This window comes from Nocardia sp. NPDC051981 (assembly GCF_040680715.1).
Lineage (GTDB): Bacteria > Actinomycetota > Actinomycetes > Mycobacteriales > Mycobacteriaceae > Nocardia.
On sequence record NZ_JBFAXK010000030.1, the window covers coordinates 1 to 107,114 of the forward strand.

84 protein-coding genes, 1 tRNA gene and 3 pseudogenes are annotated in these 107,114 nt (G+C 68.0%); 29 read left to right on the forward strand and 59 right to left on the reverse strand.

Annotated features, from left to right (window positions below):
• Nucleotides 1-78: 78 nt before the first annotated feature.
• The 3 genes and pseudogenes from AB0L60_RS35425 to AB0L60_RS35435 form a co-directional block, all read right to left on the reverse strand.
• Nucleotides 79-186: pseudogene (locus tag AB0L60_RS35425) on the reverse strand (AMP-binding protein); the annotation flags it as partial.
• Nucleotides 182-1,879: an aldehyde dehydrogenase family protein gene (locus tag AB0L60_RS35430; protein ID WP_364623464.1), complete on the reverse strand. Its 1,698-nt coding sequence runs from the start codon at nucleotides 1,877-1,879 to the stop codon at nucleotides 182-184. The gene AB0L60_RS35430 and the pseudogene AB0L60_RS35425, both read right to left, overlap by 5 nt.
• A complete protein-coding gene (locus tag AB0L60_RS35435) occupies nucleotides 1,876-3,453 on the reverse strand; it encodes a GMC family oxidoreductase N-terminal domain-containing protein (RefSeq protein ID WP_364623467.1) in 1,578 nt (525 codons plus the stop codon). Before AB0L60_RS35435 ends, AB0L60_RS35430 begins: the two co-directional genes overlap by 4 nt.
• Nucleotides 3,454-3,630: 177 nt before the next feature.
• On the opposite strand from AB0L60_RS35435, the gene AB0L60_RS35440 reads away from it, so the two are divergent.
• Nucleotides 3,631-4,845: a helix-turn-helix domain-containing protein gene (locus AB0L60_RS35440; RefSeq protein ID WP_364623470.1), complete on the forward strand. Its 1,215-nt coding sequence runs from the start codon at nucleotides 3,631-3,633 to the stop codon at nucleotides 4,843-4,845.
• A 38-nt stretch (nucleotides 4,846-4,883) separates the two neighbouring features.
• On the opposite strand, the gene AB0L60_RS35445 is transcribed toward AB0L60_RS35440, so the two are convergent.
• On the reverse strand, nucleotides 4,884-6,032 hold the full coding sequence (locus tag AB0L60_RS35445) for an AraC family transcriptional regulator ligand-binding domain-containing protein (protein WP_364623473.1): 1,149 nt from the start codon (nucleotides 6,030-6,032) through the stop codon (nucleotides 4,884-4,886).
• A gap of 988 nt (nucleotides 6,033-7,020) precedes the next feature.
• On the opposite strand from AB0L60_RS35445, the gene AB0L60_RS35450 reads away from it, so the two are divergent.
• Nucleotides 7,021-7,320, forward strand: a complete 300-nt coding sequence (locus tag AB0L60_RS35450) for a hypothetical protein (RefSeq protein WP_364623476.1) — start codon at nucleotides 7,021-7,023, stop codon at nucleotides 7,318-7,320.
• 663 nt (nucleotides 7,321-7,983) lie between these two features.
• Here AB0L60_RS35450 and fabG read toward each other — a convergent pair.
• Nucleotides 7,984-8,683: pseudogene (gene fabG / locus AB0L60_RS35455) on the reverse strand (3-oxoacyl-ACP reductase FabG).
• A gap of 204 nt (nucleotides 8,684-8,887) precedes the next feature.
• Complete coding sequence (locus AB0L60_RS35460) at nucleotides 8,888-9,661, reverse strand: DUF72 domain-containing protein (RefSeq protein ID WP_364623479.1); 774 nt, start codon at nucleotides 9,659-9,661, stop codon at nucleotides 8,888-8,890.
• A 234-nt stretch (nucleotides 9,662-9,895) separates the two neighbouring features.
• Here AB0L60_RS35460 and AB0L60_RS35465 point away from each other — a divergent pair, with 234 nt between their 5' ends.
• Entirely contained in the window at nucleotides 9,896-10,348 is a 453-nt protein-coding gene (locus AB0L60_RS35465; RefSeq protein ID WP_364623482.1) for a nuclear transport factor 2 family protein, read from the forward strand.
• Nucleotides 10,349-10,356: 8 nt separating this feature from the next.
• On the opposite strand, the gene AB0L60_RS35470 is transcribed toward AB0L60_RS35465, so the two are convergent.
• The 3 genes from AB0L60_RS35470 to AB0L60_RS35480 form a co-directional block, all read right to left on the reverse strand.
• Complete coding sequence (locus AB0L60_RS35470) at nucleotides 10,357-10,797, reverse strand: NUDIX domain-containing protein (protein ID WP_364623485.1); 441 nt, start codon at nucleotides 10,795-10,797, stop codon at nucleotides 10,357-10,359.
• Nucleotides 10,794-11,198: a DUF1707 domain-containing protein gene (locus AB0L60_RS35475; RefSeq protein ID WP_364623488.1), complete on the reverse strand. Its 405-nt coding sequence runs from the start codon at nucleotides 11,196-11,198 to the stop codon at nucleotides 10,794-10,796. Before AB0L60_RS35475 ends, AB0L60_RS35470 begins: the two co-directional genes overlap by 4 nt.
• 224 nt (nucleotides 11,199-11,422) lie before the next feature.
• A complete protein-coding gene (locus tag AB0L60_RS35480; RefSeq protein ID WP_364623492.1) occupies nucleotides 11,423-12,799 on the reverse strand; it encodes an MFS transporter in 1,377 nt (458 codons plus the stop codon).
• 207 nt (nucleotides 12,800-13,006) lie between these two features.
• On the opposite strand from AB0L60_RS35480, the gene AB0L60_RS35485 reads away from it, so the two are divergent.
• Nucleotides 13,007-13,594: a TetR/AcrR family transcriptional regulator gene (locus tag AB0L60_RS35485; protein ID WP_364623495.1), complete on the forward strand. Its 588-nt coding sequence runs from the start codon at nucleotides 13,007-13,009 to the stop codon at nucleotides 13,592-13,594.
• A gap of 118 nt (nucleotides 13,595-13,712) precedes the next feature.
• On the opposite strand, the gene AB0L60_RS35490 is transcribed toward AB0L60_RS35485, so the two are convergent.
• Nucleotides 13,713-14,336, reverse strand: a complete 624-nt coding sequence (locus AB0L60_RS35490; RefSeq protein WP_364623498.1) for a TetR family transcriptional regulator — start codon at nucleotides 14,334-14,336, stop codon at nucleotides 13,713-13,715.
• 97 nt (nucleotides 14,337-14,433) lie between these two features.
• On the opposite strand from AB0L60_RS35490, the gene AB0L60_RS35495 reads away from it, so the two are divergent.
• Complete coding sequence (locus tag AB0L60_RS35495; RefSeq protein WP_364623501.1) at nucleotides 14,434-15,216, forward strand: SDR family oxidoreductase; 783 nt, start codon at nucleotides 14,434-14,436, stop codon at nucleotides 15,214-15,216.
• A 70-nt stretch (nucleotides 15,217-15,286) separates the two neighbouring features.
• On the opposite strand, the gene AB0L60_RS35500 is transcribed toward AB0L60_RS35495, so the two are convergent.
• Both AB0L60_RS35500 and AB0L60_RS35505 read right to left on the reverse strand, forming a co-directional pair.
• Nucleotides 15,287-15,811 carry a helix-turn-helix domain-containing protein gene (locus AB0L60_RS35500; RefSeq protein WP_364623504.1) on the reverse strand — a complete coding sequence of 175 codons (525 nt, stop codon included), beginning with the start codon at nucleotides 15,809-15,811 and terminating at the stop codon, nucleotides 15,287-15,289.
• A 175-nt stretch (nucleotides 15,812-15,986) separates the two neighbouring features.
• Nucleotides 15,987-19,427 (reverse strand): protein kinase, encoded by a 3,441-nt coding sequence (locus AB0L60_RS35505; protein ID WP_364623507.1) that lies wholly within the window; start codon nucleotides 19,425-19,427, stop codon nucleotides 15,987-15,989.
• 301 nt (nucleotides 19,428-19,728) lie between these two features.
• On the opposite strand from AB0L60_RS35505, the gene AB0L60_RS35510 reads away from it, so the two are divergent.
• The 4 genes from AB0L60_RS35510 (at nucleotide 19,729) to AB0L60_RS35525 (ending at nucleotide 22,144) form a co-directional block, all read left to right on the forward strand.
• A complete protein-coding gene (locus AB0L60_RS35510; protein WP_364623510.1) occupies nucleotides 19,729-19,893 on the forward strand; it encodes a hypothetical protein in 165 nt (54 codons plus the stop codon).
• Nucleotides 19,894-20,121: 228 nt separating this feature from the next.
• Entirely contained in the window at nucleotides 20,122-20,568 is a 447-nt protein-coding gene (locus tag AB0L60_RS35515; protein WP_364623513.1) for a nuclear transport factor 2 family protein, read from the forward strand.
• Entirely contained in the window at nucleotides 20,565-21,545 is a 981-nt protein-coding gene (locus AB0L60_RS35520) for an NADP-dependent oxidoreductase (RefSeq protein ID WP_364623517.1), read from the forward strand. Before AB0L60_RS35515 ends, AB0L60_RS35520 begins: the two co-directional genes overlap by 4 nt.
• The gene (locus AB0L60_RS35525) at nucleotides 21,542-22,144 is read left to right on the forward strand and encodes a TetR/AcrR family transcriptional regulator (protein WP_364623520.1); all 603 of its coding nucleotides are present in this window, start codon (nucleotides 21,542-21,544) and stop codon (nucleotides 22,142-22,144) included. The genes AB0L60_RS35520 and AB0L60_RS35525 overlap by 4 nt, the downstream gene beginning before the upstream one ends.
• 162 nt (nucleotides 22,145-22,306) lie before the next feature.
• Here the strand turns inward: AB0L60_RS35525 and AB0L60_RS35530 are convergent, their stop codons facing one another.
• The 12 genes from AB0L60_RS35530 to AB0L60_RS35585 all read right to left on the reverse strand — a co-directional run bounded on the left by AB0L60_RS35530 (nucleotide 22,307) and on the right by AB0L60_RS35585 (nucleotide 52,519).
• Nucleotides 22,307-22,648, reverse strand: coding sequence for a hypothetical protein (locus AB0L60_RS35530; RefSeq protein WP_364623523.1), 342 nt, complete (start codon nucleotides 22,646-22,648; stop codon nucleotides 22,307-22,309).
• Nucleotides 22,648-22,800 (reverse strand): hypothetical protein, encoded by a 153-nt coding sequence (locus tag AB0L60_RS35535; protein WP_364623526.1) that lies wholly within the window; start codon nucleotides 22,798-22,800, stop codon nucleotides 22,648-22,650. Before AB0L60_RS35535 ends, AB0L60_RS35530 begins: the two co-directional genes overlap by 1 nt.
• Before the next feature lie 220 nt (nucleotides 22,801-23,020).
• On the reverse strand, nucleotides 23,021-30,550 hold the full coding sequence (locus AB0L60_RS35540; RefSeq protein WP_364623529.1) for an amino acid adenylation domain-containing protein: 7,530 nt from the start codon (nucleotides 30,548-30,550) through the stop codon (nucleotides 23,021-23,023).
• Nucleotides 30,547-40,989, reverse strand: a complete 10,443-nt coding sequence (locus AB0L60_RS35545; RefSeq protein ID WP_364623532.1) for an amino acid adenylation domain-containing protein — start codon at nucleotides 40,987-40,989, stop codon at nucleotides 30,547-30,549. The genes AB0L60_RS35540 and AB0L60_RS35545 overlap by 4 nt, the downstream gene beginning before the upstream one ends.
• Complete coding sequence (locus tag AB0L60_RS35550; RefSeq protein WP_364623535.1) at nucleotides 40,976-41,821, reverse strand: 3-hydroxyacyl-CoA dehydrogenase family protein; 846 nt, start codon at nucleotides 41,819-41,821, stop codon at nucleotides 40,976-40,978. The genes AB0L60_RS35545 and AB0L60_RS35550 overlap by 14 nt, the downstream gene beginning before the upstream one ends.
• Complete coding sequence (locus AB0L60_RS35555) at nucleotides 41,818-46,218, reverse strand: condensation domain-containing protein (RefSeq protein ID WP_364623538.1); 4,401 nt, start codon at nucleotides 46,216-46,218, stop codon at nucleotides 41,818-41,820. The genes AB0L60_RS35550 and AB0L60_RS35555 overlap by 4 nt, the downstream gene beginning before the upstream one ends.
• On the reverse strand, nucleotides 46,215-48,047 hold the full coding sequence (locus AB0L60_RS35560; RefSeq protein ID WP_364623541.1) for an amino acid adenylation domain-containing protein: 1,833 nt from the start codon (nucleotides 48,045-48,047) through the stop codon (nucleotides 46,215-46,217). The genes AB0L60_RS35555 and AB0L60_RS35560 overlap by 4 nt, the downstream gene beginning before the upstream one ends.
• On the reverse strand, nucleotides 48,044-49,069 hold the full coding sequence (locus AB0L60_RS35565; RefSeq protein WP_364623544.1) for an HAD-IIIC family phosphatase: 1,026 nt from the start codon (nucleotides 49,067-49,069) through the stop codon (nucleotides 48,044-48,046). The genes AB0L60_RS35560 and AB0L60_RS35565 overlap by 4 nt, the downstream gene beginning before the upstream one ends.
• Nucleotides 49,069-50,049 carry a 3-oxoacyl-ACP synthase gene (locus AB0L60_RS35570; protein WP_364623547.1) on the reverse strand — a complete coding sequence of 327 codons (981 nt, stop codon included), beginning with the start codon at nucleotides 50,047-50,049 and terminating at the stop codon, nucleotides 49,069-49,071. The genes AB0L60_RS35565 and AB0L60_RS35570 overlap by 1 nt, the downstream gene beginning before the upstream one ends.
• Complete coding sequence (locus tag AB0L60_RS35575; RefSeq protein WP_364623549.1) at nucleotides 50,046-51,143, reverse strand: acyl-CoA dehydrogenase family protein; 1,098 nt, start codon at nucleotides 51,141-51,143, stop codon at nucleotides 50,046-50,048. The genes AB0L60_RS35570 and AB0L60_RS35575 overlap by 4 nt, the downstream gene beginning before the upstream one ends.
• Entirely contained in the window at nucleotides 51,140-51,418 is a 279-nt protein-coding gene (locus AB0L60_RS35580) for an acyl carrier protein (RefSeq protein ID WP_364623551.1), read from the reverse strand. Before AB0L60_RS35580 ends, AB0L60_RS35575 begins: the two co-directional genes overlap by 4 nt.
• Nucleotides 51,419-52,096: 678 nt before the next feature.
• Nucleotides 52,097-52,519 carry a hypothetical protein gene (locus tag AB0L60_RS35585; RefSeq protein WP_364623554.1) on the reverse strand — a complete coding sequence of 141 codons (423 nt, stop codon included), beginning with the start codon at nucleotides 52,517-52,519 and terminating at the stop codon, nucleotides 52,097-52,099.
• A 94-nt stretch (nucleotides 52,520-52,613) separates the two neighbouring features.
• Between AB0L60_RS35585 and AB0L60_RS35590 the strand changes: the two genes are divergently transcribed.
• Both AB0L60_RS35590 and AB0L60_RS35595 read left to right on the forward strand, forming a co-directional pair.
• Nucleotides 52,614-53,843 carry a saccharopine dehydrogenase NADP-binding domain-containing protein gene (locus AB0L60_RS35590; RefSeq protein ID WP_364623557.1) on the forward strand — a complete coding sequence of 410 codons (1,230 nt, stop codon included), beginning with the start codon at nucleotides 52,614-52,616 and terminating at the stop codon, nucleotides 53,841-53,843.
• Nucleotides 53,844-53,857: 14 nt separating this feature from the next.
• Nucleotides 53,858-54,112, forward strand: a complete 255-nt coding sequence (locus AB0L60_RS35595; RefSeq protein ID WP_364623559.1) for a hypothetical protein — start codon at nucleotides 53,858-53,860, stop codon at nucleotides 54,110-54,112.
• A 1-nt stretch (nucleotide 54,113) separates the two neighbouring features.
• Here AB0L60_RS35595 and AB0L60_RS35600 read toward each other — a convergent pair whose 3' ends face one another.
• Nucleotides 54,114-54,599 (reverse strand): VOC family protein, encoded by a 486-nt coding sequence (locus tag AB0L60_RS35600; RefSeq protein ID WP_364623561.1) that lies wholly within the window; start codon nucleotides 54,597-54,599, stop codon nucleotides 54,114-54,116.
• 9 nt (nucleotides 54,600-54,608) lie between these two features.
• Between AB0L60_RS35600 and AB0L60_RS35605 the strand changes: the two genes are divergently transcribed.
• From AB0L60_RS35605 to AB0L60_RS35630, 6 genes are all read left to right on the forward strand, one after another.
• Nucleotides 54,609-55,136 (forward strand): MarR family transcriptional regulator, encoded by a 528-nt coding sequence (locus AB0L60_RS35605; protein WP_364623564.1) that lies wholly within the window; start codon nucleotides 54,609-54,611, stop codon nucleotides 55,134-55,136.
• A gap of 58 nt (nucleotides 55,137-55,194) precedes the next feature.
• A complete protein-coding gene (locus AB0L60_RS35610) occupies nucleotides 55,195-55,611 on the forward strand; it encodes a hypothetical protein (protein WP_364623567.1) in 417 nt (138 codons plus the stop codon).
• Nucleotides 55,608-56,852, forward strand: coding sequence for a lipase family protein (locus tag AB0L60_RS35615; RefSeq protein ID WP_364623570.1), 1,245 nt, complete (start codon nucleotides 55,608-55,610; stop codon nucleotides 56,850-56,852). The genes AB0L60_RS35610 and AB0L60_RS35615 overlap by 4 nt, the downstream gene beginning before the upstream one ends.
• A 142-nt stretch (nucleotides 56,853-56,994) precedes the next feature.
• Nucleotides 56,995-57,800, forward strand: a protein-coding gene (locus AB0L60_RS35620) for an IS5 family transposase (RefSeq protein ID WP_364623692.1) whose coding sequence is annotated in 2 segments (ribosomal slippage) — nucleotides 56,995-57,336 and nucleotides 57,339-57,800 — 804 coding nt in all. Because the reading frame shifts where the segments join, the coding sequence is not laid out codon by codon here.
• 236 nt (nucleotides 57,801-58,036) lie between these two features.
• Nucleotides 58,037-58,327, forward strand: coding sequence for a hypothetical protein (locus AB0L60_RS35625; RefSeq protein WP_364623573.1), 291 nt, complete (start codon nucleotides 58,037-58,039; stop codon nucleotides 58,325-58,327).
• A 4-nt stretch (nucleotides 58,328-58,331) separates the two neighbouring features.
• Nucleotides 58,332-59,099, forward strand: coding sequence for a hypothetical protein (locus tag AB0L60_RS35630; protein ID WP_364623576.1), 768 nt, complete (start codon nucleotides 58,332-58,334; stop codon nucleotides 59,097-59,099).
• Between the two features lie 630 nt (nucleotides 59,100-59,729).
• Here AB0L60_RS35630 and AB0L60_RS35635 read toward each other — a convergent pair.
• Complete coding sequence (locus AB0L60_RS35635) at nucleotides 59,730-61,094, reverse strand: serine hydrolase domain-containing protein (protein WP_364623579.1); 1,365 nt, start codon at nucleotides 61,092-61,094, stop codon at nucleotides 59,730-59,732.
• Between the two features lie 8 nt (nucleotides 61,095-61,102).
• Nucleotides 61,103-61,351 (reverse strand): hypothetical protein, encoded by a 249-nt coding sequence (locus AB0L60_RS35640; RefSeq protein ID WP_364623582.1) that lies wholly within the window; start codon nucleotides 61,349-61,351, stop codon nucleotides 61,103-61,105.
• A 185-nt stretch (nucleotides 61,352-61,536) separates the two neighbouring features.
• On the opposite strand from AB0L60_RS35640, the gene AB0L60_RS35645 reads away from it, so the two are divergent.
• The gene (locus tag AB0L60_RS35645; protein ID WP_364623585.1) at nucleotides 61,537-62,466 is read left to right on the forward strand and encodes a helix-turn-helix domain-containing protein; all 930 of its coding nucleotides are present in this window, start codon (nucleotides 61,537-61,539) and stop codon (nucleotides 62,464-62,466) included.
• Nucleotides 62,467-62,805: 339 nt separating this feature from the next.
• Here the strand turns inward: AB0L60_RS35645 and AB0L60_RS35650 are convergent, their stop codons facing one another.
• Nucleotides 62,806-66,165: a serine hydrolase gene (locus tag AB0L60_RS35650; protein WP_364623588.1), complete on the reverse strand. Its 3,360-nt coding sequence runs from the start codon at nucleotides 66,163-66,165 to the stop codon at nucleotides 62,806-62,808.
• A gap of 201 nt (nucleotides 66,166-66,366) precedes the next feature.
• On the opposite strand from AB0L60_RS35650, the gene AB0L60_RS35655 reads away from it, so the two are divergent.
• Nucleotides 66,367-67,623: an FAD-dependent oxidoreductase gene (locus tag AB0L60_RS35655; protein WP_364623591.1), complete on the forward strand. Its 1,257-nt coding sequence runs from the start codon at nucleotides 66,367-66,369 to the stop codon at nucleotides 67,621-67,623.
• A 56-nt stretch (nucleotides 67,624-67,679) separates the two neighbouring features.
• Here AB0L60_RS35655 and AB0L60_RS35660 read toward each other — a convergent pair whose 3' ends face one another.
• Nucleotides 67,680-69,086, reverse strand: a complete 1,407-nt coding sequence (locus AB0L60_RS35660; RefSeq protein WP_364623593.1) for a serine hydrolase domain-containing protein — start codon at nucleotides 69,084-69,086, stop codon at nucleotides 67,680-67,682.
• Nucleotides 69,083-70,027 (reverse strand): serine hydrolase, encoded by a 945-nt coding sequence (locus AB0L60_RS35665; RefSeq protein WP_364623595.1) that lies wholly within the window; start codon nucleotides 70,025-70,027, stop codon nucleotides 69,083-69,085. Before AB0L60_RS35665 ends, AB0L60_RS35660 begins: the two co-directional genes overlap by 4 nt.
• A gap of 124 nt (nucleotides 70,028-70,151) precedes the next feature.
• On the opposite strand from AB0L60_RS35665, the gene AB0L60_RS35670 reads away from it, so the two are divergent.
• Nucleotides 70,152-71,897 (forward strand): MFS transporter, encoded by a 1,746-nt coding sequence (locus AB0L60_RS35670; RefSeq protein WP_364623598.1) that lies wholly within the window; start codon nucleotides 70,152-70,154, stop codon nucleotides 71,895-71,897.
• Here the strand turns inward: AB0L60_RS35670 and AB0L60_RS35675 are convergent.
• From AB0L60_RS35675 to AB0L60_RS35690, 4 genes are all read right to left on the reverse strand, one after another.
• Nucleotides 71,865-73,412, reverse strand: a complete 1,548-nt coding sequence (locus tag AB0L60_RS35675; protein WP_364623601.1) for a helix-turn-helix domain-containing protein — start codon at nucleotides 73,410-73,412, stop codon at nucleotides 71,865-71,867. The two genes, AB0L60_RS35670 and AB0L60_RS35675, sit on opposite strands and share 33 nt — an antisense overlap.
• A 143-nt stretch (nucleotides 73,413-73,555) precedes the next feature.
• Complete coding sequence (locus AB0L60_RS35680; RefSeq protein ID WP_364623604.1) at nucleotides 73,556-74,224, reverse strand: TetR/AcrR family transcriptional regulator; 669 nt, start codon at nucleotides 74,222-74,224, stop codon at nucleotides 73,556-73,558.
• 398 nt (nucleotides 74,225-74,622) lie between these two features.
• Nucleotides 74,623-74,694, reverse strand: a tRNA-Val gene (locus tag AB0L60_RS35685).
• Nucleotides 74,695-74,756: 62 nt separating this feature from the next.
• Nucleotides 74,757-75,605 carry a hypothetical protein gene (locus AB0L60_RS35690; RefSeq protein ID WP_364623608.1) on the reverse strand — a complete coding sequence of 283 codons (849 nt, stop codon included), beginning with the start codon at nucleotides 75,603-75,605 and terminating at the stop codon, nucleotides 74,757-74,759.
• A 79-nt stretch (nucleotides 75,606-75,684) separates the two neighbouring features.
• Here AB0L60_RS35690 and AB0L60_RS35695 point away from each other — a divergent pair, with 79 nt between their 5' ends.
• Nucleotides 75,685-75,987 (forward strand): hypothetical protein, encoded by a 303-nt coding sequence (locus AB0L60_RS35695; protein WP_364623611.1) that lies wholly within the window; start codon nucleotides 75,685-75,687, stop codon nucleotides 75,985-75,987.
• A gap of 451 nt (nucleotides 75,988-76,438) precedes the next feature.
• Here the strand turns inward: AB0L60_RS35695 and AB0L60_RS35700 are convergent, their stop codons facing one another.
• Entirely contained in the window at nucleotides 76,439-76,771 is a 333-nt protein-coding gene (locus tag AB0L60_RS35700) for a hypothetical protein (RefSeq protein WP_364623614.1), read from the reverse strand.
• A gap of 176 nt (nucleotides 76,772-76,947) precedes the next feature.
• Between AB0L60_RS35700 and AB0L60_RS35705 the strand changes: the two are divergent.
• A pseudogene (locus tag AB0L60_RS35705) lies at nucleotides 76,948-77,427 on the forward strand (putative zinc-binding metallopeptidase); the annotation flags it as partial.
• 87 nt (nucleotides 77,428-77,514) lie between these two features.
• Here the strand turns inward: AB0L60_RS35705 and AB0L60_RS35710 are convergent.
• The 3 genes from AB0L60_RS35710 to AB0L60_RS35720 form a co-directional block, all read right to left on the reverse strand.
• The gene (locus AB0L60_RS35710; RefSeq protein WP_364623617.1) at nucleotides 77,515-77,955 is read right to left on the reverse strand and encodes a PIN domain-containing protein; all 441 of its coding nucleotides are present in this window, start codon (nucleotides 77,953-77,955) and stop codon (nucleotides 77,515-77,517) included.
• Entirely contained in the window at nucleotides 77,952-78,176 is a 225-nt protein-coding gene (locus AB0L60_RS35715) for a ribbon-helix-helix protein, CopG family (protein WP_364623620.1), read from the reverse strand. The genes AB0L60_RS35710 and AB0L60_RS35715 overlap by 4 nt, the downstream gene beginning before the upstream one ends.
• A gap of 73 nt (nucleotides 78,177-78,249) precedes the next feature.
• A complete protein-coding gene (locus AB0L60_RS35720) occupies nucleotides 78,250-79,491 on the reverse strand; it encodes a cytochrome P450 (protein ID WP_364623623.1) in 1,242 nt (413 codons plus the stop codon).
• Nucleotides 79,492-79,856: 365 nt separating this feature from the next.
• Here AB0L60_RS35720 and AB0L60_RS35725 point away from each other — a divergent pair, with 365 nt between their 5' ends.
• The gene (locus AB0L60_RS35725; RefSeq protein ID WP_364623626.1) at nucleotides 79,857-80,081 is read left to right on the forward strand and encodes a hypothetical protein; all 225 of its coding nucleotides are present in this window, start codon (nucleotides 79,857-79,859) and stop codon (nucleotides 80,079-80,081) included.
• A 50-nt stretch (nucleotides 80,082-80,131) separates the two neighbouring features.
• Here AB0L60_RS35725 and AB0L60_RS35730 read toward each other — a convergent pair whose 3' ends face one another.
• The 8 genes from AB0L60_RS35730 to AB0L60_RS35765 all read right to left on the reverse strand — a co-directional run bounded on the left by AB0L60_RS35730 (nucleotide 80,132) and on the right by AB0L60_RS35765 (nucleotide 88,806).
• A complete protein-coding gene (locus tag AB0L60_RS35730) occupies nucleotides 80,132-81,250 on the reverse strand; it encodes a BTAD domain-containing putative transcriptional regulator (protein ID WP_364623629.1) in 1,119 nt (372 codons plus the stop codon).
• Nucleotides 81,251-81,403: 153 nt separating this feature from the next.
• Nucleotides 81,404-81,898, reverse strand: coding sequence for a hypothetical protein (locus AB0L60_RS35735; RefSeq protein WP_364623632.1), 495 nt, complete (start codon nucleotides 81,896-81,898; stop codon nucleotides 81,404-81,406).
• A 95-nt stretch (nucleotides 81,899-81,993) separates the two neighbouring features.
• Nucleotides 81,994-83,466, reverse strand: a complete 1,473-nt coding sequence (locus AB0L60_RS35740; RefSeq protein ID WP_364623694.1) for a serine/threonine-protein kinase — start codon at nucleotides 83,464-83,466, stop codon at nucleotides 81,994-81,996.
• 23 nt (nucleotides 83,467-83,489) lie between these two features.
• On the reverse strand, nucleotides 83,490-84,989 hold the full coding sequence (locus AB0L60_RS35745; protein ID WP_364623635.1) for a serine/threonine-protein kinase: 1,500 nt from the start codon (nucleotides 84,987-84,989) through the stop codon (nucleotides 83,490-83,492).
• Nucleotides 84,986-86,605, reverse strand: coding sequence for a serine/threonine-protein kinase (locus AB0L60_RS35750; protein ID WP_364623638.1), 1,620 nt, complete (start codon nucleotides 86,603-86,605; stop codon nucleotides 84,986-84,988). Before AB0L60_RS35750 ends, AB0L60_RS35745 begins: the two co-directional genes overlap by 4 nt.
• Before the next feature lie 187 nt (nucleotides 86,606-86,792).
• On the reverse strand, nucleotides 86,793-87,062 hold the full coding sequence (locus AB0L60_RS35755; RefSeq protein WP_364623641.1) for a WS/DGAT domain-containing protein: 270 nt from the start codon (nucleotides 87,060-87,062) through the stop codon (nucleotides 86,793-86,795).
• Nucleotides 87,063-87,610: 548 nt separating this feature from the next.
• Entirely contained in the window at nucleotides 87,611-88,177 is a 567-nt protein-coding gene (locus AB0L60_RS35760; protein WP_364623644.1) for a hypothetical protein, read from the reverse strand.
• Nucleotides 88,178-88,563: 386 nt separating this feature from the next.
• On the reverse strand, nucleotides 88,564-88,806 hold the full coding sequence (locus AB0L60_RS35765; protein WP_364623647.1) for an MbtH family protein: 243 nt from the start codon (nucleotides 88,804-88,806) through the stop codon (nucleotides 88,564-88,566).
• A 2,578-nt stretch (nucleotides 88,807-91,384) separates the two neighbouring features.
• On the opposite strand from AB0L60_RS35765, the gene AB0L60_RS35770 reads away from it, so the two are divergent.
• Nucleotides 91,385-92,182 (forward strand): hypothetical protein, encoded by a 798-nt coding sequence (locus AB0L60_RS35770; protein ID WP_364623650.1) that lies wholly within the window; start codon nucleotides 91,385-91,387, stop codon nucleotides 92,180-92,182.
• Between the two features lie 801 nt (nucleotides 92,183-92,983).
• Here AB0L60_RS35770 and AB0L60_RS35775 read toward each other — a convergent pair.
• From AB0L60_RS35775 to AB0L60_RS35785, 3 genes are all read right to left on the reverse strand, one after another.
• A complete protein-coding gene (locus AB0L60_RS35775) occupies nucleotides 92,984-93,187 on the reverse strand; it encodes a hypothetical protein (protein WP_364623653.1) in 204 nt (67 codons plus the stop codon).
• A gap of 349 nt (nucleotides 93,188-93,536) precedes the next feature.
• A complete protein-coding gene (locus AB0L60_RS35780) occupies nucleotides 93,537-94,148 on the reverse strand; it encodes a malonic semialdehyde reductase (RefSeq protein ID WP_364623656.1) in 612 nt (203 codons plus the stop codon).
• A gap of 31 nt (nucleotides 94,149-94,179) precedes the next feature.
• Nucleotides 94,180-94,599, reverse strand: a complete 420-nt coding sequence (locus AB0L60_RS35785; protein ID WP_364623659.1) for a nuclear transport factor 2 family protein — start codon at nucleotides 94,597-94,599, stop codon at nucleotides 94,180-94,182.
• 177 nt (nucleotides 94,600-94,776) lie between these two features.
• Here AB0L60_RS35785 and AB0L60_RS35790 point away from each other — a divergent pair, with 177 nt between their 5' ends.
• Nucleotides 94,777-95,559 carry an SDR family NAD(P)-dependent oxidoreductase gene (locus AB0L60_RS35790; protein ID WP_364623662.1) on the forward strand — a complete coding sequence of 261 codons (783 nt, stop codon included), beginning with the start codon at nucleotides 94,777-94,779 and terminating at the stop codon, nucleotides 95,557-95,559.
• Between the two features lie 92 nt (nucleotides 95,560-95,651).
• Here AB0L60_RS35790 and AB0L60_RS35795 read toward each other — a convergent pair whose 3' ends face one another.
• Together AB0L60_RS35795 and AB0L60_RS35800 are read right to left on the reverse strand one after the other, a co-directional pair.
• Nucleotides 95,652-96,035 carry a lipocalin-like domain-containing protein gene (locus tag AB0L60_RS35795; protein ID WP_364623665.1) on the reverse strand — a complete coding sequence of 128 codons (384 nt, stop codon included), beginning with the start codon at nucleotides 96,033-96,035 and terminating at the stop codon, nucleotides 95,652-95,654.
• Between the two features lie 49 nt (nucleotides 96,036-96,084).
• Nucleotides 96,085-96,576 carry a luciferase family protein gene (locus tag AB0L60_RS35800; protein WP_364623667.1) on the reverse strand — a complete coding sequence of 164 codons (492 nt, stop codon included), beginning with the start codon at nucleotides 96,574-96,576 and terminating at the stop codon, nucleotides 96,085-96,087.
• Between the two features lie 100 nt (nucleotides 96,577-96,676).
• Here AB0L60_RS35800 and AB0L60_RS35805 point away from each other — a divergent pair, with 100 nt between their 5' ends.
• Nucleotides 96,677-97,045 (forward strand): helix-turn-helix domain-containing protein, encoded by a 369-nt coding sequence (locus AB0L60_RS35805; RefSeq protein ID WP_364623670.1) that lies wholly within the window; start codon nucleotides 96,677-96,679, stop codon nucleotides 97,043-97,045.
• A gap of 1 nt (nucleotide 97,046) precedes the next feature.
• Here the strand turns inward: AB0L60_RS35805 and AB0L60_RS35810 are convergent, their stop codons facing one another.
• The 8 genes from AB0L60_RS35810 to AB0L60_RS35845 form a co-directional block, all read right to left on the reverse strand.
• Nucleotides 97,047-97,808 (reverse strand): alpha/beta fold hydrolase, encoded by a 762-nt coding sequence (locus AB0L60_RS35810; RefSeq protein WP_364623672.1) that lies wholly within the window; start codon nucleotides 97,806-97,808, stop codon nucleotides 97,047-97,049.
• Entirely contained in the window at nucleotides 97,808-99,052 is a 1,245-nt protein-coding gene (locus AB0L60_RS35815; protein ID WP_364623674.1) for an FAD-dependent oxidoreductase, read from the reverse strand. Before AB0L60_RS35815 ends, AB0L60_RS35810 begins: the two co-directional genes overlap by 1 nt.
• On the reverse strand, nucleotides 99,049-99,981 hold the full coding sequence (locus tag AB0L60_RS35820) for an MBL fold metallo-hydrolase (protein WP_364623676.1): 933 nt from the start codon (nucleotides 99,979-99,981) through the stop codon (nucleotides 99,049-99,051). The genes AB0L60_RS35815 and AB0L60_RS35820 overlap by 4 nt, the downstream gene beginning before the upstream one ends.
• The gene (locus AB0L60_RS35825; RefSeq protein WP_364623678.1) at nucleotides 99,978-100,916 is read right to left on the reverse strand and encodes an aromatase/cyclase; all 939 of its coding nucleotides are present in this window, start codon (nucleotides 100,914-100,916) and stop codon (nucleotides 99,978-99,980) included. The genes AB0L60_RS35820 and AB0L60_RS35825 overlap by 4 nt, the downstream gene beginning before the upstream one ends.
• A gap of 11 nt (nucleotides 100,917-100,927) precedes the next feature.
• The gene (locus tag AB0L60_RS35830; protein ID WP_364623680.1) at nucleotides 100,928-101,185 is read right to left on the reverse strand and encodes an acyl carrier protein; all 258 of its coding nucleotides are present in this window, start codon (nucleotides 101,183-101,185) and stop codon (nucleotides 100,928-100,930) included.
• Between the two features lie 53 nt (nucleotides 101,186-101,238).
• Nucleotides 101,239-102,453 carry a ketosynthase chain-length factor gene (locus AB0L60_RS35835; RefSeq protein ID WP_364623682.1) on the reverse strand — a complete coding sequence of 405 codons (1,215 nt, stop codon included), beginning with the start codon at nucleotides 102,451-102,453 and terminating at the stop codon, nucleotides 101,239-101,241.
• Nucleotides 102,450-103,718: a beta-ketoacyl-[acyl-carrier-protein] synthase family protein gene (locus AB0L60_RS35840; protein WP_357195277.1), complete on the reverse strand. Its 1,269-nt coding sequence runs from the start codon at nucleotides 103,716-103,718 to the stop codon at nucleotides 102,450-102,452. Before AB0L60_RS35840 ends, AB0L60_RS35835 begins: the two co-directional genes overlap by 4 nt.
• A gap of 294 nt (nucleotides 103,719-104,012) precedes the next feature.
• Nucleotides 104,013-104,882, reverse strand: coding sequence for an AfsR/SARP family transcriptional regulator (locus AB0L60_RS35845; protein WP_364623685.1), 870 nt, complete (start codon nucleotides 104,880-104,882; stop codon nucleotides 104,013-104,015).
• A 343-nt stretch (nucleotides 104,883-105,225) separates the two neighbouring features.
• On the opposite strand from AB0L60_RS35845, the gene AB0L60_RS35850 reads away from it, so the two are divergent.
• From AB0L60_RS35850 to AB0L60_RS35860, 3 genes are all read left to right on the forward strand, one after another.
• Nucleotides 105,226-106,770 (forward strand): acyl-CoA carboxylase subunit beta, encoded by a 1,545-nt coding sequence (locus AB0L60_RS35850; protein ID WP_364623687.1) that lies wholly within the window; start codon nucleotides 105,226-105,228, stop codon nucleotides 106,768-106,770.
• Nucleotides 106,771-106,786: 16 nt separating this feature from the next.
• Nucleotides 106,787-106,978, forward strand: a complete 192-nt coding sequence (locus AB0L60_RS35855; RefSeq protein ID WP_364623689.1) for an acyl-CoA carboxylase epsilon subunit — start codon at nucleotides 106,787-106,789, stop codon at nucleotides 106,976-106,978.
• A partial coding sequence (locus tag AB0L60_RS35860; RefSeq protein WP_364623696.1) for a biotin carboxylase N-terminal domain-containing protein occupies nucleotides 106,975-107,114 on the forward strand: 140 nt, incomplete at its 3' end. The genes AB0L60_RS35855 and AB0L60_RS35860, both read left to right, overlap by 4 nt.

The following is a 107,114-nucleotide window of genomic DNA, read 5'->3' on the forward strand; positions in this document are numbered from 1 at the left end:
CCGGCGCCTCTCTCCTGATTCATTTTTGCTGGGGGGCCGCGCCGGGGGCCCCCCCCCGCGGCGGCGCACACTCCTCAGATGGGAGTAGACAACACCTTTCGGGTCGCCGGTGGTGCCGGAGGTGTAGCACATGGCGGCGGCCGAGCGCTCGTCGAGGACCGGGAAGTCCGGTTCGCTGCGCTCAGCCGCGCAGCGCGGAGGCGAAGATGCCCGGCAGGGCGGCGGCGCCGGGTCGCTTCGCGAAGTTGGTCAGTCGCCGCAGGGTGGTGGCGCCGGTGCGGTTGGTGACGAACCACGGCGGTTTCGGGGAGAGCGCGAACTCGCCGCGCAGCAGCGACCGTGGGACGGGGCGGAAGGGGCCGCGGACCACGGTGCGCTCCGGATCGGCGATCAGCAAGCCGTTGTGCACCACGCCGATTCCGCTCTGGATGTCGGCGAGGGTGTGCCCGGGGAAGGCGCCCCAGGAGGCGCGGGCGGTCAGATAGCCGAGGCCCGTCCAGGCGTTGACGGCGACGGTGCCGTACCGCAGATCGGCGATGGCTCGCTCGAATTGCTCCCCCAGCCGGTCGATGGTGGCGGGGTCGGCGATGATGTTGACGCCGAGGGTGCCCTCGAACTCCTCGTTGGACACGCGGACCGCCTGCGTGAGGAATTCCGCTGCGTCGCCGTTCAATTCGAGCACGCCCAGCACCGGGGCGAAATACTCGGTGCGCAGCGCGGTTTCGTCCCGGTGCGGCACCAGTCCGGTGATGAGGGTGCGCGCGCCGATCCGCTCGGCGTCGGGATAGGACGTGCGCGCGCCGTCGACGCGGGCGGCCGAGCCCGGGTAGTAGTCCGGACGCTGCGGCGCCCGCTCGAGCGCGGCGCGCAGTTCGGCGAGGAACCGGTCTTTCTGGGGCCAGTCCGCGGAGATCACCGCGACCTGCGCGGCGACGCAGTTGTAGCCGTTGTTGTGCAGGCGCTGGGTGGCCAGGTGCTCGGCCTGGTACCGGAGGTCAGCGTCGGACCAGCGGCCCGGGATCACGATGGTGGGTGAGACGCCGCCCAGTTCGCTGGTGATGGGCTTGTCCAGTTTCGGCGTGCCCGCCGCCTTGTTCCGCGCGCCTTCCTCGCCGGTGCCGAACACGATGGCGTCGTGGGTGAGCGCGCTGCCGGTCATGTGCACCGCGTCCACGCCGGCATGGTGCACCAGCGCCGTGCCGACCTCGGGGCCGCCGGTGAGCAGGTGTACGAAGCCGCCCTCGATCAGGGGCGCGAAGATCTTCTCCAGCACCGGCAGCAGCGGGTCGGTGATCGGATTCAGCTTGAGCGCCACCACCCGGTTGTCGGCGTAGAGCTGGTAGAGCACGTCCAGCGGCGCGATCGAGAAGATATTGCCCGCGCCGAGAACCACGCCCACGCCGCCGGTCTCGTCCGGGATGCGCTGCCCCAGACCGGCTCGGGCGCGGACGGTTTGGGCGTCGACGCCGGGCCTGGTCCAGACCTCCGCGCGGAATCCGTTGAGCAGCAGCCAATCGAAGACGCCGTGCGGGAAGACGTCGACCGCGGTGCGGCCGCCGGGGGCGGCGTGGATCGGGTAGCCGTCGACCGGGCTGCGGCCCTGTTCCAGTGCCCGCAGCGATTCCGCGAGCGCGGCCGCGCCGGTCAGCAGCGAGTAGGGGCCGCTCACCCATTCCTCGCCGAGCAGCGGCGAGTCCAGGGGCAGCTTCTTGATGCGGGCGGCGGTCTCGACCCACTCCCGCGCGTAGCGCGCGGTATTGGCGTGAATCTGTTCGAGCAGCTGCCGCCGGGCGGGCAACGGGGTTCGGGCCCAGTCGATTTCGCCCTGCCGGAGTGCGGAGACGGTGGCGTCGATGGTCGCCGCGGCGGTGGTGGTCACGATGCGTTTCCTTCCGAGTCGGCGTCCTCGGCGAGCATGACGGCGGCCTTCTCGCCGATCATGATCGTGGGCGCGTTGGTATTGCCCCGCACCACCGACGGCATGACCGAGGCATCGGCGACCCGCAGGCCCGCGACGCCCAGTACGCGCAGGCGCGGGTCCACGACCGCCCCGATGGCGCAGGTGGACGTGGGGTGATAGAGGGTCTGGGCGGTGCGGGCTGCGAAATCGAGCAGTTCGGCGTCGGAATCACCGGCGGGAGTGAGGAATTCGCCGGTGGTGAGCTCGCGCAGCGCGGGCCGGCCGGCGATGTCGAGGGCGCTGCGCAGTCCGGCGATGATGCTCGCGCGGTCGGCCTCGGTGTCGAGATAGTTGTGGCGGATGCGCGGCGCGGTGGCCGGGTCCGCCGAGCGCAGGGTGAGTTCGCCGCGGCTGGTGGGGTTGATCAGGCAGGGGCCGAACGCGTAGCCGTGCTCGGTCGCCGCGCCCATGCCCTCACCGTGGAAGAGGACCGGGGCCTGGTGGAACTGGATGTCCGGGCCCGCCAGTCCGGTGCGGGTTTCGAGGAAGCCGCCGGTCTCACCGATATTCGAGGTCAGCGGGCCGCGGCCGGATTCCTGGAGCAGGCCCAGGTTTTCGGGCGTGAGCGCGGTCATCAGGGATTCGCGGTCGGTGCGATAGTTGAGGAAGACCGACAGGTGATCCTGGAGGTTCTGCCCGACCGGCAGGTCGCGGATCGTCTCGATGCCGAAGGCCGCCAGCTGTTCGGCCGGGCCGATACCGGAAAGCAACAGCAGCTGCGCGGAGCCGTAAGCGCCGGCGGCCAGCACGATTTCGCTCCGGGCCCGAATGGTCTCGGTGCTGCCGCCGCGGCCGATCACCACCCCGGTAGCCCGGCCGTTCTCGATGACGATCCGGTGCGCGAGGGCATCGGTGATGACCGTCAGGTTCTCGCGCTCCAGCGCCGGGTGCAGGTAGGCGACCGCGGCGCTGCATCGCATGCCATTGCGCTGGGTCACCTGGTAGCGGCCGACGCCGAGCTGGGTGACGCCGTTGAAATCGTCGTTGCGGATGTGCCCGGCCTGTTCGGCGGCGCGTAGGAATGCTTCGCCCAGTGGATGATTCGACCGGCTGTCGCTGACCGACAGCGGCCCGCCCACACCGTGGTAGGCGTCCTTGCCGCGCTCGTTGTCCTCGGCCTGCACGAAGTACGGCAGCACCTCGTCGTAGCTCCACCCGTCCGCGCCGGCCGCGGCCCACGCGTCGTAATCGGCGCGGGTGCCACGGATGTAGATCATGGCGTTCATGGAGCTGGATCCGCCCAGGACGCGGCCGCGCGGCAGGTAGGCGCGGCGACTGTGCAGCCGGGGTTCGGGTTCGGTGTCGTAGTCCCAGTCCAGCGGGCTCTTGAACAGGGACGGGAAGGCGACCGGCAGGTGGATCTCCTCGGCGGTGTCCCGCGGCCCGGCCTCGATCACGGCCACCCGGATCGCCGGGTCCTCGGACAATCGGCTGGCCAGCACGGATCCCGCGGACCCCGCGCCTACGACGATGTAGTCGTACACGGTCGGCACCTCTCTCCACCTCATCGATCGACCCGGGTCGGCTATGACCCGGGTCACTGTCGCTGTCGGTGTCGATACTGCGGGTCGGGCGCATCCGCCCACCATGTGCGCGGGTTTGGCGATACCGCCCGGCCGACTGTGCTCGAGCACAGTCGGCGTCGAGAGCAGTTGCCTACTATCGAACCCATGACAGCGCTCACCGGCCCGCCGCGCAACGGCTCCACCGCAGTGCCGCCGAGCGATTCGACCGCAGTAGCGCGCACGCTGCTCGTCGAGGTCGACGACCTCACCACCGAACTCGTCGGCCGCATCCTCACCGGCGAGAACGCCTACGCGGAGGCCGCCCTCACCGAGGCGCAGCTGCACCTCGTCGTCCGCGACAATCTGGCCGCCCTGCTCGAGCAACTCTCCGGGAGCGCCGGACGGCAGCTGCAACCGGCGACCGTGGTGGGCCGGGTCAAGGCGGAACTGGGCGTGCCGATCGCGGCGGTGCTGCACGCGTACCGGCTGGCGGGACGGCTGCTGTGGGAACGCGCGCTCGTCACGGCGCGGGGGACGAATCTGGACGCGCTGCCGCAACTCGGCTCGGAGATGTGGCGGCTCCTGGACGACTATTCCGGCGCCGCCGCCGACGCGTACGCCGACTACCTCACCGAGCGGGTCCGCCGCCACGACGTGGAGCGCCGCGCCATGCTGCGGCGGCTGTTCGACGGCGAGGCCGACGATCCCACCCAGCGCGACATCGCCCGGGCCCTGCACCTGCCGCCGCTGGGCAGTTTCGTCGTCGTGCACGCCGAAACCGATTCCGGCGCAATCGAACCGCTGTTCGGGATCGAGGATCGGCTGCGGGCCGACTTCGTCGAGTCGATCTGGCTCACCGAGCCGGGCGCGCGGATCGGGCTGCTCAATGTGGCCACCGCACGCTCGCACGAGCGGGTGCTGTCGCGCCTGCGCGCCCATGCCACCGGGCGCATCGGCGTGAGCCGCCCCTTCCCGACGCCGGGGTCCGCGGGGACCGCCTTGCGCGAGGCGGAACTCGCGGGGCGATGTGCGCCACCCGGCAGCCCGGCCGTGACCGCGTACGGCAGCACGCCGATCCCGCTCGTTCTCGCGCATGCGCCCTCGGCGTCACGGGAATTGGCCGACGATGTCCTGGGCCCGGTGCTCGAACTACCGCCGGAGGAACGCGACACCCTCCTCGATACCCTCGAGCTGTGGTTCGAATGCGGTGGCTCCAATACCGAGGTGGCACAACGGCTCCACTACCACCGCAACACCATTCACTACCGGCTGCGGCGGATCGAGACGCTGACCGATCGCCGGTGCTCGGACCCGAAGGCCGCCGCCGAGCTGTACATCGCCCTGCACGCCGCGCGGCTCGCCGGATTCGATCCGGCCTGAGCCGCAACCGGTTCAGCGTCCAGATCGCCCGAATCGTCCTAGATTTCATGCTCTCCGGTAGGGCGGCGCTCATGCGTGGCGGGGTGCGGGTGGGCGGGGCGTCCCGCCGCGCCGACGCCGCCGGTGCGGCGACGGTGCCGCGGGGCGAGGTCGGAACGCGCGAACTGGCCGGGGGTCTGCCCCTTCCAGTCCCGGAAAGCGGTCGCGAACGCTGACGCGCTCGTGTAGCCGAGCCGGGCTGCCACCGTGTCGACGGTGAAGCCGGCGGCCAGCAGCTCCTCGGCCAGCAGGCCCGTTGTCTCGCAGGCCAGTTCGCGGAAGGTGGTGCCCTCCGCGGCCAGTCTGCGGCGCAGGGTGCGGACGCTCATGTGCAGGTCGGCGGCGATGGCGACCTGATCGATGGCGCGGCCGTGCCGCATCAGCAGGGCCCGGACCCGACCGGCCAGCCCGACCCGGGCGCGGCGGCGTTCGACGATCTCCGCGCACAGCTGCCCGTACTGCTTGCGCAGCATCGAATTCGCCTGCGGCATCGGGCGTTGCAGATCGGTGGCGTCGAGGTAGAGGGTGTCGGCGGGCTGGTCGTAGACGATGTCGCCGATGCCGAGCAGCACACCGACCGCCTCGTACACCGGAGCGTACGGCAGGGTCAGCTCCAGCCGGTGCACCAGGACGTCCCAGGACAGCAGTTCGCGCTGGATGGTGCGCAGGGCGGCCAGGTCGCGTTCGAGGGCGAAGCGGCGCAGGCGCGGCGGGACGGGCTCGGTGTCGAGGGACACCAGCACCCGGTCACCGGCGTCGGCGATGGTGAATCGGCAGTAGGCGAAGGACAATTCGGCGTGGCGGGCCCACAGTTCGGCCATCTCGCGCACCGTGGAGCAGCTGCTCAGCGCGATGCCCAGGCTGCCCAGCATGGGCAGGTGCACCGAAAACCCCGCCAGCAGGCCCATTCCCGGGTCGTCGCCGGTGGTGTCGAGGATGTTGCCGATGATCCGGAACTCCTGGCCGATGTCGATCTCGAGCTCCGGGTCCTCCAGGTCGGCTTCGGTGAGCCCGGTCTCGGCCAGTGCGGCGGCTGTGGACATCGAGCGGCCGGCGGCGAATTCGACCAGCACGGCCGCGCTGTGTATCGACCGGACACACCAGGAGTCGTCGAGCATGCCGACGATGATCTCCCACCCGATCCCCACCGCCGGCCCAATTCAGCAATTCATTAGCTAATGTCGCGTTCCTCCGGGCGTGTCGCCTGGTCACAGTGGGTGCGAGCATGGCCCAAATCAGCAGAGGCATGGCCTCGGACCGCGCGGGCAAACTCGCGCTGTCGACATAGCCTGATCCCCGTTGGCCGCTGGCCCTTGGCGGCCTCCACGGCCCGGGCAAACACCGGGGCCGGACGCTGTACACGGCAGTCCTCCTCGGCGGGCGCGGTACCCAACAGTCAATCCTGCCCGCTCGCCGAGGGGCCCGTGTCCACATGCCCCGATGCGCCCAGCTGCCGGGATTGCCCCGCAGCCGCATAGGGCGTCCAACGAAGTCGACGCCAGCTGTATGCCCACCGGCGCCGGCGGTGGCGGGTCCGGCACCACCGCACCGAGCTTGACCCACGGAAACTCGCTGAACAGGTTCGCATAGTGGGTACGACCGGGGACGATCTCCTCCTTACCGTTGCAGCCAGACGCCGCGTCAACGGGCACCGACGCGACCATCCAGGGGTGCGGCGGCGCGCTGCACGCGCTGCAGTGGGGCCACGCCGAGCCGCCGGCCTATATAGCACAGCATGGCAGAAACGTCCAGGACAGCATCGCGCTGTGAGCGCGTCGCACCCTCGCGTTGCGCGATACCTCGCTCGAGAACGCCGGATCGCCGTCATGCCGGCGGGTCTCCGAGCGTGTCGTTCAGCTCGACGTCGCGCCGTGCCGGGATCGGAGGTCCGCTACGAGATCTCCTCCGCCGCAGGCCGATACGCGGCACCATAGAAAATGCAATCGAATTTGATCATTGAATTCGCGGGCCGAATGAAGATCAAATAGCTTCACCTCGGCACAACGTTCCGTTAGCTCATTATTAACGGTGATTATTCCCACAATAATAGCGGTGGATTTGCAGATTTCTTCCTCATAACATTTTGATATGCGCCGTGATGGCGTCGTTATCTGTACATGAAAGGAAGCTCCATACGTGTTCTCCCGCAAGATCGTTGCCGCCGCCACCCTCTCTGCCGCCGCCCTGTTCCTCGGCCCGGTCGCGGCGGCCTCCGCCGCCGGCTCCCCCGCCACCAGTCAGGGCGCGGGTTCGGCTGACGCCGGCTCGTCCTCGGGTTCGGCCGGCTCGTCCTCGGGTTCGGCCGGCTCGTCCGCCGGTTCCTCCATGCTCGATTCCGGCAGCTCGGCACTCGACGAGGGCACCCACACCATCGACAACATCCTCGATGCGATCACCGGTGTCCAGAAGCTGACCCAGCCCAAGCCCGCCTCCTGATTGCGGATGCGAGACTGAAGGGCTCGTACTCGAGTGGCCTGAATTCGTCTGCAGGGTGAGCGCGAAAACCGCTGAAAGCAACGGTCGCCGCAACTTGCCGCGACCGTCCATCCTGTCGAGAGTGCCCGTTCAGAAGGAGTAGCTGCGGGGATTGTCCCGCAGCTGCATCAGGGCGCGCAGCCGTCCTCATGGGGAAAGCAGGAGCGTGGGACGACCGATGTCCGACCGAGCCACGCAGTGGCACCGCCGTAGCCTCTGCGCGCCGACTCTCCTCGTACTGACACTGCCGGCAGCCGGCGGCTGCGCGAGCCAGTCCGATATCAGCTGAGCTATCCCCAACCGCGGAACCGGCGGCCACGACGCCATGCACAGACGCTGTTACGGGCCCAGGCCCGGTTCGGACCCGCGTTCCCGGTCGGATGCGCAAGGGCTCGCCAGACCTCCCCGAATGCATCCGGCATCTCGAGGACCTCGGCAGGGGCGAGCTGGGGTCGAACGCAAAGCAGCACCTCAGAGCCTCGCCCCAATTGCCTCCAGATAGCCAGGCTATATCAAAGAGTGAAATATCCAGCTGGACAAGCCCCTAACGTATGTCCGGGGTAGTGGTGCAAGTGCCCGGGATCCGGCGGTTGCGCCACTACCGCCTGGTACTGGGCGAGAAGCTCAGTGGCCCATGCCGATTCCACCATCGACGTTGATGACCTGGCCGGTGATGTATCCCGCGTTCGGGCTCATCAGGAACGCCACGGTGGCCGCGACCTCCTCGGGCCGGCCGAAACGCCCCAGCGGCGTCATTTGCTTGGCCTTCTCTTTCACCTCGTCACTGACCGGCGCGGACATGTCGGTGTCGATGAACCCGGGAGCGACGACGTTGGCGGTGATGTTCCGCGATCCGAGTTCGCGGCTGACGGTGCGGACGAGGCCCACGACGGCAGCTTTCGACATGGTGTAGTTCGCTTGGCCTGGCATGCCCGAGAGCCCGGAGGCGGATCCGATCACGACGATCCGGCCGGTGCGGTGCTCGAGCATGTTGCGGGTGGCGCGCTTGACGACGCGGAAGACGCCGTGCTGGTTGGTCTCGATCACGCTCAGGTACTGCTCTTCACTCATCCGCATGATCAGCGTATCGGCGGTGATGCCCGGCGTTGGCGACGAGTCCCTCGACCGGGCCGTCCGCGGTCTCGATCTGCTTGAACGCCTGGTCGACCGACTCGGTGGAGGTGACGTCACATTCGACGCCGCGCACGCCCTCGGGAACGCCGCTGCCGCGGTGGGTGCCCCACACCGTGTGCCCCTCGGCGACGAGGTAGGTGGCGATCGCGGCGCCGATTCCACGGCTGGCTCCGGTGACTAGGACACGCACGAGTTGGTACCTCCAGGTTGGCGTGCGGTAGGGGCGATTCGAGAGCTGGTCAGGGGACTTGGTCTTCGACCAGCAGGATAATTGCCACCGGCTCTCAGTCCTCCGATGTCCTCGCCATCGCGAGCGAGACCGCGACAGTGGAATCCGTCGAGGACACCCCGGCCGCTACCCGTGCATTGCACCAGCTAAGCCTGCGAGTCACAGTCACGGTGTGAGGGGGAGTCGATCGGGCGTGCGGGCTACCGGCCGTCCTGCGGCGCGGACCAGATCACCGATCCGGATCGCATCACGGACGGCCGCGCCACCGACATCGTTGTTGAAGAAGACGTAGGCATCGTGATTCCCGTCCCAGGTGTCCTCGATGCGCCGGACCCACTCGGCCAGAACGCGTTCCGGGTAGCGGGGTGCGGACCGGCCGGGACCTTCATGGAAACGGACGTAGCCCCAGTCGGCCGTGCGCCACAGCGGCGTGATCGGCCGCCCGAGCCGATCGGCCCAGCACAGTGCCGCACGGTGCGCTCCGAGCACGGCCCGGACCCGGTCGCCCCACCAGCTCTCGTGGCGCGGCTCGACCGCCACGCGCAACTCGGCGGGGATCAGCCCTAGCACCTGGTCGAGCCGCTCGGGTTCGGCGGTGAGGGTGGGGGGCAGCTGAATCAGTATCGGCCCCAACCGATCCCCCAGTCCGCGCGCCGCATCGATCATCCGCTCCAGTGGGATCTCGACGTCGCGCAGCCGGCGATAGTGGGTCACCACCCGACTGGCCTTCACCGCCATCACGAAATCCTTTGGCGTCCGTCCGCGCCACCCCTCGAAGGTCGTCCGCGCCACCGGCCGATAGAAGGCCGCGTTCAACTCCACGGCCCCGAATGACTGGGCATACACCTCGAGCCACCGCCGCTGCCCGATCCCTCGCGGATACACCAGCTCCCGCCAGTCGGCGTACTGCCACCCCGATGTCCCGACGAACACCGTCACGGCTCGCCACCCCGGCCCCGCATCACGTGAGCAAAACTCCGGACGCCATACACCCCACTGTCCCACCACCGGTACGACAAGGCAGTGAAATCTTTGCGTTTCACACAACCTTCCGCCCATTCGACCGCGGTTCTCACACCGCCGAGGTTGTTCATCTCCGCCGCGCCGCTCCTACACGCGATCGACGCGCACGGACCCGTGGTCGGGGGTGACGGTGGCCTACTCTCGGGTGGCATGAGCTCAGTCGCTGATACAACCGCCGTGACGAACTTGATCGCGAAGTATGCCGAGTTGGTCGATAGCGGGGATTTCGCTGGAGTGGGGGCATTGTTCGCGCACGGGGTGTTCAGCGGCAGCGGTGGGTCGGTCGCGGGGAGTGAGCGGATCGAGAAGATGTTTCGGGGAATGGTGATCGTGTACGAGGACGGGACGCCGCGCACCCATCACGTCACCACGAACATTGCCGTCGAATTCGGCGATGATGCCGATACCGCCACGGCGCGTTCCTATTTCACGGTCTTCCAGGCCACACCGGACCTGCCTTTGCAGCCGGTGGCGGCCGGCCGCTACCGGGACCGCTTCGAGCGCAGTGCCGGGCAGTGGCGGTTCGCCGAGCGCCAGGTGCAGATCACGCTGACCGGCGACATGAGCCGGCACCTGCGCACCCCGGCCCCGCAGGAGAGCTGACGGGCGGGTCAGTCCCACCCGTGCAGCGCGAAGGAAGTGCCGAGATGACAGTTGCGGACGCCCGCGGCCTGGTAGGGGATGATATTGGGCGGCAGGGCATTCGGGTCGGCCCAGAGCAGACCGGCACATTTGTGGGGCTCCATGTTCACCGGCTCTCCGGTCCAGCGGAGCGCTTCGAAGAAGAAGCCGATGCGGGCGGCCCCGGACTCGCCGCGGTGGTGGAGTACGTGCGCGAAGCGCAGGTCGGCGGGGTCGATGGTGATTCCGATTTCTTCCAAGGCTTCACGGATCACGCCGTCCACCACCGATTCGCCCTCCTCGAGGTGGCCGCTGGGCAGATTCAGCCGGCCGTCACCATAGCCCGTGTTCGCGCGCTCGCCGAGCAGCACCAGGCCATCGCGCCACAGGACGATGTGGACATCGATGATGCTGCGATAACGATCCGTCACTCGTTGCCCGGCTTCCGCCCGATTCCACACGCCCACAAGGTCCCCAGCACCGCCCCCGGCGGCACCAGCACCCACACCCACCACGGATAGAACCACTCCAGCGTGAGGCCCAGCAATAGCCACACGATCAAGTTCAGCCCGCTGAGCGACAACCACACGATGGTCAGCACCATCATGGCGATCCGCCCGCCCGATGGCCCTGGCTCTTTCATCTCGGGCAGATCAGCGGACACCTCGGCCAGCTCGCCCCGGGTACGAGCCTGCCAGATCGACTGCACCCGGCTGTCGAACTCACCGAGATCGAGCACACCGGCGTCCACGGCGCGGCGCAGCGTCTCCTCGAGTTTCTTCCGTTCGGCGTCGGAGATCCGAATGTCGTTGGGGTGCACCGGCTCACTCACAATCCCGATCCTGCCATTCCCGGCCCGGCCGCGCTCGCGAGTGCGTCGAATGCTGTCAGCGTTGGCTTATGGCCGCCGTCCGGCAGGTGTGGCTGACCGCCGTGTGGGGCATCGGGATTCGGTAGACGACGGTCGGCCCACCACGATTCGTGGTGGGCCGACCGTTCGATGAAACCTTGGCCGAACGCCGGTTATCCACTCCGACGTGGGCGATATCGCCGGGACTAGCTCCGCCGGGCCGCTGTGGTTACCGGACCGACGGCTCGGAAGGTGAGGGCGACGACGAAGGTGAGGGCAGCGATGGCGGCGGCGGCCGCGAAGGCGGTGGTCATGCCGGCGACCAGCGCGTGCTGGAGCGAGCCGCCGGCACTGCGGGACGCGGTGCCGAAGACCGTGACCAGGATGGCCAGACCGAGGGACGCGCCGGTCTGCTGGAGAGTTTGCAGTGCGCCGCCGGCCGCGCCCGCCTCGTGGGTGTCGACATTCGACATGATGATGACGTTCAGAGGCGAAACCGACAGGCCGATACCGCATCCCATCAGGATCATGGCGATGAACAGCAGCGGGAAGTAGCCACTGTCGGCCGTCAGCTGGGTGAGCAGGACCAGGCCGGCCATCATCAGGGCCGCACCGGTGATAGTCACCGGTTTCGGGCCGAAGCGGGGCAGCAGGCGCGGGATCAGCCGGATCATGGTGAACATCAGCAGAGCGGTGGGCAGGAAGGCGAAACCGGTTGCCAGCGCACTCAATCCGAGCACGTCCTGCAGGAACTGGGTGAGGAAGAAGAACATCGACATGCCCGCCATCGGCGCCAGGAACATGTTCGCGTAGGCGGTGGCGCGATTGCGGTCGGCGAACAGGCGCAGCGGCAGGAGCGGTTGGGCCGCACGGGATTCGATGGCGAGGAACGCGGCGATCAGGATCGCGCCGACCGCCAGCGAGATGTCGGTGGTGGCAGTCCCCCAGCCGTCCGAGGCGGCGTTGATGAAGCCGTAGACGAGAGCGGCCACACCGGTGGTGGCGGTCAGCGCACCGGGCAGGTCGAGGTGGGCCGGCTGCCGTTCGGCCCTGGGCAGGTAGCGCAGCGCCAGCACCACGACGATCAACCCGAACGGCACATTGATGAACAGCACCGAGCGCCAGCTCAGCCATTCGGTCAGCAGTCCGCCGACGATGAGGCCGATAGCGAAACCGGCACTGGACATTCCGGAGAACAGCGCGAGTACGCGCATCCGGGCTTTCGGATCGCTGAAGGTGGTGGTCAGCAGGGCGAGGGTGTTGGGTCCGGCCATGGCCCCGCCGATTCCCTGCACGACGCGCGCGGCGAGCAGCCAGCCCGCGGAGGGCGCTAGCCCGCCCGCGAGCGAGGCCAGGGTGAACAGGGTAGCGCCGGCGATGAACAGGTTGCGGCGGCCGAACAGGTCGCCGGCACGCCCGCCGAGCAGCAGTAATCCGCCGAAGGCGAGGCTGTAGGAGTTCATCACCCAGGACAGGCCGGTGGCGCTGAAGTGCAGGTCGGTCTGGATGCGCGGCAGCGCCACATTCATCACGGTGATGTCGAGGACGATCATCAGTTGGCAGGTCAAAAGGGTGGCCAGCACAGTTCCCGACCGGAGTCGGGGGGCTCGAGCGGGTGCCGGCACGCGCACGGCAGCGTTCGAGGGAAGGGTGGTCGACAAGGAATGCTCCATCGAATGGGATAGATACAAGCGGAGGAAGCCTCCGTTTCCGATGGAGTTATCATATGGAGGGTTCCTCCACTTGCGCAAGCCTAACCGGAGGGTCCATCCGTTTCTAGTGGAGGGTTCGTGGAAGCACCGTCGACCGGAAAGCCGATGCGCGCCGACGCGCGCCGCAACTACGAGCGGATCGTGACCACCGCCCAGCAGGCCTTCACCGAACTGGGCCCCGAGGCGCCGCTCGAGGAAATCGCGCGCCGCGCCGGGGTCGGCATCGGCACCCTGTACCGACACTTCCCCAATCGCGAGGCGCTGATCGAGGCCGTCTACCGTTCCAGCATCGAGCATTTGAGCCAACGCGCCCACGACCTCCTCGAAACCCACACGGCCGGGACGGCCTTCGAGTACTGGATGCGCGAACAGGTGGAGTGGGTGATGGCCAATCGCGTCCTCGCCACCACGCTCAAGGCGGGCATGGACCACAACACGCCGACCTTCACGCTGTGCCGCGAGGCGATCACCGGGGCGGCTTCCCTGCTGGTCCAAGCGGCGCGGGACGCGGGCACCATTCGCGCCGACATCGAGCCGCGCGATCTGATCCGGCTCGGGCACGGTCTGGGCGTCGCCTGCGAGAGCACACCCGACGCCGCCGAACGCCTGATCTCGGTGACCCTCGACGGCCTGCGCGCCACCCCGGCCGACGCTCAGCGGTCGTAGGGCTGTTCCTGAACCCAGCCGAAACCGCGCTCCGGCAAGGGAAACGACCTCGGATCGAGCCGGGTGAACCACGCGTGAGAACCAGCGGTGTGGGCGCGGCGGGATTCGGCGGCGGGTGCTAGAGCAAGCTGTTGGCGGCGAGGCGGGCGAGGCAGGTGTCGACGACGTCGGCGGCGGAGCCGGACGCCTCCCCCGCCGCCCAGAGTTCGGTCGCCAGACGGACGGCGGTATTGGCCATGGCGGCGGCGAGCGCGACGTCCAGGTCGTCGGCGGGGCGGCCGGTGCGGGCGGCGATGATCGGGATGAGCTGGGTTTCGCAGTCGTATTGGACGCGCAGCCAGGTCGCGCGCAGGGCGGGCAGTTGAGTCGCGGCCCGGACCAATGGGCGCAGGCGGCTCTCGGCGATGCCCTCGATCGCGAGCGTGCCGACCGTGGCGATGCGATACGAGCGGCTCAGGGCCTCCCGGAGCGACAGTTCTGGCGGGCAGGCGGCGAGTTCGTCGGCCCAGGCCTGGGTTCCGATGGCGAGCAGCGGCGCGACGACGTCCTCCTTCCCGGCGAAGTACCGGTAGAACGTGCGCAGCCCCATCCCCGCGGCCGCCGCGATCTCGTCCACGGTCGTTGCGGCATAACCGTTTTCGATGAAGAGCCGGGCGGCCACCAGCGCCACTTCCCGGCGTGTGGCCGCCCGTCGGGTCTCGCTGAGCGCCGGGCGTCCGGCACGGTTTCGCTCGCTCGTCACCCGGGAACTGTACCGAGGTCGAAAACGTTTGATGGCGTGGCGTGCCATTTTCGGCATATCGTGTCAGAAACTAGTTCCACCGATCAGGAAGTGATCCATGAACCGTCTCGAGCAGCGCCGCATTCTGGTGACCGGCGCCGGATCCGGTATCGGCCAGGCCACCGTCCTCCGTCTGCTGTCCGAAGGCGCGGTCGTCGCCGGCGCCGACGTCAGTGCCGAGGGCCTCGCCCTGACCCGCAAGCAGGCCGCCGAGGCGGGCACCGCCGCGCGGCTGGCCACCGTCGAGATGAATATCGGCGTGGAGTCCGAGGTGGTCGCGGGCGTGCGCACCGCCATCGACGCCCTCGGCGGACTGGACGCGGTGGTGAACGCGGCGGGGATGCTGCGCGCGGCCCACACCCACGAGACATCGCTGGATCTGTGGAACCAGATCATCAATGTCAACCTCACCGGCACCTTCCTGGTGATCCGTGAGGCCCTGCCCGCCCTGCTCGCCAACCCGCGCAGCACGGTCGTCAACTTCAGTTCGACCTCGGCGAACTTCGCCCACCCGTACATGGCCGCGTATTCCGCCAGCAAGGGCGGCATCCAGACCCTGACCCATGTCCTGGCCCTCGAATACGGCAAGCAGGGCCTGCGCGCGGTGAGCGTCGCCCCCGGCGGCATCAAGTCCGGCATCACCGACGCCACCCCCGGCTACCTCCCCCAGGACGCCGACTGGTCGCTGTTCGGCCGCCTGATCGCCATTCTGCCCCAGGACAATCCGGCCGAACTGGCCGGCCCCGAGAACGTGGCCGGCGTCATCGCCATGCTGGTCTCCGACGACGGCCGCTTCATCAGCGGCACCGAGATCCGCATCGACGGCGCTGCCCACACGTAAATACGGGGCAAGGCCCCGATCGATACGGCAAGGCCCCGATCGACGATCCGATCGGGGCCTACTGCCGCAACTACTTTCCGGCACCCACCAGTTCGGCCAACGCCCCGCGCAGAATGCCGTCCGCCGTCCCCGCCGGCCACTCGAGCGCCGCATCCAGCTTGTCCAGCACATCCCCCGCGGGCGACTCGACCAGGCACCGCTCAATCTGACTGATCACCCCGGCCGACGGCCCGCCCTTCTTGGCGACTTCAGCCTGTGTCCACCCGTTCTCCCGCCGCCGCGCCTTCACCCGCTCGGCCAGCGCTGTGATATCCGGCGCTCCGCCCGTCGCCGCGGCACCAATCTCGGCAACCGCCGCCACCGCCATCGGCTCCGAAACGGCTGACCCTGCAGCCTCCGAAACGACGGACTCCGCCTTCGCCCCCTGCGCATCCAGCACCCGCGGTGCCTTCCCGGAACTGATCACCCCCTGGGTAATGAGCCGAGACCGCTTCCGTCTACTCATCTTCGCCATGCACCGCTCCTCGATCCGCAATCCCAGCCTTCGCTGAAGCCCCGGCAAGGTTGCCACAAATTCGCACGATTCCGCTGCCATCCCCTCCTCCTCGGCGTGCCAAGCCTCGAAAGCGCACGCACGGACGAGCGGTCGAGAGCTGGACGCCGACCGCACCGGAGCCGCCGAACTCCGAACCCACCCGGATTTCCGACCGCAACGCCGAGCCGGCGGGCGCGAACCTGCGAGTCCCGGGCGAAGCCGGCCTTGTGCCGTGTCAGCCGTTTTCAGGTGAGTTGTTGCGGTGGAGCGGTACATCTTCGAACTCGGTGAGCACGTGACGGAGGAATGCTCGAATCAGATTCTGGGCTGATGTCGTTGCGCTGTACAGGATTTCGATTACCGGTTGCAGCTGCGGGCCGGTGTCGACGGCCAGGCGCACCAGGCCTTGTTCGGCGCACCGGGTCAGGGTCGGCTCGAGGAACTTCGCGGCGTCCGCGGTCCGGCCGGCGGCCGACAGGCAGCAGCCGTACAGGAGTTCGGCATTGGTGAGCGCGCGCGGGCGGTTCTGGGTGGAGATCACGTCGACGAGGCGCTGCGCTTGGCGGCATGCCCGTTCGGCCGCTGCCGGGGTGCCCTTGCCGAGGAGTAGCCGGATGGCCGAGTCGTGGGCCAGTTCCGCGGCCACCGCGGTGGGAGCATCGGGATGGGCGATATACGGCTCGAGGTTTTCGAGGTCGCGGCGGTCGGTGTCGGTGATCGGCAGACCCAGCCGGATGCGTTCGTTGATCATGCGGGCTGCCAGCCGCGGCAGGTTCATGTTCGCCGCGAGCTTGGTTCCCTCGTCCAATCGCTCGTTCATGGCGTCGATATCGCCGCGCACCGCGGCCAGGCGGGCGGCGGTGCCGTAGCCCGCCATCTGGAACTCGACCGCCCCGCCCTCGACGCCGAGCCCGCCCGCGAGCAGTTCCTCGGCCTCGGTGAATTGGCCTTTCTCGTACAGCAATTCGCCGAGCAGCGCGCTCGCGAGCCGGGTGGCCTGCGATTGCCTGCCCGTCTGCAGCGCCTGACCGAGCGCGGTGCGGAACCGGGCCTCGGCGGTACCGGCATCGAGCTGTTCGGAGGCGGCGCTCCCGTCGACGCAGTCGCAGTACACCGGGCCGAACGGTCCACGCGCCCGGTCGCGGTACGGTTCGATCCAGCGATACCAGCTGTGCACCTCGGCGAAGTCGAAGCGATACAGCGCTGAGATCATCGCCCCCACTGCCAGTCCGTGGGCCATGAAGGGCCGCACTGAATCCCGTGCCTGAGCGAGCTCCGGCGGCAGTACCGTCGTCTGGTCGGTCGCGAGCGCCAGGCTGATACGCACCAGCTTCATCTCGAGCTCGAGGTCGGCGGATTCGCCGTCGCGGTCGCGGGCCGCGGCGAGCGCTGTCTCAGCGCGTGCCAAGGCGGTCTCCGCGGCGCCCGGGCGCTGTATGGCGACGTTCGCCCACGCGATGTTCAGCTGCAGCTGCGGATTCGACGCGGTGAGCGAGCCCGGCAGTTTGGCCGCCAGCCCGAGCAGCGTCCCCATGCGCGACTGCTCTATCAATTGCCCGGCGTGCTGGGCGACCAGCCGGCAGGCCCGCTGCGGTTCGTCCGCGGCGAGCAGGTGATAGACGGCCTCGGTGAGCAGGTCGTGGGCCTCGAACCACTGCGCGGCGGTGAGGTGCAGTTCCTCGAGCAGTCCCGGATACTGCCGGATCAGCCGCTCGCGCAGGAAGTCGGCGAACAGCGCATGGTAGCGGAACCAGCGCAGATCGTCGTCGATGCTGCGCAGGAACAGATCTCGCTGCCGCACCTGTTCGAGCATGTCCTGGCCGTTGCTCACACCCGTCAACACCTCGGCGAGCTCACCGTTGATGCGCGTCGGAACCGATGTCCGCATGACGAATTCGAGCAGCTCGGGTTCGAGGGTGTCGACGACGTTCTCCATCAGGTACTCCCCGATGGCGTAGTGCCGTCCCGAGATCTGATCGATGTACGCGCCCGGATCGTCGCGGCCGCGCAGCGACATCGAGGCCAGTTGCAGTGCCGCCGCCCACCCTTCGGTGGATTCGCGCAGTCGCTCGACCTCCGCCGCGCCGAGGGTCAGCCCGCTGGTGTCGGCGAAGAACGCGGCGGTCTCCGCGTCGTCGAATCGCAGTGCGGACTCGTCGATCTCGGTGAGCTCGTCGCGAACCCGCATGCGCCCCAGCGGAAGTCCGGTACGGTGGCGGCTGGTGACGATCACCCGCAGGTGATGACAGCCGTGATCGAGCAGGAATTCCATCGCGGCCACGGTCGCGGCGCTGGTCACCCGATGCCAGTCGTCGATCACGAGCGCCACGTTCTGGCCGCTGTTATGGATCTCGTCGATGAGGGTGGTCATGACGTGCCGCGCGGCATCACTGGCATGCTCCTCCAGCAGCTGCTCCAGATCCGCGGCCACACCCGGATGGGCGTAGCGGATCGCCTCCACCACATGGGTCAGGAACCAGACGACATTGTCGTCATCGTCGTCCACACTGAGCCAGGCCGCTCGAACGCCATCGGCGGCAAGCACATCCACCCATTCCGCGGCCAGCGTGCTCTTCCCGAATCCGACGGGTCCGTGGATCAGCACCAGCCGCCGGCCCTGCCCCTCCCGCAGCCGGTCGAGCAGGCGCCCGCGCAGTACCGGCTGCCGCGGCGCGCTCGGCGGACGGTACCGGGTGGACGGCGTCGGTGCCGGCGCCGGGCTCGAACGCGGCGGCGGGACGGGAACAGGCGGTGTGACCGTCCGGGCTCCGGCGTCGGCCGGCAGCGCCATCGAGTCGACCACGAGCCCGGAGGCGAATTCGATATTGCGCAGCCGGTCACCGAACTCCCTCGCGGTCTCGGGCCGGTCCGAAGGATCCTGTGCCATAGCGGATTCCAGCGCCGAGCACAGCGCTGCCGGTACCTCACTGCTGCGCAGGTCGGGCACCGGCTCGGAGGTGATCCGCACGAATTGCGCGACCATCGACTCGCCCTCGCGGCGTTCGAAGGCGGCGTGCCCGGTGAGCAGGCAGAACAGGGTGGCGCCCAGGCCGTAGATATCGGCGGCCTCGGCAGGTTCGGCTCCCCGCAGCACCTCGGGCGCGGTGAATGCCGGTGTCCCGGCGATGAGTCCGGACCGGGTCTCGAAAGCCCCACTGATGCGGGCGATTCCGAAATCGCTCAGCAACGGCTCGCCATAGTCGGATTGCAGGATATTGGCCGGATTCACATCGCGATGCACCATCCCGTGCCCGTGCGCGGCCGCCAGCGCACCGGCGATCTTCACCCCGACCGACAGCACCTCCTGCCACGGCAGCGGCCCCCGCTCCCGAATCCGCGATTGCAGCGACCCGAGCGCATAGAAGGGCATGACCAGATACGGCCGCCCCGTGACCGTGACATCGGCGGACAGCACCTGAACGATGTGCGGATGCCCGCCGAACCGGCCCAGCGCCCGCTGTTCCCGGAGAAACCGCTCCCGCTCATCCCCACTCGACCGCGCATCGAGCACCTTCACCGCGACCAGCCGATCCAGCGAATGCTCGTGACACCGGTAGACGACCCCGAAACCACCCCGCCCGATCTCCAGGGCATCGTCCAACCCGGCCGCGGCGAGTTCCTCGGCGACCGCTATCCGCAGGTCAGGCTGCGTACCGTTACTTTCCCGTTCGACCATGCCCGCTCATTTGCTTCGACGAGTTGGGCTCCGACCCCCCCGATCGTAACCACGGGTATGCCCGATCGGCGGATCGTTGCCCACCGCGGCCGGAACCGCGAACCCGCGCAGTGCCCCCAGCGACCACACCAGCCTCACCAGCAACGGCCTGGCCGGCGACCGCCCTCGGCGAGCGCGCGGATGGCATCGATGGTGACCGAGATCGGCTGGTGCTGTACCAGCAGCCGAATCCAGTCCGGGGTGGGCCTGGACGAGCCGCCGCCGAGCCGAAGTCCGACGGGGCGAGGTGCATCGCGCCTGGGTGCGCTTCGCCACCCACGGCGACCCGGGCTGGTCCCGCTTCGACACCACCACCCGCACCGTTCGCGTCTTCGACGCACCGGAATCCCATGAGGTGGCCGACCCCCGCGCGGACGAACTACGCGCCCTGCGCCGAGCGAAACTCACCTCCAGCGCGCCGGTCTAGCGGCGTGAAATGACAAAGGCCGCAGATCAGGAACCTGCGGCCTTTGTCGTGGGTGCCCGCTCGAGTCGGCGAGAGGCGTTGGGAACCAACGAATCCGGGCGCGTTGGTCGGCATGCGAAGTCCACGGCCGCTCGACGCACGCCAGTCTTGACTCGTACGCGGCCCCGCCGCTATCTTGAAATCGAGACAGATCAGTCTCGATTTTGGCCCGATGGAGGCGAGTCGAACATGGTTACGCAGGCGCTGGACGTGCGGGAAGCCGTCCAGATCGTCGAACGATTGGCAGCGGCGAAAAGCCGACAGGACGTGGCGGCCACGATGGCCGTGTACCACCCGGATGCCGTACTCGAATCGCCGTCGCTCGAATCCCATTACGCCGGAACCGAGGTCGAGGGCGCGATCAGGGGGTGGTTCGCGTTCGCGCCCGACTACGAGGTCCGGCTGGACGGCCACGGGCTCGATGACGAGACGCTGTGCTGCTGGGGCCAGATCGCCTTCACTCCGGCGTTCACCTTCAATGGCGCAGTGCCGAACGGCAATCGGGTCTCGGTGCCGGTCTTCATTCTGTTCCGCTTCCGGGACGGCCGGGTGAGCTGGGAGAGCTTCCACTTCGACGTCGCCGGGGTCGCCCGTCAGTGCGGTGTCGACGCGAGCGCCCTGGTGCGGGCGTCATGATCGTCGGCGCTCGCCGGCCGAGCACCACCACCATGCGCGCGGCTCGGCACGAGAACTGGGGATCGCCACTGGAGATCGGCGACGTCGAACGGCCCGAACCCGCCGCGGGTGAAGTCCGTATCGCGGTGCGGGCGACCAGCGTGAATCCGATCGACATGCACACCGGCAACAATTCCGGCTATGAGCAGTCCATGCGGCTGCCCTGCATCCCCGGGTGGGACGTCGCCGGTGTGGTGGATGCGGTGGGCTACGGAGTGACCCGCTATGCCGTGGGCGACCGCCTCTACGGTCTGGCCTGGTTCCCCTATCCCGCGGGCACGTATGCCGAATACATGACGGTGCCCGCGTATCACCTGGTGCCGATGCCGAAGTCGGCTTCCTTCGCGGAGGCGGCGTGCTTGCCGATGGCCGCGCTGACGGCCTGGCAGATGCTCGACGCGGTCGGGGCACGCGCCGGCCAGCACGTTCTGATCAGTGGCGCCTCGGGCGGCGTGGGTCACCTCGCGGTGCAGCTGGCGGTCGCGCGCGGCGCCACGGTGACCGCCCTGGTGCGTCCCGATCACCATGCCGCACTGTACGAATTGGGCGCGCACACCTGCGTGGACTACACCGACCCGGACGCTGTCACGGCGATCGGGAAGGTCGACGCGGCGATCGATCTGGTCGGATTCGATTTCGGCGCTTCGCTGTTCGACCGCGTGACGCCCGGAGGCGCGATCGCCTTGGCGACCGCATGGTCGGTCAAGGGATACCAGGCCGCCGCGGCGGAGCGAGGTATCCACGCGGCCTCCTGCCTGGTGGAACCCGATCCCACGGCCCTCGCGGCCATCGCGGAGCTGGTCGATTCGGGCGCGGTCCGCGTCGTCGTCGGCGCCGAGTTCGATCTCACCCAGGCCGCCGATGCCCAGCAGTGGGTCAAGGACCGGCGTGGCTTCGGCAAGGCCGCGATCACGGTGAGCGCAACGGATCCGGCGTGACCGAAAAGCCCAAGCAGCTACGCGGAATCGCGGTGCGCGACAAGCTTGTCGGCATCGCGACCGACCTCTTCTACGACAACGGTGTACGTGCCATCGGTGTCGATGAGGTGGTGCGACGGGCAGGGATGGCGAAGGCGAGCCTGTATCGCTGGTTCCCCACCAAGGACGACCTCGTTCTCGCGGTGCTGCAGCAGCGCGACGACCGGTTCTGGGCCCGCTGGGACCAGACCGCGTCGCGCCACGCCGACGCACGGGCCGAACTCGATGCCCAGCTCGCCTGGATCCAGGACGTCGCGACGCGAGAGGGCTACCGCGGCTGCGCTTTCGTCAACACAGCCGCGGAATTCAGCAATGCGCAATCGGAGCAAATCCGGCAACGGTGCGCGGAGCACGAACACGAACTCGCGCGACGGCTCCGCGCGCTGACAACACGCCTCGGCGTCCCGGACGGCGATCGGCTCGCCGATCAGCTCCACCTCGCCATCGTCGGCGCCTTCGCGGTCGGCGGGATCTACCCCACCGGCGGACCGGCCATCCGCCTGAGGGCATTGGCCGAGGACCTGCTGGACGGGCGCCAGGCGCGTTCCGTCGGGAACTGAACACCCCCGAGCCTCGCCAGAATGTGGGCATGAAGGAGGTCGGTCCATCACAAACCTGCGATGGACCGACCTTTTCCTTGGCGATCTTCTTCAGGACTGCCTTCTCCAGCTCAGCTTCGGCGAGAAGCCCTTTCAGGGTGGAATTTTCGCGTTCGAGGTCCTTCAACCAGGTGGCCTCGGCGACGGCATCAAGTCGAACACTGCCGACGAACTCACGACCGAGGACCCTGGTGCTCGACCAGCTGCAATTCGGTCATTGCTGTTTTGCAGCGCGCGATAGCCGAAGTAGTACACGACCATCTGGGAGGCCCATGTGGTGAGGGCCAGGATGTAGAAGATCGTGTGGTGCTCGTCGTCGCCGGGTATGCGGTAGAAGTCGCACGTCCCGGCGATCGCGGCTGCCTCGGCCGAGACGGCCGCTACCGCGATCGCGTTCCCGCGCTCACCGATGAGCCACAGCCGCCACGCGAAATGGAGCAGGAACAAGGTGGTCAGGGCGTTCATCACGACATAGAAGAGTGCGCGACTTCGAAGATCTCCTCGCGCGGGGTGCCGACGCGTTCGAGGGCCTTGTAGAACCGCTCCGGCTCGGCCCACTCTTCAGGCGTGAATAACCCTGCGCGGGTTCCGGGCTCTTCGTCGAGTGCCACCACCATGAACGCGGCGCAGGTTGCCTGGCCGGATCCGCCGTGGTCGAAGGCATTGTCGATGGCGCTGGGGTCACGGCACGGTGTTGTCCCGCCAGGCCACGTCCGACGGCACGCCGGAGCGGTTCAACGCCCTGTACGGCGAGACCGTAGGAGATCCCGCCCGGCTCCTCACCCGGTGTGTGCTCGCCGCGACTCGCAGATCACCGACTCCGGATCGGCCGCCGGCCTACCGGGGTGGGACCTGATCGCCGGGGTCTGCCCGGTGGTGCGGGTGAGTGGTGGCCGCCGGTTCGGTACACAGCGTCTCCAGGGCGGAGGTCATGGCGGTGACAATGGATTCGACGGTGGCGTGGTCGAAAAGTTCGGCGGCGTAGATCATTTCGCCGTGGATCCCGGCGTGGTCGCCGTCGGGGGTGTACTCCTCACGCAGGTTGAGTAGGAGTTCCCAGGGGGTGTGACGAACCGGGACCGGGCGGTGGCGGATGGTCAGTTCGGCTCCGGCTGTGGCGATTTCGGTTCCGCGAAGGTAGGTGACCATGACTTGGAAGAGCGGGTGGTGGGTTCGGGCGCGGGGTGGGTTGAGGAGTTCGACGAGGTTGTCGAACGGGAACTCCTTGTTGTCGTAGGCGGCGAGGACGCGTTCGCGGACCTGTTGAACGAGGTCGGAGTGCGGCGGGTCGCCGGAGAGGTCGACGCGGACGATCGCGGTGTCGACTACGCAGCCGACCAGGTCCTGCAGGCCCTCGGCGTCGCGGGCGCTCAGGGCGACGCCGATGGGCAGGTCGGGGCCCGCGCCCCGGTCGTACAGGGCGAGGGCGAGAGCGGTGTGGGCGAGCATGTAGATGCTGGCGCGGTGGGTGCGGGCGGTGCGGTCGAGGGCACGGTGAGTGGCGGCGGCGATGTGGACGGGGACGGCTGCGGCGATGTTCTCCCGACGTTCGGCGCGCGGACGGTCGGTGGGCAGCACCGGATGTGGTGGCAGACCGTCGAGTGCGGTGCGCCAGTAGCGCGCCTGCCGGGTCAGCAGGCCACCGTGCGCGCCGGCGGCGTCGAGCGATTGCCTCAGCCACAGGGTGTAGTCCGCGAACTGTGTTGCCGGAGTGTGCCAATGGGGTGCTTGCCCGGTAGCGCGCGCACGGTAGGCGGTGAACAGGTCCCGCTGGAGCACGGCCAGGGATTCGCCGTCGCCGGCGGCGTGGTGAAGTACGCCGAGCAGGACGTGATGCTCCGGGCTCGAACGGTAGAGGCGGATGCGCAGGGGCGGTTCCGTGGTGAGGTCGAAGCCGCGTCGCAGCTCGGAATCGATTGTTCTATCGATGGTTTCGCTGTCACAGACGTCCACGACGCGGAAATCCGGCCGCGCGGACTCCATGGGCAGGATGCGCTGAACGGGACCGTCCAGGGCATACGGCAGGACGGTTCGCAGGATCTCGTGCCGCTCGACGACATCGTTCACCGCCGCGTCCACCGCCGTCACATCGAGCGGCCCGTGCAGCTCGAGTCCGGTGGCGATCAGATAGTCGGGGCGGTTGCCGCTGAGATAGTTCACGGTCCACAGCCGCTGCTGTGCGGGCGCGAGCGGGATCGGGTCCGTGCGGCGCACGGCGGCGATGTGCTGCGGGAGATCCCGGGATTCGCGCCGGTCCAAGCTCTGCTCGAGGGCGGCGATGGTCGGCGATTCGAAAAGATCGCGCAGCGATACCGCGACTCCGAGGGCGGACCGCAAGCCTGCGACGACGCGGATCGCGGACAGCGAGTTGCCGCCGAGCGCGAAGAAGTCGTCGGTGACACCGACTTCCGCCACACCCAGCGCCCGCACGAACGCCGCCGCGATGACCTGCTGCCGTTGCGTGCGAACCGGAACGTGATCACCGGCGACCGGCATCGGCAATGCGCCGACATCGAGCTTGCCGATGGGAGTCAATGGCAATTCGTCCATGGCCACGATGGCCGACGGAACCAGGTACGACGGCAGGGACGCCGCCAGCCGGGTCCGCAGCGCGGCAGTGTCGACGGTGCTGTCCCCGACGACGTGCGCGATGAGCGATTGTCCACTCGCGGCCCGGCGCGCCGTGACGATCGCCGCGGTGATGCCGGGCTCACGTCGGATGGCCGCCTCGACCTCTCCCGGTTCGACGCGAAAACCGTTGATCTTCAATTGCCGATCGGCACGCCCGAGGAAGTGCAGCCGGCCGCGGGTGCCCCAGCGCCCGAGATCACCGGTGCGGTACATGCGCGCACCGGCTGGGCCGAACGGGTCGGCGACGAAGCGTTCCGCGGTGCGGACCGGGTCCCGGTGGTAGCCGTTGGCGAGTCCCGCGCCGGACAGGTAGATCTCCCCGGTTACCCCGGCGGGTACCGGTCGCAGGCCCGAGTCCAGTACCACGACCCGGGTATTGTCGGCCGGGTGTCCGATCGGTACCGGACCGTCCGGAGACATGTCGTCCGGGATGGCGAAGTGGAGCGCGAAGCTGGTCGCCTCGACCGGCCCATACAGATTTCTCACCACCGGCGGGTGCTCGCCCCGCCGTACCGTCGCGGCGGCCCGCGGCGGCAGCACATCCCCGGCGGACGCGATCATCCGCAGTTCGGCGAGCTCATTCGGAATCTGCTCCGCGAGTAGGTGAAACAAACCGGGCGGCAGCATGATCGAGGTGACCTGGCCCGCGCGCAGCACCTCGGTGTAGTCGTGCACATCGAGGACGCCGGATCGCGCGAGCACCACGGTGTGGCCGTTGAGCAGCGGCAGCCACAGCTCCCACACCACCATGTCCCAGGTGTAGGGCAGATGCATCAGCATTCGCTGATGCCCTTCGTCCCGGCCGATCCGGTCGCGAGCGCGCGCCACGATATTGCGGTGGGTGACCTCGACGCCCTTGGACGCCCCGGTCGATCCGGAGGTGAACATGAGCGTGGCCACGGCATCGGGTAGCACGGTGACGCCGAGATCGCTGACGTCGAACTCGGTTGCCGCACCGCCGATTTCATGTATCACCAGTTCGGCACCGGTGAACGCCAGCAGCCGCCGCACGTGCGCGGGCGGGTAGCGGTCGCTCAGCGGCACGCAGACCGCACCCAACTTGGCGAGGGCCAGAAAAACGACCACGAGATCGACCGAGCGCGGCAATGCGATGCCGATCGGCACGCCCGGTCCCGCACCGCGGGTGCGCAGCCAGCGGGCGACCTGATTGGCGCGCGCGTTCAACTCGGCGTAGGTGAGCTCCGCGCCGTCGCACCAGAGCGCGACATCGTGTGCGTGCACCCGCACGGTCGACTCGAAACACTCTGCGAGCCCGCCATTGTCGATATCGGCCGCCGTGCCGCGTCCGGCGGCGAGCAATTCGGCTCGACGCGCGGGCGGCAGCAGGTCGAGCTGCCCGACCGGGGACTGCCGCGGTGCGGTGAGCGCCGCCGCGGCGACGAGGATGCGCGACCACAGCTCGTCGACCTCGGTGAGGGCATCGACCTGTTCGAGCTGCACCGCGATTCGGAAGGTCAGCGCGCCCGCAGCGGGCTCCACGATGACGGTCAGCGGGAAATGTGTTCCGCCGACAACATTCACGGAGGTCACCCGCAAGTCCGCGTCCGGATCGTCGAGCAGGGCGGTATCGATGGGGAAGTTCTCGAAGACGAGCGAGGTGTCGAACAGGTCGCTCGCGCTCGCCGCCGCCAGGATGTCGGGCAGCCCGAGATGGTCGTGCTCCATCAACGCCACGCGTTCCCGCTGAATCCGGACCGCGAGTTCGATCGGCGTCTCCGACATGCGCGAGCGCACCCGCAGCGGCACGGTATTCATGAGCAGTCCGACGGCGCCGTCCAGATCACCGCCATCGCGGCCGGAGACCGTGATGCCGAAGACGACGTCATCGCTTCCGGTGAGATGCGACATCACCAGCGCCCACAGCGCCTGGATCATCGAGTTGAGCGTCAGCCCGCGCGATGCCGCCTGTTCGCGCAGCGCGGTGACCGTGGCGGCGGGCAGGATGAAGCTGCGCTCATCGGGCCGCCGCCACCGCCTCTGGTCGGCCCGCGCGACCTTGCACGGTTCGGCTCCAGCGAGGGCCTGTGCCCAGGCCCGGCTCGCACCGTCGCGGTCCTGCGCCGCGGACCATTCGAGGAATGCGGTGAACGGTGTGGCAGCGGGCAATTCGAGGCCGCGGTAGCCCAGCAGCAGTTCACGGAGCAGGATGCCCAGCGACCAGCCGTCGAGCAGGGCATGGTGATGCGTCACCAGCAGGGTCGCGGAGTTCGGCCCGGTGCGAACGAGAGTGACCGTGAGCAACGGACCCACCAGCGGCTCCGTGTGCGCGTCCTCGGCGCGCACCCGCTCCACCGCGTCGTCACGCTCGCCCGGAGTCGGATCGCCGAGATCCACTACCCGCCAGGGCAACTCGATGTCAGCGCGAATCTCGTACTCCGGTGTGTCGCCATCCACGACGAACCGGCCCAGCAGGTGCGGATGTCGATCGAGCACCGCGCGCAGGGCAGCGCTCAGCCGCTCCGCGTCGATCGGGCCGCCCACCGTCAGCACCACCTGTATGAGATAGGGGTCCTCGCCTTCCCCACCCTGGTACAGCGAGTGGAACAACAGCCCGGCCTGCAAGGGCGTCGCGGGGAGGACGGTACGGCCGTCGCGCATGGCGAACGGGCTCACCGCCGCTCGGGTGGGCACCGGGGAAGACGTCCCGACCGTGCGCGCCAGCGCACGAATACTCTGGTGTTCGAACACATCCCGCGGTGTGATCGCGATCCCGGCGGCACGGGCCCGGTCCGACAGCCGGATGGCGAGGATGCTGTCCCCGCCGATGGCGAAGAAGCCGTCTTCGACGCCGAAACCCTGGTGCCCGAGCACTTCCTCGAACACCGCGTGCAGCCGTGCCTCGGCATCGCCGCGTGGCGAAGCACCGCCGGCGGGTGCTGTGCCATCAATGGTGAGCGCGCGCAGAGCGCGCTCGTCGATCTTGCCGTTGGAGGTCGTCGGGATGGCGTCGACCGCCGCGATGATGGACGGAACAGCATGTGCGGGAAGCCGTTCGGCGATCGCGGTGCGCACCGCGCCGATGTCGATGCCCGGGCCGGCGACATAGGCGGCCAGCCGCCGGTCACCCGGCCGGTGTTCCACGATCAGCACCACCGCCGCACGCACCGCCGGGAGTGCGCACAGGGCAGCCTCGATCTCGCCCGGTTCGATGCGGAAGCCACGGATCTTCACCTGCCGATCGGCTCGCCCGAGGTATTCGAGTGTCCCGTCCTCGGTCCACCGCGCCACATCGCCGCTTCGATACATGACAGTGCCGGATCCGCCGAAGGGATCGGCGGTGAAGCGCACGGCGGTGCGGCCCGGCTGGCGCAGATATCCCGCCGCGACGCCGGGACCGGCGACGTAGAGCTCACCCGGCACCCCGGGCGCGGCGGGTCGCAGTGCGGCGTCGAGGATGTACACGGCCAGATCCGGTATAGCCGTGCCGATTTCGCCTGCCGACGCGACACCGGTCAGCGGCGTTCCGGTGGTGAACACCGTCGTCTCGGTAATGCCGTACATATTGACCAGGCGCGGCGCCTGCGGATCATGCCGCGCCCACCACTCGGCCAGCCGCCACGGCTCCACCGGCTCACCGCCGAACAGCACGTAGCGCAGTGCGAGCCGGTCGCTTTCGGCCGGCCGGCTCGCCTCGGCGTCGACCAGCATGCCGAACGCGGAAGGCGTCTGATTGAGCACCGTGACTCGTTGCGTCACCAGCAGTTCGAGAAATTCACGCGGCGATCGTGCCGTTTCGGCGTCGACGATGACCAGCTTGCCGCCGTGGCCCAGCGCTCCCCAGATCTCCCACACCGAGAAGTCGAATGCGGCGGAGTGGAAAAGGGTCCAGACATCGTCGGGCCCGAACTCGAACCACGGCCGGGTCGCGGTGAGCAGCCGGACCACATTCGCGTGTGTGACGACCACGCCCTTCGGGCGGCCGGTCGTTCCGGAGGTGTGAATCACGTAGGCAGGCAAGTGCGGCGACCGCGCCACAGCGCGCTCGCGCGGAACGACCTGCAACGGGTCCCCGATGCGCAGGACGGGCGTGGCCGAGTTTCCCTCCGGGAGTTCGACTCCAGCACCAGTGAGTACGAGCGCCGGTGCGGCATCGTCGAGGATCGCACGCAGCCGCCCCTGCGGATAGCCCGGATCGAGCGGAACATAGGCGGCACCCGCGCGCAGCACCGCGATGATGGCGACGATGAGGTCCATGGAGCGCGGCAGTGCGAGACCGACGAATTCCCCCGGGCCGACACCGTATCCGGCAATGATCCGGGCCAGTCTGCGAGCCCGCTCGTCGAGTTCGGCATAGGTGAGCTGCTCGTCGCCGTGCACCACGGCGACGGCCCCACCGTTCGCGGCCACCATGCGGTCGAATCGATCGACGAGTGTTTCGGCTACCTCGTCGGTGGCCGACGGCCCGGCCGGATCGAGTGTGGGCCGCAGCATGCCGAGCGGGAGTTCCTCCGGCGCCACGGCCAGGGCGGCAACGGTCGCGGTGAGCCGGTGGTGGTGCGCGGCGAGGTCGCGTTCGGAGTACCGCAGCGCCGTCGATTCCAGCACCACCGACAGCGCCGGATCGCCGTTGTCGTAGACGCTGATGTTCAGATTGTCGGAGCGGCCGGCCGCCAAATGCCGCAGGGAGGCGGATTCGGATCCGAAGCGCAGATCCTTCTGCATGGGCATCACATTGACGGTGGGCCCGAGGATGCCACCTTCGAGCCCGCTCCCGCCCAGGTCGGCGAGCATATCGCCGTACTGGAAACGCTGGTGGCGCAGGATGATCAGGGATTCGGCGCGCACGGCGGCGAGTAGCTCGCCGAGGGTGGCGGCCGGATCGACCGTGATCCGCAGCGGCAGGATGTTCGCCGTCATACCGAGTGCGTGCCGGGAGCGCTTGGCGGGTACGGCCAAACCGAGAGTGACCGTGCGCGTGCCCGAATCCGCGTGCAGCAGCAGCGCGATGGCGGCGAGCATCCACACCGGCCACGGGGTCCCGGTGGCATCCGCCCGGGCGCGCAGTGCCTTCCACTCGGCTTCGGCGAGCACTCCGGCCTGCCGCAGGTACCGATTGCCGTCCGCGGCCGTCGGCGCGGCGGCGAACTGCGGTGGCTCGTAGGACCCGCCGATGGCGAGCCGCTGCGCCCAGAATTCGCGGTCGGCCGCGAACCGCGTGGAAGTCCGGAACCGCTCGTCCTCCGCGACCAGATCCGCCACCCGGTCGAATACCGATTCCTCCATCGGACGCCCGTCGAGCAGCGCGGTGTAGGTGTCGGCGACACGCCGGATGAAGGCGGCCGAGGACGCCCCGTCGAGCACCACATGATGCGAGCGAATGAACCACAGCGTGCCCGCCTCGCCGGCATCGAGCAGATGGTGTTCGAACAGCGGCGCGCGCCCCAGGTCGAACGGCTGCTGCAGGGCCGCATCCATGAACCGCAACGCGTCCCCGTGCGGGTCCGCGGCGGCGCGGAAGCTGTTGCGGTGCAGGGGCCAGTCCGGCACGTCCTCCACCACCTGCACGAGCGATCCGTCGGCCTCGGTGTCGAAGCGCACGCGCAGTGATTCCGCCCCGGCGATGACGAGGCGCAGCGCCCGCTCGAACACCTTCTCGTCGAGCGCGCCGTGAATCTGCACGTAGCCGCCGACGATCAGACGATGCCCGGTGTCGTCGAGTTGCTGTGCGACCCACACGTGTTGTTGCGCGCGCGTCAGCGGTAGACGCCGGGTCATGCTAGCTCCTCGATGGTCGCGTGGGGATTTCGGGCGATGGCGGTCAGCAGGTCTCGCATGACGGATCCGATCTCGGCCACCTGTGATTCGTCGAAAACACTGTGGAGATAACCGATTCGGACTCTCAGTTCGGGTCCCGGATCGACGGTGACCGACAGCGGATAGTGGGTGCCGTCGGTGAGTTCGAGGCGCGCGCCGGTCACACCGTCCAGCCCGGCGAGCGCGGCGTCGAGTTGCTCGGCATCCACCGGATAGGACTCGAAGACGACCACGGTGTCGAACAGCATGTCGCGCAGGCCGGCGGCAGCGTGGATCTCGCTCAGCCCGAGTTGGTGGTGTTCGATCATTTCGGCCTGTTCGGCCTGCACCGCGTGCAGCAGATCCGCCACGGGCGTGTTCGGACCGAATTGCACGCGTACCGGCACGGTGTTGATGCACAGTCCGACAATGGATTCCACGCCGGGCAGCGCGGCCGGGCGGCCGGAGACGGTCACTCCGAAGACGACGTCACCGCGTCCGAGCCTGCGTCCCAGCAGGATTGCCCAGACCACCTGCACCACGGTGTTGACAGTGACGCCGAGTTCGGCGGCGGTCCCACCGAGTCCGCCGGTGGTCTCCGCATCGAGCGACCAGCGGTATTCCCCTGTCGTGACAGTGCTTTCGCGAGTGCGGGCGGGCGGGGCGACCAGGGTCAGTGCGCTCACGCCGTCCAGGACTCGCCGCCAGGCCCGGGTGGATGCGGCCGCGTCCCGGTCGTGGTTCCAGGCGAGGTAGTCGCGGAAGGATCCTGCCGGCGCGGGCAGCGGCTCCCCACCGGTGTAGAGCGCGAGCAGATCGCGCAGCACCAGCGGTAGCGACCAGCCGTCGAACAGGATGTGGTGATAGGTCACGATCAGCACCGTCTCGGCCCCCGCGACACGGGCGAGCGTGAAGCGCAGCAGCGGCGGACGGGCCGGATCGAATCGACGTGCACGCTCCTGTGCGGCCAGCTCCACGAGATCGTCCGCGGTGGCCAGATCCACTTCACGCCAGGGCAGTTCGACCGTTTCGGGCACCACCTGGAGGGGCATGCCCGAAGCGTCGAAGACGAAGGCCGCACGCAGGTTCGCATAGCGCTGCAGGATGCGCTGCCCGGCCTGTCGCAGCCTGTCGCGGTCGATCGCGCCACCGGGCCGCAACACCGTCTGCACGTTGTAGACATCGGCGACGTCGGCGGCGGCCGCCGTGGCTATGACGGCGTGGACGAACAGCCCCGACTGCAAAGGAGCGAGCGGCCACACGTCGGTGAGCGCGCCATAGTCCTGCTCCCAGCCGGTGATGTCCTCGCGGCTCACCCGCACCAGCGGGAAGTCCGACGGCGTGTGCCCACCGGCGCGTTCGTCCCGGGCGTGGCCGGCGATGGCTCCGAGCGCGGTCACCCACAGCTGCGCCAGGTGCGAGACCGCCGCGTCGTCGAGAAGCGTGGTGGGATAGGTGAATCCGGCACGCAACTCGGTGCCCGTCACGATCGCGTTCACGTCGACGGCGACAGCCGCGGGCAGGTCCGGATCCGGGTCGGCGGCCGGTGTCGCGAGCACTCCCGCACCCAGGTCGTCGACGCGGCCCAGGTAGTTGAAGCCGACCTGTCCGGGCATGGCCGCCGGGAGCTGTTGGGCGGCCTCGGGATTCAGGTAGCGCAGCAATCCGTAGCCGATTCCGTGGTCCGGGATGGCACGCAGCTGTTCCTTGATGGTCTTGAGCACGGCACCGATCGCCTCGGTCCCGGCCAACGCCGCCTCGATACCGATCTCACGAAGATCGAGCCGAACCGGGTACAGCGAGGTGAACCATCCCACGGTCCGGGTCAGGTCCGCGCCCGGCGCGATCTGTTCCTCTCGCCCGTGGCCTTCCAGCCGCAGCAGGGAAACCGGAGCGTGCGTGCCCCACCGGGCACGCCAGACCGCGAGCGCCACGGCCAGCGCGGCGATCAGGACCTCGTCGACACCCATGTGGAAGCGTGCGGGAACAGTCCGCACGAGCGCCTCGGTGACCGTTTCGTCCACGGCGACCTCGACCGTCCGGAGCCCGGAGGCGTTATCGACGGCGGGATCCAGCGGCCGGTAGCCCAGCAGGGGATCCGGTGTCGCGCACACCTGCCGCCAGAATTCGAGCTCGGCGGCCCGCTCCGGCGCGTTCGCCGCGTCAACCAGACCGTGCGCCCAGCGGCGCATGGAGGTTCCCACCGGATCCAGCTGCGGCACCACGCCACTCGCGGCACTCGCGAGGGCCGCGAACAGGTCGGGCAGCAGGATGCGCCAGGACACGCCGTCCACGGCGAGATGGTGTATGGAGATGATCAATCGGCCCGGCACACTCCCCCGCGCGGCATCGAGCCGGACGAACTGCACCATCACCCCGGCCGCGGGATCGAGGCGATCCAACGCGGCGTCGAGTTCCGCGGTGACGAGCTCGCGCAGGGTATCGGCGTCCGCGGCATCCTCGAAGGTGCCGCGGTGCACCAGCTCCGCTGCGTCCAGCGCGCCCGTCGGCATGGTCTCGAATCGCCATTCGCCGGAGTCGTCGCGGAACAACCTGCTGCGCAACATATCGTGCCGGTCGATCAGCGCCGAGACCGCCTGGACCAGGGTGTCGTGCCCGGTCCGAGCGGGCAGTTCGACGGTGAGGGTCTGATCGACCCGGCGGAAACTGCCGCCACGTTCGGTCAGCCACCGCACCACGGGCGTCAGCGGCATATCGCCGATACCGCCGCCGGGCAGTTCCGGCAGCAGGCGAGGCGCGTCGGCCTCCGCCTCCGGTGTCCTTGCGATAGACGCGATCCCGGCTACCGTCCGGTGCTCGAACACCTCGCGCGGCGTGAAGTGCAGGCCGCGAGTCCGCGCCCGGGAGGCCAGCTGAATGGAGATGATGCTGTCCCCGCCGAGCGCGAAGAACGAGTCGTCCAGGCCCGGCCGGTCGACACCGAGCACCTCGGTGAAGAGCTCGGCCACCATCTGTTCGGCGGGGGTCCGCGGGGCCCGATCCGAACGCGGCGCCAGGACGGGGTCGGGCAACCCGGCCACGTCGAGCTTGCCGTTGCCAGTCAGCGGCAGCGAATCGACGAGCACGATGGCGGCCGGTCGCATATAGACGGGAACACGTTGTGCGATATGCGTTTCCAATGCCCCGACCGCGGGCGCGGCCTCGGTGGCGGGTACCACATAGGCGATCAGGCGTGCCGATCCGGAATCCCCCGTCCGGGCCACGACAACCGCCCGGGCCACCGATTCGTGTTCGAGCAGCGCGGCTTCGATCTCCCCCGGTTCGATGCGGTAGCCGCGAATCTTCACCTGCTGATCGCCACGGCCGAGGTATTCGAGTTGCCCGTCACCGTTCCAGCGCGCCAGATCACCGGTGCGATACATGCGGGCACCGGGCGCACCGAACGGATCGGCCACATAGCGCTCCGCGGAGGTCGCGGGGCGGGCGTGATAGCCACGGGCGAGCTGGGCTCCCGTGAGATAGACCTCGCCGCGCCCGCCGACCGGCGTCGGCCGCAGCCGCGAATCCAGCACGCGCACAGTCATTCCCGGTAGGCCACGACCGACAACGCTGGTATGCGCCGACTCGGCGTGCGCACGGTCCACCGCGAAGTGGGTGGCGTGCACGGTCGCCTCGGTGATGCCGTACAGGTTCGAGATCCGGGCCGCCCCCGCCCGATCCGTGTCGTACCACGCCCGCAGACTGCCCGGATCCAGCGCTTCGCCACCGAGCACGATATGCCGAAGCGCGGGCACGGCGGCGGGGCGCAGTCCGGTGCCGAGGAGCGCGCCGAAGGCCGACGGTGTCTGGCTCAGCACCGTAATGCCTTCGCGGGCAATCAGTTCGGCGAACTCGTCGGGCGAGCGTGTCAACCCGGCGTCCACGACGACGAGCGTGCCGCCGCTCGCGAGCGCACCCCACATCTCCCACACCGAGAAGTCGAAGGCATGCGAGTGGAACATGGTCCACACATCGGTGTGGTCGGTATCGAGCAGACCCCGCGTCGCGGCGAGCATGGCGACGACATTGCGATGCGTCACGCTCACGCCCTTGGGACGCCCGGTGGAACCCGAGGTGTACAGCACGTAGGCGATACTGTCCGGGCCCGGCGCGATCGAGGCGAGCTCGACGCCATTGGCGCCGCCGCGGTCGGCACCGTCGAGCACCAGATACGGCCGGTCGCTCGCGGGCAGTGCCGCACGGTCGGCGGCCGTGGTCACGACGCAGACCGGGTTGGTCTCGCCGAGGATGAATTCGAGCCGCTGCGGCGGATTGCCGAGGTCGAGCGGAACGTAGCCAGCGCCCGATTTGAGAACTCCCAGGAGCGCCACGATGAGCTCCACTGAACGTGAAACACCTACGGCGACCAGCGATTCCACGCCGACACCGTGCGCCGCGAGCGCGCGGGCCAGGTCATCGGAGGCCGCGTCGAGGTCGCGGTAGGTCAGCGCGCGGTCGCCGCAGCGCACCGCGACGGCATCTGCGCGCACCGCGGCCTGGGCACGGAACAGATCCACGAGCGTCACGTCCGCCACCGGCGCGGCGGGGCGCTGCCAGGCCCGCACCCGGCTGTGTTCCACCTCGCCGATCGGATCGATGTCCGCCACAGCGGCATTCGGATTCGCGGCGAGCGCCGCCAGCACCCGGGTCAGCCGTTCGCCCAGTCGTGACACGGTCTCCGCGTCGAGCAGCTCGGGCCACCAGCCGGCCAGCAGGTGCAGCCGATCGGTTTGCCGGACGGTCAGTGTCAGCGCGTAGTGCGTCGCCTCCCTGGACTCGAATCCGCCGATGGCCAAACCGGCGAATGCGAGGGCGTCCGACCGCAGTTTCGCCTCGTCGACGGGGTAGGACTCGACGACCAGGAGTGTGTCGAACAGGTTCCGCTCACCGACCTGCGTCTGCGCGCCGATATCCGGCAGGCCCAGATGGTGGTGGGCCGTCAGTTCGAACTGCTCACGCTGTACGCGACGCAGTAGCGCGCCCACGGACTCGCCCGGGGTCAGTCGAATGCGCACCGGGATCGTATTGATGAACAATCCGACGATGTTCTCGACGCCCGCCAGGTCGGCGGGGCGGCCGGAGACCGTGGTGCCGAAGAGGACGTCGTCGCGATCGGTGGTGCGCGCCAGCAGGATCGCCCAGGCCGCCTGCACGACGGTATTGATCGTCACCTCGAACTCGGCCGCCAGCCGGGTCAGCGCCCGGGTCTGCGCCTCGTCCAGGTCGAACGCCCGCTCCCGGGGCAGGGCGGTGGGGGCGTGCACGGCGGCGGTGTCCGCGAGCAGCGTCGGCTCCGCGACCCCGGCCAGGGCCTTGGCCCACACCTGTCGCGAGAGCGAGTTGTCCTGCCGGACAAGCCATTCCACATAGCGGCGGTAAGGATGTGGAGGTTCGACCGCGAGACCGGCGTAACCGGCCATGATCTCGCGCAGCAGCAGGGGGATGGACCAACCGTCGAGGAGCAGGTGGTGGCAGGTCACGGCGAACCGGGTCCGCCCATCGCCGAGGCGGAGCAGCAGGAAGCGCAGCAGCGGCGGCGCGGTGAGGTCGAACGGCATCGTCCGTTCGGCGTCGAGGAGACCCTCGTCATCGCCGCCCGCCGCGGACAGATCGACCTCGCGCCAGGGCAGAACCACATCGCCGGTGACGATCTGGACGGGGGTCCCGGCGGCATCCACCTCGAAGGCGGTGCGCAGGTTGGCATGTCGCTCCAGCACGGCCGCCGCGGCCGACCGCAGCCGCACCGCGTCGACCGCGCCGTCCAGGCCCAGCACCAGCTGCACCGTGTACACGTCGACCGCGTCCGGATCGAACAGGGCGTGGAACATCATGCCGGACTGCAGCGGTGCGGCCGGCCATACCTCGCTCAGCGTCGGGTACCGCTGTTCCCAGGTGTCGATGTCGCCCTGGGTGACGGTCACGAGCGGGAAGTCGGACGGGGTGTGCCCGCCGCCGGTATGGGGATCGCGCGCGTGGCGCGCGACCGCGCCGAGCGCCGCACGCCACAGCTCGACCAGTTCCTCACCCGCGGCCTCGCCGAAGATGCCACGTGCGTAACCGAAGCCGGTCACCAGGCGGTGGCCGAGGACGATGGAATCCACTTCCACGGCACCCAGCGCGCCCCGGCGGGCGTCGGGACGAATGGCCAGCATGCCGAAGTCGGTGGAGGGCAGGAAGCCGATACCGGCCAGCTCCTCCGGAATGTCGAGGCCGGTGATGTGCCCGAAGTAGTTGAACGAGATCTCCCCCGGCTCGCCGGGCGGCAATGCGGCGGCGGTGTCCTCGTTCAGGTATCTGAGCAGGCCGTAGCCGAAGCCATGGTGCGGCGCCGCCCGCAGCTGTTCCTTGACGGCCTTGATCGCGACTCCCATGGCCGGGCCGCCGCCGAAGGCGTCGTCGAGATCCACTCCGGTCAGGTCCAGCCGTGCCGGGACGATGGAGGTGAACCAGCCGACGGTGCGCGACAGTTCAGTCCCGGGCACCGCATCCTGTTCGCGGCCATGGCCTTCCAGGCGCAGCAGCACCGACCGCTCGTCCTCGCCGCGCCGCGATCGCCAGCGCGTCACCGCCAGCGCGAGCGCCGTCAGCAGCGCGTCCGCGACGCGGGCCCGGTAGCGCTCGGGAATGGCGGTGAGGATGGCGGCGGTATCGCGTTCGTCCAGTTCGACAGAGGTGTGCGCTACGTCGGCTGCCATATCGCGGTGTGGATCGAAGGGCCGCTCACCGAAGGACGGCGCGGGGCCCTCGACGATCTCGCGCCAGAGCGGCAGCTCGGCGGTGAGCGCCTCGGTGTGCGCGATGTCGACCAGCGCGTGCGCCCATCGGCGCATGGATGTTCCGACCGCGGGCAGCCGCGGGGTGTTCCCCGCCGCGACCGCCGCCCATGCGGCAATGAAGTCGGGCAACAGGATTCGCCAGGAGACGCCGTCGACGGCGATGTGGTGCGCGGCGATGACGAGCATTCCGGGGGCGGTGCCCGAATCCGGTGTCAGCCAGACGAACCGCACTACCGCGCCGACGGACGGGTCGATCCGGTCGATGGCCGCGTTCAGCTCGGTTTCGGCGAGTGCCCGGAGTTCGTCACCGGTGAGTTCGACGTCGTAGGCGACCTGGTGGACGAGGGAGTCCACATCGACGCTGCCCGGCGGCGTGACCCGCGCATGCCAGTCCCCCGAGCCGTCGCGATAGAGCCGTGAGCGCAGCATGTCGTGGTGATCGACGACCGCGGAGAGGGTGGAAACCAGGGCACCGCGGTCGATTCCGGTCGGCAGGTCCAGTGTCATGGACTGGCAGAAACGGTCGAAGGCGCCACCGCGCTCGACCAGGAAGCGGAGGACCGGGCTGAGCGGCAATTCGCCGACACCGCCGCCCGGCAGTTCGGCGAGCGGCGGAATCTCCTCTCCGCCCGCGGTTTCGGCAATGGCCGCCAGGCGGGCCACGGTGCGGTGCTCGTAGACCTGCTGCGCGGTCACCGCGATACCGCGCGACCGTGCCCGCGACACCAGCAGGATCGACATGATGCTGTCGCCGCCGAGCGCGAAGAAGGATTCGTCCACACCGATGCCGTCCCGGCCGAGCACCTCGGCGTAGGCGGCGGCGAGCGCGGCTTCGGTGTCGGTGCGCGGGGCCCGGAAGGCCACCGTCTCGGCATCGGGTGCGGGTAGGGCCTTCCGATCCACCTTGCCGGAACGGTTCACCGGCAGTGCGGGTAGACCGATGATCACGGCGGGCACCAGGTGCCTGGGCAGTACCGCACGCAACCGCTGGTCCAGAGCGTCCGGATCGATGCTGTGCCCGGCGGCCGGGGTGACATAGGCGATCAGGCGACCACCTGCCCGACCGGCATGGTCGGCGTCCTGAACGACGGCAACCGCCTGCGCCACGGATTCCTGTGCGGCGAGCACCGATTCGAGCTCGCCGAGTTCGATGCGCACACCGCGCAGCTTCACCTGGAAGTCGCTGCGGCCGAGGTACTCCAGCTCGCCGTGGCCGGTGGACCGGACGATGTCACCGGTGCGGTAGAGCCGCTGCCCGGAATCACCGAACGGGTCGGCGACGAAACGTGCGGCGGTGTGCCCCGCCCGGCGCACGTAGCCGCGCGCGAGCGTCGCGCCACCGAGATAGAGCTCGCCGGGAACGCCCGCCGGAACGGGCCGCAGAAGGGCGTCCAGCACGTGGGCACGGACCCGCCAAGCGGGTGCACCGATGGGCACTGCGGCAATGCCGTTCTCGCCGATCGCGTGCCGGGTGACGGCAACTGTCGCCTCGGTCGGACCGTAGAGATTGTCGTAGCGGGCACCCGGAGCGACGGTCGGCAGCGCGGCGGCGAGTGCGGGCGTGAGCGCCTCACCGGCGAGCAGTATGCGACGCACACTCGGCGCCATCGGCGCGGCCACCGCCTGCCGGTGCGCCGCGAGCGTGGACGGCGTGAACTGCACCGTGGTGACCTCATGGTCGATGATCGCTCGCGCCAGCTCGCTCGGATCGCCGTGCGCACCCGTCCCGGCGACCGCGACCCGAGCACCGACGGTGAACGGCCACAACACTTCCCAGGCCGAGACATCGAATGTCAGGGCGGTTTTGCGCACGACCGTGTCGGTGTCGTCGAGGCGGTGCAGGTGCTGCATCCAGGCGAGATGAGTGCACGCGGCCGCGTGGGTGACGCCCACGCCCTTCGGCTGCCCGGTGGAGCCGGACGTGAACAGCACGTACGCCAGGTTTTCCGGACGCAGCGGGGCGATGCGATCATCGTCGGTGACCGTGGCACCGGACTCGGCGGCCAGGTCGAGTTCGTCGATGCGGATCACCCGGACGCCATCGGGAGCGTCGAATCCGTCCCGCCGCGTGGTGAGGACACACACCGGCTGTGCGATGTCGAGCACCTGAGCATGACGCGAACGCGGATGCTCCGGGTCCAGCGGCAGGTATGCGGCCCCGGTTGCCAGCACCGCGTGCACCGCGAGGATCTGTTCGGCAGCTGGCCCGAAAGCGAGCGCCACCACTTGTTCCGGCCCGATGCCGAGGGTAATCAGCCTGCGCGCCAGTCGATTCGAGTCACCGTGCAGGTCCGCATAGGTCATGCGGGCATCGCGTCCGACGATCGCCGGCGCCTCCGGCGACCGGGCCGCCTGCTCGGCGAACAGAGCCGCGAGTGTCGTGGACGCCGTGACCAGGTCCTCGGGCGGACTGCCGATGAGATGCTCGATCTCCCCCGGTGCGGCGATATCGATCCGGGCAATGGGCGTATGCGGCGTGCGGACCAGCTGCTCCAGCAGCCGAAGCAGCCGGTCCCGGTGCGAACGATGCGCTCCGGGAACGGCGATCCGCCAGCCGCCGGCCGCCCGATCGTCGACGCACACGGTGAACTCGTCGCCGCTCCCGAAACACTCGGTCACCGATGCCGTGCCGACACCGTCGACCGCCGCACCGGCGAGCATGCGTACCGCGAGCGGCCACTGCCCATGCACCGGCGAATTCACCCACGGCTCATCGATATCGGGAATGAACCTGTGCCGCCGCGCCTTGCGCAGCTCCCGCCCCACCTGTTCGGCGATCGAGAGGAACCCAGCCTCCGCGGTGACCGGAATCCGCAGCGGCACAGTCGTTTCCCCGGTATCGAGTGCGACCACGCACTCCCCCGCAGAAGCCAGGCGAGATGCATAGACGGCCGATGCCGCCAACACCACCGCAGGCGCACCGCCTCCGCACGTGCGCGCGATCCGGGTGAGCTCCGCCGATGCCCCCACCGCTGCCCAGACCGCCTCGTCCGACGTACCACCGGAAGGCGCGATACCCGCGGCGGCAGGTTCGGGCCGGGGGGCATCGGCGAGGGTCTGCTCCCAGTAGTCCCGGTCGGTGGACCATGCGCCTGATTCGCGGTATCGGCGTTCGTTTTCCAGCTGGTCCGCTGTCGCGCCGAACGGCGGATTCGTGCCGGGGGTGGTGGTCGTGCCGTCCAGGAGGTCACGCACTCGGGCGAGGATCGCGAGCGCTCCCGGGTGGTCGTTGACCAGGCGGTGGTAGCGCTGATACCAACCGAGTCGGCCATCGGGGAATCGGAAGACGGCCTGCCGGTACAGCGGGCCGTGCGCGATATCCATCGAGCGCACACGTTCTTGCGCGATCCACTCGGCGACGACATCTCCTGGGCCCGTCCCGCCGGCGCTGAGCACGGCGGTCGGGGCGGGCGCGTTCCGGCACACCTGGATCGCGCCGGCGTCATCGCGGAACACACTGTGCAACAACGGGCATTCCGTCATGACGGTGTCGACCGCCTGTCGCAGGGCGTCCGCGTCCACCGAGCCGGTCAGTTCGATGTACAGGTCGGCATAGCGATCACCGGCCGCGAGGGCGGCGCGTTGCGCATCGCTGGGGACCTGCGGTCCGGCCGTCGCGATGCGGGTGGTCTCAACGATAGTCATGGAATCCTTGTCCGGTCTTGCGGCCGAAATGTCCTGCGGCGACGAGCGTCGCGAGCGCGGGCGGAATGCGGTAGTGGTCCTCGCCGGTCTCGCGCCGCAGCACCTCGATGGTGTCGGCGACGTTGTCCAGGCCGATCAGGTCGGCGGTGCGCAGCGGACCCATGCGGTGGCCGAGGCAGCGTTCGAAGAGGGCGTCCACCGTCGCGGCGTCGGTACCGGTATCGAGGGTGGCGGCGGCTTGCGCGATGCTCAGCATGAGCAGGCGGTTGATGACGAACCCGGGGCGGTCGCCGACCACGAGCGATTCCTTGCCGAGCGCGGTGAGCAGTTCGGTGGCGCGCGCCATGGTGCCGGCCGAGGTCTGCGCCCCGCGAACGACTTCCACCGCATCGGTGAGTGGGGCCGGGTTCATGAAGTGCAGGCCGAGCACGCGATCGGGGCGACCGGTCGCGGCGGCCAGCCGGGCGATGGGGATGGCCGACGTCGCGGAGGCGAGCACGGCGTCGGCCGGGCAGATGCGGTCCAGTTCGGCGAAGAGCTTCTCTTTCAATTCGATCCGCTCGACCGCGCACTCGATGACGAACTCGACCGCGTCGAGGTCATCGAGACGGTCGGTCCAGCGCACCCGGCGAGCAGTCTCGAGCGCCGTCCGCCGATCACCGCGACCCAGCAGCAGCGCCAGGCGCACCGCTTCGTTCAGGCCGCGGCGCGCCCGCTCCACGGCGGCCGGATCGGGTTCGACCACGATGACATCGCGTCCCGCCTGCGCGAGGCACTGTGCGATGCCGGCGCCCATGGTGCCCGCGCCGATCACTGCTACGACTCCGGTCATCGGGTCATCTCCGTTTCCGCGATGCAGCGCACCGCGATGTCCGGCACCGGATCATTCGGTGTCTCCAGCAGACCGCGCAGCAGCCTGGTCAGATCCGAGAGCATCTGCTGCGCGGTCGATTCGTCGAAAAGTTCTGTGGCGTACAGCAGTTTCAGGACCGCGCGGTCACCGGACTCCCGGCCGAGCGCCAGTTCCGCAGTGTCCGGCGGGGTGTCGCCGAACCAGATGGCCCCGGCACGGCTGTCGCCCTGGGCCGACGCGGCCAACTCCGCGGCGGTTCGTTCCAGCAGTTCGGCCCCGGTGGGTTCGTCGGCGAAGTCCATTCGGGCGGTACCGGTTGCCGTGCCGACCACTACGTCATCGGAGCCGGAGTACCAGCTCAGCAGTGCCGCCCACGCGGCGAGCACGTCCGCATCGCCCGGCACGGCATCGAGCCGCTCGCGCACCGTCCCCGGCGTGTAACGGGCCGGGCCGGTTCCGCACGGCCGGTCTGTCGGAATATCCAGTGCCACAGCCTGTTCCGTCACACCCACACCGGCAGGCGACGGCACGGTGACGAGCAGCTCCTCGATCGACCGCTCCGGAGCCGACTCCACGACCTCGGTGAGGATCCCGAGGTAGGCCGCGGCCAACCCCGCGGCGGTGCGCTGGGTGAACAGCTCGGTGCTGTACTCGAAGCAGGCCAGCATGTCGAGGTCGTCGCTGCGATCGTAGGTGATCAGGCTGAGGTCGAATTTCGCTGTGCCGGGCGGTAATCCGCCGAAGGCATTGTGAATGGTGTGCTCCGAGTCGAAGAACTCCGTCGCTCCGCCGCCGAGCGGGTTGACCGATCCGGCGCCGGTGAGGTCCTGGTGGACGTAGAGCACATCGAAGATCGGGGTACGGGACATGTCGCGCTGATCGTCGAGGGCATTGACCACCCGCTCGAATGGGATCTCCTGATTCTCCAACGCGCCCAGCACGATTCCACGCACGCGTTCGAGCAGATCGCCCAGCGTCGCGGGACCGGAGAGGTTGGCGCGCAGCGCGACGGTGCTGTTGAAGAAGCCGATCAGCCCTTCCAGCTCGCGGCGGGTGCGGCCGGTGGTCGGCGTGCCGACGACGAGGTCGCGCTGACCACTGCGCCGGGCGAGCAGCAGATAGAAGGCGGACAGCAGCACCACGAACAGCGACACCGACTCCCGCCTCGCGACCGTGCGGGCCGCGGCGAGCAGCGTCGCCGGCACCGTGAACGGCTCCAGCTCACCGGCGAACGTCTTGCGCGCCGGTCGCGGGAAGTCGGTGGGCAGCCGCAGTTTCGGCGCGCCACGCAGCATATGCGTCCAGTATTCGAGTTCGTGCGCGAGCGCGCCGGAGTCGAGCAGCTCACGGTGCCAGCGCGCGTAGTCGCGGTACCGGATCGGCAGCGGTTCCAGCTCGGCCGGGCGCCCCTCCCGCCGGGCGGCATAGAGCACCGGAATCTCCCGCGCGAGGATCCCCGGCGTCTGGCCGTCGGTGACGCAGTGATGGCACACCACCTGCAGCACATGCATATCCGGAGCGAGCTTGACCACCAGCACCCGCACCATGGGGTCGCGGCCCAGATCGAACGGCCGGACCGCGGCCTCCCGGACCAGCTCGCGCGCCCGGGCGATCGAATCGGCTGCACCGGACACATCGACGACCCTGAAGAACTCGCCGAGAGCGGGCCGCACCCGCACCGCCGGCATACCGTCGACCTCGACGAGGTTGTAGCGCAGCGGCTCGTGCCGCTCCGCGAAATCCTCGAATGTTCCCTTGACCGCGTCGACGTCGATCGGCCCGCGCAGCACGTTGACGACCGGATAGTTGTAGAGCGTGGTGTCCGGAACGAGCTGATGGTGGAACCACATCCGTTCCTGCCCGGGCGACATGACCAACTCGTCGGTGCGCGTAATGGCCGGCAGCCCGCGCGCTCCCGGCATCACCTCGGGCGCCGGGCGCGCCCCTGCCCGCAGCAGGTCCGCGAACTCGGCCACCCTGGGCCGCTCGTACACATCGAGCAGTTTCGGCCGGAACCCGAATGCCTCCTCCACCCGCTCGACCAACTGCACGGCGATGATCGAATTGCCGCCGACGTCGAAATAGTCGTCATCCAGCCCGATTTCGGTCTCCGCGTGCAACAGTTCGCGCAGCACTGCGCGCAACCACTGCGCCGCATCCGACGGCACGGCGACCACCGGAGGCTCGGGCGCGGCGACAGCTTCGACGGGCTCGGACGCGATCTCGGCATGCTGCGCCGCAATGGGCGGTTCGACCCAGCACCGGGTGCCGTGCAGCGGGTGCCCGGGCAACCGCATCCTGCGACCGTCCCCGTCCTGCACCCGCGCCCAGTCGAGATCCACTCCACGCTCGTAGAGCCGCGCCAGGATGCCGAGCGTCCCCGCGGAATCGACCGTGCCGAAGAGGATCTCGGCATCCGCACGACCCGCGAGATCCTCGGTGAGGTAGCGCCCGAGCATGCCGTCCCGGCTGGGATCGACGAAGACGACCGGCCCATCCCGCAACAGCGTTTCCACCGCCGCGAGCAGACGCGACCGGTCCACCGCGGGCGTCCCCGCGGCAACAGCCAATTCGCCCGGGTCGACAGGCTCTCGTGACCCGAGCAGATAGCGTGCCGCGAACTTCGACGCGCCCCCGCTGAGCACGGCCGCGAACTGAATCCCACAGGCACGCAATCGATCGTGCACCGCGAGCTGTGCCGCGAGTACCGCGGCGGTCTCCCCGTTCGCGGGCAGCTGTTCCGGCAGTGCTGCGCCACCTTGACCGATCGGCAGCGCACCCGGCGAGAGCAACAGCGCCACTCGCGGCGCGACCGGCTGCTGGCGGTCCGAATCGACGGCAGCGCCGCGTGTCTCGAGCAGATCGGCCAATTCCGTGGTGCTGCTCGCACATACCGCGATGCGATGGCCGAAGTGCGCACGGCCCCGGCCGAGCGTGAAGGCCACATCCGCGAGATCGATCGAATCGTCCCGCAGACGCGCCGCCAGCGAGCCGCACAGGTCCGCGAGCGCCGTCGCCGTCCGCGCCGAAACCCCGATCAGCCGGGGCATCGGCTCGCGACTCGCCTCGGCCGGTTCTGCTTCCGGCTGCGGTACGGCGTCCGGGGCCTGCTGCACGACGCAGTGGGCGTTGGCGCCGCCGAGGCTGTAGGAGCTGACACCCGCCAGGCGCGGGCCGTCGCTCGGCCACGGTCTCGGTTGCGTGACCACCTCGAGGCCGGCCGCCGCCAGGTCGAGATCGCCGGTGGGACGGTGGAAGTGGAGAGAGGGGAAGAGTTGTCCGTCGGCGACCGACAGGACGGCCTTCACCAGGCCGGCCACGCCGGCGGCGTGATCGAGGTGGCCGATATTGGTCTTCACCGATCCGATCGGGAGGGCGGTGGCGCGCTCGGCGAATGCGGTGCGCAGACCCTCCAGTTCGACGGCGTCGCCCAGCCGGGTGGCGGAGCCGTGGGCTTCGAGGTATCCGGCGTCACGGGGATCGGCGCCGGCCTTGCGCCAGGCGCGCGCGATGACCCGGGCCTGTGCGGCGGCGCTGGGGGTGCTGATGGTTGCGGCGGCATGGCCGTTGTGCAGGACGGCGCTGCCCCGGATGACCGCGTAGACCGGAGCACGGTCGGCGCGGGCACGCTCGAGCGTGGTCAGCAGCAGCGCCGCACCGCCTTCGCCGGGGACAGTGCCGTCGGCGTCGGCGTCGAAGGCACGGACCCGGCCGCTCGGTGAGGCGATCTCGGTCATGGTCTGTCCGGCCCAGGCCGGAGCGCCGTGCGCGCGGACGCTGACCCCGCCGGCCAGTGCGTAGTCGGCTTCGCCGCTGCGCAATTCGCGGCAGGCGTGGTGGACGGCGATGAGAGAGGCGTTGCAGCCGCTGTCGACGGCGTAGCAGGGGCCGTCGAAGCCGAGCAGGTGTGCGATGCGGGCCGGGACGCCGAAGGGCAGATTGCCCAGCATGGCGAGGGGGCCCGGGTCGACGGCCATGGCGTGATAGCTGGGCATGGGCGCGCTGAACACCACCGCGGTGGTGGCCGCCCGCAGGGTGGCGGGTGCGTAGCCGGCATCCTCGATGGCGCGGTGCGCCAGCTCCAGGGCGATCCGCTGCTGCGGATCCATCAGGGCCGCTTCGCGTTTGGACAGACCGAAGAACGCGTAGTCGAAGGTGTGGATATCGGCGAGGTGCCCCATGGGCAGATACCGGACGCGGCGGTCCAGGGCGGTCGCCGAGGCGCGAGACTCCGGCATGGGGCCGATCGAATCCCTTCCGGCGGCGAGGTTCTCGCGGAACTCGTCGAGGTTCGCCGCGTCCGGGAAGCGCGCGCCGATGCCGATGACGGCGATGTCGCCGTCGCGTGGTGCGGGTGCGGTCACGATGTCCTTCACACTTCGAATGCCAGGGGAACGTCCGCCGGTGCGGCGGGCTGTAACAGGTCGGCGGGCAGTGCGGCCGCCTGCGCGGCCACGGTGTCCAGATCGAACAGCAGGCCCACCGAGATGGCGTCCGGCCAGCGCGCCTGCAGGCGCATGTGCAGCGCGACCACGCGGTGGGAGTTGCCGCCCACGTCGAGAAAGCGGTCCGCGCGATCGAATTCGTCGTGCAGCAGCACCTCCGACCAGATCTCGCCGAGGGCACGCTCGGTCTCGGTCCAGTCGTCCCGCGACACCGCCTGCCGGACCGTGGAACCGGTCAGCAGCGCGCGCAGCGCCGCCTCGTCGAGCTTGCTGCTGCCGGGCGTGATGGGAAGGGCATCGACGGTCACGAACCGTGCCGGAACCGCTTCCGGCACGAGGTGTTCGGCGCAGAATCCGGCCAACGCGCTCGATGCGGGCGTGGTCGCCGTGGTGTCCAGCGGCACCCAGAAGGCGGCCAGGTACACCGAGTCGTCGACATCGGTGACGGGCAGCACGACCGCTTCACGCACGGCGGGATGGTCTTCCAGCACCGCCTCCACCGCGCCGCGTTCGATCCGCACGCCACGGACCTTCACCTGATTGTCGACCCGGCCGTGGAATTCGATATCTCCGTTCGCGTCCGCGAGGGCGAGGTCGCCGGTGCAGTACATGCGAGCACCCGGTTCGGTGGCGAAGGGGTCGGCCACGAATCGAGTCGCGGTCAGTCCGGGACGGGCCGCGTAACCGTCGGCGATCTGCCCGCCACCGAGGTACAGGTCGCCGCGAGTGCCGCGGCGCACGGGGCGCAGCTTGTCGTCCAGCAGGTGAGCCGTCGTGCCCGCGGCCGGCTTTCCCATCGGGACGACCCGCAGCGGCGTATCCGCGACGTACGGGCCGATGCAGGTGATCGTCGCCTCGGTGGGACCGTATTCGTTGTGCAGCGCCACGGCGGGCAGTACTTCGCGGTGCTCGTCCACCAGGCGCGGCGGGACCGCCTCCCCCGCCAGGATCACCGTTCGCAGCGTCGGCCGCAGCTCGGCCAGCCGCGGCAGCGCCAGTCGATAGAACGACGGTGTCGCGATGAAATGTGAAACACCCCGGCTGCGAGCGAGTTCGGCGACGGCGTCGACATCTCGCACCATCCGGAAATCGGGAAACACGCTTGTGCCGCCGACCGCGAGCGGCCAGACCACACCCAGCAGGGAACCGTCCCAGATCAGCCGCAGGGCCGAGAAGGTGACCAGCGCACCGTCGGTGTGCGCATTGTCCCGGGACCCGATCTGGGTGGCGAGGTTGGCACGGGACACGACCACCGCCTTCGGAACACCGGTCGAGCCGGAGGTGGTGATCGCATAGGCCGGGGCGAGCCGCGACGGCGGGCCGGGCAGCGGGATCTCGGGTGGATCCACCGGCACTGCGATGTCGATCACCGCCGGACCATTCGTCGCGTCCGCCAGCGCCGTCGCCGCCTCGCCCGGAGTGAGCGGATCCCGGCCATCGATGATCACCGCGGCACAGTCCAGTGCCTCCAGCACCGCGCCGAGCGACGACTCGCCGCCGTGGCCGGGTTCGATGACACACCAGGCCGCGGCGGTGCGCAGGGCCGCGATCATGCCGATCACGGTGTCCAGGTTCTGCCGCTGGTAGACGACGACCGTCTGACCGGGCCGCACCCCGGCCACGAGCAGGCGGCGTGCGAGAGCCATTGTCGCGGTGTCCAGTTCGCGGTAGGTGAGCGACCGATCCCCGACCACGACCGCGAGACGATCGGGCACCCGCTCGAACTGGCACATCAGGCCGCCGAGCAGATCCACGCTCATCGGACCACCTCGACATGGCCGGTGCCGCCGATGTTCTCGGCGGGCACGGTGCACACGAGCAGGATGCGATCGCCGTCCTTCTCGGCCACTTCGAACCCGGCGAAGCGCAGGGTCACGAGCATGACCCGATTCCGTGGTGTGGCGACGAATTCCGCCGCAGGCCGCAAACCGGCCGTGTGGGCCCGGCGCACCACCTCGGCGATGAGAGTCGTGCCGACGCCGCGCGACATGACACGACAGGACATGAGCAGCAGGAGCAGAACCGCATCGGGGCCGCGCCGTTCGGTCACTGCCAGCCCGATCGTGCCGTAGCCGCCGAAGCGGTCGGTCAGGGAAGCGACGAGCACCTCGTGACGCGGGGACGCGCACAATGCCCGCAGCTCGTCCATGTCGAAGGTGACGCCGGTGGTGTTGAGCTGGTGGGTGCGTTCGGTCAGCTCGTGTGCGCGCACCAGATCCGCCTCGGTCGCCTCGCCGACGGTCATGACCAGATCCAGCGAGGCCAGGAAATCCGCGTCCGAGCCGCTGAATTCGGCTTCGGATGTTTTGCGCTCCCGTTCCGCGCGATACAGCAACCGGCGCTGCTGTGCCTCGGATGTCGTTGTGGCCGGTATGAATTCGGGAAGGTCGGGGAGTTCCGCGATCCGGTCGGCCGGATAGCATCGGACCTCCGGGAAGGCGGCGGCCACCTCGGCCAGCTCGGCCGGATCGTTGTCGACGAAGGCGATCGTGTCCCGGCCGATATTGAGGGATTCGGCGATCCGGCGAATGGCCTCCGACTTGGGTCCCCAGCTGATCTCGAAGGCCGAGAACATCTCCTCGATACCATGCTTACGCAAATGTGCTGTGGCAACGTCCGGTTCGCCACGGCTTGCGACGGCATGCAGGATGCCGCGTTCATCCAGTGTCCGGATTGCATGCAGCGCTTCCGGTTTCGGTGTGCCGCCGTCCGACTCCAGCACAACGCCGGGCCACACCGTATCGTCGAGATCCCACACCAGGCATTTCACTGTCGCCGCCATTACACCCTCCGTAGCAGGCCGGCGCTCCACGCGGCGACCGGGCTGCTGTTCAACAGCAGCGCGTATGCACCGGGTGCACGGGTGGCCGCGGCAGCATCCAGATTGATCATCATGTCCATCGAGCCCAGGTGGCCGTAGGCCGCGAGATTGGTCCGGCAGACCTTGTCGACCGGGCGATCCAGCGCCTCCTCCCAGAAGGCGAAGGCGCCGGCCGACAGGTTCTGCATGAGGATCGGTCCCACCTCACTGTCTTGAATGCCATTGCGTCGCAGCAGTTCCGGAATAATGGCGTCGAATCGCTTCTTGCTCTCGACCGCGAGCCGGAACGAGTAGGTGGACTCGTCCGCGCACACCTCGGCCCAGTCGCCGGAGCCGATATCGCGGTAGTCGATGTGGAACAGGTCCGCGTATTTGCCTTCGCTGCGCACGATCTGGTCGACGAACTCCCAGCGGCCGGGGCCGGAGGTGGTGACCAGCAGTGCGGCCGCACCATCACCGAGCAATGTCATGGGGGCGCGGTATCGATTCCGGGTGGGCGTCCTGGCGGCTGTGACCACCAGGACATTGCGGCAGTGGGCATCCGCGCGAACCAGGCTCGCCGCGAGAGTCAGTGCGGCGGAGACGGATACGCAGCCGAGGTCCCCGGCCGCCGTGGTGAAGGCGCGGGCCGCGCCGATCCGGTGTTGCAGCCGGGTCGCTTCCGAGGCGAGCAGGTACTGCGGCGCGCGGCCGGTGACCAGAATCAGCGCGTCCAACTCGGCGGCCGCGAGACCGGCCTCGTCCAGCGCCGCGCGCGCCGCCTCGGCGGCGAGATCGACCTCGGTCATGCCGTCAGCGGTGCGCACCGTGTCGATGCCCAGGGCCAGAGCGTGTTCCCGGCGGTTCGTGGGCAAGTCGGCCAACTCCGCCAGCGTGGCGACCGCGGCGATCCGGTCCGGGAACCAGGTCGCGACCGGACCCAGTAGCACGCGTTCGTTCATGATCGCGCACCCCGCATGGCGTGCTCGCCCATGGCCACCTCGGCGACCTCCTGTGCTCCCTCGATGATCTGCATGACTTTGGCGTCGCGATAGAAGCGGCCGATCCGGCTGTCCGGTTCGCAGCCCGCCGCGCCGAGTACCTGCACGGCCCGTTCGCTGACCGCCGCCGCGACACCGGCGGCGGCGTATTTGGCGGCAATCGTGAAGATCAGCGCCTGGGGCGATCCCGCGATCCGGGCATCGGCCGCGCGTTCGCAGAGGGCTTGCGCACCTTCCACATCCGCCCAGCAGCGGCCGAGCGTGGCGCGGATCAGCTGATGTTCGGCCAGCGCGGTGCCGCCCTGGACGCGGGTGGCCGCATGGGCGGCCGCATCGCCGAGGCAGGCGCGGGCCAGCCCGACACCACCCCAGGCGACGGTGTAGCGGCCGTGATCCAATGCGGTGCCGAGAACATGGGACAGCCCGAACCCCGGTGGTGCGATCAGTTGGGTGGCGGGTATGCGCACGCGGTCGAACCGGACGGTCGCCAGCCGCGCACCGCGCAACCCGAGACCGCTCTCGGCAGGTTCCACTCCGACCCCGGGCCGATCCCGATCCACCAGTGCGGCACACAGTCCGCCCGGCGCTCTACCGAGCACGAGGTAGACGTCCGCACGCTGACCGAAGGTCACCCACAGCTTGGTGCCGGACACCAGGATATCCGTGCCCTCGGGCTCGAAAGCCGTAGTGACAGCGGACAACTCGGTTCCGGCGCCGGCCTCGGTCCCCGCCAGCGCGGCGATGACCTCACCGGCGGTGAGCCGGGGCAGCCACGCCTCGCGCTGCGCGGCCGTACCCCACCGATCCACCGCGGCGGCCACCATGCCGTGCACGGTCACCAGCGAACGCAGGCTGGTGCACGCGTGCCCGAGCGTCGCGGCCAATCGCCCGAGCTCCCGCGCATCGAGCTCCGCACCACCGAAGCACGCGGGCCGATCCGCTCCCAGCAGCCCGTTCCGAGCCGCAAGCTCGATCATCTCGTCGGGCAGACCGTCCCGATCCCACCGTGCCGCATCGCGGGTCGCAGCCTGCACGAGGTCGTCCACTTCGATCACGAGTGGCTGTCCCCGCCCAGCTTGCGGACAACGAAGGCCGCCGCACGCGCGGCACTCCGAAAGTTGTCGAGCTCGAGATCATCGACGTCGACCGAGATCCCGTAGGTGCTCTCCACGTGCACGACAATCTCCAGCGCCCGCAGTGAATTCACCAGCCCGAGCGCGAAAATGTCGTCCTCCGGCGCCAATTCGATCTCGGCCATCGACCCGAAGTAGGCCAGCAACTCCTGCGTCAGCTCCGCCCAATGCCACACGCCCCGCGCCAGATCCTCCACCAACACTCCCTCTCAACGACCTCTCACGGCGAGCACGTCAACCCGTCCTCCCGCGTAGACCACGACACCATCGCGGCTTTTCCCGGACAAGCCCCGGGTTTCACGGGCGGACCGGCACGGAGGCCACGCAGAAGGCTTCGAGTCCTGCCTCGCGCACACCTTCGCGGCATGCGTGCCACTTCTGACGGACCGGTGTTCGAGTGCACGGGAACACACGGAAGGCTAACCAGTGGCAATCACTGATGTGCTGCACAAACTCCTGGCGCGAACGCCAGGTTCCAGCGCCCTCGACACCCGGGCTCGTGGCGTACGGGGGCCTCCGATGATCGCCCCCGTCGTCCCGCCCCACGCTCCATTGCACGAGTTGCTCCACGGGCAGCCGACTCGGCCCGTTCCGGCCGGAACCAGCAACGAAGATGTCATCTACGGCGTGTCGACCGTCGGCGCCGGCGGCTGGATCCTCGATCGGCGGACAGCGTGGACCGGTGCGAGAACCAGCGTGGTGAGCAGATGTCGGATTTCGTTGCGGGTCAACGTAATCAGGCCGGTGGAGAGCGTGCCGGTGCGGTGGGCGACAGCCCGAACGCATCGAACACGGTTGGGTGCTCCCCATCGGCCGAACCTGATGGTTCGCCAGGAAGGACCGAAGCGGCGGGGCCAGCTCCATCGGGGCGGGCATCAGCGAGCAGTGGGTAGCGATCTCGCTAATCGGCACAACGACAGCGCGCCGATCGCGCCGGAGGAGATCGTGAGTGTGAACCACAGCCACTGCCAGGTCGGTGGCAACGGAATCAGCACGATCGTGACCAGCGAATAGAGCAGGGCGGCGCGGCGTAGTCGGCGCTCGCTCGCCAATTGTCGCCGTAACCGGGCATCTCTGGTCACCGACCGCGCCTGGTTACCGCCGCCTGCCACCAGCTGCCGCCACGTGTGCAGTGTGAGCAGGCACGAGCCCAGCAGGAACGCGAGACCGAGGAGTTGGGTCCACTCCGGCGCACGCGGCACGCCCGGATGAGCGAAGGGGACGGTGACGAGCGCCAGCACCTGCGCGGCCGTCGCCTCGAGCGCGCGGCGCCGGCTCATCGGGTCCAGGTGTTGCATCGGCCAGACCCGGTTCACGAGCGCTGCTGGCGGAAAGCATCTCACGATATCTATCATTCTCCATACGATCGTTTCAGATATGATAGGAGACCTGATGAAGGTACTGGCATTGGGCGGACCCGGCGCGATGGGAGCCGTGGCCGTGCGCACCGCGGCGCGGCTACCTGGCATCGACGAGATAGTGGTGGCCGACCGCGATCTCGGTGCGGCCCAACGGTTCGCCGCGGCCGCAGCCGCCGCGGGCCTCTCGATCCGCGCGCGGCACGTCGACGTCACCGATCCGACCGTCCTGCGCGATGCCCTGCGCGACGCCGACGTCGTGCTCAATACCGTTGGCCCGTATTACCGATTCGGCCTGCCAGTGCTGGAGGCCGCGATCGAAACCGGCACGCACTATCTCGACCTGTGCGACGACTGGGAGCCGACGCTGCGGATGCTCGACCTCGACGCCGCCGCGCGGGAGGCGGGTGTCTGCGCCGTCATCGGAATGGGCGCGAGCCCCGGGATCAGCAATCTGCTCGCCGTCGTCGCGGCCCGCGAACTGGATTCCGTCGAGGACTTCTACACCGCCTGGCCGGTCGATGTGCCGGCGGGCCACACGGAGTCCTTGCCGCGCAACGGCAATGGCGGACATCCGCCGGCCGCGGTGGTGCACTGGATGGAACAGATCAGCGGAACCATCGCCGTCATCGGCGCCGGCCGGTTGACCCACGAGTCCCCGCTGCGGCCGGTGCCCCTCGACCTGCCCGGCGGCCGGCGCGGTACCGGCTACACGGTCGGACACCCCGAACCCGTGACCCTCCAGCGCATGCTGCAGCCCTCGGGCGCGGCGGCAACCCTCATGATCGTCACGCCGGGCACCGCGGCATTTCTCGACGTGCTGCGTCGCGATATCGACACCGGAAAGCTGACCAACGAGACCGCCGCCGCGGAAATGATGAAACCCGGTCTGCTGCGCGGCATCCGGTCCCTGCTCGCGGCGGGACGGTTCCGCTCCCCCGAGACGTTGCCGCTGTTCTTCGCCGCGGTCCGCGGCAGCCGTGACGGACTATCGCAACTGGTCCTGGCCCGCGTAGCCGACGATTCCGCCTCCGGTGCACCGCTTTTCATCGACGATATGAGCCGCGCGACCGGAATCCCGCTGGCACTGGGCCTATCCCAGGTCATCGACGGCACCGCACGCCGGCCGGGCGTCCATCCCCCGGAAGCCGTGATCGACCCGGACCGCTTCTTCCGCGACCTGCGCCCCCATCTCGGAGACATCGGCGACGGTCCCGCCGTGGTCGTCGAACGAGTATCCCGCACCGCCGCGTCCACGCGCTGACCTCAGGAGCACCCATGTCCACCACACCCGGCAAGATCCGCCTTCGCCGTGCCCTCGGCACCGGATTCCTCGGAGCAGCACTGCTTTTCGGATCGGCCCCGGCATCCGCCGACCCCGGCGATCAGAGCCCGACCCCGCCGGGCCCGTCGGCCGGATCCAGCCCGCCGCAGTTGTCGCACGGCGGCGACGTCAACCCGCCCACATGGAAACGCCTACCCCGCGCCGATGGGCACGGCTGGGTCGTGTGCCGCCCGCGAGCCCGGTGCTGAGTCACCCCAATTCCTGGGGACTACGCATGCGAGCCTCGGCGAACCCGTTCGACGGGTTGGTGTAGATCCTCACGCAAAGTCCATCGGGGGTGCGGAATTCGATCAGGTGTCCGATGAATCCAGTGAGGATGGGTGAGTGCTCGATGCCGACCGCGTCGAGATGGGCCACCCAGGCCCGCAGGTCCTCGATCCCGTCGACGCCGAGGGTGACCGGATCGAAGCCCGCGATCGCGGTGGCCGCCACCGGATTCAGGCGCAATTCCACCGGGATCGCGACGCCGGGCAGCAGCATGATGACGCCGAACAGGGTGCCGTCGGGATGGCGGTGGTCGAAGCTCTCCACTCGTCGCGCGCCGAGCGCGGTCTCGAACCAGGCGATGCCGGTCGGCAGATCGGACACGGGCAGCTTCAGATGGTGCACACCGGCGAGACAGGGGGCCACGGCGATCTCGTTTCGACTTTGACGGAACAGATAGTTAGGTGCCATATTAAATCCATGGCGATGGATCCGGACGACGATCTCGTGGCTCCCACCCTGGAACAGGCGCGATCGCAGATCCGGCGCTACAGCCTCGAAGACGACATCGACCCGCAGGTCGTGCTCGTCGCCGTGCGGCTGCTGGCCACCGGTACCAGGCTCACCCAGGCGACCGAGGCGCATTTCGCGCGATTCGGACTCTCGGCCGGACGCTACCGCCTGCTCGCCGCACTGGAGGACGCCGAGGGCGAGCTGGCGCCCTCACAGCTGGCAGCCGTGCTCGGCGTCACGCGCGCAACGGTTACCGGGCTCATCACCGGCCTGGAACAGCAGGGACTGGTCTGCCGCCGCGCCTCGGCGGAGGACGGCCGTGCCGTGATGGTGGTGCTCACCGCACGCGGCGCACGGAAGCTGCGCGACACGGCTCCCGAGCATTTCGGCCGCCTGCAGGCCATGGCCGGCGCGCTCACCGCGCAGGAGCGCGCCACCTTCCTCGACCTACTCGAACGCATCGGCCGGGGCATCGGCGCACTCGCGGCGGACTGAGCGCGAAAAATTACCTCCCGGCACTTCGCGCCGACCATATAGTTAGGTAGCTAATCACGTGCATACAACGGTCGCGCCGCCCAGATTCGCGCTGTGGCGGGAAGTCCTGTTCGCCTACCTGGCGCCGGCGTTGAGCGCGGGAGTGGGCGGATTGCTCACCGGCAGGACCGAACTGGCGCTGGCGGCGCTGACATCGATCGCGGGCACATCCGCGGTCGTCGCCTTCCTGCTCGGACTCTGGCTTCGGCACCGGGGAGCCCGGTGGACGTGGCCGCGGCGGGTGCCGCCGGCCGCGCTCGCGGCGGGGTTCGCGCTCGCAGCCGCCGCCTTCGGAGGGCTGATCGCCCAATTACTTTCCTGCACACCATGGTTCCCCGATCGCATTCGCATCGATTTCCCGATCGCCGCCGCCCTGGCCGCCGCGATCATCACGTGGCGCTGGTGTGCCATCCGCCGAAAGGACGACTACCGATGACATCCCACGCTTCCCCCGATCGCCGTGCCCGAGCGCTCCGGCTCGCCGCCGCGACGTTGATTTCGGCCACACTGGCCATCGGCGGTCCGGGCACCGCCGCCGCGGAGGCCCCCGCGGGTCTCGACTTCTACACGCCCGCAGCCGATCTCGTTCCCGGCCCGCACGGATCGGTGATCTGGTCCCGTTCGCTCACTGGTGACCCGGGCCTGGAACGCGCACGCAATAGCCTGGTCCTGTACCGCTCGGTCGATGCGAATGGGAACGACGTGCCGGTCTCAGGCACCGTGTCCGTCCCCGAGGGCACTCCCCCGCCGGGCGGCTGGCCGCTCATCTCGTGGGCGCACGGCACCACCGGTATCGCCGACGGTTGCGCGCCGTCCCGTGACACCGGCCCGGACTATCCCTCGCACGGCTACACCTCCCGCGTGCGCATCGTCCAGCAGCGACTGCTCGACGCCGGATACGCGGTGGCGCAAACCGATTACCAGGGTTTGGGCACCCCCGGCCGGCACGGCTATCTCATCGGTGTGACCGAGGCCCGCGCGATCGCCGACATGGCGCTGGCCGCCCGCGAGATCGCCCCCGAGATCGGCGCCCGCTGGGCGACCATCGGCCATTCCCAGGGCGGCCAGGCGGCCGTCTTCACCGCCGCGCTCGGCCAGGAGTGGGCCCCGCAACTGCGCTTCGCCGGCGCCGTGGCGATCGCTCCCGGCAGCAATTCCCGTGCGCGCCTGGAGATCCTGCGTGCCGCGTCCGCCGCCGGCCCGGCCGCGAATCGCCTCGCCCCGCCGGGCGCACTGGCTTTCCTCCCACTGCTCGTCGAGGGCGCCCGCACCGCCGCTGACATCGACCCCGCCCGCTTCCTGACTCCGGAGGCCATCGCCCGCCTACCGTTGGCGCACGACTACTGCATCGGCGATCTGATGGAACCCGATCAATGGGGCGACCTCACACCCCAGCAGGTGATGCAACCGACCGCGGACCTGTCCCAGCTGTCCCCGATCCTCGACCAGAACGAGCCCGGCACAGCCCATTTCGACCGGCCCCTACTGGTCATGCAGGGCCGCCGCGACACCATCGTCCTCCCCCTGGGCACCGACGCGACCGTCACCGCCCTGCTCGCCGGCGGCCAACCGGTCGATTACCACACCACCGAATACGCGACCGACGACCACTACACCATCCTCGACAACGGCTACCCGGCCCTCCTCGCATGGACCAACACCCGCTTCGACCGCTGACAACAAAAAAGACCGGTCACCACGGTGAATGTGGTGACCGGCCATTTGAGTGGTCCTAAGACCGTGTCTCACGTCGTTGTGATCCGTTCACGGCGCGTCGGAATGCGGTGTGCCGCATGATGTTCGATTCGTGACCGACGAGTTGTCGAAACGCCTTGTCCCGGACGAGTTGTGGGCTCTGGTCGAGCCGTTGATCCCGAAGTTCGAGCCGCGTCCCCAAGGCGGCGGTACCGCCCCGGTCGAGGATCGGGCGGTGTTCACCGCCGTGGTGTTCGTGCTGACCAGCGGCTGTGCGTGGCGGATGCTGCCGCCGTCGTTCGGGGTCACCGTGCCCACGGCGCATCGCCGCTTCACCGGCTGGACCGAGGCGGGGCTGTGGCGGCGTCTGCATTGTGCGGTGCTCGACGAGCTGGGCAGCCGCGGCTTGATCGACTGGTCGCGGGTGGTGATCGACGCGGCATCGGTGCGGGCGAAAAAGGGGGACCTTTGACCGGGCCGAGTCCGGTCGATCGGGGCAAACCGGGCTCGAAGATCCACGTGCTGTCCGAGCGCGCGGGAATCCCTGTGTCGGTGGGGGTTTCGGCGGCCAACACCAACGACATCGAGGCGCTGAAACCGTTGGTGAAGGCCGTGCCGGCGATCCGGTCGCGGCGCGGTCCACGCCGCCGCCGACCCGACAAGCTGCACGCCGACAAAGCATACGATTCCGCCGAATCGCGTCGTTGGCTGCGGGCGCGCGGGATCGTTGCTCGGATCGCCCGCAAGGGCATCGAATCCTCACAACGCCTCGGACGCCACCGCTGGCTGATCGAACGGACGATTTCCTGGCTGACCGGCTACCACCGGCTCAACATCCGCTACGACCGCAAGGCCACTCATTTTCTGGGGTTCCTCACCCTCGCCGCGGCCCTGACCTGCTACAAGAAACTCGCGAAATCGACCACGTGAGACACGGTCTAACCATGATCAATCCGAGCCACCCGACGGCAGCGGGCCCGAAACTCTGGGTCAAGCCGGTGGGCACTCGCCGGACATCTCGAGCTGGCGGTGGCCGCCAACGGGACCCGGTCAGAGGTCTGCGGTTAGTCGAACGTCCACGACCGCGGTGATGTCCGGCCCGGCGCCTGGCAGCGCTTTTCGCCACCGTTCAGGGTACTTGGGTACCATGGTTCCATGGAGGCACCATGACCACGCCAGCTACCGGCGCACCCAAGCGGCCAGCGCCCCTGAAGATCGACGCAACCACCGACGAACTCATCTCCCAGGCAGCCCACTTCCTCGGCATGACCAAGAAGGACTTCGTCGCCGAGGCTGCCCGCGTGTACCTGGAACAGAAGAGACAGGAGATCCGTCGCGGCATGATCGAGTCGATGAAAGTCCTCGACGGATCCCTCGGCGCCAGCGTCGCGATGCTGACCGGCCTATCCCCCCAGCAGATCGAAGAACTCGGAGGCGTCGGCGACTGGGAGGAATGAGACGATGACCGTGCGGCCGACACTGCGTTGCGTGCGCGAGGACCTGCGTCTTCCACTTCCTCCCGTCAACATCCCGCTGGACCTGATCGATCACCCGATCCTGGTCAAGGCGCGAGAACAGTTCGCCAACCCCGGCACTCCACACGAGCGCATCCGCGCCATCGACGACACAGTCCTGTTCAAGGTCAAGGTGAACCGTTGGCGAGGCGCCGTCTACCTCGACGAGCCGGACGCCGAGATTCCGGCATGGCTCGTCTGTGCCGGAACTCGCGAAGACGGTTCCGCCAACGACTTCTACACAGCCCTGCAGCATCAATGCCAGAACGCTCGACAGCGCTACAACGCCGCAAACGACAAGTCACTCACTACCGATACCCATAGCCGACATTTCTTGCCGGACAACGACGATCACGACCGATACCGGCTCCAATCAGCCACCCGATTCGCGCGTCGATTGAACACGGCGATCGCCGAACTCGTCATCGGATCACTGCACGACGGCCACGAACACGCCGTCGATCTGGCCGGATTCCGCCTCGGCGTTCAGGTTCGCGCGGACCATGGCCACGAAGCCTATGTGGCCATCCGAATCACCGGCTCGGTCCCGCCCAACCTCATCGCCGTCATCCTGCATCGAGTCCCCGGCTGCGCACCCGATGGTTGGTTTCCCGAATCCTCCCTCCCCGAACGCGAACTCATGCCCGCCGAACAGGTCTGGTCCAACCTCATGGACCCCGAACAAGCCGCTCGGCTGCTGGCACGAGACGACTGACGCCGCGCCGCGGCGTTCTCCGTCGCCCGAGTCCCTCCGTGGTCGAACAGTGAGCGTGAACCGAGTTTCGCCGACAAGTTCGATGATCGTGCCGACTCCGGGTGCGACTGGCTCGTCCCACGTTTCGCGGCCAGGTGTATGACACCGTACGCAAGGTCCATTCCAAGCGAGTCATCCGTGGTTTGGAGCTGTTCCCCACGTATCTGGCGGCTGCGAAGTTCCTACTGCGTGTGCTGGCTCGAAGGAGCGACCAGCGTCGGCATGTCTCCGAGAAGACAGCACCGGAACCTGATCTGCGTCGCCAGTAAATCCAGCCTCGTGCCTCGGCCTACACGCCTACGCGGTCCAGTACAACGGCGAAGAGAACAAGGCCAACGACCAACCACACCAACGGCATAACCGCCACTCCATGTCCTGGGCTCGACGATACCCGGCGGACTGTTGCCGATCCGGACGCCGCGTCCTCGGCATTACGGTGCGCTCGGCCGGCCGCGGCCTGACGGGTCCGAACAGCCCCGTCAGCGGCTCGAGCGATCACTTTGGTCGAGTGAAGCCGCCGGATGGTGCCAAAGGCGAGGTTGAGGTGTCGAAACAGCCAGGGCGGCAGGGGTATTCAATCTCGTTCGGAGGTCATTTCAGTCGTGGGTTCACCCGGCAGTTGGTGTGGAGGAATCGGGCGGTGCCGTTGGTGAAGTCGTAGATAGCGACCGTCTGGGTGTCCTCCAATGGATCCGCCGGTGGCATCAGGAAATGTGTCTCGCTCACCGGGAGCAGCTTGTATCTGATGCGATCTGGCCTCTGTAGGAACTGTGCCTGCATCGGGTCGAGGACCAGGGTCAGGTACAGCGTTCCGCCTTCGACTGACACCTCGTAGCGTGCGCCGGGGCGCCCGTAGATGCCCTCGTATCTGGACAGGTCGAGTGTCAGCGTCGTGTCCGGTAGGGGCAGGTCCGTGATGGTGACCATGCCGAGGTCGGTCAGGATCTCGTTGAACACCTTGCGGTAGAAGCTTTCCCGCGGGCCGCCGTTGGTCAGCATGACGATGGCGGTGTTGGAGTCCGGCAGGAGCCGGAGCCTGGCGTTCTGACCGATCGTGCTGCCATCGGTGGCGTAGACGGTTTCGCCGTGCCAGTCACACACGATGAGCCCGAGCGCCCATTCCGGCCCGAACATGTAGGGATCCGGTACGGGTACCCGCGAGCGCATCATCTCCCGGATGCTTTCGGCCGAGACGATGCGCTTTCCGTTCGGCGCCATGCCCTCGTTGAGCAGGACGTGCGCCATCGTGAGCACTTCCCTGGTCGTGGAGGTGATGCCCCCGCCAGGGCCGAAGGCACGCGGCAGGTAGTCGATCGGGGTGAGGATGGGGCCCTCGTCCAGGGAACGGATCAGATGCCCTGTCGCGGCCCGGGTTTCGTCCACCTGCTCGCGCCGGCTGCTCGTACTGGTCAGGCCCATGGGATCGAAGAGGCGATCCCGCATGACATCGTCCCAGCGTTTGCCGTCGAGCACCTCCAGGATCCGCGCGAGAACGGCATAGCCCAGCGCCGCGCTGTAGCCATGGGTGTGACCGAGCGGGAACACTTGCGGCGCGTCGGTGATGTCGGCGACCATGCGCTCGTAGACGTCGTCGTCTTCGCCGGGATCGCCGTAGGCTTCCTCGATGCCGTTGGTGTGGTTGAGCAGGTGACGAGCAGTGACCTTGGCGCTCGTCTCGGGATCGGCCACGGTGAAACCGGGCAGGTAGGTCCGTACCGGTTCGTCCAGATCGGCTTTCCCCTCGTCGACGAGCTGCATGAAGGCCAGTGCGGTCCACGTTTTGGTCATGGAGCCGCATTGGTAGACGGTGTCGGGCATCGCGGGTTCCCCGGTTTCCACGTTTTTGACGCCGACCGCGAATTCGGCGATCTCTCCGTCGTGGAGCACACCGATCGCGGCGCTCGGGATTCCGTACTCCGCGAGCAGTGCGGTGACCCGGGCTTGAAGCCGTGCCATGTCGACTGTCATCGCGGGAGACCGACTGCGTTCGCGGCGTCTGCTTCGAAGTACTCCGTCCTGGCGTAGGCACCGGCGTGTGTCTCGAAGAAGTCCCGGACACCCTCGATCGAGTCGGCGGTGATGATGTTCACCGCCTTGGCGCCGTCCTTGCTCGCGACTGCCACCTTCCAGGTGGCGCCCTTGGGGAGCTTGGCGTGTGCCTTCTTCAGGCCACCCCAGAACTTGCCGTCGTCCGAAACGGTCGACACGGCCATCACGTGCATTGTCACGTCCTCTCTTTCCAGATGAGAAAAAGCTACGTTGCGTTTCAATCATCGTCAACGAAAGGCTGGACAAAATCCGAGATAGACGCCAATCATTGCAATAGAATTGTCAACAAATGCAACTATCTTGAGCTTGTCGTTGCAATGTACTGTGGATGAACGCAAGGACAGGAGGTATGCCGGTGCCAGGAGGCAGACTGACCCACACGGACCGCCGCCGCATCGCGGCGTGGCTGGCCGACGGGCTCGGGTACGCCGAGATCGGCCGCCGGCTCGGCCGACCGACCTCGACGATCAGTCGCGAGGTCGAACGCAACGGCACACCCGGCGACTACTCGGCCGAGCACGCGCAGCAGGCCGCTGGCGACCGCGCCCGCCGCCGCAAACCGGCCCGGCCCGCCGCATCCACGATCGATGCGCAGCCGTCCGCGGCGGTACGCGGCTTCGTGGACCGGTTCGCGACCCTGCTGGCCGCGACCGGCCTGCCCCGGATGACCGCGCGGGTGTTCGTCCGCCTGCTCACCGCCGACGCCGACGGGCTGACCGCAGCCGACCTGGTGCGCGAGCTACAGGTCAGTCCGGCGTCGGTATCCAAGTCCATCGGCTACCTCGAGGCCATGGAATTGGTGGTGCGCCAACCGGATTCGGGTGGTCGCCGCCAGCGGTACCTCATCGACGACGACGTCTGGCTCCGGGCCTGGCAGGCCGACACCGGCGCACACGGCGAGATAGCGATCGCCGCACAGCAGGGCATCGAGATCTTCGGTGCCGACACCACCCCTGGCGCCCGCCTCGCCAAGATGGGCCAGTTCTTCGCCCGGCTCAGCGAGCAGATGCGCGGCAGCCGCCTCGCCGAGACCCTCGGCTACGACGCACTGACCGTGCTCGCAGCCCTTGTCCACGCCCGTCGACCGCTCGACCTGAGCGCGCTGGCCATCGCGCTCGACTGGCCCCGGGACCGCACCATCGCAGCCCTCGACGCGATCCAACGTCAACCAGCTGTCGCTGATCCCTTCCTCCTGCAAGCCATCGGGCCCACGACGTACACCCTCACCACGAGACCCGACCGCCTGAGCCCGGCACAACGCGAAGCACTCGAGGAATGAGCAGGCGAGCTGCTTCAGTGCATCGTCGACTTCGGCGCGACGCCGCATGGAGCTTCAGCGACCGCGGAAAATCGCTCGCACATCGGCATCATGGCGCGTTCGGCCGGCCTCGGATGGCCACGGCCAGTTGATCTTCCGCCGATCCCCTTGCTGTCTCTACCAGTCGCCGGCGTTCAGCCATAACCGGGAACATGCTGCCAAGCAACGCATTCCGGAATCGGTGGTTCCAACCATGATCAACCCGAACCACCCCACAACCCCTGGACCGCGATGGCGGAATCCTCGACCACGATCGACGACGGTCCTGAAACCTACCGGTCAGGACCGCCCTCAACCGGGCTACCGGGCGGGTCCGTCGCTGTTGCGGAGCCGCGCGGCGCGGCCTTGGAAGTGCAGATACCGCTCGTTGCCGGCCGTCTGGTGGAAGGTCACCGGCTTCCACGGGCCGAGTGGGGAGGTGCGGACCGCGAACTCGTTCTCGGTGATCGGTATCAGTGGCAGTTCGGTTTCGGGTTCGTACTCGGCGAGCATGCCGGTGCCGGTCGTCCGCAGCAGCAGGCCTTCGGGGGTATCGACCACCTCGATCCGGGCACCGGCTTGCTCGTACACGCCGGTGTAGCGCTGCGCGTTCACCTCGATCGGATCGGTTGCAGGACCGTAGGGTTCCGGTGCGGCGACGCCGGCCAGGGCGGCGATCTCGGCGGAGAGCTCCTCGAACAGATCGACGGCTATGCCGTTGGTGAGCACGGCGAACGCGAGCCGATGGTCGGGGAGAATTTGCAGCAGGGCGGTCTGACCGAGGGTTCCGCCGCCGTGACCGATCACCCGATGGCCGTTCCAGTCGGTGCGCCACCAGCCCAGCCCCCAGGATTCGGCCCGGAGCGGATTCGGCTGGGGCAGAACGACTTGCTCGGCCTGCATCTGCTGGACCGAGTCGGCGGCGAGCAGTCGTTGGCCGTCCGGGGCCACGCCCTCGGCGAGGTGGAGCCGGGCGAAGGTCAGCACATCGCGAGCGGTAGTGGCGATCAACCCCGCGGGCCCGGCGTGCCGAGGCAGAACCCAGCGGTCTGCTCGGCGGTACCCGCCGTCCGGCCCCGGCAGGTGCCCGGTCGCGGCCCGGTGCAACAGGGCTTCCTCGGGCAGTGTCACCGTGTGCCGCAAGCCCAGTGGCTCGAAAACCAGCTCCCGCATGGCCTGATCCCAGGTCATCCCGGTCAGCACCTCGATGACCCGGCCGGCCAGACTGAATCCCGCATTGCAGTAGGACCAGAGCGTGTCGACCGGGAGGATGCACTCGGCGTGCGCCAACTCCTCGACGTACCGTTCGAGGCAGTCGTCACCGCGTCCGGACTCCTCGGTGAAAACGTCACCATCGATGCCACCGGTGTGTGTGAGCAGATGGCGCATGGTGATTCGGGCGGTGGTGTCCGGATCGGACAGACGCAACTCCGGCAGCACCTCGACCAGCGGCGTATCGAGATCGAGCTTGCCCTGATCCACGAGGCGCAACACCGCGGTCGCGGTCCACACCTTGCTGATGGATCCGATCTGGAACAGCGAGTCGGCGGTGGCCGGAACGCCGGTCTCGATGTTCAACACGCCGTGCGCGGTCTCGATCACCTCCTCGCCGTGCGAAATGGCAAGCACCGCACCGGGAATGCCATGACGGGCCGCGAGCAGGTCGAGCCGCCGCTGCCAGTGGGCGGCATCCAGCGGTGCGATAGCGGCTCGGGAACCCGCCGGGCTGTGTGTTCGCGTGTGCCCGATGACCCAGTCGATGATTCGGCGGTTGTAGTCCGCGCGGTGCGATGGTCTGCCATCGAGGATGAACATGTGCGACGCGCCGGGGTAGATCACCAACTCGGCCGGCACGCCGCGATCCCGCAGCGCGTTGTACCACTGCTCGGCCTGACCGACTGGACAGCGCAGATCATCCGCACCCTGCAGTACCAGGGTCGGCGTGCTGACCTTGTCGACATGAGCCAGCGGCGACAGGGCGGCGACGGCCGCGGGGTCGTCCCAGAAAGTGGTCCCGAACTCGACCCGGGCGAAGTAGTCCCCCACGTCGGAGGTGCCCATGAAGCTCGTCGGATCGCAGACCACGCCACCGGCGACCACCGCGGCGAATCGGCTGGTGCGGGCCGGCAGCCAGCAGGCCGCGAAACCGCCATAGCTGTAGCCGCACAGGGCGATTCGCTTCGGATCGACCAGCCCCTCGTCGATCAGCAGGTCGATGGGCTCGAGGAAGTCACGTTCGTCACCCACACCCCACGCGCCGACCGCGGCGCGCAGGAACGTCTCTCCATATCCGTCGCTGCCCCGCGGGTTGAGCAGCAGCACCGTCCAGCCACGGGCGGCCAGCACCTGATGGTAGGCATGGGCGCTGTCCCACACCGCATTCCACGCATTGTGCGGTCCGCCGTGTACATCCACCAGCAGCGGCCCTTTCGCCACGGCCGGATCGCCGAGCAGCCAGCCGTGCACCTCGGTACCGTCGGAGACGGTGAACACCCGTTCCCGCACCGGAACCGGCGTGACATCGGGCAAGGCGGTCGCGGTATGCGCAGTGAGGACGCTTTCGGCGCCGCTGTCCAGATCGAGCACCATGATCTCGCCGAAACTCCCCGCGCCGGAGACGATCACGGCGGCGACGCCCGCCGCGGCGGCGACCGACAAGCCCGACACCACGCGATCGCCGCCCACCAGCTTGCGCACGCCCGCCTCGTCGCACCGGTAGAGGTGAGTGCACCCGCGGTCGCGCACGCAGAACAGCACCCCGCCGCCGGCGATCGAGTACGGCAGCGCACCGGGATAGCCGGAAGCGCCGGCCATGAGATTGCGATCGAATCCCGCTGTCAGATCCTTGGTTTCGCCGCCATCGACCGGGATCCGGTACAGCCGGTTGTTGCGCACCTCGATATCCGGAGTGGCGATCGCGAGCAGATTGTCGCCGTCCGCACCCCAGATCACCGCCCCCGCAACGCCGTCGAGGGGGCCGATCCGGTCGGGGATGGTCCGGGTGAGCGCGGCGTCGACGATTCGCGCCGCGGCGGCACTCACGGAGAGGTCATCGGTCATGGAGTCCGCGAAGGCCAGGCGCGTGCCGTCCGGCGACCAGGACGGCGTCCCGGCGTGGAAGTCGCCGTCGGTCACCTGCCGTACCGAACGGTCGGTGAGGTCGAGTACGAACAGGTGCGACCGCAGGCCGTGCAGCATGCCGGTGCCGTCGAACTTGTAGTGCCGCCGCGCGATCCGTGCCGGGGCCATCGGGTCGAAGCCGCCCGATGCCGCGCTTTCGTGTGGTGCGGCGATATCGACCGGCGCGGTGAACGCGATCCGGGTGCCGTCGGGGCTCCACACCGGCACTCCGGCACCCAGCCGGAGTTCGGTCAGTCGCTCCGGTTCACCACCGTCGGCGGGCAACAGCCAGAGCTGGGCCGGTCCCGCATCGGCACGCAAGAAAGCGATCGAGCGTCCGTCCGGAGACCATCGCGGACTGGTGTCGGCGACACCGCGGGTGAGCCTGACCGGTTCGCCACCCGGCCGGACCTGCCACAGCGACCGGTTGTCACGGTCGCCGTCGCGGTCCACGGTCCGCAGCACGTACACCACGCGGCTGCCGTCGGGTGCGATCGCCGGGTCCGACGGCAACGCCACCCGATCCAGGTCGGCGAGCTCCAGGGGTCGAGGATTCGTCACGTCATTGCTCCTTCTCCGTTCGGTTGCTCCATGGTGGTGGCGAGAATTCGCGGCGGCCTCGTGGCCGACGACGAACCGGCGGCGCCGGATTCATGCGTCCCGACGAGGCGCGCCACCGCCGTCGGCTCGATGCTCGAGGAGCCGCACTGCGCCGGAACGTTTTCGGTGATCAGGGGTGCGGCCGGTTGAGGAAGGAGCGGTATGTCTGGATCGCAGAGCTCACGGATGCCCGAAAGAGTGGTGATCGTCGGAGCCGGGATCGTCGGCCTGTCGTGCGCGTGGTCGCTGCAGGAGCGCGGCGTCGAGGTGGAGGTGCTCGACCGGGCGCATCCCGGCGCGGGCGCTTCCTGGGGTAATGCCGGATATCTGACGCCCTCGCTCACCGTGCCGCTCCCCGAGCCGTCCCTGCTGCGTTACGGGATCCGCGCCGTGCTCGATCCGCGCTCGCCGGTCCGGCTGCCGGTCCGCGCGGACGCCGCGCTCGCCCGTTTCCTGCTGCGGACGATCCGGCATTGCACCGGCGCCCGGTGGGCGCAGGCGATGGCGATCTATCGAGGGCTGAACGCGCAGATCCTCACCTCGTTCGACCGCCAGCGTGACGGCGGAATCCCGGTGGGCGACAAGGAGACCGACGTGGTCGCCGCCTTCGCCGAAGCGCATCAGGCCGCCGGACTGCTGCACGAGTTCGAGGGCATCGTCGGCAGTGGCCAAGCGGTGGACATCCGGATGCTGACCGGCGTGCAGGCGCGCGCGCTCACGCCCCAGCTGTCGGGCCGGATCGGTTGTGCCGTACAGATTCTCGGCCAGCGATATCTGGACCCGGTGGCCTATGTCGGCGCGCTGGCGGACCAGGTCCGCGCCCGTGGGGCGAAGATCACCGAAGGTATCGCGGTCACCGCCGTGGAGCGGCGCGGCAGCACGATCTCGATCCACGCCGGCCGGACTCAGCGGGTGGCGGACGCGGTGATCCTCGCCAATGGCGCGTGGCTGCCGGAACTGGCTCGGCCGCACGGCGTTCGGATGCCGCAGTTCGGTGGCCGCGGGTACAGCTTCAGCGTGCCGACGGTCGAGCCGCTGCGTGGACCGCTGTACCTTCCCGCGACCCGGGCCGCGTTGACTCCGCGCGGGGATCGCGTGCGCATCGCGGGTGTCATGGAGTTCCAGCGCCCGGACGCTCCCCTCGACCGGGCCCGGATCGCCGCGACGCTACGCAGTGTGCGGCCGCTGGTGGAAGGCTTGGACTGGTCCGATGTGCGCGAGGAATGGGTCGGCGCACGACCGTTGACCGCCGACGGTCTTCCCTTGATCGGCGGCACGGCCACCGAGGGGGTGTACGTCGCGGGCGGTCACGGCATGTGGGGTGTCACCCTCGGGCCGCTGACGGGACAGCTGTTGGCGAAACTGATGTGCACCGGGGTGCGACCTCGTGAGCTCGCCGCGCTGGACCCGCTGCGCTGAACGCCGAATCCCGTCCGCCGGAACGACAGTGCGCCGGCGGACGGAGATCGAGACGGTCACAAGCCGGGACTGCCCTCGGTTCTCGGCATGCTGCACGATCCGAACTGCATGTAGGTGGTGCCGTCCGCGAGTCGATAGAACGTCGCGGGCAGCCACGTGTCGTCGCTCTCGGCGTAGCCGACGAATCGGTCCTCGGCCACCGGGATCATCCGGAACAGGCGCTCGGGGAAGTGATTCGCGCGCGCCCCGACGGGAACCATCCGGATGTCGAGTCCGTCACCGGCCTCGGTCACCTCCCACCGCAGGCTCGGCCGCTCGTAGACCCCGGTCCAGCGGCTCGCGTCCACCCGGACCGGTTCGTCGGGCGGGCCGAACGGTTTCGGCGTGCCGACGCCGACCAGCTCGGCGATCTCGGCGCACAGTTCCGTCATGGCCGCGATCGCGCGACCGCCGTTGGTGAGCAAGGTGAATGCCAGACGATGCGCGGGCAGCACCCGCAGCAGCGCGTTCTGGCCGATGGTGCCGCCGTCGTGGCCGATCACCCGCTGCCCGTTCCAGTCCATGCGGAACCAGCCCAGCCCCCAGGAATCGAGCCCAGGCCACAGATCGGGGCCGGGCAGCACCGCTTGTTCGGCCTGCATCTGCCCGACCAGGTCTTCGGAGAGCAGTCGCTGCCCGTCCGCCGCCACACCGTGATCGAGATGCATTCGCGCGAAGGCGATCACGTCGCGAACGGTGGAGTTGATGAGCCCGGCGGGGCCTGCGCATCGGGGCAGGACCCACACGGCCGCGCGGCGCGGTCGGCCATCGGGTCCCGGCAGATGTCCGACCGCGGCACTGTGCAGGATGGCCTGCTCGGGCAGTGTCACGGTGCGGCTCAGGCCGAGCGGAGCGAAGAGCAGGTCGGCCATGGCCGCGTCCCAGGTCATTCCGGTGAGCACCTCGATCACCCGCCCGGCCAGGATGAAACCGGAGTTGCCGTAGGACCAGGTGGCGCCGAGCGGATGGATGGGCGGCAAGTCCGCCATACCGGGAAGATAACGTTCGAGGCAGTCATCGCCACGGCCGCTGTCGGCGAAGGTGTCGCCGTCGATGCCGCTGGTGTGGGTCAGCAAGTGCCGCATGGTGATTCGCCGCGTTGTGTCCGGGTCCGCGAGCCGCAACCCCGGCAAGACCTGTTGCAGTGGCGCGTCGAGATCGAGTCGGCCCTGATCGACCAGCCGCATCACCGCGGTGGCGGTCCATACCTTGGTGATCGAACCGATCTGGAACAGCGAGTCGACGGTGGTCTCGACGCCGGTGTCGACATTGAGCACGCCGTGCGCGGCCTCGATGAACCGGTCGCCGTGGGAAATCGCCAGCACCGCACCGGGAATCGCGTGCCGGGCGGCGATCTCCGCCAGCCTGTGCCGCCAGTGCTCGGCATCCAGTTCCGCGGGTGCCGTGCCGGGAAATGCGGTCATGCTGCGACTCCTTCGTTGCGCAGGGCTGATACGGCCAGGCGGGCGGCCTCGCCGATGGCGGTGTCGATGGCGGGGGCCCGCTGGGCGGGAGAGTCGGCGACGGTGAAAACCGCGACCGCGTAACGCCTTCCGTCGGGGAAGGTGAGCACGCCCGCCTCGTTGCGGATGTACGGCAGGGTGCCGGTCTTGGCTCCGATGAGTACCTCGTCACCGAAACCGGAGGAGATCCGGTGCGGCCAGATCTGCTGATGCATGATCGTGCGCACCTGCTCGCAGGCCGGCGCCGGGCCGGCGGTGTCCTGCCAGATCGAGGCGAGCAGGGTGGTGATCTCCCGGGGCGTGCTGGCCGTGGTGCGGTCCGGATCGCACACCGCCAGCGCGCGGAACTGGTCGGGAGTCGCCGCCGCGAACAGGGCCTGCAGGTCGGTGCGGTCGATGGCGGAGAACTGCGCGGCGAGCTCGTCGGCCATGGTGGCGAACAGGTCCTCGCAGCCGCCGATGATTCGGGTACGCCGCAGCCCAAGCTCGGCGAGCACGGTCCGCACCGCGTCCACGCCGACCCGGCGCAGCAGCACGTCGGTGGCGGCATTGTCGCTCATGGTCAGTGCGAACAGGGCCAGGTCCCGCCAGCTCATCTCGACGTCGTCGGCACATCCGGCGGTTCCGACGCCACCGATCCTGTCCCGGGCGGTCACCCTGGTTCGTCCGGCCGGATCGAGTTCGCCCGCCACCACCTGCCGGGCGTAGGTGAGCACGACAGGAATCTTGAACACCGAGGCGAGCACCACCGGGTCGTCGGCGTCCAGCCCGAGTTCGCGGTCGCCGTCGACCTCCCTGGCATGCAGGTATCCCCTGGCGCCGACGGTGCGGAACAGCTCGGTGATGCGCCCGCCGATCGGCGGCGCCTCGGACCTGTCGTCGCCTCGTATCGAGGTTGTCATGGGTCTCCTTCGAGATCGTCGAATGCCTTTCATGGTGATGACCATCACAGGTCCGTTCCTCGTGGCCGATGACGAATCAACGGCTCGGCATTCGTGTTTTTCGACGAGGGCGAACACGGATCCCATGGCGATGCTCGACAGTGCCGACGACAGTGAGGAGTACTGCCATGACCAGATCCCGGACAACGAAATCCGGTGCGCCCCAATGAGGGAGACATCGGTACCGCGCCCCTCGCGCACACGGCCGAGCGCCGACGAGGTCCGGTCGCCGGACGCGTGGCTGACCCTGCTCGCGGTCGCCGTCGGTTCCCTGGTGGTGCTCATCGACGGCGGCGCGGTGATGGTCGCGATGCCTGCTATCGCGGCGGATCTCTACGCGAGTCCCTCCGGGGTCCAGTGGGTCGGCAACGGACAGCTGCTCGCACTCGCGGGGCTGACGATCCCGGCGGGCACGATCGCCGACCGGATCGGACGCAAGAAGGCATTCCTCACCGGCATAGGCGGATTCGCGGTGTGCTCACTGCTGTGCGGGTTCGCACCGTCGGTCGGCGTACTGATCGCCACCCGCGTCGCGCAAGGGGCCTTCGCGGCGTTGCTGATGCCCGCCGGACTGGCGGCGATCCGGGCAGTGTTCCCGGCACACCGTTTGCCGATGGCGGTGGGCGTCATGGGCTCGGTCGCGGCGGTCGCGGCGGCGGGCGGTCCACTGTTGGGCGGAATGCTTGTCGAGCACGGAGGTTGGCGATGGACGTTCTTCGTCAATGTCCCGTTCGGCATGCTGGGCGTGGCGGTCGGCGCGTGGGCGATGACCGAGTCCGCCGTGCGCAAGGCCGAGCGCCCGGACCTGCTCGGTGCGGCCACGTCGGCGATCGCGATCGCCGGTATCGTCTGGGCGATCACCGACGCGCAGGATCACGGCTGGGGTTCCGGGCGGGTCCTCGGCTCGGCGGGCGTCGGCGTGGTCGCTCTGATGGTTTTCGTCATGGTGGAACGCCGCGTCCGGAACCCGATGGTGCCCCTGGGATTGTTCCGCAACCGATCGTTCACCGCCGGATTGACGCTGTTGACGCTGACCGTGTCCATGCTGTCGGCGGTCATGTTCTACCTGGTGTTCTTCCTGCAAGGCGTGCAGGGCCGGGGCGAGACCGCGTCCGCCATCGCGCTGCTGCCATTGACCACGGCGTATGCCGTGTCACCTCCGGTCGCCGGTGTGCTGACCCAGAAGCTCGGCGCCAGCACCACACTCGTGCTCGGTGCGCTGTGCAATGCCGTCGCGATGCTGCTGATGCTGCGGCTGCACATCGAGTCCGGGTTCTCGGCGCTGGCCGTACCGTTGGGGCTGTTGGGCATCGGAGTCGGTTTTCTGCTGGTCGGCTCGGTGGAGTCCGTCATCGCCAGCACCCCCGTCGGCCGGGCCGGCGTCACCGCCGGTGTGAAGGAATCGGTTCAGCAACTGGGCAGTACGCTCGGCGTCGCCGTCTCGGGGACGGTGCTCATGACGCTGGTGGGTGCGAGGTTTCCCGATGCCGCCCGGCGTGTCCTCACCGGAACCTCCGCGATCGGACTGGCCGACGACCGGACGATACAGCAGGGGGTGGCGCTCGGTTTCCCGGCGACGTCGCAACAGACGTTGGGCCTGAGTCTGGAACGAACCGGCAGCTCGCCGGAGCAGGCACGGCAGATCGTGGAGGCGGTCGCCGATGTCGCGCATCGGGTCTTTCTCGACAGCCTCCATGTCGTCTACGGCGCCGGCGCCGGTGTCGCCGTGCTCACGGCCCTGCTCGCGATGATGGTGCGTGACAACACATTCCGCACGGGCGGTGGCGCTGGACGAGCGTCAGATCGCCGACCGCTTCCCCGCCGCCCGTGAACGGTGCAGCCGATGCAGGCGCAGATCGATCAGGGCCTCGAAGCGGGCGTCGGGGTCGGTGAGATCCAGCCCGCCGACCTCACACAGGCGGCCGAGCCGGTAGCGAAAGGTGTTGGGGTGCACGTGGACCATGCTCGCGGCCCTGGTGATGTCGCCGAACGCCTCCAGGTACGCGGCGAGCGTGCCGGTCAGATCGCCACGATGCTCGGCGTCGTAGTGCAGCAGCCGTGCCACCGCGTCACCGTACGGGCGTTCGTCCCGGACCGCCGCGTCGGCCAGGCAGACCAGCATCAGGTCCGTCCGCACCGATCGGATTGTGGCCAAACGATTTCCGCGCTCACGCTCCCGAAGGATGCGCAGGACACGTTCCGCATCGCCCCGGGAGAGCGCTATCGCTTCCGGTTCCCGCACGGTCCGGCCGATGCCGACGCGGAGTCCGGTGCGCTCGCCCATCCGCTCCAGGAAGTCACCGCCCACCCGCAACGCCGTCGATTCGCCGTCCCTGCGATCCGGAAGAGGCAGCACGCCGTAGACAATATCGCCGAGCATGGTCGCCGTCGCCGAAGGATGGAGTGCGCTGAGGTGCAGTGTGAGCGCGTCGGCCACGCGCCGGATCTCGGCCGCGCGCGCGATCCCGTCACCGTCGTCGCCGGGCGGGTCCAGCTCGAGCGCGAGCACACAGACGGATTTGCCGTAGATGCCCAGCAGCCGCGCGGCCTCCGAGGGATCGCCGGTTCGTTCGAGCAGGCGGTCCGTCAGCTCGGCCCGGGGGTGCGCGTCGCCCGTCCGCCCGGCGCGCTCACGCAACAGATGCAACGCGACGCTCGTGGTTGCCTCGATGAACGCGCGACGGCGGTGTTCGGTCAGAGGCTCGGAAACGACCGCCCACAGGAAGCCGAGCACCTCCTCGCCCGCGCGCACCGAGATCGCGATGCGCGGTTTGAATCCATCGATCAGCGCCGGCACGTAGACAGGTTCCCGGCTCCGGTAGAGCTCGCGAAAGACCCCCTGTTCGAGGAGCATTCGCTGATACTCCTCGGGCACCTGCCGGCCGAGCACGGTCTGCACCCGGCCCTCGTCGGTTTGGTCCTGCCCACTGGAGAACGCGAGCACCCGCGACGATCGGTCCTCGATCGTGACGGGCGCGTCCAGCAGCGCGCCGATCGCGTTGGCGAGCTGGAACAGATCCCCATCGGGATAGGCGGTGACACCGCGGTGAGCAGGCCCGGATTGATCGATCAGTCCGCGCAACAGGACGACAAGCTGCTCCCAGGACGCCGCCCGGCTGACCTCGAGCACGGTGATTCCGGCCGCTGTCGCCGCCTGCCGGACCGCGCCGTCCACGGGTGCCTTGAGCAGCAGCGCGGCGGCTCGACTGCGGTGCAGATCGGCGAGTAGCGCTGTGGCACTGTCGGTATCGGAAATGCCGACGCCCAGCAGCAGGCCATCGGGAGCGACTTCGACGCCGTCCGCCGGATCGTAGATCGACACCGATCCGACCGGCCGCTCGCTCATGAGCGAGCCAGTAACCCGGCGTAGCAATGTGCTCCCCAGGGCATCGACGATCGCACCCAGACGCGGGTGCGGCCGGCCGGTCCCGGACTCCCCAGCCTGCGCATCCGCAATAGCTGTCGTCGCCATCGCCGCGGCATGTCTGATCATGCTCTGCCTCCGAGCCCTTCGAGCGGTGCGACCAGCAGCGCCAGCCCAGCCTCGAAGATGTCGTCCTCCGCTGGCCGGTGCGCGAGCAGCGGACCGAGTTGCCGCAGTGCCGGATACTGCTGCCGGGGCAGCGCGGCGAACTGCGACGCCGCTTCGACCCACTGCGCCGAGTCCATGCTCTCCAGTTCCAGATGACACAGTGCGCACCCGAGCACGAATCGACCGAAAACCGCGAGCAGATCCATGGCCCGAGGAGCTCCGACTCCGCATCCGAGCAGGATCGCGGCGAGGTGTTCGTCGATCCGGAGCTGAGCCGGAATCGGCACCTGCCCCGAATTGAGCAGGTGCAGCCCCGGATACCGCAACAGCAGACGATAGTGCGCGCGCAGGATCTCCTTGACGGCCTCCGCGGGCGGCAGCTCCGCAGACGGCAATTCGACCTGCCCCAGCAGTCGATCGAGCACCGCCAGCAGCAGCGTCTCCTTGTCGCGGAAGTGCCGATACAGGGACATCGCGTTGACATCCAGCGTCTCGGCGACCGCGCGCATCGTGACACCGTCGAGCCCGCGCGCATCCACGACGTCCATGGCCGCGGCGAGAATCCGGTCCCTGTTCAATGTCCCGCGCGGCGTCTGCCGCCTGGAAGTCGCACTTCCGCTCACCATTTCGCCTCCTCCGGCGGTCCCGGAGTCAAAGTAGCATACGCTGTAGACTACGGGGTCGAAACCGAATCAGCTGACGGCCGTCGACACCGAAGGCAGAGCCCAGGTGGCAGGCGCTGCAACCAGAAGGTCGAAACCGAACTGCGCACCGTCGCGACGTGCTGCCGGCGCACGGGGCGTGGGCTGGCACGCCATTGCAAATCGACGTGGACGATGTGAGCGGCGAGAGATTGTCCGGCGCAAAGGATGTCGCACAGGAGGATCAGAGCTGCCGAGATATCCGTCGAACCGACTGCATTTCGGCCATTCACAGTCACAGTCGACGAACGAGACGGCGCTTCGGGTTGATACTCATATGCATCGAAGCCGCAGGCCCTCTGGCCTGCGGCTTCGCTGTGTTGTGGTTCTAGCTGGGATCGAACCAGCGACCCCTCGCGTGTGAAGCGAGTGCTCTCCCGCTGAGCTATAGAACCGTAGGTCGTCGCTCGAGGCGACTGTCCGGTTCGGGTTCTCCCCCGCTCCGGCTGAGAGAACATTAGCGCGTCCACCCACCGTCATGCCAAATCGGGTGCACCATCGCTCGCTGCGGCGCACGGTAGCCGACTCGGTCAGCGTCGCCAGGGCGTCGAATTCCGCTCGGTGAAGGCGATTTCAGCGGCAGCGACGTTGTCTTCGACGTGGGTGACCATGGCCAGATCCGCAGGAGCAAGCCGGCGCTACGGCTAATCGAACAGCTCGGCGACCGCGGCCACCGTGACAGCCAATCCGACAGCCGCTCCAGATCAGCGCATGTCAGAATCCGCTCTCGGGCAGCCCCGTCAACCTCGATCCCCCGAGCGGCCAGAACCGTGAGAATCGCCGAAGCCTCACCCGCGGCCCGGCCTTCGGCCTTGCCTTCCGCCCGACCGATCGCCTGGTGACGCCGGGCGAATTCGCTCTCCCACTGGTAGTTCTCGACCGAAATCGACATGATGGCCTCCAGCTCGATACGGGCTGCCTCAGGCAGTCGCGCGCTGATGTAGTCATGGGAAATCAGACCCCTCTCGGGCCCGAAGGTCTCGAGCGCCCGCAGCACCATCTCGAGTACTGGGCGCCGCGACTCGTCTTGCACATGCCCAGGAGCCGACAGCAGCACCAGTTCGGGCCATTCTCGCGCTTGGTCCGGGTCGGTGACCGGTCCCAACCGACCCGGCCAGTACGTGATCGGCGTGAAGACGAACCCCGGATGGCCGGTCTGGATCGGTTGTCCGACAGCCGCCGCGACTCGCTCGACCGAGCAGTAAGCGAAAAGACCGGTGCCAAGGTAATCGTCTGCGGTGGTGGGGCATTCGCGGGCAGCGATCCGGTCGCATGCCGAAACACGGCCGTATTTTTCTGGATACATGGCGGCGCCTTCGGCCGGTGTACTTTGCCAGGGTTACGGTGCCCGAGCGATCGGGTGCAGATTCACCACGGAGGATCCAATGAAGTTGCGTATTGCTGGAGTACTCGGCGCTGCCGCGGTGGCCGGGATGGTGGCGGTGCTGGTGCCCGCGACCGCGGGCGCGTCGACCGGCACCCTGGTGTCGAACGGCAGGGTTCTCGTGAACCCGTCCGGTTGTGTCCGGATCCTGCTCACCGACCTGGACACGACCACCGTGACCAACTCCACCGACCAGGACGCCACCTTCTACGCCAGCATCGACTGCTCGGGCGATCCGATCGGCACCGTGGCGGCCGGAGCGGCCGGCACGCCGCCGATGGCGGGCAGCTTCTCCATCAACTGACGACTGCGCACCTGGCCAGTGCATCGCGCCTGGCCAGGCTTCGGTTCCCCATGTCCCTCACCGCTCGACCAGGGCCGCCGAGGGCGTGAAGACGACCTGGTGCCGTTTGACCGACGCCGAGGCGGGTACGCGAATACCAAACAGATCGCGGCATACACCCGGAGGTCGAGAACCGTGGAAATCGCAAAAGGAACGCGTCTGGTCCCCATCCACGACACCGCGCTCGGTGCTTCCATTCAGGTCACAGCGGTGCGACACAACCCGATTCCGTACGCGGAGGTCCGGCCTATCGGCGGCGGCCGGGTGTGTGCGGTATCGCTCAGCGATCTGCAGCGGGATTTCCGCATCCTGCGCAAAAGCGTTTCGGCCGACAATGATTCGGCCGAGGGATAGCTTCTCGCCGCTGGATCAGTCCGCCATCTCGACACCACATCGCCGCACCGGATCAGGCTCAATACCGCGGCGGCCCGGCTGGACGCCAGACGATCGGTTCGTCGATGTCGGTCGTCACCGTCGTTCGCCTGCGTCGTTCCAGGACGATGAGCGCGGTGCCGCCGGCGAGGCCGACGGCGGCCAGGATCGTGCCGACCAGGCCCAGGGTCGGCTGATGCAGCCAGAGGGTCAGGAACGCGACGGCAGTGCCTAGGACGCCGACGAACATCAACGCGAAGCCTGCCCAGTTCCGGCTGTCCGCCAGCACCTCTCCCTGCTGCACCTGCGTTGCGCGGGAAAGATCCGCAGCGCCGTCGAGCGGCGGAAACTCCGACGCTCCTTCCGTGGTCATTGTCGATACCTCCCATCCGGCCCGGGCGACGCGCCCGACGCCTGCTCTTCGGGGGTACCCGCGGCCAGGGATCCAAACGGTGAACGCGGGAATCGCAGACAGTACGACGGGAAGGAATCCCTTGCGAGACTTCACGTGCGGTCGGTGCGGACAGCGATTGTCGTTCGAGAATTCGCGAACTCGGCCACCACTACCAGCAGGTCCTGGTGGGCGACGGCCTGCGGGAGCCGGGATTCCAAGCACTGTTCGGCGACCCCGACGAGGACTACGCGGCCGCACTGGACCGGAACTATCGGATCGGCCCGCCACCGGACTGGCCGGATCGGTTCGTGTCCGCGTATGCCGCAATGCGTCCCGTCGAGGATTGGGCCGAGACCTTCGCCCACTACCTCCATATCCGTGAAACCCTGGACACCGCAGCAGCATTCGCGATAACCCCGGCAAGCACTCGATCAGAAGTGCGGCTATGCGCCAATACCGGTTTCGATCGCCTCATCGAGCAGTGGCTGCCACTGTCATGGGCCCTCAACCAGGTCAACCGGTCGATGGGCCACCCCGACCTCTATCCCTTCGTCCTGGCCCCGCCGGCACTGGACAAGATGCGATTCATCCACGAGCTGATCTGCCGCGCAACAGCTTCGGCAAACCGGAGATAGCCGCCAGAAACCATCCGCGCCGAATCAACGCTGGACGGCCTCCAACGATCCCACCGAGCCGAGGGCCCCACTCGACCCGCATCGCTGCTACCCAGCGAAGTCGTCTGGGAGGATCTGGAAGGCGGAGTAGCGGGCCAACGGCCGGAGCGTGCGAAAGTCCCTGCGGTCCAACGTCAAGATCCTATCGGTGTCGAAGTGGTCGGCCAGCACGACGCAGGTCGCATCGACGATATCGAGATCGAGGTCGTAGTATGCCGAACGCAACTCCAGAGCCGAGCGCAACTGTGCGGCACCGATTTCCCCGAGCACAATGCGAGTAGTCGCGATACGGTCGGCCAGTTTGCCCAGCACCGCATCGGCGACCTTCCGGCCGGCACGGACGCTCGCCACATGATGCACCTCGGTCAGCGCCAGCGGGTTCACCACCAGAGCGCTCGCGGCATCCGCCGCCCGTCGGACCGCGAAATGCTCGGGATCGGACCGATTGAACAACGCGAGCAAGCCCGAAGTATCCGCGACGACAATCATGCGGGCCGATTCATCGCATCGTGGATATCGTCCTTGCCGATTGGACCGCCCATATCGAAGGTGTCCTCATCGTCGACCAGCGGCTCCCCCCAGCGACGATGCCGCATGAGGTACTCCCGAACCGCGTCCCGGGTGATCTCGTGCTTGGAGCGCCCTTCGGTCTCGGCTTGCGCCTCGAGCGCAGCCTCTTCATCGGCGGGAAAACGCATTGTCCAGGCCACAATGCGATGATACTACGTGTGATACCACCGCGGAGGGAAGACGACGGCAAGCACCTGGCGGCACCCGCAGCTCTCACACCTCGGGCAGCGGCGGCGAAGGTGTGAAGACGACCGGGAGGGCGGTCAGGGCGCGATGGAAAGGTCCTGGCCGCCAGGACAATTCGGGGCTCGGGACCGCCAGCTGGATTTCCGGGAGGGCGTCGAGCAGCTGGTCGACGGCCTCCTGGGCGATCAGATAGGCCAGCGAATTGGCGGGGCAGGAGTGCGGGCCCGCACCCCAGGCGAGATGCGAACGGTTACCCGCCAGCTCCTTGTCGCGGATGGCCGGATCGGTATTGCAGGCCGCCATGCTGATGACGACCGGTTGGTGCGCGGGCAGCCAGTAGTCGTCCAGGAGAACGGGCCGGGGCGGAAAGCTGATGCAGAAATTCGCCATCGGGGGATCGTCGAAGAGCACCGCGTCGAGCGCGTCCCGGGTGGACAGACTGCCGCCCAGCGCGCTACCGCGGAACCGGTCGTCCACCAGGAGCAGCAGCAGCGTATTGGCGATCAGATTCTGCTGTGGCTCGATACCCGCGCCGTAGAGCGTGGCCAGCTGGTGCACCATTTCGGTCTCGCTCAGCTCGGCGGGATGGCGGAGCATGCGGGTGGTGACGTCGTCGCCCGGGTGCGCTCGTTTGTACAGGGTCAGCCGCAGTAGCGCGTCCACGAGCAGCTTGTTGCCCTGCTCCGCGCCGACGCCCTCGAAAATGGCGCGGAAACCCTCCGCCGCCTGCCCCGCGATGTCCACCGGACAGCCGAGCAGCTGGTTGAGCACCCGGAATGCCAGCGGAAAAGCGTAGTCGCGCACCAGATCTGCCGATCCGGACGTACAGAACGTATTGATCAGCGACACCGCGACCCGTTCCACCGTGCTCTGCAAACCGTACTGATCGATTCCGGCCAGCCCGGCGGTAGTGATCCGCCGGTACCGCGCGTGCTCGATTCCCGCACTACGCAAGGCATTCGGCCGCCACTGCATCATCGGCAGGGCCGGACAGTCGGCGGGAACCCCTGCCTGCCACTCCCGCGGATCGGCGGGAAACCGGTCCGGATCGTTGAGAATCCTTACCGCCGTGCGATATCCGAGCACCAGCGTGGCCGGCACCCCGGGCGCCAACTCCACCGGAGCCAATGCCCCGAACTTGTCGCGCATCTCCCGATAGACCCGGTGTGGGTCGGCCGCGAACTCCGGCGTGTAGATGGGCACCCGCGCACCGGCGGCATCGGCTACCTCGGCATACCGGCCACCGGCGGTCGGCACTGACTCTGACATCGAACCCACTCCACATACTGCGCAGCACTCCACCGACGCCCGACACCGCACGTCCCGGACCCGGACCGAGGTGTCACCCTACCGACGCGAGCGCTCCCCCGTGTGCCCATCGCGATCTTTTCCGCGCGGCGTGTGCGACCGGGGGAATCCGGCCGGGTTCGACGAAATCATTGACAAGGGTGATCCGTAGTCGCAGGCTTTACGAGGCGCAATTGTTGTCTCGACAGTTGCTGCGGTATCCGGTTGTCAGTGATCGTCGCCGAAGCGGCGGGGAAAGCTGCACAGCGCACGGAGATTCGGCGGACGCGGTGTCATCCGCGTCCGATCTCATAGTTCGGACGGAACCTACCGATGCGGAGGTTGAAATGTCTGATCGCAAGGGCCGAAAACCCAGCCAGATGGCAAACAAGGCCAAGCAGGGCATGAAGGACCAGGGCCAGCGCATGGAACGTGACGTGGATCGGCTGGCCGACGACGCCAGGCGCGATATGGACCGGGTGGGCGACGGCATGAAGCGAGAGGGCCAGCGGGCGCGGTCGGACATGGAGGACCGAACCAAGGAGATGAAGCGGAAACTGCAGCACCACTAGCGCTGCCGCTCGACGATGGCCGGTCCATCGGACGATCTCCGATGGACCGGCTATTCCACCAGCTCGAAGACGAAATCGCTGGTGCCGATACGGATTTCGTCACCGTCGGACAGCACCGCGCTGTCGCTGATCCGCTCACCGTGCACGAACACCCCATTGGACGATCGCAGGTCCCGGATCACGAAGCTCAGGCCGGTGTCCACGATGACCGCGTGATGACGGCTGACCTTGCCGTGTGAGAGCACCAGGTCGTTGTCCGGCAGACGCCCGATGCACAGCGCTGTGGACCCGAGGCGGATGACCTTCCCGGTGTCGTCGCGAAGCTGCGCGGTTGCCGACGGCGAACGCTCGTCGATGATCGTGACCGCCACCGCGGCGGTCGCGGCCGCGGCCTCCTGCGCGGACAGCGGCTCCTGCCGCAGTATCCGGCCTTCGAGCTCCTGCAACTGGCGGCTCGGATCGATGCCCAGCTCGTCCGCGAGCGCGCTGCGCAGCTGCCGGCAGGCGCCCAGCGCATCGGACTGACGCCCGCACAGATAGAGCGCCGAGATCAGCTGGCACCAGAGGGGCTCGCGCAGCGGGTGCTCGGCGGCCAGGGTCATCAATTCCGGCGTGATCTCCTGTGCCCGGCCCCGGGCGATCTCCGCTTCCGCGCGGGCGGTGAGGGCGATCAGCCGTTCTTCCTCCAACGCGGTGGCGGAGGAGTCCGCGAACGACAGCTCACGCAGGTCGGCGAGCGCCGGGCCATGCCATTCGTCGAGGGCTGCGGTGAAATGGCCGGTCGCCTCATCGAAGCGACGATCGGCCATGGAACGAAGACCGAGCGTCTTCTCGGCGAGGAATCGACCCAGATCGCAGGACCGGTCGTCGATGGTGAGCCGGTACCCCGGTGCGACCGTGGCGAGGACGGCGCGGGGATCGATTCCGGCGTCGCGCAACAACTTCCGCAGTGTGGAGATCACCACCTGCATGCCGGCCCGGATGTCCGACGGGAGTTCCTCGCCCCAGGCCGCCTGCGCGAGCGCCTCCACCGAGACCGCCCGGCGGCGGTTGATGACCAGCATCGCGAGCACGGCGCGCTGCCGGGGCCCGCCGAGCCCCTGCTCGATCCCGTCGATCGTCATCCGCAACGGGCCGAGGAGCCGGAATCGAAGACGTTCGCTGGGCATGCGCTGTCCACTCCGAGGATTGCCGCGGGGCCGCACCCGCATGATCATGTCGATTATCCCTCGCCGAGCAGCGAACCGGGGGCGCCTGCATCGGTGCAGCGCCCCCGCTCACTCGCCGGCCGGAGGTACGTCGACGATTCCGCGTGGCGCCGACTACACGCCGTTGGCGCCGCCGACACCGTCGGACGGGATGCCCAGGATGCCGTCCAGCCCCAGATCGTCGGGCGAGAGGCTGTTGTCCGGGTTGTCGTAGTTCCACCCCGGGTCGGAGCCGGTGACCTCGACGCCGTAGATGTACTGGTCGAAGGTGGTCACGTCGTTGTCGTCACCGCACACGATGTGGATGTCGTAGACGCCCGGCGACAGGCCGTCCAGCCCGCTGAGGGTGTACTCGTCCGCCGGTCCGAGAAGACCGTCCAGGCTGGTGTCCTGAATCTGGCCGTTCTGCAGCGCGTCCACGATGCAGCTATCGGGCTGCGCCAGATCGACGGTGATCATGCCCTCGCCTCCGAAGGCGACGGCATACTGCTCCGGTGCGGGGGCGGCGTGGGCCGCCGCCGAGGCGATACCCGCTCCCAGTGCGGAGATTCCGATGATCGCGGCGACTGCGGAGGTCCGGGCGACGGATCGAGTGCGGTTGGTGAACATTGTGGTGACTCCTTTTTCTCGGGTGTGGAGTGTCTGACGAGAAAAAGGATGCGAGCCGATTCTTCCCGACTTCTTACGAAGTTCTCCGGGCTCGATTACCTCGATGAGACCTGCTGCCACCAGGCGAACAACTGCTGCGTGCGGTCGGAGTGACCAACCGCGAATCCCAGGACGCGATCGGGCTCCGAGGTCCAGAAAACGCCGGCCATCGGCGGATTATCGGTGGATAGGTAGCATCCGACCTGTCCTGTCGGCTCGGCTCGGCCGGGCGCCGTAAAGGAGTGCGACCGACTGCCGTCCGGGCAATCGACGATATGGAGATGGTCGGCGTACAACGTATAGGCATCGCGCAGCGAGGTGACGTCGGCGAAGGAAAGATAGCGGGCCGACGGGACCGATTCCGGAGGATCGCCGCCCGCACAGTGCAACTGCGCCAATGCTATTCGGGGAGTCGGCGGCCATTCGGGCGTGCACGTGTCCTGGGAATACCCGGGAGGCAATAGCTTCAGCAAAGCGACCTCCGCGGCGGACAGCTTCGAAGTCCCGGCCCACGGGGGGCTCGGCGGGCGAGCGGCTATCCATACCCCGAGACCGGCCGCCGATACGACCAGGGCCACGGAAACCGTCAACCACCTGCGCTGTTTCGATCGATCGCGCCGGGCGGGCAACTCGGTGCCGACGGGTGCAGCCGCGGTACTGTCCGGGCCGGTGCCCGCCATTCGCTGATCCCCGCCGTGCAATGTGCGTCGAGCAGCGTGCGCCAGTTCCGAGGCTGTCCCGAAACGATCGTCGGGATCCTTCGCCATGCCCCGCGCGATCACCTCGTCGAATGCAATCGGAACCCCTGGATACACCATACTGGGACACGGAATCGGGTCGAACAAATGGGCGCTGATCACCCTTTCGATAACGTCGCCGACGTAAGGGCAAGTGCCGGTGAGGCACTCGTACAGAACACATGCCAGCGAATAGATATCCGTCCGGGGGGTGACCTCTTCACTCTGGAATCGTTCGGGTGCCATGTAGGCGCAGGTTCCGATCGCGGTGCCCGTGCTGGTCAATCCGGGACCGGTCGGCGAGCGGGCGATACCGAAGTCGACGAGATAAGCGAAGTCGTCGTCGGTGACGAGAATATTGGCCGGTTTGATATCCCGATGGATCAGGCCGTCGGCGTGCGCGGCATCCAATGCCGCCGCGATCTGGCCGATGATGGTCACCGCTCGTTCCGGTGGCAGCGGACCGTCATCGGACAGCAAACTGCCGAGGTCCGCACCGCGGATGAGTCGCATATCGATGTAGAGCAGCCCGTCGATCTCGCCGTAGTCGTGGATCGGAATGATATGTGGCTCCGACAACCTTGCGGCAGTGTGCGATTCGCGGCGGAACCGCTGCCGGAAGCGGTTGTCCGCCGCCAGATCCTCGGGCAGCACCTTGAGTGCCACCGTGCGGTCCTTGATCGTGTCGTAGGCCTCGTAGACCTCGCCCATCCCGCCGCGGCCGAGCAACTTCACGAGCCGGTAGTGCCCGAATTCCGTACCCACCCGCGAATTTCGCGCCGCCTGACTCATGTCTCCGCTCACCGGCATCTCCGCTACGTGGATCCGACCTGCTGTTGCCACCAGGCGAACAGCTGCGGCAGGTCCCCGGTGTCGTTGCCGAAGACGATGCTCAGGACGAGATCGGGCTCAGTGGTCCAGACGATTGCGGCGAGCGTCGGCAGACAAGCGACCTGACCGGTCGTCTGGTCCTGGCCGTGCGCGGTGTACGGGCCCGGTGTGCTTCCGTCCGGGCACTTTTCGTCTCCGGCGGAGTGCCCGGAGGTCCATTGGGTATAGCCGTCGCGAAGCGCGCCGACGGTGCCGTACTGGGAGAAGAAGGCGTCTCGGACAAACGGTTTCCCGCCCGGCACGCAATAGAGCTTGGCTGTGCCCCCTGGAGGCGGATCGACGTGCGAGCAGGTGTGCTCGTCGTTTCCCGGCGGCACGAGCTTCACCAGCGCGAGCTCCGCAGGCGTGAACTGCTTGACCGATGTAGGTGCCGCGGATCCGGTGATCGCTGCCGTGGTGCCGTTTCGGTTCGAACGATTCGCCAGCCATATCCCCGCCGCGGCGGAAATCACCAACAGCACGGCCACCACGGCCGTCCCGACGCGCCACCGCTTCCGCGGCCGCCGCGGTTCGGACGGCTGTCGCGGTGCGCCGATGATCGGGGCACGGTTGCGGCCCAGGATGGTGGCCGCAGTATGGCGGTCGGTATCACCGAGAGCGTCGTGTGCGGCGCGGAACAGATCACCGGCGCGGGCGTAACGATCGGCGGGATCTTTGGCCATGCCCCGCGCGATCACGTCATCGAAGGCGGCGGGGATGCCCCGGCGGGCCCGGCTGGGATGCGGGATCGGATCGAACAGATGGGCCTTGATCACGACCTGGACGCTGTTGCCGGGGAAAGGCCTTGTCCCGGTGAGACATTCGTGTAGCACACAGGCCAGTGAATAGACATCGGTGCGAGAAGTGATCTCCCCTCTACGGAATCGTTCGGGCGCCATGTAGGCATAGGTTCCGATCGCGGTGCCCGTGCTGGTCAATCCCGGACCGGTCGCGGAGCGAGCGATACCGAAGTCGACGAGATAAGAAAAGTCGTCGTCGGCGACGAGAATGTTGGCCGGCTTGATATCCCGATGGATCAGACCGTCGGCATGAGCCGCGTCCAAGGCCGCCGCGATCTGTCCGATGATGCCCACCGCCCGGCTCGGCGGCAGCGGTCCATCGCGGGACAAGATGCTGCCGAGATCCTCGCCACGGATCAAGCGCATATCGATATAGAGCAGCCCGTCGATCTCGCCGAAGTCATGGATCGGAATAATATGAGGCTCCAATAACCTTGCGGCAGTATGTGATTCGCGGCGAAACCGTTCCCGATAGCGGGCATCGGCCGCCAGGTTTTCCGGCAGGAGCTTGAGCGCCACTGTGCGGTCCTTGGTCGTGTCGTAAGCCTCGTAGACCTCGCCCATGCCGCCCCGGCCGAGCAACTTCACAAGCTGGTAGTGGCCGAATACCGTGCCTACTCGCGAATTTCGCGCCGTCTCGCTCATCGGAAACCACCTTGGCTCTTCCACCATCCGAGTAATTCCTGCGCATCGCCCGGCTTCGCCGCGTACACGACCCCCACAGCGAGATCGGGTTCGCTGCTCCAGACGATCCCCGGAACCGACGGATCGTCATCGGAGACGAAGCAGCCGAACTGGCCGACGACGCCGCGCTCGGGTCGGCTGCCGTTGTAGTAGTCGCCCCCTTGCGAACCATCCGCGCACCGCGCGGGATGTACTTGCTGGCTCACGACCTTGTAGAACGCACGAACAAGATCCACGGTGGGAAACAGAAAGAATCGGGCCGCCGGGACTCCGGCCGCCGACTGGCAATTCAAGGCATCCATCTGTACCGAAGCCTTCGAATGCTCGGCATCGTGTAGACAATTCGCTCGGGTGTATCCGGTGGGGACGAGCTCGAGCAGCCGCAGGTCCGCAGCCGAGTATCGATTCGGTACTGGCGCACCGTCTCCCGCCAGCGCAAGGGCGGCAGCCACCACGACCGCCGCAAGAACGACGATCCCCGTGCGCCGTTTCGACAGAGCGGGCCGGGGCGGCTGCGGCTGCGGCTGCGGCTGCGGCTGCGGCTGCGGCTGCGGCTGCGGCTGCGGAGCTAGGGTCACTGATGGACCACCCACTTCGGTCGCATCGAACTCCGGCGCCCACATCGCGTCGGTGGCGATGGGCGCGGCCGGGGTGGCGGTGGCAGCGGGCATTGCTTCGGTGGCGATGGGGGGCCCGGCCTCGGTGTCGCCCAGGATCGTAGCGGCCGACTGCTGCGCGGTGCTGTCCAGCGCATCGCGGGCGGCGCGGGCGAACTCGCCCGCTGTCCGGTAACGGTCGGCAGGCTCCGTAGCCATGCCGCGTGCGATCACGGCATCGAACGCCGCCGGAGTTCCCGGATGCACCACGCTGGGACGCGGAATCGGTTCGAGCAGATCGTCACTGATCCCCGCCTCGGCACTGCCACCGGGGCGTGGGCGGGCGCCGGTGAGGCATTCGTGGAGAACACACGCCAGCGAATAGATGTCAGCTCGGCTGGTGATCTCTTTGTCCCGCAAGACTTCTGGAGCCTCGTAGCCGGAGACGACGGCCCGGGTGCCCCTGTCGGTCGATCCGGAACCACCGACCGAGCGGCCGATACCGAAGTCGACCAGATAGGCGAAGTCGTCGTCGCCGACAAGGACATTGGCGGGCTCGACGTCGCCGTGGATCAGCCCGTCGGCATGCGCCGCATCCAGCGCGGCCGCAACCTGACCGACCACGGCCACCGCGGTGGCCGCATCCATCGGGCCGTGCCGGGCGAGCAGCGTTCCGAGGTCATCACCGCGAACCAGCCGCCGGTCGATGTAGAGCAATCCGTCGATCTCGCCGAAGTCGTGAATCGGGACGATATGCGGTTCCTGCAAACGTGCCGCGAGACGTGATTCGCGGCGGAATTGCTCCCGGTAGTGGGAATCGGCGGCCAGGTCTCCAGGCACCAGCTCGAGCGCAACCGTGCGGTCTTTGACCGTGTCATACGCCTCATAAACATCCCCCACACCACCGAGCCCGAGCAGCCTTTTCAGCTGGTAGTGCCCGAATGTCGTGCCTACCCGCGAGTCCGCCGCCGACTGGCTCATGCCGGTATGCCTGCCTCCCAGAAGGTTGCAGGGACGTCACCGCTTTCTTGCAATACCCGACGATAGCCCGCCGACGCCGCCTGAGGCGACGATCCGTACAGCCGGATGAACGTCCCTTCCATGCGGCAACCGCCTCCGACTCGCCCCAGTTCCACCTCCGGCTCGGCGGGCTCGATCGAGCCCGCGGCTAGCGGTCGGGCGGGTCCGCGTCGAGGTCGGCGACCGTCCGGAACCTGGCCGCGATGCGATCGGTCAGGACCTCCGGATCGGGGACAGCCCCGGTATCGGAGTTGATTCCGATGCAGCAGGTGGTGGCGTAGGAGATCAGGGTGATATTGAACGCGGTGCCGGTGGTGGGGCCGAAGGGATAGATCCGATCGACCTTCGCGCCGGCGAGGCAGCGGTCCACCGGGCAGCCCCGGACGTCGGAGGCGACGAAGTCGACGTGTTTGAACATTTAGGTGAGCAATCCGACCAGTAGCCGGTTGAAGGTCGCCGCGACGGCATTCGAGAACGGGATCGCCGGTTCGTGTTTCCACCCCTCGACCGTGCTGTGTCATATGGGAGTCGAGTGAAGCCATTGTCCGCGCCATCTGTAGTAACTGCCCGCGCCGTCGGCCGGTCCTGCCGATCCGAGACCCTGGAACCGCTCGGCGCACCCCGAACCCCGTACCCGCAGAGCATGTCCTCAGTTCACTGTGACTCCACCGAACTGGTGATCGGGAGAGCAGAGGGTCATCGGACCGTCCTCGAACTGCAGAGGTTCGAATCGCCGCACCCCACCGGCAGCCAAGTTGCACGTATGTTGCACGAAAAACGGCCGGTCATCGACGAAACATCGATGACCGGCCATCTCCTGCTCGCAAAATCGAGTAGTGCCTCTGCCCACAACGGTCGAAGAACTCGTCCCCGCCTGCCGCGGCGGCGAAGTTGCGGCGCTGCAGCCAGCTTGCCGGACGCCCGGTATGTCGTCCGGCAGTCGGCAGTCGGACCATGCGATACCGGCTATGCCTGCAGCGCCGGCTGATCGGCGGGCAGGTTCGGTGTCGCGGGTTCCAGCGCACCCACAAGGGCACCCACCCCCGCCCCGATTGCGGAACCGACCACGGCCGCGGGGATCGCGAAGACTGCGGCACCGATGGCAGCGCCGATTACCGGTACGACCACCAAGCCCGCCGGGAGGAAGGGAATACCGGAAATGAAACCGGCGACGGCACCGACCATCGCACCGGTGGAGGTCAACGGGCTGGAAACGATCCCCGCCACCACATTGCCCGCAAGCGCACCGGCGAGAGCATCGGCGGCCATGCGGTCCGACCGAGTCGGAGCGAATCCGACCGAGTCGAATCCCTGGGCCAGCATGGCCTCCGTCTGCCCGTAGGAGTCGTTGATCCCGTCGGTGAACCCGGGGTCGACCCAGTCCGGCCGGCCGACCGAAACAGAGCCGATGCGAATGGTCCCGTCCGGCGCCTGGATCGGCGCGACGGGCGGGGCGAGGGCCGTTGGCAGGTGCAGACTGGACGGGTCGACCGGGGCGAGGCGGCCGTCAGGAACGGCCCGCTTCCCGCTCATATCGTTGCGACTGGTCGCCGTGGGAGGATTGGTCGCATCCGCCGACGCCGGGGAGACCTCCAACATCGCCACCGACAACGGAACCGTCGCGAGGACCAGTAGTGATCCGGCACGCCCGAACCGCCTGGTCGAACGAGCGAGATGGTGTTCTGCCATGGATGACCTCTCTGTCGACTTCTGATGAGTTGTGCAAGAGATTCGGACGGCACGCCGGGCGGACACGGATGCCCAAGAACTGCTTGCGCCGATCGGCCATGCCTGGATCCCGCTTCATCACCAGAACGAGGGCATGACTATGGCGAATCGGCGGCGCGAGACTCTCGTGGTCTGCGCCGACTGCCAGGGCGCTATCGTCTTATCGCACGTATGCGCTAATTCGACTCAGGTCAAGCCTCGGTGACCTGAGCTGCTGCGGCATTGGCGGATATCGACTGTCTCAGGGATTCCGGACGCATATCAGTCCAATTCTTCTCGAAGTATTCAATACAAGCGTGTCGGCTGCCCTCACCGAGCACTCGATGCCACCCGCTCGGAATATCGGCAAAGCTTGGCCACAGGCAATACCGTTCTTCGTCGTTGATCAGAACGAAGAACCTGCTGTCTTCGTCATCGAATGGGTTAGTACTCATTCTCGCCTCACAATTGCAGCATTGATTGCGTCGTGTAGCAGGTGGCCGGGAGCAAGACAATCATCCCTGGCGCGTACACGGCATGTACGCACCAGGGATGACCAGATCAATACCATCGTCATCTCTGTCCGCGCGAGTCGATAATTCCCGCAGATCATGCCTGCGAACTGCACGGTGTTCCGTACCGCGCGATCCGCGGATGGGAACCGACCGGAAACCTAACCACCGTGGACCAGGACGTCAAGCACTGCCGCACGGCTGGCGTGTCACATGGCTTGTTCGTGCAAAACGGACAAAATCCGAACATTGGACATAAGGCGCGCAGGGGATTGGCGCGACGGGAATCGCCACCAACCGTGAAGCCGGCCACCGCCGTGTTCACCACACTCCTTGCGATCACCGGGGCCGGTGAAGCCGGTTCATCGGAACCGCGCCGCGGACGCCCAGCAATAGGGCCATCATCCAGCTAACACAATGGGATGGATCCGGCACTTGTCGATCCATCCCGGGCGCAGGGTGACTGGCAAGTTCGCCCCATTCCCAGGACCGAGGCTTCGGGCGTTTCGTCCGAATAGAGACGGTCACCAATCCGGCAAACAGGAAACCTTTCCTCTTTATCCATCGATAATCGCCCAGCGGATGTAATGTGGCGAATGATCCGCTATCCCCCTCAGGCGGATCCTGATGTTGTGGAACGAACGCCCTTCTGCGCTCCGCAACGTCGCGGTGGTGTCGTCTATCCCCGACACCACCGCTCGGGGAAAACATGTTCACCGATCGGGAGGCGTTGGACTTGGGAGGCGCTGGACTGCCGTGATGGGAGAGTGGTGGCCGAGGCTCGAGTCGCGAGTCGGCAACCAATTCATCCGAGCCGGTTGGAGCATGTCGTTACCGCCCGTTCCACCGATTCGCACGTCAACTCGAGGGTAAGTGTTTTTGGGCAAGTTTAGGTGCCGATTGCATGGACGGAGCGCAGTGTACGGCGAGCACGTAACATTCAACGATTTCCGGGTTGTCTGGGTTACCGAAAGATCTACCTTCATTGCCTACTGTGAACGCTATCCGGGACTGTTCGCCAAAGACCCCTGGTCAGCGGTGCGCGCTAGACGGAGTCTGGAGGACTTGGCGCGCAATGTGCTGGTGTGCAGCGACCTTTCGTGAGTTCCGCAGGGTGGTGCTCTCGGATCCGTAGAAATACACCGCAGGGCACTTCATGTGGAAAAGAATTCCGATGCCACTACCGAATGACTCACCGTCGGAATCGTCGACATATCCTCCGGACAGCTTCGGCTCGCGTTCGGAGGCCGCTCGATGAAAGCTGTGATCGCATGAGCATTGTGACGATCGCCGAGGTGATTTCCGCCTGGACGCTTCCAGGTCTGTTATTCGGCTGGCTCATGATGGGTGGCAAACGCTGACCGCTTTGAGGAAGGTCCTGAATCGGACAATTCGATCGAAACAACCCAACTGGGTCGGATTCGCATCGAGATCGCACCGGCCGCTGACTCGAGGTTCTGCGCAGAGCGCCGAGTCGGCGACTGGACTCGCCCAGCCGGCCCAACCCCCGAGACCCGCCAGGAATTTCAAGGATTTGATGCGGCTTAATCCTGCAAATCTATGGCCAGCCGCGACCGAACGGATAGAGTCATCTGCTATGAATCCTGAGGGTGCGAAGATGCGGGCGCGGCGACGTGCGCGGACGGACCGGGGGAACGGCCGCACGTGGGTGACAGCGAGCACGCAGACGGTCGCAGATCTGATGTCGGCGCGCCTGCGAAAGCGCCAGAGCTACCCGCCAGCCATCACGGTGATCTGCGACGGGTGTTGCTATTGCTCGGTCAGATCCGAGGCGTCGGGGCGCGTGCGGTCCGGATCCGTGACAGAGCTGAACGCACTCGACGATTCCCGGTGGTCTGGTGAACTCGCCACAGTATTACCCTTCCGTCGCCCGATGCCGATGAACGATTGACGATGAGCGACGGGGCAGCAGAGGGGTCGCCAAGATCAGATTCTGACTGGAACCGAATTGCATGAGGTCTTCGCGGTCGGAGATTGCCTTCGAACTTCACAATCGGGTGGTCGCACCTCTAGCCTAATCGCCCCCTTGGCGCGCACCCTGACCAATATTCACATTTTGCCCGTTTTGCACGAATAAGCCGTGTGACACGCCAGCATGTGGCAATACTTGACGTCCTGGTCCGCGGTGGATAGGTTTCCGGTCGGTTGCCATCCGTGCGTCGCTTACGGCCGCGATTCCAGCGGTCACCGAATCGCGCGGTTCGCGGGCCTGATCTGCGGGGGTGTCGACTCACACAGTCCGAACTTCTATAGCACAGAGCGAATGTGAGTATTCCATGCAGGTGTTTCGACTGTCCTCGCCGAACGCCCGCAGGTTACCGAGGCTTGACTCGAGGTCGAATTAGAACGTACGCGCGAGAATTGCACCCGCTACCGGCAGTTGTGGCGTAGTAGCTGAAATCTCTTTCCATATGAAAGGCGATCGATGAGCACAGGCAAACATAGAGCCCCCCAACAGCCCCACAAATTGGTGTCGTTGGCCGTCGCAGGGGTTGTCCCAGTGACGTTGGGACTGGCGGGAACCGGGCCCGCGAACGCCGCGCCCACCGAGAGCACCGAAGTGTCCCAGTCCGACCATTCTCAACAGGACCAGCGTCTGGCCGACCCGGCCCGGCCCGGCCGGACTCAGCCGGAAGGATCGCAGTCCGACCGGCTCCAGGGCGACCAGCCTCGACCCGACCAACCGGTGCAGTGGCCCGCGGCTGAAGCACCCAATGTGCATCCGTACCAGGGACTTCGGATTCCAGACGACACGCTGAGTTCGCTGCAGTGGGCGCGGCCGATGCCGGAGAACAAGTACCTCTCTCCCTTGGGAGAGTTGCATGCGCCCGTGCCGGTGGCCCCGGTGCCGCCGATTGCGCCCCCGCCCGGCAAATTGCGCTTCGGGGACGTGCAAGTCGATTCGCCGGAGTGGCTGAATCGTGAGCAGGCAATCCAGCTGAACGATGGCGCCGCCCAAGCCGAGGCGGCCACGGCAACCTTCCTCGACTCGATCGGAATGGAGCGCAGCCGGTCCGACCGCGTCGCAGGAGAAATCATTGGCGGCGCTGCGGTCGGCGTCGCGGCAGGGGCAGTGGCGGCGAGCCCCTTCGGGCTGTTCGGTGGGGTCGTCGGCGGCATGATGGGCACGGTGATCGGCCTGCCCTTTGCGCCGATCGGCCTGGCGGCGGTTCCCGTAGGCGCTGCTTACGGTATGGCCCTCATGGAGGTTCCCATCGCGGCCATCGGTGCCGGCATTGGCGCATCTCTCGGTGCGGTGCATGCACTCAGCGCACCGCCACGGGCGGTCGCCGTTTGACACCCGGTAGACGGCCCGTGGGACCGTTCGAAGGATTCGGAGAACCTGGCCACACCACAGACTAGTCATCGGCACTCTGCCCGTGGGCTCCGCGAGCCGGTGCCGGCCACCGGCCGAGGGAGCCCACTGCGACAGGGCGCACGACTGTGGGCGTGTCCAGCAGAACGTGCGGACGGGCGATGAAGGCGTCGCTGATCTCAATCACATAGCTAATTCCAAGATATCGGTGACCTTCCGTGCCTGAGCACTCTCGATTCGTGCCACCAGCGCGGTATTCAGGCCGCTCCAGTACAGGATCTCGATACGGTTCTGTGCGGGTGAGCCGATCGTGGAGCGGCGAGAATCCGGGTGCGGTTATCGCGCCGCATTCTCATTTCGGATCATCCGGCCGGGGTCACAATGGACGACTCCGGAATCGATGCCCCGCTTCGTCGACTCCGAGCGGTGCATCGTGCTCGGCGGCTGAGTGGATCGGCCCGCAGACTCTTTCGATCCACTCGGCCTGAGCAGCAACTGGACCGTCACGGTGGAATGTTCGCTCGAGGGGAAGTGCTGGAGTGCAGATGTTCATCAGCGGCCGGGTCACCCGCCGCGGTGGTGAGGCCCATGTCGTTATCGGTGCACCGCGGCCGGTCGCCGGGTGCGCCCATGGTGACAAGGTCTGCCACGTCGAAATCCGCCACGCGGACACCGTTGTCCGGCTGCACCCCCGGCCGGGTTCCACGCGGGCGGCACTCGACAACGCGCTATGTGAGGTCACCCGGCATCTGGGCATCGACCTGCCGGGGTTGCTCGCACACGTCACGATCGGGCCCGCGGTGCCCGCGCCCCGGGTCGCGCGGCGCCGTCACGGACAGCGTCGAAGCACGTGTGCATGAACCTTTCGAACACCATCAGACGATTCCAGTCGATGACCACCACCGACCAGCTGCCGGCGCCGAGGCAGCCGACCACGCGGCCGCGAGCCGGGTTTTCGATTTCTTCAAAACCCTGCTCGACGGCCACGCGTGCGGCGATGCGACGGTAACCATGATCAACCCGAACCACCCGGCGGCCCACGGACCGCAATTGCGGATCAAGCCGGTCGGCGCGCGCGGTACGCCATCAGGGGCTTGACCTACGGCTCAACCTGAAGCGGTCAGCGATGACCCTGTTCGTGCGGACATTCGGCGGGTATCGACCACTGCCCGGCACGTCCACCGGCGTTCGGTCCGCCGCAGTAAGGGGCCGCGGAGCCGAACGTCACCGTCACCGCCGCCATCCCTCGAGCAGGCTGCGGCGCGCGGAATCCACATGCTCGGCCTCCCGGTATCGAAGGCCATTCGCGCCCAATACTTTCGGGTGGTTCGCGGGGTCAGACCACGGTGACGACCTGGTCGTAGGTGAGGCGGGGAGAACGGGGGAACCAGGCATCGGGGCCCGGCTTGCCGATATTGACCACGACCAGGGATGCGAGATCACCCGCGGGGAAGAAGTCGCGGTCGACGCCGGCCGCGTCGAAGCCATTCATCGGTCCGGCGGCCAGGCCCGCGGCACGGATGCCGAGGATGAAGTAGCCGACCTGGATGAGGGCGTTGAAGCGGGCCGAGTGGGCGCGCACCTCCGGATCGGCGAAGTAGTCCTTCGCGTCGGGGGCGTGGGGGAAGACCGTCGGCAGATGGTCGTGGAAGTTCAGATCGGCGGCCAGGATCGCGGTCAGCGGGGCGGTGGCCGTCTTGGGTTTGTTGTTGTCGAGCATGTGGGTGACCAGGCGAGCCCGGGCCTCGGGCGTGCGGACCAGGACGATGCGCAGCGGCTGCTGGTTCATCGAGGTTGGGGCGTACTTGGCCAGCTCGTAGATCTCACGGAACTGCTCGTCGGTGACCGGCTCGTCGGTGAAGGTGTTGGCGGTGCGGGCCTCGCGGAAGAGCAGATCCTGCGCTTCCGCGGCGAGGGCGAGCCGGGTGTCCGATTGGGCGGTGCTCATGTGATTCTCCTTGGGACAGGCTGATTTCGGGTCAGTCGTGGGAAACTCGGCGGGAGCGGGTGAGGAGGGCGCCGTCGAGGCGCACCAGCACGTCGTGCACCACGCAGCTGGGGTTGATCTCGGGCGCCCGGCCGGGGCGGATCTTCACCACCAGGCAGTAGGAGGTGGCGATGATGCTGCCGTCGTCCTGCGGTCGCAGATCGGTCATCCCGAACCAGTGCCGCCGCTGCATGGGATCGGCTTCGAAGCGCTTGTGGAACGCGACGAGGTCGGCGATGATGCCGGCCCGGGTACGCGCCGGCGGCCGACCCGGGGTGTGCTCGAATTCCGCGTCCTCGGTGAAGGTTTGCGCGTAACCGGGGATGTCCCGGTTGTCGAGCCGCTGCATCTGGTCGGCGTAGAACTGCTGGACCTCGGCATACAGCTCGGCGCGGCTGGCGACGGTGGTCATGCTGGCTCCTCGAATGCTGTTGTGCCTGCCTCGATTCGGCGGGCCGCGACTGCGATCCACCGTGTCCGACCCTGCTCGAGCCTTGGTCGAGCCGGTTTGACCGGAGCTATAGGTCCGGCCGCCAGGCTGATTCCGCAACAGCCCCGCCGAACCGGACACCCCATCGATGGAGGAGAAATGACCGCAGCTCAACGCGTCGCGCTGGTTACCGGCGCGACCAGTGGAATGGGCCTCGCCATCACCGAGAGCTTTGCCGCCCAAGGCATCTCGGTATTCATCTGCGCGCGCGATCAGCAGCGCCTGCTCGACACCACCAAACGACTGCAGGACGAGGGCCACGCGGTGGACGGCATCGCCTGTGACGTCCGCGACGCCCCCCAGGTCCGCGAGTACGTCGACGCCGCCGTCGACCGCTTCGGCCCCGTCGACATCCTTGTCAACAATGCCGGCCGCAGCGGCGGCGGCGAAACGGCGCAGATCGCCGACGAGTTGTGGCTGGACGTGATCAACACCAACCTGCACAGCGTCTTCTTCGCCACCAAGGCCGCGCTCACCGCGGGCGGCATGCTCGAACGCGGCAGCGGCCGCATCGTCAACATCGCCTCCACCGGCGGCAAACAGGGCGTGGTGCACGGCGCGCCCTATTCGGCCTCCAAGCACGGCGTCGTCGGCTTCACCAAGGCGCTGGGCCTGGAGTTGGCCAAGACCGGCATCACGGTCAACGCCGTCTGCCCGGGATTCGTGGAAACGCCCATGGCCGAACGGGTTCGGGAGGTGTACTCGGACATCTGGGGTGTCGACACCGACGAGGTGCACGCCCGGGTGAGCGCCCGCGTTCCCATCGGGCGCTACGTCGAGCCCACCGAGGTGGCGGCCATGGTCGACTATCTGATCGGCCCGGGGGCCGCCGCCGTCACCGCCCAGGCGATGAATGTCTGTGGCGGACTGGGCAACTACTGATCCGTGTGCGTGCCGGTGCACGTCGCCGATCCCCGTTCTCGTTCGCGCCGGTCCGGCCGCGACCGGCTGGTCGACGAGCCTGGACCGGATGGTCAGCAAGGATGAATGGTGCGGCGCCAGGCCAGAATTCGGCGCTGGGTCCGGCCGTCGACCTGGGCGGCGCCGATGAGCGTGAGCTCCTCGCCGCTCAGCTTCAGCTGCCGGACCTGTTCGGTGCCCGCCCAGGCCGGATTCGAGCACACGCTGATGGCATGCACGACCTCGTCGCCGCGCAGCCGCCAGGTACCGGCGTAGCCCATGAACAGGACGGCCGCGGCGGCGGCGTCGGTGCGCATCATGCTCACCGACATATGGCCGCAGGATTCGTAGATCAGCAGGCCCCTCGGCGAAACACCGAGCGGGCCTTCGCTTTTGGCGTCATTGTCGTCGATGTCGTAGTAGGAGCGCAGTTCCCAGGTGCCGATGAGGTCAGTCATGGACCCCACGATGGTTGCGCGCCCTACAGTCACGCTCGAGGCACCGCGATCACGTGCGCGGGATACCGCGGGCGAAGTCGTAGGCGGTCCGGATCAATCGCCACACCACGGCCATCTCGTCGGTATCGCGCGGCCCGTACACCAGCAGCAACGTCGGCGGCAGATATCCCCGCCGCGCCATCGGATGCTGTTCGGCCCAGCCCTGTTCGATCGCCTCGACCGCGACCGCCGCGGGCTGGCACAGGTGCAGGCTGCCGTCGCCGCGCCCGTGCAGATGCGCGAACTCGGTTCCGGACACGAAGGCATGCTCGGGCCCGTGGGCGAACTCGGGCAGCAGATACAGCGCGCGAGTGTCGGGCAGCGAGACCCGGCTGCGGCCGATCTGCGTACCGGGCAGGGTGATCATCTGCGCCCACAGCGCTTCCTGCAGATCCGGGGGCGCGATATCGGAGAGCTGTTGATGGGGATTGTGCGGCCGGGTCCGGGGCCGCTCACCACTGCGTCGCGGGAGGCCGAGCCGGTCGGTTGCTGTCACGGTCATCACTGTGCTCCTTTCGGTTTCGCACTTCGTCGAACCGCCTGGTCACACAGTAGTTTCCAAAGTATAGTAGTTACCAAATGGAAAGCATGCAGGAGTTGCTATGACGGACGTCACATCTACCGCGGTGGACCCCTGCCCCATCACGCCGGTGGTGGATCTCTTCTTCGGCCGCTGGTCGACGCAGGTGCTGTGGGCGCTCACCCACCACGGCCGGATGCGTTTCAACGAAGTGCTGCAACGCATTCCGGGCCTCACCCCGAAGGTGCTGACCCAGCGGCTGCGCCAGCTCGAACGCGACGGACTGCTGGTGCGCACCTATTACGCGGAGATGCCGCCGCGAGTGGAGTACGAGGCCACCGCGCTGGCCGAGACCCTCTCGCCGGTGTTCACCAGCCTCACCCAATGGTCCGAGCAGCATCTGGCGGCGGTGCTCGACGCGCGGGCGGCCTACGACGCCGCCGCGGGCTGACCTACGACGCCGCCGAGGGCTGTGCCGCCAATTCCAGGAGATGCCCGGCCAATTCGCGCGGCATGGTGATCATGCAGTCGTGCCCGGTGGGCAGCAGCTTGAGCCGCTCGGCGGGCAGATCCGCCGGCGGCAGGGTGCGCGGCATGGCCGCGCGTATGGCCTGGAACTCGGCCCCGCCCCCGGTGCAGTGGACATGGGTCACCGGAATCTCCCGCAGCGCATCGGGATTGCGCAGCACCATGGGCTCGGTGAACGTCTTCAGCGACTGCGGGGTGAGCATCGAGGCCAGCCAGCTCAGATCCGATTCGTCGGTGACCCCGTAGAGCCCGCCGTCGCCCATCGGCTCGGTCTGCGGTGGAACACACCAGCCGTCCCCGAATTCGGCCGCCAGCGCGGCGAAGGCGTCGACCATGGGGGCCATGATGTCCGCGACCGCCTCACCGTCCCGCGGGACGAAGGTGTCGACATAGACCAGCTCGGCCACCCGATCGGGCAGCGCGTCGGCGAGCGCGGTGATGACGATCCCGGCGTAGCTGTGACCGACCAGCACGAGATCGCGCAACTCGGCCGTGCGCACCAGCTCGACCAGATCCTGGACGTGGGTGCCGAGCCCGACCTCCGGGCCGAGCGACTCGGCGCGTTCGCCGAGGCCGACCAGCGAGGGGGTGAGCACCCGGTGGCCGGCGGCGCTCAGCAGCGGCGCCACCCGCTGCCAGGCCCAACCGCCGTGGAACGCACCGGGAACGAGCAGATAGGTGGCCATCACTTCTCCTGTGTCATCGCTTCGAGGCGGGGCGCGTGGGGTTTCGAGGGCACGTGTTCGAGCCGGACACCGAGTCCGATGACCCGCGCGACCACGTGCGCCAGCCCGGGGAACCGGCGCAGCAGCCGCGCCAGCAGCGGCTTGTCGGTGCCGGGTCGTTCGGCGCTCGGATAGAGATCGGTGAGCAGCCGTAGTTGCGCGAATTGCACGACGCGCATGGGTAATTCGCGGCGCCGCTGCACCGCGCGCAACTGGGCGGTGGTGGGTGTGCGGCCGTCCCGCAGGGTCGGTGCGAGCAGCCGGGCGGCGGCGATGGCGTCCTGAACGGCGAGGTTGATCCCGACCCCGCCGGCCGGGGACATCGCATGGGCGGCATCACCGATGGCCAGCAGGCCCGGCCGGTACCAGTCCCGCAGCCGGTCGACCCGGACATCGAGCGGTTTGATCGCGTCCCAGTCGTCGATCTCGGCCGTCAGCGCCGCGGTCAGCGACGGGTAGATGGCGGCGATCGCGGACCGGAACGCGTCGAGCCCCCGCGCGCGCACCGCCTCGAAGCTGCCCTTGGGAATCATGTAGGCGACCTGTAGGTACTCGTCGCGATCGATGCAGACGATGAAGAAGTCCCGCCCGCTGCGCACCGCCGGCAGACGTTCGCCCGCTGGCTTGCTCACCCGGAACCACAGCACATCCATGGGCGCGCGGCTGGCCGCGACCTGGAGCAAATCATGGTGCCGCACCAGCGAATTGCGCCCGTCGGCGGCGACGACGAGTCGGCTGCGCACCTCGAGCACCGCCTCGGGGGTACGGGCGCGCAGCCCGGTGACCGTTCCGTCGTGCTCGATCAGTTCGGTCACCTCCGCCTGTTGGATCAGCCGGAAATTGGGGTAGCGGCCGGCGGATTCGGCCAGGAAGTTGAGCACATCCCACTGCGGCATGAAGGCCACGAACGGGAATCGGCCCGGCAGCCGGCGGAAATCGGCGAAGGTGACCGGCCCCATCGCCGTCGCCATCGGCAACTGCGGCAGTTCGACGTGCGGAAGCTTCAGGAACTCCTCCGCCAGCCCGAGCTCGTCGAGCGCCATCAGCGTCGACGGATGCACCGTGTCGCCGCGGAAGTCGCGCAGGAAATCCGGATGCTTCTCCAGCACCAGCACATTCGCGCCGGCGCGAGCGAACAGCAGCCCGGCCGTCAACCCGGCCGGGCCGCCACCGGCGACGCACACGTCGACGACTTCGGTGCTCACGCCCAGCATTGCGGCACCTGCCCGCCGTTGTAGGTCACCATCTCGTCGAAGATGGCCAGGACATCCAGTGGCACACCGATTTCCGGGGAATCCAGCTCGGCGTAGGCGACGTGCAGATTGCCCACCACCCGTTCGGCGTCGATCAGCTCCTCGAACTCGCCCAGCTCCACCTGCGACGCCAGCTCGAGCGGGGCCAGGCCCAGCGACTTGCCCTCCGCCGCAAGGTTTTCGATCCAGTGCAGGTATCGGGCGGTCTGGGTGAGGATCTCCGGCCCCGCCACCGGACCGTGCCCGGCCACCACGGTCCGCGCACCGAGTGCGGTGAGCTTGCGCATCGCGTCGAGAGTGCCGCGGACCGAACCGAACAGGCAGAACGGCGCGGCCCCGGACATCACGACATCACCGGCGAAGAGCACCTTCTCCTCGGGCAGCCAGGCCACCACGTCGTTGGTGGTGTGCGCGGCCGGCCCGACATGGATGAGTTCAACCCGCCGCTCCCCCACCCAGACGGTCACCCGATCACTGAAGGTGATGGTGGGCAGGGTGACTCGGACATCGCCCCACTCCACCTGCGGCCACAGCTTGGTCAACGCCAGCCCGGTCTCGATCATCTCCGGCCGGATCCGATCGTGGGCTACGACGATCGCCGCGCCACCGAACTGATGATTGCCGAAATTGTGGTCCCCGTGGTGATGCGTGTTGAGGATGGTGCGGCCCGGCCCGCCCGCATGCCCGTCGACGAACTCGGCCAGTGCGCGGGTGCGTCCCTCGGTGGCGAGCGTATCGATCACCAGCGCGCCGTCGCGCCCGGCGACCACCCCGGCATTGCTGACACACCACCCGCCGCGATCGTGGGTGTAGGCGAAGACGTCCTCGGCCACCTCGCGCACCACCGGTCGCGCGAGGGGCCGGGCTCCCGTGGCGGTCATCGCGGTGACTTCGTGGTCTCGGCCCGGCGGTCGGCGACCTCCCGGACCCCGCACAGCAGGGTGTTGCGGCTGTTGGTGCCCAGCGCCTCGGCCAGATAGGCGCGCGCGTCCGCGAGAGTGGTGTGCGCGCCGAGGGTTTCGCGCGCCACCTCCGGGTTGACCGCGACCAGGTGCCGGGCGGTGACCACGGCGCCCGCGCCGCTATCGGCGAATTCCCAACTGCCACTGTGGCCGAACAGCATGGCCGGCGGCACCAGCTGCTTGTAGTCGATGCGCTCGGCGGGCACGCAGATGCGGATCGAACGGGTGGTGTGCGGGACGCTGCCGGCAGTGACGGTGTCCATCTCCATGAGCTGCACGCCGGGCTCGTCCTCGGTCAGCTCCACCCGGCCGACGTGCGGGACGTGGTCGGGCCAGCGGTCGCTGCGATAGACGAAGTCGTAGAGTTCCGCGGCCGGTGCATCCAGGACCACCCTGTCCTCGAAGGTGTGCACCACCTGCGACACCGGGTACCCCAGTTCCGCGACACGGGCCAGCGCGGCCAGTTCGGTGACGCTGTTGCGGTCCACCGCATCCGCGATAGCCTCCTGATCACCACCCGGGATCACCGAGAAGTGATGGTCCAGCGTGATTTTCGTGCTGCGCGCCCCCACTTCCTCGAAGGTCCACTGGCCGCCCATGGAGGCGATCGGTGCCGCGCTGCGCTCCTGTTCGAAGGTGATCCGACGCTGCCGGGCCACGAACTCCCGGCGGGAGGTCCAGTTCTTCACCTCGCCGTTGACCGTCGCCCACAACCGGAACCGCTCCTCGGTGGGCGAGCGATCCAGGTGCCGCACCAGCACACTGGGCTCGAAGATGACCGGCCAGTAGGTGACATCGGCGACCAGGCGATAGACGTCCGGAAGCGCCGCCTCCACGACCCGGTGATGACTCATCCGGAAGATGCTCATACCGCACCCGCCAACTGCCCGTTGACGATGCCGATCAGCTCGGCCGGGGTCTTCACCTCGACGAGCCGGTCCTCGGGGATCTTCACCCCGAAATCGCGCTCGATGCGCGAGGCCGTCTCGATCAAGGCCAGCGAGTCGTAGCCGAGTTCCTCGAACTCGACCTCGGCGATATCGCCGGCCAGCTCCGGTGCGGTCTCGTCACCGCCGGCGCACTCCACCAGAATTCGCCGCAGTTCGTCGATGGTCATGGACATGATTGGCTCCTCGATTGTGCTGTTACTCGGGCATTGCGTTGGTTCGACAGCGCTCATTGGTCGACGCTGCGGACCACCACCGCGGAGTTGAAACCCCAGCGGCCGCGGGCCAGCACCAAGGCGGTTTCGATGGTGGCGGGCCGCGCGTCCCCACGGACCAGGTCGATCCGGTATTCCGGCGCCGGGATGAGGGTGCCGGCCGTGGGCGGGATCACCGAATCCCGCATGGCCAGAACGGCGGTGACGATGTCGAGCGGCCCTGCGCCCGAGAACAGCCGTCCCGTCAAAGGTTTCGTCGCCGTGACCGGCACGCCGGCGGCGCCGAACACCGCTTCCAGGGCCGCCGCCTCCGCCCGATCCTGCTCGGGTAGGCCCGCGGCGTCGGCGAACACCACATCGACGTCGGCGGGGGTCACACCCGCGTCGGTCAGGGCCAGCTCGATCGCGCGCCGCTGACCCGACGGCCGACCGGAGTCCGGCGGCGGATCGAATGTCTGTGCGTACCCGGCGATTTCACCGTAGACATGCGGCACGCCCCGGGCCCGCGCCGCCTCTGGATCCTCGAGCACGAGCATCGCCCCGCCCTCCCCCGGCACATTGCCGGTGGCCTCGGCGTCGAAGGGCAGATAGGCCCGCGCCGGATCGGTCGCGGTGCTGAGGCTGCCGCCCGCGACGTGGGAGGCCCAGCCCCACGGGTCCAGTGCGGAATCCACACCCCCCGTGACCACCAGGGGCGTCCCGCGCCGCACCGTGCGCCGGGCGTGCCCGACCGCGTCCAGGCCGCCGGCCTGTTCGGCGACCAGGGCGCTGCTGGGTCCGCGCATGCCGTGCCGGATGGAGATCTGCCCGGTGTTGACCGCGTAGAACCACGCGAACGACTCGTAGACGCTGACATGCTCGGAGCCCATCGACCACAGCTTGTTGAACTCGCGATGGGTGAATTCGAAACCACCCGAAGCGTTTCCGGTCACCACACCCATGTCGTAATCGGTCAGTTCAGCGGTGTCGACCTTCGCGTCGTCCAGCGCCCACTGCGCCGCCACCAGAGCGAGTCGGGTGGAGATGTCGGTCTGCGGCAGCAGCCGACTCGGAAGATGTTGCGCGGCCTGGAAATCCGCGATCTGCCCGGCCAGGCACACGCCAGACCCGGTGGTGTCGAACCGGGTGAGCGGCCCGATGCCGCCTCGGCCGGCCAACACGGCCTCCCAGAAGGGTTCGGTACCGAGCCCGTTCGGGGCGATCACGCCGACTCCCGTCACGACGCTCATGCCGCGACCTCCGACGTGCGGCGCAGCACCATGGCGCTCTGGAATCCGCCGAACCCGCTGCCGACCGTCAGCACGGTGTCCATGCGATGGTCGCGGGCGGTGAGCGGCACATAGTCGAGATCGCATTCCGGATCGCGCTCGTGCAGGTTGGCCGTGGGCGGCACCACCTGGTAGTCCAGTGCCAGCAGGCAGGCGGCGATCTCCACCGAACCGATGGCGCCCAGCGAATGACCGACCATGGACTTGATCGAGCTCATCGGCGTCCGATACGCGTGCTCGCCGAGACTGCGCTTGACCGCGGCGGTCTCGTGCCGATCGTTCTGCCGGGTACCGGAGCCGTGCGCGTTGACGTAGCCGATCGCGGTGGGATCGACCCGGGATTCGTCCAGGGCCACCCGGATCGCCTCGGCCATCTCCCGGCCGTCGGCCTTGAGTCCGGTCATGTGGTAGGCGTTGCAGCGCGTCGCGTAGCCGGTGACCTCCGCGTAGATGCGGGCGCCCCGGCGGCGGGCGCTCTCGAACTCCTCGAGCACGAACATGGCCGCGCCCTCGGCGAGCACGAAACCGTTGCGGGAGTTGTCGAACGGCCGCGAGGCGTGCTCGGGATCGTCGTTGCGCGGGGTGGTCGCGCGAATGGCGTCGAAGCAGGCCACCACGATCGGGGTGATCGGGGTGTCGGAGGCGCCGGCGATCATCACATCGGCCGACCCCTCGCGGATCAGCTGCACCGCGTGCCCGACCGAATCCAGGCCGGAGGTGCAGCCGTTGGAGACCATAGCGACCGGGCCCTCCGCCCCGACGCTCCAGGCCACCTCCGCGGGCATGACGCTGGGCACCATGTAGTCGAACATGTAGGGCGACAGGTGCTTTTCGTCGAGCACCCAGCTGCGGCCGGAGTCCGACAACACCAGGTACTCCTGTTCGAGGCTGGTCGCTGCGGCGACCGCGCTGCCCAGGCTCACCCCGAGGCGGAACGGATTCACCGACTCGATCGCCAGGCCGCTGTCGGCGACCGCCTCGCGGGCACACACCACCGCGAACTGCGCCGCGCGGTCCATGCGCCGAATCTCGCGGGGCGACAACCCTTCCGCGAGCGCATCGAAATCGGCCTCGCCGGCGACCCGGGACCGATACGGTGCGGCGTCGAAGAAGCTGATGGCCCGGGTGGCGGTGCGGCCCTCGGACAACAGCTTCCAGAATTCGTCCTTGCCGGATCCACCGGGTGCCCGCACACCCAGTCCGGTGACGACCACACGGCGGCTCATTGCATACCCCCGAATGTGTTGGCGTACATAGCAATTCTCCTTCGCACCGAATGCTGGTCGAAGCTCCGATGTCCGCCCCAGCCTCGCGCCTCCGGCTCGAGGGCCGCTCGAGCTCCGGGCTCGAGCGGTCCTCGAGCCGGGACTGCGATCGTCGCTGAAAGGCACACGCGGCCAACAGGATCAGGGAGGAACACAGCACCGTAGCCCCGTCCGAGGGCGGGGCTACGGTGGAATCGCCGGTCGACGCCACCGGCAAGCGCTAGGTCATAAAGGTGAATCGAAAAGAACAAGTGATCAGGCGGGGCGGGCGGACCTGCCGAGCCCCGAGGTCCCGTTCCAGCCGATCAAATAGCCCGCATGCCGTGTCTCCAATATATCCGCCACCGACTCGTCGGAGGCATTGAGAATATCCAGGTGCAATTGTCGAATTCGCCAGCACGGGTCGAGCCCGAGTTCGAGCTGCATCAGCTCGGCGAAATTGTGATAGACCTCGAGCGCTCTATACCGTTGCCCCGATCGGCACAGTGCGTACATGTAATACGCCTGCATTCGCTCATGCAGCGGCTGCTCGGCGGTCAATCTCGCCAGATCGGGGCAGGCCTCGCGATGACCGCCCAATCGCAACAGGGCCTCGATCCGCCGCTCCTGATTCACCAAGCGCAATTGCTCGAGATGCGTCAATTCCGCGGTGAGCGGATTCCCGGCCTCCACATCCAGCAGCGGCGGGCCGGTCCACAGGGCCTCCGAGGCGGTGTACAGCTCGACCGCCCGCCGATCGTCACCCACCGCGGCCGCGCAGCGCGCGGCCTCGGCCATGACCTGGTAATCCCTGACATCCAGCACACAGTCGCGGGCGTCGAACAGATACCCCTTGCTCCAGGTGCGCAGGTATCGGTCCGCCACCTCACCGTGCTCGACGTCCAGGAACTCGGCCATGCGCTTCCTGATCCCGAGCACATACGTCTGCACCACCGTCACGGCACTACGTGGCGGATCCTCGTTCCATAATTCCTCGATCATCGCGGACACCGGCACGACAGTCGAATGCCGGACGAGCAGCAGCGCGAGCAATTGCCGCTGTTTCTGAGCCGTCGGTGTGGCATTCCTGTTCTGCAGCGCTAGCGTTAGCGGTCCTAGCACACGGGCATAGATTTGCTGTGTCACGGGCGCTCCCTACTACCTTTCCCCGGCAAAGCGCGGGAAATGAATACCCACGGCACTGGAGGCCACTCCAGCCTAAGGGTCGGCAGGTATCAGCTTCGTGAACAAACCGTAATTTGATGGTTAAAGCCCAAATGTCCCCAAACCATCGACTACCCGCTACGCCAACGCATCGATAATGAATGACAAATCAAATACGCATCACGTATAAACCCTAATGCCGCCGGGACCTCCGCATTTGAGCGACGCTCTAGGGCCCGTGGGTCAGACTCGGAGGCAGTGGAGCCCGGAAGTGGTTGGTCGCCAACCGATTCCGGACCACTCCCGATCACCACCGAGGACAGGCATGCGTGAACGCGTCGAGGAGCTCGACAAACTCAAACAATCGGTACTGGCCGGGCCCGATGCGGCCGCGACGCAACGTCAGTACGACAAGGGGAAGCTGACCGCCTACGAGCGGATCGACCTGCTGCTGGACCCTGGGTCGTTCCAGGAGATCGAGGCGTTACGACGCCATCGGGCAACAGGATTCGGGCTCGAGCACCGGCGTCACCACACCGACGGCGTGGTCACCGGCTGGGGAACCGTCGACGGGCGGACGGTGTTCGTGTTCGCGCAGGACTTCCGGATTCTGGGTGGCGCGCTGGGCGAGGCGCACGCGCAGAAGATTCACAAGGTCATGGATTTGGCGCTGGCCGCGGGCGCACCGCTGGTCGGGCTCTATGACGGTGCGGGGGCCCGCATCCAGGAAGGGGTCACCGCGCTGGCCGGTTTCGGTGGGATATTCGCGCGAAACACCAAGGCCTCCGGCGTGATTCCGCAGATCAGCGTCATCCTCGGACCTTGCGCCGGTGGCGCCGCCTACAGTCCCGCGCTCACCGATTTCGTCTTCATGATCCGGGAGACGGCCCAGATATTCATCACCGGACCCGACGTGGTGGCGGCGGTGACCGGCGAGCGGGTCACCATGAACGAGCTGGGCGGGGCCGACATCCATTCGCGCACATCGGGTGTCACCCATTTCACCTACGACGACGAACCCTACTGCCTGCACGATGTCCGGCATCTGCTGTCGATGCTGCCGGCCAACAATCGTCAGCATCCGCCGACGGTGGTGTGCACCGATCCCCCGGATCGGCGCAACGAGTCGCTCTACGATCTGGTCCCCCTCGATGGGAACCGGCCCTACGACGTGCGCGCGGTCATCGAGGAGATCGTCGACGACCACGAGATCTTCGAGGTGCACGAGCAGTGGGCGGCGAATGTGGTGTGCGCCTTCGCCCGCCTCGACGGGCACGTGGTGGGCGTGGTCGCCAATCAGCCGAACATGCTCGCGGGGGTGCTCGACATCGCCGCCTCGGAGAAGGCCGCCCGGTTCGTGCAGCTCTGCGACGCGTTCAATATTCCGCTCGTCACGCTGATCGACGTGCCGGGTTTTCTGCCCGGTGTCGCGCAGGAGCACGGCGGGATCATCCGCCACGGCGCCAAACTGCTCTACGCCTACTGCAACGCCACGGTCCCCCGGGTCTCGGTGGTCCTGCGCAAGTCCTACGGCGGCGCGTACATCGTCATGGATTCCCGGTCGATCGGCGCGGACCTGGCGCTGGCCTGGCCCAGCAACGAGATCGCCGTCATGGGCGCCGAGGCCGCCGCGAACGTGATCTTCCGCCGCGAGATCAATGCCGCGAAGGATCCGGAGGCGATGCGGCAGAACAAGATTGCCGAGTATCGCTCGGAGCTGGTGCACCCCTACTATGCCGCCGAGCGGGGTCTGGTCGACGACGTGATCGATCCCGCCGACACCCGCTCGGTGCTCATTCGCAGCCTCGCCATGCTGCGGACCAAACACGCCGACCTGCCGATTCGCAAGCATGGCAACCCACCCCAGTGAGCAGAGCGAGAAGCACATGACAGCACCCCTGGTCCGCGTCGAACGCGGCAATCCCGACGACATCGAAACCGCCGCCCTGCTCATCGCATTGGTGAGCGCGCTCGCGAATTCCGTCGAGAGTGCCCCGCCCGCGGTGGCTCCCGTGCGCTGGATCGGGCCACCGCGCGCGAGCGCCTTCGTCCCGCCGCGCAGCTGGGCCGCCGCATGAGCGCCGAATCGGTTGCCGTGGAGGGGAGTTACGGCCTGCGCAAGGTCCTCGTAGCCAACCGAGGCGAGATCGCCGTGCGTGTGATCCGGGCCGCCAAGGACGCCGGTATCGCCAGTGTGGCCGTATACGCCGAACC

What these genes read in the sequence shown, in the direction of transcription:
- AB0L60_RS35540 (WP_364623529.1), bottom strand. Translation starts at nt 30,550, where the DNA reads ATGACCCGGCGTCTACCGCTGACGCGCGCGCAACAACACGTGTGGGTC.
- AB0L60_RS35590 (WP_364623557.1), top strand. Translation starts at nt 52,614, where the DNA reads ATGAAGGTACTGGCATTGGGCGGACCCGGCGCGATGGGAGCCGTGGCC.
- AB0L60_RS35535 (WP_364623526.1), bottom strand. Translation starts at nt 22,800, where the DNA reads ATGGTGGTGGCACTCGACGAAGAGCCCGGAACCCGCGCAGGGTTATTC.
- AB0L60_RS35520 (WP_364623517.1), top strand. Translation starts at nt 20,565, where the DNA reads ATGATCGTCGGCGCTCGCCGGCCGAGCACCACCACCATGCGCGCGGCT.
- AB0L60_RS35625 (WP_364623573.1), top strand. Translation starts at nt 58,037, where the DNA reads ATGACCACGCCAGCTACCGGCGCACCCAAGCGGCCAGCGCCCCTGAAG.
- AB0L60_RS35785 (WP_364623659.1), bottom strand. Translation starts at nt 94,599, where the DNA reads ATGACCACCGTCGCCAGCCGCGCCGAGCTGTATGCCGAGGTCCAGCAG.
- AB0L60_RS35745 (WP_364623635.1), bottom strand. Translation starts at nt 84,989, where the DNA reads ATGAGCGAGACGGCGCGAAATTCGCGAGTAGGCACGGTATTCGGCCAC.
- AB0L60_RS35805 (WP_364623670.1), top strand. Translation starts at nt 96,677, where the DNA reads ATGACGGACGTCACATCTACCGCGGTGGACCCCTGCCCCATCACGCCG.
- AB0L60_RS35710 (WP_364623617.1), bottom strand. Translation starts at nt 77,955, where the DNA reads ATGATTGTCGTCGCGGATACTTCGGGCTTGCTCGCGTTGTTCAATCGG.
- AB0L60_RS35730 (WP_364623629.1), bottom strand. Translation starts at nt 81,250, where the DNA reads ATGCCCAGCGAACGTCTTCGATTCCGGCTCCTCGGCCCGTTGCGGATG.
- AB0L60_RS35560 (WP_364623541.1), bottom strand. Translation starts at nt 48,047, where the DNA reads ATGAGCGTGGATCTGCTCGGCGGCCTGATGTGCCAGTTCGAGCGGGTG.
- AB0L60_RS35605 (WP_364623564.1), top strand. Translation starts at nt 54,609, where the DNA reads ATGGCGATGGATCCGGACGACGATCTCGTGGCTCCCACCCTGGAACAG.
- AB0L60_RS35570 (WP_364623547.1), bottom strand. Translation starts at nt 50,049, where the DNA reads ATGAACGAACGCGTGCTACTGGGTCCGGTCGCGACCTGGTTCCCGGAC.
- AB0L60_RS35635 (WP_364623579.1), bottom strand. Translation starts at nt 61,094, where the DNA reads ATGGCACGGCTTCAAGCCCGGGTCACCGCACTGCTCGCGGAGTACGGA.
- AB0L60_RS35735 (WP_364623632.1), bottom strand. Translation starts at nt 81,898, where the DNA reads ATGTTCACCAACCGCACTCGATCCGTCGCCCGGACCTCCGCAGTCGCC.
- AB0L60_RS35780 (WP_364623656.1), bottom strand. Translation starts at nt 94,148, where the DNA reads ATGAGCACCGCCCAATCGGACACCCGGCTCGCCCTCGCCGCGGAAGCG.
- AB0L60_RS35750 (WP_364623638.1), bottom strand. Translation starts at nt 86,605, where the DNA reads ATGAGCCAGTCGGCGGCGGACTCGCGGGTAGGCACGACATTCGGGCAC.
- AB0L60_RS35660 (WP_364623593.1), bottom strand. Translation starts at nt 69,086, where the DNA reads ATGACCGCATTTCCCGGCACGGCACCCGCGGAACTGGATGCCGAGCAC.
- AB0L60_RS35760 (WP_364623644.1), bottom strand. Translation starts at nt 88,177, where the DNA reads ATGAGCGGGAAGCGGGCCGTTCCTGACGGCCGCCTCGCCCCGGTCGAC.
- AB0L60_RS35530 (WP_364623523.1), bottom strand. Translation starts at nt 22,648, where the DNA reads ATGAACGCCCTGACCACCTTGTTCCTGCTCCATTTCGCGTGGCGGCTG.
- AB0L60_RS35665 (WP_364623595.1), bottom strand. Translation starts at nt 70,027, where the DNA reads ATGACAACCTCGATACGAGGCGACGACAGGTCCGAGGCGCCGCCGATC.
- AB0L60_RS35690 (WP_364623608.1), bottom strand. Translation starts at nt 75,605, where the DNA reads ATGTATCCAGAAAAATACGGCCGTGTTTCGGCATGCGACCGGATCGCT.
- AB0L60_RS35835 (WP_364623682.1), bottom strand. Translation starts at nt 102,453, where the DNA reads ATGAGCGTCGTGACGGGAGTCGGCGTGATCGCCCCGAACGGGCTCGGT.
- AB0L60_RS35630 (WP_364623576.1), top strand. Translation starts at nt 58,332, where the DNA reads ATGACCGTGCGGCCGACACTGCGTTGCGTGCGCGAGGACCTGCGTCTT.
- AB0L60_RS35755 (WP_364623641.1), bottom strand. Translation starts at nt 87,062, where the DNA reads ATGTTCAAACACGTCGACTTCGTCGCCTCCGACGTCCGGGGCTGCCCG.
- AB0L60_RS35585 (WP_364623554.1), bottom strand. Translation starts at nt 52,519, where the DNA reads ATGCAACACCTGGACCCGATGAGCCGGCGCCGCGCGCTCGAGGCGACG.
- AB0L60_RS35700 (WP_364623614.1), bottom strand. Translation starts at nt 76,771, where the DNA reads ATGACCACGGAAGGAGCGTCGGAGTTTCCGCCGCTCGACGGCGCTGCG.
- AB0L60_RS35795 (WP_364623665.1), bottom strand. Translation starts at nt 96,035, where the DNA reads ATGACTGACCTCATCGGCACCTGGGAACTGCGCTCCTACTACGACATC.
- AB0L60_RS35515 (WP_364623513.1), top strand. Translation starts at nt 20,122, where the DNA reads ATGGTTACGCAGGCGCTGGACGTGCGGGAAGCCGTCCAGATCGTCGAA.
- AB0L60_RS35790 (WP_364623662.1), top strand. Translation starts at nt 94,777, where the DNA reads ATGACCGCAGCTCAACGCGTCGCGCTGGTTACCGGCGCGACCAGTGGA.
- AB0L60_RS35600 (WP_364623561.1), bottom strand. Translation starts at nt 54,599, where the DNA reads ATGGCACCTAACTATCTGTTCCGTCAAAGTCGAAACGAGATCGCCGTG.
- AB0L60_RS35675 (WP_364623601.1), bottom strand. Translation starts at nt 73,412, where the DNA reads ATGAGCGAGCGGCCGGTCGGATCGGTGTCGATCTACGATCCGGCGGAC.
- AB0L60_RS35740 (WP_364623694.1), bottom strand. Translation starts at nt 83,466, where the DNA reads ATGAGTCAGGCGGCGCGAAATTCGCGGGTGGGTACGGAATTCGGGCAC.
- AB0L60_RS35505 (WP_364623507.1), bottom strand. Translation starts at nt 19,427, where the DNA reads ATGGTCGAACGGGAAAGTAACGGTACGCAGCCTGACCTGCGGATAGCG.
- AB0L60_RS35545 (WP_364623532.1), bottom strand. Translation starts at nt 40,989, where the DNA reads ATGACTATCGTTGAGACCACCCGCATCGCGACGGCCGGACCGCAGGTC.
- AB0L60_RS35500 (WP_364623504.1), bottom strand. Translation starts at nt 15,811, where the DNA reads ATGGCAGCGGAATCGTGCGAATTTGTGGCAACCTTGCCGGGGCTTCAG.
- AB0L60_RS35855 (WP_364623689.1), top strand. Translation starts at nt 106,787, where the DNA reads ATGACAGCACCCCTGGTCCGCGTCGAACGCGGCAATCCCGACGACATC.
- AB0L60_RS35765 (WP_364623647.1), bottom strand. Translation starts at nt 88,806, where the DNA reads ATGAGTACTAACCCATTCGATGACGAAGACAGCAGGTTCTTCGTTCTG.
- AB0L60_RS35615 (WP_364623570.1), top strand. Translation starts at nt 55,608, where the DNA reads ATGACATCCCACGCTTCCCCCGATCGCCGTGCCCGAGCGCTCCGGCTC.
- AB0L60_RS35595 (WP_364623559.1), top strand. Translation starts at nt 53,858, where the DNA reads ATGTCCACCACACCCGGCAAGATCCGCCTTCGCCGTGCCCTCGGCACC.
- AB0L60_RS35725 (WP_364623626.1), top strand. Translation starts at nt 79,857, where the DNA reads ATGTCTGATCGCAAGGGCCGAAAACCCAGCCAGATGGCAAACAAGGCC.
- AB0L60_RS35565 (WP_364623544.1), bottom strand. Translation starts at nt 49,069, where the DNA reads ATGGCGGCGACAGTGAAATGCCTGGTGTGGGATCTCGACGATACGGTG.
- AB0L60_RS35670 (WP_364623598.1), top strand. Translation starts at nt 70,152, where the DNA reads ATGGCGATGCTCGACAGTGCCGACGACAGTGAGGAGTACTGCCATGAC.
- AB0L60_RS35830 (WP_364623680.1), bottom strand. Translation starts at nt 101,185, where the DNA reads ATGTCCATGACCATCGACGAACTGCGGCGAATTCTGGTGGAGTGCGCC.
- AB0L60_RS35840 (WP_357195277.1), bottom strand. Translation starts at nt 103,718, where the DNA reads ATGAGCCGCCGTGTGGTCGTCACCGGACTGGGTGTGCGGGCACCCGGT.
- AB0L60_RS35550 (WP_364623535.1), bottom strand. Translation starts at nt 41,821, where the DNA reads ATGACCGGAGTCGTAGCAGTGATCGGCGCGGGCACCATGGGCGCCGGC.
- AB0L60_RS35465 (WP_364623482.1), top strand. Translation starts at nt 9,896, where the DNA reads ATGAGCTCAGTCGCTGATACAACCGCCGTGACGAACTTGATCGCGAAG.
- AB0L60_RS35640 (WP_364623582.1), bottom strand. Translation starts at nt 61,351, where the DNA reads ATGGCCGTGTCGACCGTTTCGGACGACGGCAAGTTCTGGGGTGGCCTG.
- AB0L60_RS35680 (WP_364623604.1), bottom strand. Translation starts at nt 74,224, where the DNA reads ATGGTGAGCGGAAGTGCGACTTCCAGGCGGCAGACGCCGCGCGGGACA.
- AB0L60_RS35800 (WP_364623667.1), bottom strand. Translation starts at nt 96,576, where the DNA reads ATGACCGTGACAGCAACCGACCGGCTCGGCCTCCCGCGACGCAGTGGT.
- AB0L60_RS35440 (WP_364623470.1), top strand. Translation starts at nt 3,631, where the DNA reads ATGACAGCGCTCACCGGCCCGCCGCGCAACGGCTCCACCGCAGTGCCG.
- AB0L60_RS35655 (WP_364623591.1), top strand. Translation starts at nt 66,367, where the DNA reads ATGTCTGGATCGCAGAGCTCACGGATGCCCGAAAGAGTGGTGATCGTC.
- AB0L60_RS35720 (WP_364623623.1), bottom strand. Translation starts at nt 79,491, where the DNA reads ATGTCAGAGTCAGTGCCGACCGCCGGTGGCCGGTATGCCGAGGTAGCC.
- AB0L60_RS35645 (WP_364623585.1), top strand. Translation starts at nt 61,537, where the DNA reads ATGCCGGTGCCAGGAGGCAGACTGACCCACACGGACCGCCGCCGCATC.
- AB0L60_RS35495 (WP_364623501.1), top strand. Translation starts at nt 14,434, where the DNA reads ATGAACCGTCTCGAGCAGCGCCGCATTCTGGTGACCGGCGCCGGATCC.
- AB0L60_RS35820 (WP_364623676.1), bottom strand. Translation starts at nt 99,981, where the DNA reads ATGACCGCCACGGGAGCCCGGCCCCTCGCGCGACCGGTGGTGCGCGAG.
- AB0L60_RS35810 (WP_364623672.1), bottom strand. Translation starts at nt 97,808, where the DNA reads ATGGCCACCTATCTGCTCGTTCCCGGTGCGTTCCACGGCGGTTGGGCC.
- AB0L60_RS35850 (WP_364623687.1), top strand. Translation starts at nt 105,226, where the DNA reads ATGCGTGAACGCGTCGAGGAGCTCGACAAACTCAAACAATCGGTACTG.
- AB0L60_RS35695 (WP_364623611.1), top strand. Translation starts at nt 75,685, where the DNA reads ATGAAGTTGCGTATTGCTGGAGTACTCGGCGCTGCCGCGGTGGCCGGG.
- AB0L60_RS35825 (WP_364623678.1), bottom strand. Translation starts at nt 100,916, where the DNA reads ATGAGTCATCACCGGGTCGTGGAGGCGGCGCTTCCGGACGTCTATCGC.